The organism is Streptomyces sp. NPDC015242, from assembly GCF_043079125.1.
Taxonomy (GTDB): domain Bacteria; phylum Actinomycetota; class Actinomycetes; order Streptomycetales; family Streptomycetaceae; genus Streptomyces.
In genome coordinates this window covers 286,342-398,307 of the sequence record NZ_JBIBUF010000004.1, presented here as the reverse complement: position 1 = coordinate 398,307, position 111,966 = coordinate 286,342, and the positions used below count along the sequence as shown (strand labels likewise).

The 111,966-nt window shown below is 74.0% G+C and carries 101 protein-coding genes and 2 pseudogenes (2 of these 103 cut by a window edge); 48 read left to right on the top strand and 55 right to left on the bottom strand.

The window, feature by feature from the left end; all coding sequences use genetic code 11:
- Window positions 1-551 carry the 5' portion of a prolyl aminopeptidase gene (gene pip / locus ACF07N_RS16455; protein ID WP_392113100.1) on the bottom strand. Its footprint begins 418 nt before the window's first position, so 551 of the gene's 969 nt are visible here — the first part of the coding sequence; the start codon lies at window positions 549-551; its stop codon lies beyond the left edge, outside the window.
- Window positions 552-914: 363 nt separating this feature from the next.
- Between pip and ACF07N_RS16450 the strand changes: the two genes are divergently transcribed.
- The 6 genes from ACF07N_RS16450 (at window position 915) to ACF07N_RS16425 (ending at window position 5,393) form a co-directional block, all read left to right on the top strand.
- The gene (locus ACF07N_RS16450; protein ID WP_392113643.1) at window positions 915-2,453 is read left to right on the top strand and encodes an alpha/beta hydrolase; all 1,539 of its coding nucleotides are present in this window, start codon (window positions 915-917) and stop codon (window positions 2,451-2,453) included.
- A 173-nt stretch (window positions 2,454-2,626) separates the two neighbouring features.
- Window positions 2,627-3,007 carry a sortase-dependent protein gene (locus ACF07N_RS16445; RefSeq protein WP_392113097.1) on the top strand — a complete coding sequence of 127 codons (381 nt, stop codon included), beginning with the start codon at window positions 2,627-2,629 and terminating at the stop codon, window positions 3,005-3,007.
- Window positions 3,004-3,621: a class F sortase gene (locus tag ACF07N_RS16440; protein ID WP_392113094.1), complete on the top strand. Its 618-nt coding sequence runs from the start codon at window positions 3,004-3,006 to the stop codon at window positions 3,619-3,621. Before ACF07N_RS16445 ends, ACF07N_RS16440 begins: the two co-directional genes overlap by 4 nt.
- Window positions 3,618-4,109, top strand: coding sequence for an RNA polymerase sigma factor (locus tag ACF07N_RS16435; RefSeq protein WP_392113091.1), 492 nt, complete (start codon window positions 3,618-3,620; stop codon window positions 4,107-4,109). Before ACF07N_RS16440 ends, ACF07N_RS16435 begins: the two co-directional genes overlap by 4 nt.
- On the top strand, window positions 4,093-4,659 hold the full coding sequence (locus tag ACF07N_RS16430) for a hypothetical protein (protein WP_392113088.1): 567 nt from the start codon (window positions 4,093-4,095) through the stop codon (window positions 4,657-4,659). The genes ACF07N_RS16435 and ACF07N_RS16430 overlap by 17 nt, the downstream gene beginning before the upstream one ends.
- 173 nt (window positions 4,660-4,832) lie before the next feature.
- Window positions 4,833-5,393, top strand: coding sequence for a tellurite resistance TerB family protein (locus ACF07N_RS16425; RefSeq protein ID WP_383327005.1), 561 nt, complete (start codon window positions 4,833-4,835; stop codon window positions 5,391-5,393).
- Window positions 5,394-5,409: 16 nt separating this feature from the next.
- Here the strand turns inward: ACF07N_RS16425 and ACF07N_RS16420 are convergent.
- A pseudogene (locus ACF07N_RS16420) lies at window positions 5,410-5,853 on the bottom strand (serine hydrolase); the annotation flags it as partial.
- A gap of 3 nt (window positions 5,854-5,856) precedes the next feature.
- On the opposite strand from ACF07N_RS16420, the pseudogene ACF07N_RS16415 reads away from it, so the two are divergent.
- The 4 genes and pseudogenes from ACF07N_RS16415 to ACF07N_RS16400 form a co-directional block, all read left to right on the top strand.
- Window positions 5,857-6,102: pseudogene (locus ACF07N_RS16415) on the top strand (penicillin-binding transpeptidase domain-containing protein); the annotation flags it as partial.
- Window positions 6,103-6,177: 75 nt separating this feature from the next.
- The gene (gene bla / locus ACF07N_RS16410) at window positions 6,178-7,125 is read left to right on the top strand and encodes a class A beta-lactamase (protein ID WP_392113084.1); all 948 of its coding nucleotides are present in this window, start codon (window positions 6,178-6,180) and stop codon (window positions 7,123-7,125) included.
- A 42-nt stretch (window positions 7,126-7,167) separates the two neighbouring features.
- Complete coding sequence (locus ACF07N_RS16405) at window positions 7,168-7,521, top strand: DUF952 domain-containing protein (RefSeq protein WP_383327020.1); 354 nt, start codon at window positions 7,168-7,170, stop codon at window positions 7,519-7,521.
- A 14-nt stretch (window positions 7,522-7,535) separates the two neighbouring features.
- On the top strand, window positions 7,536-8,216 hold the full coding sequence (locus tag ACF07N_RS16400) for a DUF4328 domain-containing protein (RefSeq protein ID WP_392113081.1): 681 nt from the start codon (window positions 7,536-7,538) through the stop codon (window positions 8,214-8,216).
- Here the strand turns inward: ACF07N_RS16400 and ACF07N_RS16395 are convergent.
- Complete coding sequence (locus ACF07N_RS16395) at window positions 8,210-9,082, bottom strand: putative RNA methyltransferase (RefSeq protein WP_392113078.1); 873 nt, start codon at window positions 9,080-9,082, stop codon at window positions 8,210-8,212. The genes ACF07N_RS16400 and ACF07N_RS16395 overlap by 7 nt on opposite strands.
- Window positions 9,083-9,455: 373 nt before the next feature.
- Window positions 9,456-11,360 carry a glycine-rich protein gene (locus ACF07N_RS16390; protein ID WP_392113075.1) on the bottom strand — a complete coding sequence of 635 codons (1,905 nt, stop codon included), beginning with the start codon at window positions 11,358-11,360 and terminating at the stop codon, window positions 9,456-9,458.
- Between the two features lie 356 nt (window positions 11,361-11,716).
- On the opposite strand from ACF07N_RS16390, the gene ACF07N_RS16385 reads away from it, so the two are divergent.
- Window positions 11,717-12,079: a DUF1304 domain-containing protein gene (locus tag ACF07N_RS16385; RefSeq protein ID WP_383327032.1), complete on the top strand. Its 363-nt coding sequence runs from the start codon at window positions 11,717-11,719 to the stop codon at window positions 12,077-12,079.
- Window positions 12,080-12,090: 11 nt separating this feature from the next.
- On the opposite strand, the gene ACF07N_RS16380 is transcribed toward ACF07N_RS16385, so the two are convergent.
- Complete coding sequence (locus tag ACF07N_RS16380; protein ID WP_383327035.1) at window positions 12,091-12,504, bottom strand: DUF5994 family protein; 414 nt, start codon at window positions 12,502-12,504, stop codon at window positions 12,091-12,093.
- A gap of 210 nt (window positions 12,505-12,714) precedes the next feature.
- Here ACF07N_RS16380 and ACF07N_RS16375 point away from each other — a divergent pair, with 210 nt between their 5' ends.
- Both ACF07N_RS16375 and ACF07N_RS16370 read left to right on the top strand, forming a co-directional pair.
- Window positions 12,715-13,089 carry a DUF6479 family protein gene (locus tag ACF07N_RS16375; RefSeq protein WP_383327038.1) on the top strand — a complete coding sequence of 125 codons (375 nt, stop codon included), beginning with the start codon at window positions 12,715-12,717 and terminating at the stop codon, window positions 13,087-13,089.
- Window positions 13,090-13,138: 49 nt separating this feature from the next.
- Window positions 13,139-13,627, top strand: a complete 489-nt coding sequence (locus ACF07N_RS16370; protein ID WP_383341628.1) for a hypothetical protein — start codon at window positions 13,139-13,141, stop codon at window positions 13,625-13,627.
- Between the two features lie 84 nt (window positions 13,628-13,711).
- Here ACF07N_RS16370 and ACF07N_RS16365 read toward each other — a convergent pair whose 3' ends face one another.
- Entirely contained in the window at window positions 13,712-15,373 is a 1,662-nt protein-coding gene (locus ACF07N_RS16365) for a glycoside hydrolase family 13 protein (RefSeq protein ID WP_392113069.1), read from the bottom strand.
- A gap of 319 nt (window positions 15,374-15,692) precedes the next feature.
- Here ACF07N_RS16365 and ACF07N_RS16360 point away from each other — a divergent pair, with 319 nt between their 5' ends.
- Window positions 15,693-16,643, top strand: coding sequence for an LAETG motif-containing sortase-dependent surface protein (locus tag ACF07N_RS16360; protein ID WP_392113066.1), 951 nt, complete (start codon window positions 15,693-15,695; stop codon window positions 16,641-16,643).
- Window positions 16,644-16,714: 71 nt separating this feature from the next.
- On the opposite strand, the gene ACF07N_RS16355 is transcribed toward ACF07N_RS16360, so the two are convergent.
- Complete coding sequence (locus ACF07N_RS16355) at window positions 16,715-17,695, bottom strand: nucleoside hydrolase (RefSeq protein ID WP_392113064.1); 981 nt, start codon at window positions 17,693-17,695, stop codon at window positions 16,715-16,717.
- A 55-nt stretch (window positions 17,696-17,750) separates the two neighbouring features.
- Window positions 17,751-18,290, bottom strand: a complete 540-nt coding sequence (locus ACF07N_RS16350; RefSeq protein WP_392113062.1) for a YceI family protein — start codon at window positions 18,288-18,290, stop codon at window positions 17,751-17,753.
- 149 nt (window positions 18,291-18,439) lie between these two features.
- Between ACF07N_RS16350 and sigJ the strand changes: the two genes are divergently transcribed.
- Window positions 18,440-19,366 carry an RNA polymerase sigma factor SigJ gene (gene sigJ, locus ACF07N_RS16345; RefSeq protein ID WP_392113059.1) on the top strand — a complete coding sequence of 309 codons (927 nt, stop codon included), beginning with the start codon at window positions 18,440-18,442 and terminating at the stop codon, window positions 19,364-19,366.
- Window positions 19,367-19,382: 16 nt separating this feature from the next.
- Here the strand turns inward: sigJ and thrS are convergent, their stop codons facing one another.
- Window positions 19,383-20,606 (bottom strand): threonine--tRNA ligase, encoded by a 1,224-nt coding sequence (thrS, locus tag ACF07N_RS16340; RefSeq protein WP_392113056.1) that lies wholly within the window; start codon window positions 20,604-20,606, stop codon window positions 19,383-19,385.
- Between the two features lie 384 nt (window positions 20,607-20,990).
- Here thrS and ACF07N_RS16335 point away from each other — a divergent pair, with 384 nt between their 5' ends.
- Window positions 20,991-21,776 carry a hypothetical protein gene (locus ACF07N_RS16335; RefSeq protein ID WP_392113053.1) on the top strand — a complete coding sequence of 262 codons (786 nt, stop codon included), beginning with the start codon at window positions 20,991-20,993 and terminating at the stop codon, window positions 21,774-21,776.
- Window positions 21,777-21,810: 34 nt separating this feature from the next.
- On the opposite strand, the gene ACF07N_RS16330 is transcribed toward ACF07N_RS16335, so the two are convergent.
- From ACF07N_RS16330 to ACF07N_RS16315, 4 genes are all read right to left on the bottom strand, one after another.
- Window positions 21,811-22,602, bottom strand: a complete 792-nt coding sequence (locus tag ACF07N_RS16330; protein ID WP_383327063.1) for a GAF and ANTAR domain-containing protein — start codon at window positions 22,600-22,602, stop codon at window positions 21,811-21,813.
- 144 nt (window positions 22,603-22,746) lie between these two features.
- The gene (locus ACF07N_RS16325) at window positions 22,747-23,919 is read right to left on the bottom strand and encodes a TIGR03943 family putative permease subunit (RefSeq protein ID WP_392113050.1); all 1,173 of its coding nucleotides are present in this window, start codon (window positions 23,917-23,919) and stop codon (window positions 22,747-22,749) included.
- Window positions 23,907-24,914: a permease gene (locus tag ACF07N_RS16320; protein WP_392113047.1), complete on the bottom strand. Its 1,008-nt coding sequence runs from the start codon at window positions 24,912-24,914 to the stop codon at window positions 23,907-23,909. Before ACF07N_RS16320 ends, ACF07N_RS16325 begins: the two co-directional genes overlap by 13 nt.
- A gap of 69 nt (window positions 24,915-24,983) precedes the next feature.
- A complete protein-coding gene (locus ACF07N_RS16315) occupies window positions 24,984-26,327 on the bottom strand; it encodes a tetratricopeptide repeat protein (protein WP_392113044.1) in 1,344 nt (447 codons plus the stop codon).
- A gap of 128 nt (window positions 26,328-26,455) precedes the next feature.
- On the opposite strand from ACF07N_RS16315, the gene ACF07N_RS16310 reads away from it, so the two are divergent.
- The gene (locus ACF07N_RS16310; protein WP_383585537.1) at window positions 26,456-26,629 is read left to right on the top strand and encodes a hypothetical protein; all 174 of its coding nucleotides are present in this window, start codon (window positions 26,456-26,458) and stop codon (window positions 26,627-26,629) included.
- A gap of 24 nt (window positions 26,630-26,653) precedes the next feature.
- Here the strand turns inward: ACF07N_RS16310 and ACF07N_RS16305 are convergent, their stop codons facing one another.
- From ACF07N_RS16305 to ACF07N_RS16275, 7 genes are all read right to left on the bottom strand, one after another.
- Entirely contained in the window at window positions 26,654-27,130 is a 477-nt protein-coding gene (locus tag ACF07N_RS16305) for an ATP-binding protein (RefSeq protein ID WP_392113041.1), read from the bottom strand.
- A gap of 161 nt (window positions 27,131-27,291) precedes the next feature.
- On the bottom strand, window positions 27,292-27,990 hold the full coding sequence (locus tag ACF07N_RS16300; protein ID WP_392113038.1) for a GAF and ANTAR domain-containing protein: 699 nt from the start codon (window positions 27,988-27,990) through the stop codon (window positions 27,292-27,294).
- A gap of 357 nt (window positions 27,991-28,347) precedes the next feature.
- The gene (locus ACF07N_RS16295; RefSeq protein WP_392113035.1) at window positions 28,348-29,862 is read right to left on the bottom strand and encodes an extracellular solute-binding protein; all 1,515 of its coding nucleotides are present in this window, start codon (window positions 29,860-29,862) and stop codon (window positions 28,348-28,350) included.
- Window positions 29,859-32,444: a substrate-binding domain-containing protein gene (locus ACF07N_RS16290; protein WP_392113032.1), complete on the bottom strand. Its 2,586-nt coding sequence runs from the start codon at window positions 32,442-32,444 to the stop codon at window positions 29,859-29,861. Before ACF07N_RS16290 ends, ACF07N_RS16295 begins: the two co-directional genes overlap by 4 nt.
- A gap of 4 nt (window positions 32,445-32,448) precedes the next feature.
- Window positions 32,449-32,784: a hypothetical protein gene (locus ACF07N_RS16285; RefSeq protein WP_392113030.1), complete on the bottom strand. Its 336-nt coding sequence runs from the start codon at window positions 32,782-32,784 to the stop codon at window positions 32,449-32,451.
- A 125-nt stretch (window positions 32,785-32,909) separates the two neighbouring features.
- A complete protein-coding gene (locus ACF07N_RS16280) occupies window positions 32,910-33,971 on the bottom strand; it encodes a hypothetical protein (protein ID WP_392113027.1) in 1,062 nt (353 codons plus the stop codon).
- A 266-nt stretch (window positions 33,972-34,237) separates the two neighbouring features.
- Window positions 34,238-35,434 carry a PP2C family protein-serine/threonine phosphatase gene (locus ACF07N_RS16275; RefSeq protein WP_392113640.1) on the bottom strand — a complete coding sequence of 399 codons (1,197 nt, stop codon included), beginning with the start codon at window positions 35,432-35,434 and terminating at the stop codon, window positions 34,238-34,240.
- Window positions 35,435-35,665: 231 nt separating this feature from the next.
- On the opposite strand from ACF07N_RS16275, the gene ACF07N_RS16270 reads away from it, so the two are divergent.
- Both ACF07N_RS16270 and ACF07N_RS16265 read left to right on the top strand, forming a co-directional pair.
- On the top strand, window positions 35,666-36,106 hold the full coding sequence (locus tag ACF07N_RS16270; RefSeq protein ID WP_383327098.1) for a hypothetical protein: 441 nt from the start codon (window positions 35,666-35,668) through the stop codon (window positions 36,104-36,106).
- A gap of 344 nt (window positions 36,107-36,450) precedes the next feature.
- Window positions 36,451-37,404, top strand: coding sequence for a hypothetical protein (locus ACF07N_RS16265; protein ID WP_392113024.1), 954 nt, complete (start codon window positions 36,451-36,453; stop codon window positions 37,402-37,404).
- Here ACF07N_RS16265 and ACF07N_RS16260 read toward each other — a convergent pair.
- Complete coding sequence (locus ACF07N_RS16260; protein WP_383585553.1) at window positions 37,301-38,647, bottom strand: PLP-dependent aminotransferase family protein; 1,347 nt, start codon at window positions 38,645-38,647, stop codon at window positions 37,301-37,303. The two genes, ACF07N_RS16265 and ACF07N_RS16260, sit on opposite strands and share 104 nt — an antisense overlap.
- 85 nt (window positions 38,648-38,732) lie before the next feature.
- Here ACF07N_RS16260 and ACF07N_RS16255 point away from each other — a divergent pair, with 85 nt between their 5' ends.
- Together ACF07N_RS16255 and ACF07N_RS16250 are read left to right on the top strand one after the other, a co-directional pair.
- Window positions 38,733-39,560 (top strand): alpha/beta fold hydrolase, encoded by an 828-nt coding sequence (locus ACF07N_RS16255; protein ID WP_392113021.1) that lies wholly within the window; start codon window positions 38,733-38,735, stop codon window positions 39,558-39,560.
- Between the two features lie 41 nt (window positions 39,561-39,601).
- Window positions 39,602-40,603, top strand: a complete 1,002-nt coding sequence (locus tag ACF07N_RS16250) for an endonuclease/exonuclease/phosphatase family protein (RefSeq protein WP_392113018.1) — start codon at window positions 39,602-39,604, stop codon at window positions 40,601-40,603.
- Window positions 40,604-40,669: 66 nt separating this feature from the next.
- Here ACF07N_RS16250 and ACF07N_RS16245 read toward each other — a convergent pair whose 3' ends face one another.
- On the bottom strand, window positions 40,670-42,745 hold the full coding sequence (locus tag ACF07N_RS16245; RefSeq protein ID WP_392113015.1) for a PhoX family protein: 2,076 nt from the start codon (window positions 42,743-42,745) through the stop codon (window positions 40,670-40,672).
- 280 nt (window positions 42,746-43,025) lie between these two features.
- Between ACF07N_RS16245 and ACF07N_RS16240 the strand changes: the two genes are divergently transcribed.
- The 4 genes from ACF07N_RS16240 to ACF07N_RS16225 all read left to right on the top strand — a co-directional run bounded on the left by ACF07N_RS16240 (window position 43,026) and on the right by ACF07N_RS16225 (window position 48,063).
- Window positions 43,026-44,861 carry a VWA domain-containing protein gene (locus ACF07N_RS16240; RefSeq protein WP_392113012.1) on the top strand — a complete coding sequence of 612 codons (1,836 nt, stop codon included), beginning with the start codon at window positions 43,026-43,028 and terminating at the stop codon, window positions 44,859-44,861.
- Window positions 44,862-44,954: 93 nt separating this feature from the next.
- Window positions 44,955-46,571, top strand: coding sequence for a methionine--tRNA ligase (metG, locus tag ACF07N_RS16235; protein ID WP_392113009.1), 1,617 nt, complete (start codon window positions 44,955-44,957; stop codon window positions 46,569-46,571).
- A 127-nt stretch (window positions 46,572-46,698) separates the two neighbouring features.
- The gene (locus tag ACF07N_RS16230) at window positions 46,699-47,064 is read left to right on the top strand and encodes a PH domain-containing protein (protein ID WP_392113006.1); all 366 of its coding nucleotides are present in this window, start codon (window positions 46,699-46,701) and stop codon (window positions 47,062-47,064) included.
- Window positions 47,065-47,160: 96 nt separating this feature from the next.
- A complete protein-coding gene (locus ACF07N_RS16225) occupies window positions 47,161-48,063 on the top strand; it encodes a hypothetical protein (RefSeq protein ID WP_392113003.1) in 903 nt (300 codons plus the stop codon).
- Between the two features lie 69 nt (window positions 48,064-48,132).
- On the opposite strand, the gene aspS is transcribed toward ACF07N_RS16225, so the two are convergent.
- The gene (gene aspS, locus ACF07N_RS16220) at window positions 48,133-49,896 is read right to left on the bottom strand and encodes an aspartate--tRNA ligase (RefSeq protein WP_392113000.1); all 1,764 of its coding nucleotides are present in this window, start codon (window positions 49,894-49,896) and stop codon (window positions 48,133-48,135) included.
- A gap of 156 nt (window positions 49,897-50,052) precedes the next feature.
- On the opposite strand from aspS, the gene ACF07N_RS16215 reads away from it, so the two are divergent.
- Entirely contained in the window at window positions 50,053-52,194 is a 2,142-nt protein-coding gene (locus ACF07N_RS16215; protein ID WP_392112997.1) for a SpoIIE family protein phosphatase, read from the top strand.
- 131 nt (window positions 52,195-52,325) lie between these two features.
- Window positions 52,326-53,069, top strand: a complete 744-nt coding sequence (locus ACF07N_RS16210) for a hypothetical protein (protein ID WP_392112994.1) — start codon at window positions 52,326-52,328, stop codon at window positions 53,067-53,069.
- Window positions 53,070-53,075: 6 nt separating this feature from the next.
- On the opposite strand, the gene ACF07N_RS16205 is transcribed toward ACF07N_RS16210, so the two are convergent.
- Both ACF07N_RS16205 and ACF07N_RS16200 read right to left on the bottom strand, forming a co-directional pair.
- Window positions 53,076-54,053 carry a pirin family protein gene (locus ACF07N_RS16205; RefSeq protein ID WP_392112991.1) on the bottom strand — a complete coding sequence of 326 codons (978 nt, stop codon included), beginning with the start codon at window positions 54,051-54,053 and terminating at the stop codon, window positions 53,076-53,078.
- 171 nt (window positions 54,054-54,224) lie between these two features.
- Complete coding sequence (locus ACF07N_RS16200) at window positions 54,225-55,724, bottom strand: MFS transporter (protein WP_392112988.1); 1,500 nt, start codon at window positions 55,722-55,724, stop codon at window positions 54,225-54,227.
- A 130-nt stretch (window positions 55,725-55,854) separates the two neighbouring features.
- Here ACF07N_RS16200 and ACF07N_RS16195 point away from each other — a divergent pair, with 130 nt between their 5' ends.
- Window positions 55,855-56,595 carry a TetR/AcrR family transcriptional regulator C-terminal domain-containing protein gene (locus tag ACF07N_RS16195; RefSeq protein ID WP_392112985.1) on the top strand — a complete coding sequence of 247 codons (741 nt, stop codon included), beginning with the start codon at window positions 55,855-55,857 and terminating at the stop codon, window positions 56,593-56,595.
- Window positions 56,596-56,630: 35 nt separating this feature from the next.
- Here ACF07N_RS16195 and ACF07N_RS16190 read toward each other — a convergent pair whose 3' ends face one another.
- The gene (locus ACF07N_RS16190; RefSeq protein WP_383327146.1) at window positions 56,631-57,095 is read right to left on the bottom strand and encodes an SseB family protein; all 465 of its coding nucleotides are present in this window, start codon (window positions 57,093-57,095) and stop codon (window positions 56,631-56,633) included.
- 214 nt (window positions 57,096-57,309) lie between these two features.
- Here ACF07N_RS16190 and ACF07N_RS16185 point away from each other — a divergent pair, with 214 nt between their 5' ends.
- The 3 genes from ACF07N_RS16185 (at window position 57,310) to ACF07N_RS16175 (ending at window position 60,848) form a co-directional block, all read left to right on the top strand.
- Entirely contained in the window at window positions 57,310-59,136 is a 1,827-nt protein-coding gene (locus tag ACF07N_RS16185) for an acyl-CoA dehydrogenase (RefSeq protein WP_392112981.1), read from the top strand.
- 73 nt (window positions 59,137-59,209) lie between these two features.
- Window positions 59,210-60,508, top strand: coding sequence for a M18 family aminopeptidase (locus ACF07N_RS16180; protein ID WP_392112978.1), 1,299 nt, complete (start codon window positions 59,210-59,212; stop codon window positions 60,506-60,508).
- A gap of 88 nt (window positions 60,509-60,596) precedes the next feature.
- Window positions 60,597-60,848, top strand: coding sequence for a DUF6458 family protein (locus ACF07N_RS16175; protein WP_311682453.1), 252 nt, complete (start codon window positions 60,597-60,599; stop codon window positions 60,846-60,848).
- 257 nt (window positions 60,849-61,105) lie between these two features.
- Here ACF07N_RS16175 and ACF07N_RS16170 read toward each other — a convergent pair whose 3' ends face one another.
- A complete protein-coding gene (locus ACF07N_RS16170) occupies window positions 61,106-61,531 on the bottom strand; it encodes a cupin domain-containing protein (RefSeq protein ID WP_392112975.1) in 426 nt (141 codons plus the stop codon).
- 51 nt (window positions 61,532-61,582) lie between these two features.
- Here ACF07N_RS16170 and ACF07N_RS16165 point away from each other — a divergent pair, with 51 nt between their 5' ends.
- Both ACF07N_RS16165 and ACF07N_RS16160 read left to right on the top strand, forming a co-directional pair.
- Entirely contained in the window at window positions 61,583-62,575 is a 993-nt protein-coding gene (locus ACF07N_RS16165) for a GlxA family transcriptional regulator (RefSeq protein WP_383587902.1), read from the top strand.
- Window positions 62,572-63,063 carry an LURP-one-related/scramblase family protein gene (locus tag ACF07N_RS16160; RefSeq protein WP_383341721.1) on the top strand — a complete coding sequence of 164 codons (492 nt, stop codon included), beginning with the start codon at window positions 62,572-62,574 and terminating at the stop codon, window positions 63,061-63,063. The genes ACF07N_RS16165 and ACF07N_RS16160 overlap by 4 nt, the downstream gene beginning before the upstream one ends.
- A gap of 12 nt (window positions 63,064-63,075) precedes the next feature.
- Here ACF07N_RS16160 and ACF07N_RS16155 read toward each other — a convergent pair whose 3' ends face one another.
- Window positions 63,076-63,873, bottom strand: a complete 798-nt coding sequence (locus ACF07N_RS16155) for a carbon-nitrogen family hydrolase (RefSeq protein WP_383327170.1) — start codon at window positions 63,871-63,873, stop codon at window positions 63,076-63,078.
- Window positions 63,874-64,054: 181 nt separating this feature from the next.
- Between ACF07N_RS16155 and ACF07N_RS16150 the strand changes: the two genes are divergently transcribed.
- Together ACF07N_RS16150 and ACF07N_RS16145 are read left to right on the top strand one after the other, a co-directional pair.
- Window positions 64,055-64,879, top strand: a complete 825-nt coding sequence (locus tag ACF07N_RS16150) for a maleylpyruvate isomerase family mycothiol-dependent enzyme (RefSeq protein WP_392112971.1) — start codon at window positions 64,055-64,057, stop codon at window positions 64,877-64,879.
- Between the two features lie 135 nt (window positions 64,880-65,014).
- Complete coding sequence (locus ACF07N_RS16145; RefSeq protein ID WP_392112968.1) at window positions 65,015-65,755, top strand: SAM-dependent methyltransferase; 741 nt, start codon at window positions 65,015-65,017, stop codon at window positions 65,753-65,755.
- Here the strand turns inward: ACF07N_RS16145 and ACF07N_RS16140 are convergent, their stop codons facing one another.
- Window positions 65,756-67,051, bottom strand: coding sequence for a nitrate/nitrite transporter (locus ACF07N_RS16140; RefSeq protein ID WP_392112965.1), 1,296 nt, complete (start codon window positions 67,049-67,051; stop codon window positions 65,756-65,758).
- A complete protein-coding gene (locus ACF07N_RS16135) occupies window positions 67,048-67,698 on the bottom strand; it encodes a GntR family transcriptional regulator (RefSeq protein WP_392112962.1) in 651 nt (216 codons plus the stop codon). The genes ACF07N_RS16140 and ACF07N_RS16135 overlap by 4 nt, the downstream gene beginning before the upstream one ends.
- Window positions 67,699-67,905: 207 nt before the next feature.
- Between ACF07N_RS16135 and ACF07N_RS16130 the strand changes: the two genes are divergently transcribed.
- A complete protein-coding gene (locus ACF07N_RS16130) occupies window positions 67,906-68,805 on the top strand; it encodes a D-alanyl-D-alanine carboxypeptidase family protein (RefSeq protein ID WP_383327182.1) in 900 nt (299 codons plus the stop codon).
- Window positions 68,806-68,868: 63 nt separating this feature from the next.
- Here ACF07N_RS16130 and ACF07N_RS16125 read toward each other — a convergent pair whose 3' ends face one another.
- The 4 genes from ACF07N_RS16125 to ACF07N_RS16110 all read right to left on the bottom strand — a co-directional run bounded on the left by ACF07N_RS16125 (window position 68,869) and on the right by ACF07N_RS16110 (window position 74,475).
- Window positions 68,869-70,290, bottom strand: a complete 1,422-nt coding sequence (locus tag ACF07N_RS16125) for a dihydrolipoamide acetyltransferase family protein (protein ID WP_392112959.1) — start codon at window positions 70,288-70,290, stop codon at window positions 68,869-68,871.
- Window positions 70,291-70,300: 10 nt separating this feature from the next.
- Window positions 70,301-71,278 (bottom strand): alpha-ketoacid dehydrogenase subunit beta, encoded by a 978-nt coding sequence (locus ACF07N_RS16120; protein ID WP_392112956.1) that lies wholly within the window; start codon window positions 71,276-71,278, stop codon window positions 70,301-70,303.
- Between the two features lies 1 nt (window position 71,279).
- On the bottom strand, window positions 71,280-72,482 hold the full coding sequence (gene pdhA, locus ACF07N_RS16115) for a pyruvate dehydrogenase (acetyl-transferring) E1 component subunit alpha (RefSeq protein ID WP_383588761.1): 1,203 nt from the start codon (window positions 72,480-72,482) through the stop codon (window positions 71,280-71,282).
- 391 nt (window positions 72,483-72,873) lie between these two features.
- Complete coding sequence (locus ACF07N_RS16110) at window positions 72,874-74,475, bottom strand: protein kinase (protein WP_392112953.1); 1,602 nt, start codon at window positions 74,473-74,475, stop codon at window positions 72,874-72,876.
- A 345-nt stretch (window positions 74,476-74,820) separates the two neighbouring features.
- Here ACF07N_RS16110 and ACF07N_RS16105 point away from each other — a divergent pair, with 345 nt between their 5' ends.
- Window positions 74,821-76,455 (top strand): protein kinase, encoded by a 1,635-nt coding sequence (locus tag ACF07N_RS16105; protein WP_383327197.1) that lies wholly within the window; start codon window positions 74,821-74,823, stop codon window positions 76,453-76,455.
- 82 nt (window positions 76,456-76,537) lie between these two features.
- On the opposite strand, the gene ACF07N_RS16100 is transcribed toward ACF07N_RS16105, so the two are convergent.
- The gene (locus ACF07N_RS16100; RefSeq protein WP_383327200.1) at window positions 76,538-77,080 is read right to left on the bottom strand and encodes a bacterial proteasome activator family protein; all 543 of its coding nucleotides are present in this window, start codon (window positions 77,078-77,080) and stop codon (window positions 76,538-76,540) included.
- 280 nt (window positions 77,081-77,360) lie between these two features.
- Between ACF07N_RS16100 and ACF07N_RS16095 the strand changes: the two genes are divergently transcribed.
- The gene (locus ACF07N_RS16095; RefSeq protein ID WP_392112949.1) at window positions 77,361-77,837 is read left to right on the top strand and encodes a hypothetical protein; all 477 of its coding nucleotides are present in this window, start codon (window positions 77,361-77,363) and stop codon (window positions 77,835-77,837) included.
- 63 nt (window positions 77,838-77,900) lie between these two features.
- Here ACF07N_RS16095 and ACF07N_RS16090 read toward each other — a convergent pair whose 3' ends face one another.
- A complete protein-coding gene (locus ACF07N_RS16090; RefSeq protein WP_392112947.1) occupies window positions 77,901-78,890 on the bottom strand; it encodes an NAD(P)H-quinone oxidoreductase in 990 nt (329 codons plus the stop codon).
- A gap of 171 nt (window positions 78,891-79,061) precedes the next feature.
- Here ACF07N_RS16090 and ACF07N_RS16085 point away from each other — a divergent pair, with 171 nt between their 5' ends.
- On the top strand, window positions 79,062-80,081 hold the full coding sequence (locus ACF07N_RS16085; protein ID WP_392112944.1) for an ATP-binding cassette domain-containing protein: 1,020 nt from the start codon (window positions 79,062-79,064) through the stop codon (window positions 80,079-80,081).
- A complete protein-coding gene (locus ACF07N_RS16080) occupies window positions 80,078-80,926 on the top strand; it encodes an ABC transporter permease (protein WP_383327212.1) in 849 nt (282 codons plus the stop codon). Before ACF07N_RS16085 ends, ACF07N_RS16080 begins: the two co-directional genes overlap by 4 nt.
- Before the next feature lie 87 nt (window positions 80,927-81,013).
- Here the strand turns inward: ACF07N_RS16080 and ACF07N_RS16075 are convergent, their stop codons facing one another.
- The 6 genes from ACF07N_RS16075 to pdhA (ACF07N_RS16050) all read right to left on the bottom strand — a co-directional run bounded on the left by ACF07N_RS16075 (window position 81,014) and on the right by pdhA (ACF07N_RS16050) (window position 88,292).
- The gene (locus ACF07N_RS16075) at window positions 81,014-82,111 is read right to left on the bottom strand and encodes a potassium channel family protein (protein ID WP_392112941.1); all 1,098 of its coding nucleotides are present in this window, start codon (window positions 82,109-82,111) and stop codon (window positions 81,014-81,016) included.
- On the bottom strand, window positions 82,108-83,523 hold the full coding sequence (locus ACF07N_RS16070; protein WP_392112938.1) for a molybdopterin molybdotransferase MoeA: 1,416 nt from the start codon (window positions 83,521-83,523) through the stop codon (window positions 82,108-82,110). Before ACF07N_RS16070 ends, ACF07N_RS16075 begins: the two co-directional genes overlap by 4 nt.
- Window positions 83,520-84,503: an NTP transferase domain-containing protein gene (locus ACF07N_RS16065; protein WP_392112935.1), complete on the bottom strand. Its 984-nt coding sequence runs from the start codon at window positions 84,501-84,503 to the stop codon at window positions 83,520-83,522. The genes ACF07N_RS16070 and ACF07N_RS16065 overlap by 4 nt, the downstream gene beginning before the upstream one ends.
- An 86-nt stretch (window positions 84,504-84,589) precedes the next feature.
- The gene (locus ACF07N_RS16060) at window positions 84,590-86,152 is read right to left on the bottom strand and encodes a dihydrolipoamide acetyltransferase family protein (protein ID WP_392112932.1); all 1,563 of its coding nucleotides are present in this window, start codon (window positions 86,150-86,152) and stop codon (window positions 84,590-84,592) included.
- Window positions 86,152-87,156: an alpha-ketoacid dehydrogenase subunit beta gene (locus tag ACF07N_RS16055; protein WP_094057999.1), complete on the bottom strand. Its 1,005-nt coding sequence runs from the start codon at window positions 87,154-87,156 to the stop codon at window positions 86,152-86,154. The genes ACF07N_RS16060 and ACF07N_RS16055 overlap by 1 nt, the downstream gene beginning before the upstream one ends.
- Entirely contained in the window at window positions 87,153-88,292 is a 1,140-nt protein-coding gene (gene pdhA / locus ACF07N_RS16050; protein WP_392112928.1) for a pyruvate dehydrogenase (acetyl-transferring) E1 component subunit alpha, read from the bottom strand. The genes ACF07N_RS16055 and pdhA (ACF07N_RS16050) overlap by 4 nt, the downstream gene beginning before the upstream one ends.
- Window positions 88,293-88,480: 188 nt before the next feature.
- On the opposite strand from pdhA (ACF07N_RS16050), the gene ACF07N_RS16045 reads away from it, so the two are divergent.
- Window positions 88,481-88,966 carry an Lrp/AsnC family transcriptional regulator gene (locus ACF07N_RS16045; protein WP_383327780.1) on the top strand — a complete coding sequence of 162 codons (486 nt, stop codon included), beginning with the start codon at window positions 88,481-88,483 and terminating at the stop codon, window positions 88,964-88,966.
- A gap of 98 nt (window positions 88,967-89,064) precedes the next feature.
- Here the strand turns inward: ACF07N_RS16045 and ACF07N_RS16040 are convergent, their stop codons facing one another.
- On the bottom strand, window positions 89,065-89,655 hold the full coding sequence (locus ACF07N_RS16040) for a TetR/AcrR family transcriptional regulator (RefSeq protein ID WP_365736359.1): 591 nt from the start codon (window positions 89,653-89,655) through the stop codon (window positions 89,065-89,067).
- Complete coding sequence (locus tag ACF07N_RS16035; RefSeq protein ID WP_392112925.1) at window positions 89,652-91,169, bottom strand: 3-hydroxyacyl-CoA dehydrogenase; 1,518 nt, start codon at window positions 91,167-91,169, stop codon at window positions 89,652-89,654. The genes ACF07N_RS16040 and ACF07N_RS16035 overlap by 4 nt, the downstream gene beginning before the upstream one ends.
- 160 nt (window positions 91,170-91,329) lie before the next feature.
- Between ACF07N_RS16035 and paaN the strand changes: the two genes are divergently transcribed.
- Window positions 91,330-93,021 carry a phenylacetic acid degradation protein PaaN gene (paaN, locus tag ACF07N_RS16030; RefSeq protein ID WP_392112922.1) on the top strand — a complete coding sequence of 564 codons (1,692 nt, stop codon included), beginning with the start codon at window positions 91,330-91,332 and terminating at the stop codon, window positions 93,019-93,021.
- Window positions 93,022-93,037: 16 nt separating this feature from the next.
- Here the strand turns inward: paaN and ACF07N_RS16025 are convergent, their stop codons facing one another.
- The 7 genes from ACF07N_RS16025 to ACF07N_RS15995 form a co-directional block, all read right to left on the bottom strand.
- Window positions 93,038-93,832, bottom strand: a complete 795-nt coding sequence (locus tag ACF07N_RS16025; protein WP_392112919.1) for a TrmH family RNA methyltransferase — start codon at window positions 93,830-93,832, stop codon at window positions 93,038-93,040.
- The gene (locus ACF07N_RS16020; RefSeq protein ID WP_392112916.1) at window positions 93,829-95,040 is read right to left on the bottom strand and encodes an HTTM domain-containing protein; all 1,212 of its coding nucleotides are present in this window, start codon (window positions 95,038-95,040) and stop codon (window positions 93,829-93,831) included. Before ACF07N_RS16020 ends, ACF07N_RS16025 begins: the two co-directional genes overlap by 4 nt.
- Window positions 95,037-95,816: a DUF5819 family protein gene (locus tag ACF07N_RS16015; RefSeq protein ID WP_392112913.1), complete on the bottom strand. Its 780-nt coding sequence runs from the start codon at window positions 95,814-95,816 to the stop codon at window positions 95,037-95,039. The genes ACF07N_RS16020 and ACF07N_RS16015 overlap by 4 nt, the downstream gene beginning before the upstream one ends.
- Before the next feature lie 512 nt (window positions 95,817-96,328).
- A complete protein-coding gene (locus ACF07N_RS16010) occupies window positions 96,329-96,676 on the bottom strand; it encodes a rhodanese-like domain-containing protein (RefSeq protein ID WP_383327249.1) in 348 nt (115 codons plus the stop codon).
- A gap of 46 nt (window positions 96,677-96,722) precedes the next feature.
- Window positions 96,723-97,577, bottom strand: a complete 855-nt coding sequence (locus ACF07N_RS16005; protein WP_383327252.1) for a hypothetical protein — start codon at window positions 97,575-97,577, stop codon at window positions 96,723-96,725.
- Between the two features lie 199 nt (window positions 97,578-97,776).
- Window positions 97,777-99,204 (bottom strand): DUF2252 domain-containing protein, encoded by a 1,428-nt coding sequence (locus tag ACF07N_RS16000; protein WP_383327255.1) that lies wholly within the window; start codon window positions 99,202-99,204, stop codon window positions 97,777-97,779.
- Between the two features lie 126 nt (window positions 99,205-99,330).
- Window positions 99,331-100,086 carry a ScbR family autoregulator-binding transcription factor gene (locus ACF07N_RS15995; RefSeq protein WP_392112909.1) on the bottom strand — a complete coding sequence of 252 codons (756 nt, stop codon included), beginning with the start codon at window positions 100,084-100,086 and terminating at the stop codon, window positions 99,331-99,333.
- Between the two features lie 159 nt (window positions 100,087-100,245).
- On the opposite strand from ACF07N_RS15995, the gene ACF07N_RS15990 reads away from it, so the two are divergent.
- Both ACF07N_RS15990 and ACF07N_RS15985 read left to right on the top strand, forming a co-directional pair.
- Window positions 100,246-101,346, top strand: coding sequence for a ScbA/BarX family gamma-butyrolactone biosynthesis protein (locus ACF07N_RS15990; protein WP_392112906.1), 1,101 nt, complete (start codon window positions 100,246-100,248; stop codon window positions 101,344-101,346).
- Window positions 101,343-102,260 carry an NAD-dependent epimerase/dehydratase family protein gene (locus ACF07N_RS15985; RefSeq protein ID WP_392112903.1) on the top strand — a complete coding sequence of 306 codons (918 nt, stop codon included), beginning with the start codon at window positions 101,343-101,345 and terminating at the stop codon, window positions 102,258-102,260. Before ACF07N_RS15990 ends, ACF07N_RS15985 begins: the two co-directional genes overlap by 4 nt.
- Here ACF07N_RS15985 and ACF07N_RS15980 read toward each other — a convergent pair.
- The 4 genes from ACF07N_RS15980 to ACF07N_RS15965 form a co-directional block, all read right to left on the bottom strand.
- Window positions 102,205-103,533: a cytochrome P450 gene (locus ACF07N_RS15980; RefSeq protein WP_392112900.1), complete on the bottom strand. Its 1,329-nt coding sequence runs from the start codon at window positions 103,531-103,533 to the stop codon at window positions 102,205-102,207. The two genes, ACF07N_RS15985 and ACF07N_RS15980, sit on opposite strands and share 56 nt — an antisense overlap.
- Window positions 103,534-103,669: 136 nt before the next feature.
- Complete coding sequence (locus ACF07N_RS15975; protein ID WP_392112897.1) at window positions 103,670-104,353, bottom strand: ScbR family autoregulator-binding transcription factor; 684 nt, start codon at window positions 104,351-104,353, stop codon at window positions 103,670-103,672.
- A gap of 94 nt (window positions 104,354-104,447) precedes the next feature.
- Complete coding sequence (locus ACF07N_RS15970; protein ID WP_383327783.1) at window positions 104,448-105,107, bottom strand: response regulator; 660 nt, start codon at window positions 105,105-105,107, stop codon at window positions 104,448-104,450.
- Window positions 105,097-106,368, bottom strand: a complete 1,272-nt coding sequence (locus ACF07N_RS15965; protein ID WP_392112894.1) for a sensor histidine kinase — start codon at window positions 106,366-106,368, stop codon at window positions 105,097-105,099. Before ACF07N_RS15965 ends, ACF07N_RS15970 begins: the two co-directional genes overlap by 11 nt.
- A gap of 186 nt (window positions 106,369-106,554) precedes the next feature.
- On the opposite strand from ACF07N_RS15965, the gene ACF07N_RS15960 reads away from it, so the two are divergent.
- The 4 genes from ACF07N_RS15960 to ACF07N_RS15945 all read left to right on the top strand — a co-directional run.
- The gene (locus ACF07N_RS15960; RefSeq protein WP_392112891.1) at window positions 106,555-107,280 is read left to right on the top strand and encodes an ABC transporter ATP-binding protein; all 726 of its coding nucleotides are present in this window, start codon (window positions 106,555-106,557) and stop codon (window positions 107,278-107,280) included.
- The gene (locus ACF07N_RS15955) at window positions 107,274-109,451 is read left to right on the top strand and encodes an FtsX-like permease family protein (protein ID WP_392112888.1); all 2,178 of its coding nucleotides are present in this window, start codon (window positions 107,274-107,276) and stop codon (window positions 109,449-109,451) included. Before ACF07N_RS15960 ends, ACF07N_RS15955 begins: the two co-directional genes overlap by 7 nt.
- Window positions 109,452-109,868: 417 nt before the next feature.
- Window positions 109,869-110,384, top strand: coding sequence for a hypothetical protein (locus ACF07N_RS15950; RefSeq protein WP_392112885.1), 516 nt, complete (start codon window positions 109,869-109,871; stop codon window positions 110,382-110,384).
- A 105-nt stretch (window positions 110,385-110,489) separates the two neighbouring features.
- Window positions 110,490-111,966, top strand: the 5' portion of a protein-coding gene (locus ACF07N_RS15945; RefSeq protein ID WP_392112882.1) for an SPFH domain-containing protein. 50 nt of this gene lie beyond the right edge of the window; only the first 1,477 of its 1,527 coding nucleotides appear in the window; its start codon is at window positions 110,490-110,492; its stop codon lies beyond the right edge, outside the window.

Genomic DNA, 111,966 nt, shown 5'->3' with positions numbered 1-111,966 from the left:
GCGTACGCGTCGGCCAGGTTCCCCTCGCGTTCCCCCTCCGGTACGGCGTCCCGGAACCGGGCCCACTCCTCGGGAAAGATCCGGCCCATGTCCCGCGTCACCCAGTCCACTTCCCGCCGCGTGGTGCTGGTGACGCTGAAGAGCACCAGCTCCGAGACCCGCCCGGGGTGCCGCTCGGCGTAGGCCAGCGCGAGGGTGACGCCCCAGGAGCCGCCCAGGACCAGCCACGCGTCGATGCCGAGGTGACGGCGCAGCAGTTCGATGTCGGCGATCAGGTGGTGGGTGGTGTTGGCGGCGAGCGAGGTCTCCGGATCGGCCGCGTCGGGCCTGCTGCGCCCGCACCCGCGCTGGTCGAACAGCACCACACGGTACGCCGCCGGATCGAACAGCCGCCGCCAGAACGGCCCCGCGCCGGACCCCGGCCCGCCGTGCAGCACGAGCGCGGGCTTGCCCGCGGGGTTGCCGCAGGTCTCCCAGTGGACGAGGTTGCCGTCGCCGACGGCGAGCATGCCGTGGTCGTACGGCTCGACGGCGGGATAGGGCTCGGACATGTCGGACCTTCCTTCCCGGGAGCAAGGGGCTCCGCAAGTGAACACCCCCGCAACTACCGCCGGGTAGTGCGAAGATCACGTCCCAGTACGTCGACAATCCGACCGCGGCCGGTGCCTCCCGCCCCGCCTGGCCGGAAACTGCCACCGACCGACTCGATCGACCGACCAGTCCGATCGAGGACCGACCGACCGACCGAGCGCCGGGCAACGCCCCGCGCCCGAGGGGGAAAACACTCAGTGAGAACAACAGAACACGGTGAACGCCGGACCGGTGCGCCCGCGCGCAGACGTCTGCCCCGGCTGCGCGTCGCCCTCGCCGCCGCCCTCACCCTGGCCGTCTCCGGTGCCGCCGCACCCCAGGTGATGGCCGCCCAGCCCGCCACCGCGACCGACCCGCAGCCGGCCGTGCCGACCCTGGCCTGGGCGGACTGCCAGGGCGGGTTCGAGTGCGCCGACGCCCAGGTGCCGCTGGACTACCGCGACCCGCAGGGCAAGAGCATCACCCTCGCGGTCATCCGCAAGAAGGCCGCGGACCAGGGCGCGAAGAAGGGGACCCTCTTCCTCCAGCCCGGCGGCCCCGGCAACTCCGGCGTCGACTTCGTGCGCAACAACTACGCCGACCTGCCGGCCTCCCTGCGCGACAACTTCGACGTCTTCGGCTACGACGTCCGCGGTGTCGGGCGGAGTTCGCAGGTGGTGTGCTGGGACGACCCGACGTACACGCGGGCCGTCACCGCCGCCAAGGGCGTCCCCGGCCCGGACGCCTTCGAACCCGCCGTGCGCCAGGCCGCCTCGTTCGTCCAGGGCTGCCAGGACAACGCGGGCGGCCTCGTGCCGTACGTGGGGACCGGGTACGTGGCCCGGGACATCGACCTGCTGCGACAGGCGCTCGGCGAGGAGCAACTGACCTACTACGGGCGGTCGTTCGGCAGCTACATCGGCACCGTCTACGCCGCCATGTTCCCGCAGCGCGTGCGCGCCCTGGTGCTCGACGGCGCCTACGACCCCGAGCGCTACGCGAACAAGCCCTACGCCTACGACCGGCCCCAGTACCTGGCGCTGGACGGCGCCATGGGCCGCTTCCTCGACTGGTGCGAGGCCGACCAGGCCACCTGCGGGTTCGGCGACGGCGACCCCCGGGGCGCGTTCGAGAAGCTCAAGGCCGACCTGGACGCCAACCCCGTGCCGACCGCCAACGGCGGCCAGGCCAACGGCTACACCCTCGTCTACCGCCTGATGTTCAACATCAACGAGGGGAAGGTCATCTGGCCCTCCCTCGGCCAGGCCCTGCGCAAGGCGCAGCAGCGCGACAACACCTCGTTCCTGCTGCGGCCGCCGTCCCCGGCCAGCTACGACTTCCTCAACCCGAACGTGGCCGTCGAGTGCGTCGACAAGGACTACCCGCGTGACCCGGCCCTGCTGAAGCGGCAGGTCACCCGCAACGCCGAACTGGCGCCGCTGCTGGGCCCGGCCATGGCGTACGGCCCGCCCACCTACGACCACCAGCACGCCACCGCCTGCGTCCAGTGGACCGGCGAGAAGCCCAGCCGCTACGCCGGCTCCTTCCGGGCGAAGGGCTCAGCGCCGATCCTGGTCCTCGGCACCACCGGCGACCCGGACACCCCGTACCGGGACGCGGTGGCCCTGTCCCGCAAGCTCGACAACGGCCGGCTGCTGACCTTCCAGGCCGAGGGGCACACCGCCTTCGGCCGCAGCGCCTGCGCCACGGACGCGGTGACCGGTTACCTGGTCGACCTCAAGGTCCCGGCGCGCGGCACCACCTGCGCGGACGAGACCCAGCCGCCGTCCGCCACACCGAAGAAGGCCCCCTCGGGCACGACCCTCGGTGAGCTGCGCAACGGCGTCAACGAGCGGCTGGACCGCATCGGCACCCTGCGCTGACCCGCACCACCCCACCCCGGACCCCGGATTCCCTGTACGGCAGGGGTCCGGGGTTCCGTACGTCCGGGTCGACGGCTCCCCCCTCCGCGACTTTGCCCTCTCTTTACAACCCGCCCCGTCCGCGCCTCGTCTCTTCCGCACGACCTGTTCACCCGACCTGGGAGTGCGACTCCATGCGCCGAACCGTCCTCAGCCTGCTGGCCCTCGCGGGCACCGCCGTACTGATGGGCACGGGGCCCGCGTTCGCGGACGGGGCGACGGCCCCGAGCCCCGTCCCCACCGCCGCGCCGACCACCCACCCGGAGGCGACCGACACGCCCCGGCCGGCCGCGCCCGCCGAGCGGTCCCGCACGGCCCCGAGCGCCGAACCGACCCGGGCACCGGCCCGTGACCAGGTGTCCGTCGTGCCCAGCGGCGCACCCGACACCGGTGAGACGCCGGGGTCCGCGCACTCCGGCGGCGACGCCACGGCGATCGGCGCGGGCGCCGCCGCGGTGCTCCTGGTGGGCGGCGGCACGGTGTTCGCCGTGCGCCGCCGGGCGAACGGGGCATGAGCCGGTTCTCCAGGCGCGCCTTCGCGGCCGCGGCCCTGGCGTCCGCGCTGACGGCCTGCGGCGGCGGCACCGCCGAACGGCCGCGCGCCGCGCGGACCCCGCCGTCGCCGGAGCCGGCCCGGGGGTCACGCCCCGCGGCCGGTTCCGCCCCGGCCCGGCTGCTGATCCCGGCGATCGGCGTCGACACCCCGGTGATGCCGCTGGGCCTGGCGGCGGACGGCACCGTGCAGGTGCCGCCCGTCGAGGCGCACGACCGGGCGGGCTGGTACCGGCACTCGCCGCCCCCGGGCCGGACGGGGCCTTCGGTGCTCCTCGGCCATGTCACGGTCGGGCGGTACGGCGACGGCGTCTTCCGCCACCTGGCCCGGCTGCGCCCGGGCGACCGGGTCGAGGCGCGCCTGGAGGACGGCACGGCGGCGCGCTTCGCCGTCACCGCCGTACGGACCGTCCCGAAGAACGAGTTCCCCGCGGACGACGTCTACGGGAACGTGGCGCGTCCGGAGCTGCGGCTGATCACCTGCGGCGGAGCGCGTACCGGCGACGGCTACGCGGACAACGTGATCGTGTTCGCCGTGCAGGACGGCGCCGAGTCCCCCACCTCTGGAGAACGTTGAAACGGTCCCGCGAGAAGGCCGCGTCCGAGTTGTTCGCCGCCCTCTATCCGCGTCTCGCCGGCTGGTGCCGCCGGCTCGTCGACGACGACGAGACGGCCCACGAGATCGCCTCGGAGGCGTTCACCCGGCTGTGGGCGCGCTGGACGTCGGTCGAGGAGCCGCGCGGCTTCCTCTACGTCACCGCCGCCAACCTCGTCAGGGACCACTGGCGCAAGCTGGAGCGCGAGCGGCGGGCCCTGCACCGCGTCACCTCCGAGGCCGCCGTGCGGCCCCACCCCGAGCAGGCCGACCCGTCGGTGCGGCTGCTCGTGCAGGCGCTGCCCGAGCGACTGCGCGTCCCGATCCTCCTCCACTACTACGCTGACATGCCGGTCCGGGAGGTGTCCGCCCTGACCGGGCGCAAGGAAGGAACCGTCAAGGCCGATCTGCACGCGGCCCGGGAACTGCTCCGCGTCCATCTGAGGAGAATCCTTGACCACACGCCTTGACGACGTCCCGGGCGAGCCGGAGTCCGGCCCGGACGACCCGCTGGCCGTCATCCTGCGGCCCTCCTCCCCGGACTACCTGGGCGCGCCGCCCGGCCAGTTCGCGGCGGTCCGCCGCCGGGCGACCCGCCGGCGGCTGCTGCGGACCGCGGCCGGGGCGGGCCTGTGCTGCGCGGTGGCCGCCCTGATCGTCCTGCCGCTGCGCCTGTCGGCGCCCGAGGCGCCCGCCGTCCCGACCGTGCCGATGGCCCCGCCGCCGGCGACCCCGGCCCCGGCGACCCCGGCGCCCGCGCCGTCCGAGCCGGACCCCACCGCGGGCCCCGCCACGGACCGCGACGCGCAGCGCACCCGCACGCCCGTCCCCGGTACGGCCGGTCCGCGCGCCGAGGACTCCCGTCCGGCCGGGTCCCGCTCCCCCGGGGGCGATGACGGCACCGGTTCCACGCCGGACTCCCCCTCGGCCACGACGACCCCGGTCCGGCCCGTGCCCTCGGCGGCCCGCTCGGACCCGGACGCCGGACCGGCCACCGAGGCGGCAGCCGACCGCCGGTAACCCGGCGCGGGCCCGTTCCGCTGTTTCCGGCGGAACCGGCCGTGTGCGGCCGGTGCGGTGGGGCGCCGGGTGAGAGGGTTTGCGGAACCTTTGCCCGTGGGCCGGGCGTTGGGAGGGTGTGCGCGCGTTGGCGGGTGCGCCTTTCGAGGCTGACGAATACCGAGGTGACGGCAATGGCAGTGTGGGACCGGCTGAAGGACCAGGCCAAGGCTCTCCAGCAGGGGCAGGCCGGACACGGCGCGGCCGGCGGGCACAGCGGCGGGCACGGCGGGTCGAGGTCCGGCGGCGGGGGCGGCAAGGCCCAGCTGATCGGCCTGTTCAAGACGCAGCTCGGATCGCTGAAGAACGAGCTGAAGAGCGGGGCCTACCGGGACGCGAGCATGGCGATGTGTGCCCTGGTCGCGGCCGCCGACGGGCAGGTGGACCCGGCCGAGCGCCAGCAGGTCGAGTCGATGATCGTCAGCAACGACGTGCTGCAGAACTTCCCGCCGGAGCAGCTGCGCCAGCGCTTCAGCAAGCACGTGGACCAGCTGACGATGAACTTCCAGCACGGCAAGGCGGAGGCGATGCAGGAGATCGCCAAGGCCGCCAAGAAGCCCACCGAGGCGCGGGCCGTGATCCAGACCGGCATGGTCATCGCCGGTGCCGACGGTCACTTCTCCCAGGCCGAGGCGCAGGTCCTGCGCGAGGCCTGCGCGGCGCTGGGGCTGTCCCCGGCCGAGTTCCAGCTCTGAAGCCGCGCCCTGCGGGTCAGCGGGCCCGCAGGGCGTCCACGGCCAGGCGGGCCGCCGTGCCGATGACGGCGTCCGCGGCGGGCAGGAGCGCGGCGGTGCGGGCCGTGCGGGTGAAGACGGCGACGGCGTAGCGGCCCCCGTCGGGGTACTCGACGACGCCCACCTCGTTGCGCACGGTCGGCAGGCTGCCCGTCTTGTCCGCGACGTGCACGTCGTCGAAGGGGAAGCCGGAGGCCAGCCGGTGCGGCCACACCTGCAGCCCCAGGATTCGGCGGATGGCCGCGCCGTGCTCCGGCGGGCACGCCTCGTCGCGCCAGACGGCCGCGAGCAGCCGGGTCATGTCGCGCGGGGTGCTGCGGTTGGTGCGGGCGGGGTCGAGCGCGCGGAGCCGGCCGACGACGTGCGGGTCGGCCAGCGCCCCGGCGCCCCCGGGACCGGCGTCCTCCTTGATGGTGGCGATTTCACGCAGTTGCGGGCGATGCTGCGGGCCACGGTCACCGACGGCACCGCACGGATGCTCGCCGGGCTGCCCGGCGCGGTCGGGGCGAAGACCGGCACCGCCGAGGTCTCCGACGGCCAGGACAACAACGGCTGGCTCGTGGCCCACCGGGGCGACGTGGCCGTCGCGTGTGTCGTCGAGGAGGGCGTCACCGGCGGCGGCTCGGCCGGGCCCGTCGTCCGTGACCTGCTGGCCTCGGTGCCCGAGTGAGCGAGAACCCGAGTGAGACCTCGTACGAGATCCGAGCGAGATCCGAGTGAGACCCGAGTGAGAAGAGCTCCCCGTATGCCCCTCGACCCGCCCGGCCGGCCCGTGTCCTCCCGCCGCTCCGTCCTGGCCGCCGCCCTGCTGCCCCTCCCTCTCACCGCCTGCGGCGCCGGCGGTGAGAGGGAGGGCCGGGACGCGACGCCCACCCGGTCCGCCCCGGCGCCGAGCCGGCCGCCGGTACGCCCCGCCCGGTTCGCCGACCTGGAGCGCGCCTACGGCGCCCGGATCGGCGTCCACGCGCTCGCGACCGGCACCGGGGCCACCGTCGCGCACCGCGCCGGTGAACGCTTCGCGTTCTGCTCGGTGTTCAAGGCCCTGGCCGCCGCGGCGGTCCTGCACCACCGTTCGCCGCACGGCCTGGACCGGCGCGTCACCTACACCCGGGCCGACCTCCGCTCCACCACCCCGGTCACCGGACGGCACCTGGCGACGGGCATGACCCTGCGCGAACTCTGCGACGCGGCCGTCCGCTTCAGCGACGGCGCGGCCGGCAACCTGCTGGTGCGCGAGATCGGCGGACCGCGCGCACTCACCGCCTACCTGCGCGGACTCGGTGACAGGACCAGCCGCATGGACCACTACGAGCCCGAACTCCACGACGTCCCGCCGGGCGACCCCAGCGACACCACCACCCCCGAGGCGATCGCCACGGACTTCCGCAGGCTGCTGCTGGGCACCGCCCTGCCCGCCCGCGACCGCGCGCTGCTCATGGACTGGCTCTCGCGCAACGCCACCCCCGTCGGCGCCCGCCGCATCCGGGCCGGGCTGCCGGACGGCTGGAAGGTCGCCGACAAGACCGGCACGGGCAACTACGGCCGGGCCAACGACATCGCGGTCGTCCACCCGCCCCGCGGCGAGCCGCTCGTCCTGGCCGTGATGACCGACCGCCCCGGTCACGGCGCCGAGCCCTCGGACGCGCTGATCGCCGAAGCGACCCGGCGGGCCGTCGCCGCCCTCGGCCTGTGAGGGGACGGGCGCGGGAGGGCGCGGGGGGCTTATAACGGGGCCATGATCTATCACGTCGTACCGAGCGCCGTCTGGAACGCCGACCCCGGCCGGCCGTACGCCCCCGCCTCCCTCGCCGAGGAGGGGTTCGTGCACTGCTCCCCGGACGAGGCGACCACGCTGGCCGTCGTCGACGCCTTCTACCGGGACGCGCCCCGGCCCCTGCTGGTGCTCGCGCTCGACGAGGCGCGGCTGACCGCGCGGGTCGAGTGGGAGGCGGCGGCCCCCGCACCGCCGCCCGGGGTGTCCGGGGACACGCTGTTCCCGCACGTCTTCGGCCCGCTCGACCGGGACGCCGTCGACCACGTCCTGCAGGTGCGGTGGGACGGGGAGGGCCGGGCGGCGGAACTGCGGTAGGGCAGGATGACCCGGTGACCGACCAGGAGATCTCCCCCGCCGCCCCCGGACCCGCCCCCACCCCGCGGCCGACGCGGGGCGCGGCCCGCTGTGCCGTCGCGGCCCTCGCCCTCGCCGGGATCGCCTGGGCCGCCCGGGCGGTGTGGCACCTCCGGCTGTCCCTGGCGGGGCAGCCGGCGTCCGGCCCGCCCGACCAGGGCGGCGGCACGCACCGGCCGCTGACCGCGCTGGAGGACTCCTACCACCAGGTCGCCTCGCTGAGCGCCGTCGTCACGGCCGGCTGCGCGGTGGTGTTCCTGCTCTGGCTGGACCGGATGCGGGACAACGCCCGGGCCCTGTCGGGCACCGAGCCGCGCTACGGCTCCTTCTGGTTCTTCCTGGGCTGGATCGTGCCCGTCGCCAACCTGTGGATACCCCGCGGCGTGGTCGCGGACGTCCACCGCGCGGTCTTCCCCGAGCGGCGGCTGCCCGCCGTCGTGAACTGGTGGTGGGGCCTGTGGCTGGCCGGTCTGGCCGGGGGTGCGGGCATCCTCTACTCCGACGGCACGGACGAGATCATCGCCCGCGCCTACACCGACGTGCTCCCGCTGCTCGCCGCCGACCTGGTCCTCGTGGCGGCGGCCGCGGCCGCCGCCGTCGTGGTCCTCACGCTCACGGCGGCGCAGCGGGAGCACATCGAGGGCCGCGGCTACTGAGCGGACGCGAGCGGCCGGTACACCGACACCACGAACGAGGCGGTCACCCGCACCGGCGTGCCCGACCGGGCCACGCGGCACCGCAGCCGGCCGGTGTCGAGGTGGTGTGCGCTGGGGCTCATGGCCACCAGGGAGAGGACGTCCTCGCCCGTCAGCTCCGGCGTGAACTCCAGCGGCTCGGCGCGTTCGAGCCGGAAGACACCCGACAGGGTCCGGCGCAGCCGCTCCTCCTTCCCCGGGTCGACCGTCAGCAGCCCGAGCTCCTCGCGCAGTTCGCGCAGGTGCCGTGGGGTGGGCGTGACGACGAGCAGGGCGCCGTCCGGGCGCAGGACGCGGCGGAACTCGGGGCCGTTGCGCGGCGCGAAGACGTTGAGGACCAGGTGGGCGCAGCCGGTGCGGACGGGCCAGGGCCGCCAGACGTCCCAGCCGGCGGCCTCCGCGCGGGGGTGGGCCCGGACCGTGGCGCGCAGGGCGGCGGAGGAGGTGTCCAGGCCGACGCCCAGGGCACCGGGCAGGGCGTCCAGGACGGCGGCCAGGTAGTGGCCGGTGCCCGCGCCGGCGTCCAGCACGGTGGCGTCGGCCGGCGCGAGGCCGGCGGCGAGGGCCGCCACGGCGCGGACGAGCGGGTCGTAGTGCCCGGTGCGCAGGAACGCGGCGCGGCTGCGCACCATGGCGGCGGAGTCGCCGCTCGTGGCGGGGCGGCGGCCGGTCAGCAGGCTGACGTGGCCGTGGCGGGCGATGTCGAAGGTGTGCCGTGCGGGACAGCGCAGGGCGCCGTCGGCGCGGGTGAGGCCGGAGCGGCACAGGGGGCAGGTCAGGACGGTCAGCAGCCGGTCGGACGGCAGGCGGGAGGGACCCGAAGGCATGGCGGTGCTCCTGGACGACGCGGCGCGCGGCGGGGGCCGGGCCGCGTGCGGGCGGTGGACGTCGGTCGCGGGCGCCCGCCCGTGGGCGGGCGCGCCGGGGCCGGCGACGTGACCGGTTCACGTCGCCGGCCTCACCGCCGCGTCAGAGGAAGCAGTGCGGCAGGGCGTTGCATGCCAGAGCCATACGGCCAGGCTACCCGCCGGACGTCACCACCGGCCGCCCGCCCGGGGCGCGAACGGGGCGCGAACGGGGCGGGCACGGGCGCGGGAGTGCGCCGCGGGAGGCGTTGCGGCCGGGGCCCGGAACGCGGGCGGCCCGCACCCGGTGCGTCCGGGTGCGGGCCGTCGCGATGACGCCGTGTCAGATGCGGCTTCAGCCCTCGCCGCGCGAGCGGAGCCCCGGCCGCAGCCCGAGGCGGAACGCCGCGAAGCCCACCGCCGCCAGGGCCGCGGCCACCGCGGCGAGCAGGCCGACGCCGCCCGCGCCGGTGGAGGCGAGGCTGCCGCCGTCCGGGTCGGCGGACGTGCCGCCGGTGGTGGAGGTGCCGCCCGTGGAGGTGCCGTCACCGCCGGTCGTGCCGCCGGTGCTCGCGGAGGGGCTCGGGTCCGCCGAAGGGCTCGGGCTGGCCGACGGGTCGTCGCCCGGGCCCGGGTCCTGCGCGCCGTCGCCGGGGACGACCTCGACCGCGAACTGGGTCATGGCGTCGCCGGCCGACGCGGTGACGGTGTAGGTGCCCGTGCCCTGACCGGCCGTCAGGGTCGGGGCCGTCGCGACGCCGTCCTCGCCGGTGCGCACCCGGACGATCCGCTCGCCGTCCGCGAAGCGGGGCGCGTCGTCGCTCTCGTCCTCGACCCGGAACTCGACCTCCGTGCCGGCCGGTGCCGCGGCACCCGCCTTGACGACCGTGGCCCGCAGGGCCTCCGCGAAGTCGGCGCCCTGTTCTGCCCGCTGGTCGTCGCCGCCCGCGACGGTGACGGTGTACGCCGACTCCTTCACCCGCACGGAGAAGACCGTCGAGACGCCGCCGGCCGACGCGCGGACGGTGAACTCGCCCTCCTTCAGGCCCACTTGGATCGGCTGGGACACGGCGCGGCCGCGCGCGTCGGTGGGCACCACCAGCTTCGTGGTGTCGGCGCCGCCCTTGACGTAGAAGAAGGCGCCCTGCCGGCCGGGGTCGTCGATGGTGAAGGTGACGGAGGCGTCCCCGACGGCGTTGCCCGCCGTGTCCCGGGCCACCACGGCCAGCGGCCCGGCGGCGCCGCCCGGCCGGACGGTCTCGTCGGTGCCGGAGACCTGGGCCAGCTCCGCGATCGCGGGGGTCTTCCACTGGAAGACCACGCGTCCGTGGCCGGAGCGGTCGCTGTTGACGCCGCCCTCGGCGATCCCGCCGCGCACCGGCTCACCGGAGGGCTGCCAGAAGGGGTCGGTCTTCGCCGGGGGCACCGTGCGGCTGCCGGTGAGCAGCCGGGGGTCCGTCACACGGTCGGGGTCGACGTAGCTGCTGCCGCCCGCGCCGCTGCCGATGATCCCCCGCTCCTCGTCGGTACCGCCGCCCCCGCCGCCGCCCGCGTAGCCCGCGCCGCCGCCACCGCCGGCGCCGTGCGCGCCGGAACCGCCCGCGCCGCCCTTGCCGCCGCCGGACGCGTCGGCGCCGGAGGAGCCGTTGCCGCCGCCCGCGCCGCCCTCGGCACCGGCCGCGCCCTTGCCGCCGCGCTCGGACCCGGTGTCGTCCTGGCCGCGCTCGCCGCCGCCGGGGCCACCGTGGCCGGCGTCCACGTCGCCGTACCCACCGCCGCCGCCACCGGCGGCGATGAGCAGCGGCTCGCCGTCGGCGGTGCGCACGCCGGTGCTGTTGCCGCCTACCGCTCCGTACCGGGTGCCGCCCGCGCCGCCGAGCGCGTCACCGAAGCGCTGATCGCCGACCGCGACCGACAGCTTCTCCCCGGGCGTGACGCCGAGCGTGCCCGCGGTGTAGCCGCCCGCGCCGCCGTTGGCGAAGGGCGTGCCCTCGCCGCCCTGGCCCCAGGCGCGCACGTCGAGCGACGTGACGCCGGCCGGGACCTGGAAGGTCTCACGGGCACCCGCCGGGTCGAACAGCCGGCAGCCGGAGAACCCCTCCGTCGGGGTGCACGCCGTCCCGGCGAGCACCCCGCCACCGGCGGCCGCGGCCGCGGAGGCGCCCGTCAGGGCGGTGCCGCCGGTCAGCGCCAGCAGGGTGAGGGCGGCGGCTCCGCGCCGGAACCGGGCACGCCGCGCCGCGGCGGCATCGTGATGCATCAAGGTGACTCCCCAACTCGTCACACGCTCCCCCCCTGGGAGCCGGACCTCGCTCGCTCGATCAGAATCGAACACGACGAGTGGGACAGCTGATCAAACTTGAGGCCGCCGGTCAACCGACTTGAGGCCGCCGGTCAATGGACTTGAGGCCGCGGGTCGACCGCCCGGCGCGCGCGGCGCGTCACTGCCCCGCGCAGCGCGGAACGGGAAGGCCGGCCGGGCTCCCGAGCGGCACACGCGGGGACGCGACGGCCCGGCCGGTCTTCCTCTGGCCGCAATCTGCCACCCGGCGCCGCGCGGCGCCTCCCGGGCGGGCCCGAACGAGGACGCGGGGGCGCGGCTGCGATGATGCGCGCATGTCGACCCTCGCCACCGTCGCGGTCCTGGCCCTCGCCGCGCTGCACGTGTACATCCTGGTGCTGGAGATGTTCCTGTGGACCACGCCCCGGGGCCGCGCCGCCTTCGGCACCACGCCCGAGTCCGCCGAGGCGACGAAGGCGCTCGCGGCCAACCAGGGCCTCTACAACGGCTTCCTCGCGGCCGGTCTGCTGTGGGGCGCGCTCGCCGCGGATCCGGTGGGCTTCCAGGTCTCGGTGTTCTTCCTGGTGTGCGTGGCGGTCGCGGGCGCGTACGGCGCCGCCACCGCCGCCCGGAAGATCCTCTTCGTGCAGACCGTCCCGGCGCTGGCCGCGCTCGCCCTGGTGCTCGCGGCGCACTGAGCGGGCGTCGCTCACGCGCCCTGCGTGACGGCCCGTTCCATCAGCAGGCCCGCCTCGGCCCGAGCCGTCCCGGGCGGCACCACGAGCAGGTCCCAGCGCCCCCGGCCGGGGGCGAGCAGGCAGACGGTGTCGGAGGCGGTGGGTGTGTCCCTGCGGCCCACGTGGACCGCCTGGCCCGCCACGTCCACCCGCTCCGGGCAGTCGTGCCAGACGTCCCCGTGGACGAGGACACTGCTGATCCGGCCCCAGGCGTGCGGCAGCCCGGCGAGCAGTCCGGGCAGTTCCGCGGCCAGGTCGTAGGAGCGGGGCCACCACGCCCCGTCGATCCTGCGGGCCGTGCGGCGCTCGCGCGGCTGGTCGGCGAGCCGCAGCCGGGCCCCGGAGGGGGCGGGGACGTGCGGCGGGGGCGAGGAGGCGGACGTCATGGGGGCTCCTGCTGCGGACGGGGAAGGCGGCCGGGCAGCCGTGCGGCCGCCGCTTGCGACCTACCCCGCTTCCTTCACCGTACCCCGCCGGCCGCACGGGATCCGGGGCCGGCCGGCCGGGCGGAAGGACCGGTGCCGCGCCGCCGCCGGGGAGAACAGGCTTCCGACATTCCGGGCGCTTTATGCCAAAGGGTCGGCGATAATCGGACCATGACTACGGCAACGTACGAAGTGCTGGCGGCGTCGTCAGACCACGCGGTCGCCGTGACCATCGCCTTCATCGCGGGCCTGATCGTGGCGTGCGCGCTGATCTGGGCCGTGCGGGTCGGGATGGGGGTGATGGACAAGGACACCCACCACCCCGACCCCTCCGAACAGCCGCACCTGCCGGAGACCGGGCCGGTCCGTGAGATGCGGGAGATGCGGGAGCCCGACGACGTGCCGGTCATGGACGCCGATGGGCGCCGGCTCCTGCCGCACGAGCTGCACCGCGCGAGCACCAGGACCGGCAAGGACCAGAAACCGCGGCGCTGGTCGCCCGGATCCAGCGGATCCTTCGGCGGCGGCGGCCTCGGACGCACGTGATGCCGTGAGCCGCGCGGGCCCCGGCCCGCACGGCTCGTCAGGAGGCGACATGGCTGTACGGCACCGGACGCGCGGGGCGGCGGCGGGCGCCGCCGCCCTCGCGCTCACCCTCACCGCCGCGCTCACCGGCTGCGGCGGTGACAGCCCCGCGGACACCGCGCGCAAGGCGGAGTCCGCGGTCGGCTCGATCGCCTCGCAGGCCTCCGGCGCCGTGGAGTCGGCCGCGGCGGAGGCCGAACGCCGGCTCGGCGACATCCAGGACGGTGCCGACGCCAAGGACGACGTACGGGCCGGCCCGCCCGTGACCGGCTCCGACGGCCGGGTCCGCAGTGAGGTCACCGTCCGCAACACCGACGACTCGGCCCGCTCCTTCGCCGTCCAGGTCGACTTCCGGGACGCCGGGGGACAGCTCGTCGACACGGTGATCGTCACGGTCGACCAGGTGCAGGCCGGCCAGTCCGCCACGGCCACCGCCCGCAGCACCCACGACCTGTCGGGCGACGTGCGGACGGACGTGGCCCGGGCGGTCCGCTACTGACGTCCCGCGGTCGCCCGGGCCACGCCGCGCGGGTGGCCCCGCGCCCGGCGAAGGGGCGCGGGGACCGCGCGAGCGGTGGGGCGGCTACCGCCCCAGCCACACCGTCGTGTCCGGCCCGAGCCGGCCGTCCTCCAGCGGCGCGCTGCTCAGCAGCACCTCACCGGCCGGGAGCGGGACGGGCGTGGCGGACAGGTTCGTCACGCAGCGCCAGCCCTCGCAGCGGTCGAACTGCAGGACACCGTCCGGGGCGTCCTCCGCCCAGGTCAGATCCTCGCCGTCGAGCAGCTTGCGGCGCAGCCGCAGGGCCGTGCGGTACATCTCCAGGGTCGAGCCCTCGGCACCGTCCTGCGCCTCGACGGCGTAGGCGGCGAAGCCGGGCGGCTGCGGCAGCCACGCCCCGCCGGGCCCGAAGCCGTACGACGGTCCGGCCGTCGTCCACGGCAGCGGCACCCGGCAGCCGTCGCGGCCCTTGCGGACGTGGCCGGTCTGCTCCCAGATCGGGTCCTGGAGCACCTCGGTGGGCAGGTCGGCGACCTCCGGCAGACCGAGTTCCTCACCCTGGTAGACGTACGCCGAGCCGGGCAGCGCCAGCATCAGCAGGGTGGCCGCCCGGGCCCGGCGCAGCCCGGCGGCCTCGTCGACGGCCGGGGCACGGCCGCCGGAGAGCAGCCAGGCGTTGAGGTCCGTGTCCGGGGGGAGCATCAGGCGCGAGGCGTGGCGGATCACGTCGTGGTTGGACAGCACCCAGGTGGCCGAGGCACCCGCGGCCCGGGCCGTGGCGAGCGAGTCGGTGATGACCTGCCGCAGCTCGCCGGCGTCCCAGCGGGCCTCCAGGTACTCGAAGTTGAAGGCCTGGCCGAGTTCGTCCGGGCGGGCGTACAGGGCGCGCCGGGCGCCGGGCACCCACGCCTCGGCGACGGCCATGCGGGGCGGGCGGTAGGCGTCCAGGATCTTGCGCCAGTCGCGGTAGACCTCGTGCACCTCGTCCCGGTCGTAGAAGGGGTGGGTGCCGGGCGGCAGCGCGGTGAGCGCCTCCTCGCGGCTCAGCTCGGGCCGGCCGAGGTCGCGCAGCGGTTCACTCAGGTCCTTGACGAGCGCGTGGGCGACGTCGACCCGGAAGCCGTCGACCCCGCGGTCGGACCAGAAGCGCAGGGTGGTGCGGTAGTCGGCGCGCACCTCCTGGTTCTCCCAGTTGAGGTCGGGCTGTTCGGGGGCGAACAGGTGCAGGTACCACTGCCCGTCGGGCACCCGCTGCCAGGCGCTGCCGCCGAAGACGGACTGCCAGTCGGTGGGCGGGAGTTCGCCGTGCTCGCCGCGGCCGTCGCGGAAGACGTAGCGGTCGCGGGCGGCCGAGCCGGGACCGGCGCGCAGGGCCTCCTGGAACCAGACGTGCTGGTGGGAGGAGTGGTTGGGCACGATGTCGACGATGACCTTCAGACCGAGGCGGTGGGCCTCGGCGACCAGCTCGTCGAAGTCGTCGAGGGTGCCCAGGCGCGGATCGACGTCCCGGGGGTCGGCGACGTCGTAGCCGCCGTCGGCGAGTTCCGACGGGTAGAACGGGCTCATCCACAGGGCGTCCACGCCCAGTGCGGCGAGGTGGCCGAGGCGGCGGGTGATGCCGCGCAGGTCGCCGAGTCCGTCACCGTCGGCGTCGGCGAAGCTGCGGGGGTAGACCTGGTAGACGACGGCCTGCCGCCACCAGTCGGGGTCGCGGGACGACAGGTCGGGGGTGGAGCGATCGGTCACGCGGTCTCCTTAGCAGGGCATACGGGCGACAGCATTTAATCTGTCCAGAATGCCGGAAAAAGGAACCATCATGTTGGTCGGAGTGATCCATTCCCACTGTGGCGGAAGTGTGATGGAGCGGTAACTTCCTTTGTGTTCCCGCAGGTTGACAGTGTGCTGCGGCGCCGCCACCATGAGGACTCACTGAGGCGCATGTGACCAATGAGCCCAGTGTTTCTCAGACCACTGACCCCCGGTGCGGCCCCGGCAGCCGCGCGCCGCGCGCTGCCCGCATGCCGCCACCCGGGTTCCGGCACACGCCAAGAAACGGGATACCCCTATGTCCATAGCGAGACGTGTCACCGCACGCCGCCTGCTGGGGACGGGCGCCGCGGCCCTCGCCCTCTGCGCCGCCTCCGCCACCACCGCGTTCGCCACCGGCACGCCCGGCGGCGACGGCTGGTCGTCCGGCGGCAGCTACAAGCCCGGGACGGGCGCGGGCACGGAGACGGGGACCGACCGCTGCCAGTTCTCGCTCGACGGCACCACCTTCACCGACTCGGTCAAGGTCGACGACCAGAACCTGAAGCCGACCGAGGACGGCAAGGTGCACATCAAGGTGCGCACCGCCGGTGACGCGGCCGCCTGCACCGCCTCCCTCGCCTCCTACCTGGCGCACGGCCCGACCTTCGCGACCTCCGGCGAGCAGGTCTTCGTCGACTTCGACACGGTGACGGTCAAGCCGGGCGGCACCGACTCGCTCGACATCGCCATCCCCGACAAGGGCTGCTTCGGCCAGATCGACCTCTACCGCGGCGCGGTGAAGTTCGACGGCGAACTCGACGCGAAGGACGGCTTCGTCCACGGCGAGCTGCCCAAGGGCCCGGACCGCCCGGTCATCAAGGACAAGCTGATCGCCGCCTGGAACGGCGGCACGAAGGACTGCACGACCCCGCCGCCCGCCGAAGAGGAGCCGCCCGCCTCCACGCCGCCCGCGACCCCGTCGGAACCGGCCGAGGGCACCACCCCGCCGGCGTCCCCCTCGGAGCCGTCGGAGCCGTCGGAGCCCTCCGCCCCGCCGTCCGGCGACACGGAGACCCCCACCCCGAGCGCCTCCGAGTCGACGCCCGCCGCCCCGAAGCCGAACGGCGGTGGCGGCGACCTCGCCGAGACCGGCGCCGACGGCAACACCGGCCCGATCGCCCTCGGCGCGGCGGCGCTGCTCGCCGGCGGCGCGGCCCTCGTCCTGACGACCCGCCGCCGGGCGAAGCGGAACGCCTCGGGCGCCTGATCCGCCTGCGGTGACGCCCCCTCACTGCCGTCCGGCGGCGGCAGCGCGGGGGCGTCGTCCCGTTTCCGGTGCTAGAGCCTTCCCTCGACGGTCGCCAGGTACAGCCGCACGTAACGCTCGACGTCCACGTCCAACCCCACGTCCACCAGCGGCTGTTCGCGGGTGCCCTCGTGCAGTTCGGACTCGCCCGGGCGGGGGCGGCGGTCCACGATCGTCATGCCGCGCGTGGGCCCCGGCGCGAGGGACACGTCGACGGGGAGACGGTGGGTCGTCAGGCCCTCCGGGTCGGCGACCGCGCAGAGCGCCCCCGCGTCGCCGAGACCACCGGCCGTCTCGTCCGGGTCGCCGGGACGGCTGCCGGGGTGCGCGGGCCGGTGCGCGAGCAGCTCACCGGCCAGCCGGGCCCCCGGTTCCGCGCTCGCGCGCAGGCGCCGCACCTGTGCCGCCGGGACGACGACCCGGGTGAACACGTCCAGCCCGTACATGGTGATCGGCACCCCGGCGATGAGCAGGATCGCGGCCGCCTCCGGGTCGTGCCAGACGTTGAACTCCGCGACGGGCGTGGCGTTCCCGGCCGCCGCCGCGCCGCCCATGAACACGATCCGCTCGATGTTGCGCGTCACCTCCGGGTGGGTGCGCAGCAGCAGCGCGATGTTGGTGAGCGGCGCGGTGGGCACCAGCGTCACCGGGCGCGGGGAGGCGAGGATCTCGCGCCGCAGCAGCGTCACCGCGTCGACCCCGGCGGGTTCGCGGGCCGGTTCCGGCAGCCCCAGGTCGCCCATGCCGTCGTCGCCGTGCACGTGCCGGGCCGAGCGGGGCGCCTCGATCAGCGGCCGCTCGGCGCCCCGGGCGACGGGGATGTCGGGGGCGCCCGCCTGCTCCAGCACGGTCAGGGTGTTGCGGACGACCCCGTCGACGTCGGTGTTCCCGGCCACGCAGGTGATCGCGCGGACGTCGAGCGCCGGGTGCCGAACGGCGAACAGCAGGGCGAGGGCGTCGTCGACACCCGTGTCGCAGTCGATGATCACCGGGATGCGCTGTCCGTCCGCCACGGCGAGGCTCCTTCCGCCGGCCCCGCGCGGGGCCCGTACCGGCGACCCTACGACGTCAGGACCGCCGTACCGCCGTGACGTCGAACTCCAGCGTCACCCTGCGGCCGATCATGGCACCGCCGCCGGTGACGCCCCAGTCCGCGCGGTCGATGACGGTGCTGCCCACGAAGCTCGCCCGGAAGGCGCCCGAGGCGTCGCTGCCGGCGCCGGTCAGGGTGAAGTCCACGGTGACCGGCCGGGTCACACCGCGGACGGTCAGGTCTCCGGTGACCTCGAAGCCGGTCGCGCCGGTCTGCCGCACCCGGGTCGAGACGAAGGTGAGGACGGGGTGGGCGCCCGCGTCCAGGAAGTCACCGCCGCGCAGGTGCTCGTCGCGCTTGCGGTTGCGGGTCTGGACGCTCCCCGTCCGGACGGTGAGCCGGACGGAGGAACCGGACGGTGTGCCGCCGTCCAGCCGCGCCTCCCCGTCGAACGCCTCGAACCGTCCCCGGACCCTGGACACCAGTGCCGCCCGGGCGGTGAAGCCGATGCGGGTGCGGGTGGTGTCGAGTACGTAGTCGCCGGTCAGTTCGCCGAGTGTGGCCGCCGTGGTCATGCTCGCTCCCGAGGAGAGAAGGGATCTCACCCCTCACGACGAGACAGCCGCGCGAAATGTGAGGCGGGTACGCGGGCCGGCCTCACATTCCGGGACGCTGTCTCGTCGTGAGGGGTGAGGACGTCCACGACCCGGGGAGCATCCGCGCCATGACCACACCGTCCGATCCGGCCGACGACCTGGAGGTGCTCGCCCGGGAGCGGCGGCACCTGCTCAACCTCGCGTACCGCCTGCTCGGCTCGCTCGCCGAGGCCGAGGACGTCGTGCAGGAGACCTACGCCCGCTGGTACGCCCTCTCCCCGCGGCAGCGGGAGGAGATCGCCTCGCCCGGCGGCTGGCTGACGACCGTCGCGGGGCGCGTCTGCCTCGACCTGCTCGGCTCGGCCCGGGCCCGGCGGGAGCGGTACGTGGGGGAATGGATCCCGGAGCCGCTGCCCGGCCGGAGCGAGTGGGTCAGCGGGCGGTGGGACGACGGCACGGCGGACCCGGCCGACCCCGCCGACCGGGTCACCCTCGACGAGTCCGTCAACATGGCCTTCCTCGTGGTGCTGGAGTCCATGACCCCGGCCGAGCGCGTCGCGTTCGTCCTGCACGACGTGTTCCGCTACTCCTTCGCCGAGGTGGCCGAGGTCGTCGGCCGCACCCCGGCCGCCTGCCGCCAGCTGGCCTCCTCGGCCCGCCGCCGCATCCGCGCGGCCGGGCCCCCGACGGCCCCGGTGGCCGAACAGGCCGACGTGGTCCGGGCGTTCAAACGGGCCTGGGAGGCCAGGGACATCGCGGGTCTCATCGGGCTGCTGGCTCCCGACGCGACGGCGACCGGCGACGGCGGCGGACTCGCCCCGGCCGCCCCGCACCCGGTCGTGGGCGCCGGGCCCGTCGCCCGCTTCCTGACCGACCGGGCCCGTGCCGTGCCCGGCGTCACCCTGCTGGAACGCACGGTCAACGGCCGCCCCGGACTGGTCGCGCGCCTCGACGGCGTCACGGTGTCGGTGCTGGCGTTCGACATCGCGCACGGCCGGGTCCGGCACATCTGGGCCGTCCTCAACCCCGACAAGCTCCGCCCGTGGACCCGGTGACCGGCGAGACCCCCGGCTACGCGGGCTCCTCCCACAGGGAGGTGCCGCGGGCCGCCACCCGGGCGCCGATGCGGTCCAGCAGCTCCGCCGCGGGCAGCGGATCCGGCCGGCGGCCGTCCCGCAGCCGTACCGCGACCCGGCCGGCGGCGGCCTCACGCCCGCCGATCACCGCCTGGTACGGCACCAGCCGGGCCGCGCGGACCCGGGCCGCCAGGGTGCCCTGGCCGGGCTCGGCGACCTCGGCGCGCAGGCCCCGCTCCCGGGCGTGGCGGGCCAGCGCGTGCGCCTGCCCGGTCTGTTCGTCGCCGACCGGGAGGACGGCCAGCTGCACCGGGGCGAGCCAGGCCGGGAAGGCGCCGCCGTGGACCTCGACGAGGTGGGCGACCGCCCGCTCCACGCTGCCGATGACGCTGCGGTGCACCATGACCGGGCGGTGCCTGCCCCCGTCGGGGCCGATGTAGTGCAGGTCGAAGCGCTCGGGCTGGTGGAAGTCGATCTGCACGGTGGACAAGGTGGCCTCCCGGCCCGCCGGGTCGGCGATCTGCACGTCGATCTTGGGTCCGTAGAAGGCCGCCTCGCCCTCGGCCTCCTCGTAGGGAATGCCGGAGCCGTCCAGAACCTCCCGGAGCAGCGCGGTGGCCTGCCGCCACAGCTCCGGGTCGGCCACGTACTTGCCGCCCTCCCCGGGCAGCGAGAGGCGGTGACGGGAGGCCCGGATGCCGAGGTCGGCGTAGGCGCGGCCGATCAGGTCCAGCGCGGCCCGGGCCTCCGCCACGGCCTGCTCCAGGGTGCAGAAGATGTGCGCGTCGTTGAGGGTGATGGCCCGCACCCGGGTCAGCCCGCCGAGCACCCCGGACAGCTCCGAGCGGTACATGCCGCCCAGCTCGGCCATCCGGAACGGCAGTTCCCGGTAGCTGCGGGCACGGGAGCGGTAGATCAGCGCGTGGTGCGGGCAGAGGCTGGGGCGCAGCAGAACCTGTTCGGCGCCCAGCTCCATCGGCGGGTACATGTCGTCGCCGTAGTGGTCCCAGTGGCCGGAGATCTCGTACAGCTCGCGCTTGCCGAGGACCGGCGAGTACACGTGCCGGTAGCCGGCCCGCCGTTCCGCCTCGCGGACGTACTCCTCCAGGGCGTGCCGCACGATCGCGCCGTCGGGCAGCCAGTACGGCAGCCCGGCGCCCATCAGCGGGTCGGTGTCGAACAGTTCCAGTTCACGGCCGAGTCGGCGGTGGTCCTGCATGGTCGCTCCTCCGGGTACGGGGGTCCCGGAGCGAGCACCGCGCGACGAAGCCCCGGGGCACTCGCCCCGGGGCTTCGGACTGCTGCGTCAGCTGTCAGCGCGCCGGGACACTCTCCGGCGTCGTCGTGGACGGGAACGACTGGGCGCGCTGCATGCCGTGACCGTAACAAGGGGCCGCGGGTGACGGCGAAGGGTTTTCGGGCGGGCGCCGCCCCCGCGCCTCCTACGGCACGGGGTGCCGCGGTCCGCCGCGCCGCACCGGGCGGCGGCCCCCCGCTCACCCGGTCGGGCCATGCGCGCTGGTGGGCGGGCGCGCGCGGTGGTGCCGTATGAGCAACGCCCCGATCTTGGTCCGCTCCGGCCCGCCCACCAGGAGGCACTGCGATGACCCACCCTCCGGCCGCCCCCCGTGCCCTCCTGCCCCTGCTGGCCCTGACCGTCCTGGCGGGCACGGCCGGCTGTGCCGTCCGGGACGAGCCGCGGCCCCGGTGGTTCTCGGCGACCGCCTCCGTCTCTCCCGCGTCCCCCGCCGTCGAGCAGCCCGCCGGGCCCGGGGCCGGGCTCGCCGAGGAGAAGGCCCGGGCCGCGCTGATCACCGAGACCGACCTGGGGGAGCCGTGGATCCCGACGCGGGGCGCCCGGACCTGGCGGGACGGGCTGCTGAAGGCCACCACCGAGGACCCGGAGTGCCGTCGGCTGCTGGACGCCCTCTACACGGAGGAGCTGTTCGGCACCCCCGAGGGCCCCGGCGCGACGGCCGCGTTCGACTCCGCCGGCACCGACGCCCAGCTGCACTACCGGGTGGCCGGCCACCCCCCGGCCGACGTCGACCGCACCCTGGACTGGCTGCGGTCAATGCCGGGCCGGTGCGGCGAGTTCACCGCCTCGACCACGCGCGGCGGCGTCCAGGGCGTCGAGGTCGGTGACCTGCCGCTGCCGCCGGTGGGGGACGCCCGCCAGGCCCTGCGGGTCACGCTGGCCGGGGAGACCGAGGAGGGGGAGCTGACGTACCTGACGATGGACATCGCCGGCGTGCGGGTCGGCGAGGAGGCGATCGTCGTCACCCACGGCGGCCTCGACGAGGTGGACGCCGACGTCACGCAGGAGGCGGTACGGCTCGGGGCGCAGCGCCTCGCGGAGCTCGGGAAGCAGGGACGGGCCCAGATCTGACCGCCGGTCCGGGCGTCGCGCGGCCGCGGGCGGGTCAGTCGCGGTCGAAGCGCCTGCGGTGGGCGATCACGTCACGGGCCACGTCCACGGCCGTGCGGCCGTGCGCGAAGGCGTCGCCCCGCAGCCGTGCGAGCGCGTCGTCGGCGCCCACGCCGAGTTGCGCCATGATCATGCCGACCGCCTGGTAGACCACGTCGTGGTCCGAGGCGAGCCCGCTCAGCCAGGCCTCCCCGTCCTGCGTGCCGGGTTCGTCACCGCGCGGCAGCGCCATGAGGGCGACGGTCATGACACCCGCCACGAGCCGGGCCACGTGGAGCTGCCGGCCGGTGAGACCGCCCGGGGTGTCGCGGTACAGGTCGAGGGTGCCCAGGCACATCCCGTCGCCGCCGAGCGGCATCGCGTACACCGCGCGGACCCCGGCCGCGGTGGCCTGCTGCGCGAAGACCGGCCAGCGTCCGGCGTCCCGGCCGCTCGTCAGGTCGCAGGCCAGCACCGGCTCCCCCTCGGCCAGCGCGCTCTGGCAGGGGCCGTCGCCCAGGGTCGCCTGGATCTGTGCCAGGTGCGCGGCCTGCTCGCTGCTCGCGCTCAGCTGCACGGGCATGCCCTCGCCGCGCAGCGACACGCTCGCGCCGGTCACCGGCAGCAGTTCGACGGCCACCGCGCACAGCCGCCCGGGCACCTCACCGGGCTCGGCGCCGCGCACGCCCCTGGCGATCACGTCGGCGGCCCGGAAACCGTCCAGGTCCAGGTCGCAACCCTCCGGACCACGGTGCCCGGGGTCGTCCCCGGGTGCGCCCTGGGGGTCGTCCCTGGACCGCACGACCACCGCCTCCTTCGATCACCGCGGCCTGCACATCGCCGGTCCGCCGGGGCGGGCCGTGCGGCCCGCCCCGGTCGTGTTCCGGCACCCGCCCGGAATGCTGCCCCGACTACCCCGGCCGGGTGGGCCGAAACCCGGGCGGCCCCGGCCTCAGCGCTTCTCGTAGGGGTTGTCCGGCTGCGGCACCGGCCGTACGGAGGCGGCGTCCACGACCGGGGGCCAGGCGGCGTCCGAGCCGAGGGCGCCCTCGGGGTGCCAGGTGCCGGTGACCGTGACCCACGTGTCGACGGCGGGGGCGTCCGCGCCGCGCACCTCGGCCTTGGCGGTGCTCGCGTCGGCGGCGCAGCAGGAGACGAGCAGGCGCGTGACGTACCAGGTGCCGTCGGCGTCGCGGGTGACGAAGCCGGTGAGCCGGATCGTGCGGCCGCGCAGGGAGCGGCCGCTGTCATAGACCGCCCGGGAGCCGAACTCGCCGAGGGTGAGGTCGAGCGGGTCCCCGGCCGGCAGCGCCGGGAAGGTCCCGACACCCCGGGCCGCCCGCTGGGCCGCCTCGCGCTCGGCGCTGTAGGAGCCCAGGGCGGGCGGCGGGAAGAGGAGCAGGGCGAGAGCGGGGAGGGTGAGCAGCCAGGCGACCCGGGGACCGTGCGCGTGCCCGTGGTGCCGGCCGTGGCCGTCCCGGCCGTCATCCCGTGGTTCGGCGCCCCGGGGGTCCGCGCCGCGGGAATCCGCGTCGCGGGATTCCCCGTCGCGCGGGTCGCCGTCCTGCGGGCCCGCGTCACGCGGGTCGCCGTCCCGCGGGCCCGCGTCGCTCGGGCCACCGTCCCGCGGGCCCGCGCCGTGCAAGCCACTGTCCCGCAGATCCGCGCCGCGCAAGCCACCGCCCCGCGCGTCCACGCCGCGCAAGCCACCGCCCCGCGGGCCCGCGTCGCTCGGGCCACCGTCCCGCGGGCCCGCGCCGTGCAAGCCACCGTCCCGCAGATCCGCGCCGTACGAGCCACCGCCCCGCGCGTCCACGCCGCGCAAGCCACCGCCCCGCGCGTCCACGCCGCGCAAGCCACCGCCCCGCGCGTCCACGCCGTGTGAGCCGCCGTCCTGCGGAGCGGGTTCGCGTGGGTCCCTGCCCCGTCCCGCCCCGGGCGCCCGTGCCGTCACGCCTGCCGCCGGCGCGAGCAGCATCAGCGCCGTTCCGGACACCACCAGCCAGGGCCGCAGCCCCGGCTGGACGTACCGCAGGTACAGCTCGCTGAACGCGGACACCCGCAGGATCGCCGCCCCCACGAGCGCGAGCAGCACCGCCGGCCCGTAGCGCCTCACAGCAGCCACCAGCCGGCCAGGACGCTGCTGCCGACGGCCACCACCCAGGTGACGGCCGAGAACCGCACCGCGAAGGACCGGCCGAAGGTGCCCGCCTGCAGCGCGATCAGCTTCAGGTCGACCATCGGCCCCACCACCATGAACGCCAGCCGCGCGGTGGGCGAGAAGCCGGTCAGCGACGCCGCCACGAACGCGTCGGCCTCGCTGCACACGCACAGCACGACCGCCAGCAGTGCGAGCAGCAGCACCGACAACCAGGGCGAGCCGGTGAAGACCTCCAGCGCGGAGCGCGGCACGACGACCGCGAACGCCGCCGCGGCCGCCGCGCCCACCACCAGGAAGCCGCCCGCGTGCAGGAAGTCGTGCTGGAGGCCCGCGACGAAGGCACGCGCCCCGCCGCCGGGCTCGTCGCCACCGCCCCTCCTCGGCAGCCGCAGCCATGCGTCCTTGCCGAACCGCGCCCACAGCCAGCCCATCACCACGGCCGTGCCGAGCGAGGCGGCCAGCCGTCCCAGGACCATGGCGGGCTGCCCGGGGAAGGCGATCGAGGTCGCCACCAGGACGACCGGATTGATCGCGGGCGCCGACAGCAGGAAGGCCAGCGCCGCGGCCGGGGCGACACCCCGCCGCATCAGGCTCCCCGCCACCGGCACGGACGCGCACTCGCACCCGGGCAGCACCACTCCGGCCGCGCCCGCGACCGGCACGGCGAGCGCCTCGCGGCGGGGCAGCAGCCGGGTGAGGACCCGCTGCGGCACGAACGCCCCGATCGCGGCCGACACCACCGTGCCCAGCAGCAGGAACGGCACGCCCTGGACGGCGATCGCCGTGAAGACCGTCCACCAGGCCGCGACCGGCGGGGTGTACAGGTCGAGCGCGACCAGCGGCCCGAGCACCGACACCACCGTCACGACCGCGATCAGCGCGGCGCCCCCGAGGACGGCGTGCACCAGGGCCCGCAGCCCCAGCCGTATGCCGTCGGCCACCGTCCGTTCGTTCTCCACGCGCCCCGCCCCGGTCGTCCACTCCCGCGAGGAGGCTAGCCCGTACGGCTGTGCCAGGGCCGTGGTTCCTCACAGCGGGGGCTGTGCGGGAGCGGGTCCGAGGGTGGTGGTGCCGGGCGCGGTGCGGTGCCCGAGGCCCGTCCGGTAGGCGTCGAGGGCCGCCTCGACCCGCCCGGTGCGCCGCAGCAGATCACCCAGCAGCCGGCACAGGTCGGCGAGGTCGCCGGCGGCCCCGGCCCGTTCCAGCAGGCTCAGGGCGCGGACGTAGTGCTCCTCGGCGTCCTCGGTGCGGCGGGCGTCCTCGGCGATGATCCCGAGCAGCCGGTGCGCGGCGGCGGCGTGGACGGCGCCGCGCTCGGGGGACAGGTGCCCGAGGACGTCGCGCAGCAGGGCCGCGGCCTCGCCGGACCGGCCGCGCTTGTGCAGCACGTCGGCCAGTTCGACGGTGACCTGGCTGCTGTAGAGGGCGGCGCGCTTGGCCGTCAGCATGCCGAGTGCCTCGCGCAGCTCCTCCTCGGCGCGTTCCAGCTGCCCGTCCTGGGCGTAGACGTAGCCGCGCATCCAGTGGCAGTTGGCGAGTTCGGTGCGGATCTGCAGGGACCGGTACAGCTCGGCCGCCTTGGCCAGCGAGGCGTCGGCCTCGGCGAGACGGCCCTCGGCGACGAGGGTGCGGGCGACCGAGCGGTGCATCCGGGCGACCAGGGCGGGGTCGCCGGACTGCGGGGCGAGCGCCAGGGCGAGCTCGGCGGCCTGGGCGGCGCGGGCGTGGGCGCCCATGTCCATGTAGGGGCCGATGGCGCTGGCGTAGAGCAGCAGCAGGGCGTCCGGGTCGTGCAGCCCGCCGCGGTTGAGCTCGTCGAGCGTGGTCTCCAGGAGGTAGACGGCGTACCGGAGCTCACCGGCGAGATAGTGGGCGACGGCCCGGCCGCGCAGGGCCGGGACGCGGGCGGGCAGCGGGGCGCCGGCCAAGCAGGCCTCGGCCCGCTCGAAGTACTCCCGGCCCGGTACCAGCTCGCCGGTCTCCAGGGCGCACTCGCCGAGCCCGAGCAGCGCGGCGGACCGCTCGGCGTCCAGACCGTGGCTCTCGGCCTCGGTGAGCAGCGCGGCGTACTGCTCGGCCGCCGCCTCCGTCTCCCCGACGGCGAGGGTGCGCTGGGCCTCGGTCAGCCGCAGCCGCAGCTCGGTCACGAGCCGTGCCGAACGCCCGGTGGCGAGCTCGTCGAAGGCGACCCCGAGCCGGCCAGCGAGATGCCGCAGTGCGTCGTCGGAGGGCCGCACCCGGCCCGACTCCAGCGTCGAGATGTAGGCGGGGGTGTACGCGGGCTCCGCCAGCTGCCGCTGCGTCAGACCGCGTGCCACACGCAACCGCTGCACCCGGCGGCCGATGGTCCCCGGATCGTCCCGCTCCCCCACGTCAACTCCCCCTGTGCCCCTTGCCGTTCGGCACGAACAGCCCCTAGGTTAAACGGAGTGTTAAGCCGAATTGTGGAAGACGCTTAATACGCTGCCGCCGTAGTCGCCGCCCCTGTTGCGAGGTCGCCGTGCCGGAACGCACACGCACCGCCGAGCGGTACGCCCGAGGCTTCGCCGCCGCCCTGGTCGCGATGGCGACGCTCCTGCTGGCGGCCAACGCCGGGCCGGCCCCGACGGCGGACGCCCAGCCCCGGCAGCCCGCGACTCCCGTCACGGACGCCGGGGCCGCCACGAGCCACTGAGGGCTCACCGGGCCGGGGCCGCGGTCACGGCGTGCGCGGTCCCGCGTCCGCCAGGGACGTGGACAGCACGCTCCGGCCGCGGGTCCCCACGGGATCGCGCGGGGGCGGGCGCAGGTAGGCGGTGATCTGCTTGCCGGTGGCCCGGGGTGTGACGGCGACCCGGTGGCTGACCTGGTGCACCAGGCGCAACCCGTGACCGCCGAAGCGGTGCGGATCGGCCCTCCGGGGCACGGGCCGGCCGGGTGAGGTGTCCCACACGGTGATCGTCAGCTGGTCGCCGGAGAGCCGCAAGGCCATCCCGCAGGGTCCGGGAGCGTGTTTGAGGGCGTTCGTGACGAGCTCGCTGATCGCGAGTTCCGCGTCCTGGACGGTCGGGGCCGGCACGAGTGTGCGGCCGGTTCGTGCGGCGTGGGCGAGGACGGCGTGCAGGGCCCGGCGCGCGTCGACGGAACGCGCCGTGCCCTCGGACCAGGCCACGCCGTAGTGCAGCGTGGCGTGCATGCCTGGGTCCTGCTCATCTGCCGCCTGATTCCTAAGCGGGATGGCCATGGGGACTCTTTCGTCGTGGTCGCCGTTCAACGGCTTTCCGCGATGCGCTTACCCGTCCCCCGGGCAGGCACACGGCGGCCGGGGCGCGGATACGCCCGTGACCACCCGCGTCCTCAGGCGGGGCCGGTGTGTTCGGCGCTGACCCGGCGGGCGACGTCACGGAGTTTGATGTTGTGGTGCTGGGAGATGCGGCGCAGCACGTCGAAGGCGTCCTCCTCGCTCATCCGGTGGCGCTCCATGAGGATGCCCATGGCCTCGCCGATGGCGTGGCGGGTGTCCAGGGCGTGCTCCAGCTGGTCGACGGTGCGGGCGCCGGACAGGGCCACGGCCGCGTGCGAGGCCAGCAGCCAGGCGGCCGTCTCGATGTCCTCACCGAACGTCCCGGGACGGCGGGCGTACAGGTCGAGCGCGCCGAAGTCCTCGTCGTCGGCGTAGAGCAGCACGCCGGTCATGCTGCCGATGCCGAGTTCGCGGGCGCCCGCCGCGTAGCGCTCCCAGGCGGGCTGCGGCCGGGTCAGGTCCGCGATCCGGTAGACGCGGTCGCCGTCCTTGCGGCGCGCGAGATCGAAACAGGGCCCCTCGCCCAGCTCGCCCTGCAGGCGGTCGGACTCCCGGACCATGTCCCCGCAGGCGGCCAGGGTCACGGCCCGGCCCTTGCGCACCGCGAGGATCCCGGCCGCGTCGCAGCCGTCGACCAGCCGGACCGCCGCCGAGGCGATCTCGTCCAGGGTGTCCTGGACGGAGTCCTGGGCCAGCAGGTCCCGGGCGAGCAGTGCCATCCGCTCGGCGTACTCACGCCACTCCAACGCCATCACCGCCTCGTCCCGGTCCCGGTCACAGTACCTCCGCGGGCGGGCGGGAACAGGGTGGCGGAGCCCGGCCCGCCGCCCGGTCAGTCCACGCGGTGGCCGCCGGGGCAGACGGCGCTGTCGGGCGTGACCAGGGCCCGGCAGTAGGGGCAGGGACGGATCCGGCCGAGGGACGTCAGGGCCTGCTGCACGGCCCCTCCCACCGCCCGTTTCGTCCGGTGCGATACGACGGTCAGTCTCCTCTGCAGGAGGCCGGCGACACCGGGCACGCCACGTCCTTCCCTCGGGCGGGCACAGCCCGCGCACACTTCGGCTCGATCGCGTGTTCCCGTCCTCGCGCCGCCCACACCCGGCGGGGCCTCAATCGGGCAGGAGCCTCCTCAGGGCCTCGTCGATGCGGTTCGCCACCTCCCCGGCCCCCGGCCGGCCGGGCCCGTACAGGGCGTCCAGTTCCGTGATGAGGGTCTGGGTGACGGCCCCGTACAGGGGGGTGCGGGGGCGCTGCACGGCAGCGCGCAGGGCGGGGAACAGGATGTGCCGGGAGTAGCTGACGCCGTCGGCGACCCGGTCGGGCGCCTTGACCTCGGCGCTCTCCCCGGTGGGGGACACCGAGGGGCTCGCGGTGTAGGCGGAGGCGTGCCGGCACTCGGGGGAGCCGTCGGGGTCCTGGTAGGCGGAGGTGCGGGTCGCCGCGAACCCGGCGCGCAGCAGGCAGCGCTCGCTGTCCGGGTCGGTCAGGAACGCGATCAGCTCGGCGGCCTTCGCGGCCCGCTGCGCGGAGGCCGCCGAGGTGACGGCCAGGTTCTGCCCGCCGAGCACCGCCTTGCCGGGCAGCCGGGCCACCCCGAGGTCCTCCTTGAACCTCTCGTACAGCACCGGGTAGACGTACGGCCAGTGGCGCAGGAAGGTCGTGCGGCCCTCCGCGAAGGCGCTGAGCGACTCGGCCTCGCGGGAGTCGGAGGCCTCGGCGAGCATGTACGGCGGCGACGTCCGCTCCCGCAGTTCGGTCACCCCGGCCGTCAGCTGCGCCGCGTCGGCGGTGTACCGCCCCTCCTCGTCGGTCAGCGCGAAGTCCTCGACGGCCGAGGCGAACGCCTCGACCGCGTTGACCGTCCGGCCCTCGTAGGCGGCGAGCTGGGTGGTCCAGCCGTCCTCGTGGCCCGGCGGCCGGCCGCGGTCGTTGACGGCCTCGATCAGACCCCGCAGTTCGTCCCAGGTGAGTCCGCCGCTCAGGTCCGTCCGGGAGGCACCGGCGTCACGCAGGTGGTCCCTGCGGTAGTAGAGCAGGCCCACGTCGCTGTTGAAGGGGACCGCGTACCGCTTCCCGTCCCAGAACGACGTCGCGTCGACGGACCGGATGAGGTCGCCGGGCTCCTTCACCGCGGCGCCGGTCAGCGGGCGGATCAGGCCGGCCTCGGCGAACTCCGGGACCCAGGTCACGTCCAGGTTGACCACGTCGTACTCGGCGCTGCCGGACTGGAGCGCGCCGAGCAGCTGGCTGCGCTGCTGGTCGGCGGAGCCGGGGAGCTCGACGAGCCGTGCCCGGTAGCCGTGCTCGCCCTCGCGGGCGTTCCAGGCGTCGATGAGCTGCTGGCGGATGCCGTTCTTGCCGGTGACGTCCTGGCCGCTGGCGACGACGATCCGCGGCGGGTCGGTACCCGGCGGCTGCTCCCGGGCGGACCCGCCGGTGCAGGAGGCGAGCACCGCCAGGGACAGCAGGGACAGGGCGGCCGCCCTCAGGCGGCGGGCCGCGCTCCCGGTGCCCGCGCCCCTGGTCGCGCCCTTCCCCGGGCCCCTGCCCGGCCGGCGTCGCCGGTCTCCTTCCGGGCCTGCTCCCCGGTCCCTGCGCGCGTCCCTCGGTGGGCGGGCGGTCATCGTTCCTCCCCCGTTCCGGTGCGGGCGACCTCGTCGTGCAGGGCGGGGACGAGATCGTCCCCGGCGTCCAGGCAGCGGCCCCGGCCCGCCTCCGCGACCCGGGTGGCGGGCCGGCCCTGGTCGCAGCCGGAGCTGGCCAGGGACACCATGGCGACCGGGACGCCCGCGCCACCGGCCCGGTCCAGCACCTTCCGCAGCGCCCGGCCGGTGAGGCGGCCGTCGTCCTCGCCGTCGGTCAGGTACACGATCAGCTGGGGCCGTTCGTCGCCGGCGCCGCGCTCCTCCATGAACTCCAGGGCGTCCAGCAGGGCGGCGGCCGGATCGGCCTCGGCGTCGCGCCACCGGGCGGCGTCGAGGGCCCGTTCGGCGTCGGCCCGGCCGTGCGTGCCGAAGTCCAGCAGGCCGGTGTGGGTGCGGCCGCCGACGCCGTGCACCGCCCACACCCCGTACTCGTCCTCCCCGCCGAGCCCCGGCAGGGTCTGCTTCAGGATGCCGGGGCCGCCGCTGTCGCCGTCCCACCGGCCGGCCATCGAGCCGGAGCTGTCGAGGAGGTACAGGACCCGGCCGGGACCGTGCGCGTTGGCGTACCGGTCCAGTGCCCGTTCCATGTCCTCGGGGCGAGCCGGCTCCGCGGGGCCGACCGACGTGGGGAAGCCCGCGGAGGCCGGCTGCGGGCCGAGCAGGCGGCGCTCGCCGGTCGTGGAGCGGAAGCCGTGTTCGCCGAGGACCGCCAGGCCGTCCTTCCCGGTCAGCCAGGCGCGGAACCGGTCCACCGCGTCGTCCCGCGCGGCGGCGTCCCGGTCGCCGTCCTCCCAGCGCACCCGCACGAACGCGGGCTCGAGACCGGGCACGTCCGCCGGGTAGGCGGCCACGCGCTGGGTGCGGGTGGCCGGGTGGCAGCCGATGCCGCTCTTCAGCAGGAACTCCGGCACGAGCGCCGCGCTGCGGTCGTCCACGGCGTCGTCCTCGGGCAGGCTGCACAGCAGCCGCACGGCCGACGACTCGGGCAGGTCGGCCCGCGCGAGGCGCCGCTCGGCGCCGCGCGCGTCGGCCCGCGCGCCCTGCAGGCCCATCGTCGCGAGCAGGGCCGCGTCGGTGAACTCCGGGTCGGGGCGGTGCAGTTCGGCGCGCGGGTCGGCCTGTTCGAGGGCGTCGACCAGCTCGGACAGCGACCGCCCGGTGACGTCGAGGCGGGCACCGAGGCCCGCCGGCACGGCCAGCACGACCGGCGAGTAGGCGAGCGGCCCGGCGGCCGGCTCCAGCCGGGCGAAGACGCGGTCCTCGCGGGCCGCGGCCGCGTTGACCCGGTCGACGTCGGCGCGGGTGGCGGGGATCCACACGTCCGGCTGCGGGCCGATGTCCCGCTGCGGGTTGTCGTCCTCGCGCGGCTGCTGCCAGGCGTCGGTCCGCTCGCCCAGCGCGGTCACCACGTCGGCGGCGCCCGCGCTGTTGACGGTCACGCCGCTGCGCCGGCAGCCCTCGCCGGTGGTGTTGGCGGCCGAGACGACGTAGGCGTCCGCGGACGCCCGCAGCGCCGGTTCCAGATCCGGGTCGGTGAGCACGCGCAGCTCCAGGGACGGGGCGCAGGGCCCCGAGTCGCCGAGCAGGACGTACAGGCCGTAGCCGCCGGCGCCGGTGGCGGCGAGGGCCAGCAGCAGGGACAGGGCGGTCCGGCCGAGCCGGTCGGCGGCCGCCCGCAGGCGCCCGCGCAGGCGGTGTCGCGGCGGACGGGGCGCAGGGCCGGGTCCCGGCGGTCGCGGTGGGCGCGGGGGGAGGTGGTGCGGGAGGTGGTGCGGGACGTGGAGGTGGTGGTGGGCCGGACCGGCCGCCAGCAGCACGTCCGCGTCCGGGTTCCAGGGCGGGGCCAGCGCCTGCGGCTTCTGCGGGTCGTTGTCCTCGGCCTCGTACCCCCCGTCGGCCATCCGCTGCTTCACCGCGGGATAGAGCGTGGACAGCCACACCTCGCCGCCGCCGTCGAGGACGCCCGCCACCTCGCGCGTGAACGGCGTGGCGACGTCCGCGTCCCCGCCCAGGATGCAGCGGTTGGGCTGCACGCTCATCAGGAGGAGGATCTTCTCCTTGCTCTCCTGCGGGGCCTCGAAGCGGTGCCAGATCGCCGCCGCGTTGCCCGCGTAGCAGCAGTCCAGGATCACCAGCACCTTCTCGGCGCGGCTCTCGGGGGCGCAGAGCTCGCCCAGCACGCCCGCGAAGCTCACCGCGCCGGGCAGTTCCTCGCCCGCGACGATCCGCGCGGTGCGCATCTGGAGGTGGAGCTTGTGCGTGGAGGTGTCGGTGACGACGGCGTGCCCGGCGAAGTAGAGCAGCAGCAGTCCCTCGGTCTCGCGGACGGCGCGGCGCAGCTCGGCCGCGAAGTCGTCCGGGGCCGGCGAGGCCAGCACCCTGACCTCGCCCGGGCGGAACACCCCGCCCCGGTGCAGCGCGTCCTCGAGGGTCCTGCGGTTGTGGCGCACGGCGGGGAGCTGGCCCGACACGCCCTGCGGATCCGGTGCCGTGTGGTCGTACTCGGACACGCCGACCAGCAGCGCCCTGTTCCGTCTGCCGCGCGGGTCGAAGCGGCTCACCGGGCTACTCCCCGTCGGGGTCCAGTGGGCGTATCTCCGTGCCGGGATCGCCGCCCTGGAGCCTGCGGCGGTTGTTCTTCCAGGTCTTCACGGCGCGGTTGGTGTACTCGGTCAGTGCCACGACCGTCGCCACGTCGCCGAGCAGCTGGAGCACGAGTTCGATGTCGGGCCCCAGGCGGCCCTTCTGCCCGTCGGTCCTGGTCCGCTCCTCGATGCGCAGCTGCTCGCCGGAGATCAGCTCCTCCAGCGGCTCGTCCCGCTCCAGCCACGCCTTCAGGGCTCTGACATCGTCCGCGGTCGCGCCGTCACCGAGCCGGACGCGTACGCCTAAGACAGCCACTTGGTCCCCCTCTGTCATGCTTCACATCATGACACCGGGTCAGGCCCCTGCGGCAGACCTGTGACGTGACCCGGGCACGTGACTGCGCGCCCCCTTCACGCCAGGCGCACACGGCGCACGTGTGCTCAGTCCTGCGTCTGCAACTGCCGCAACTGGCGCTGCACATGGTCCAGCGCCCCCTCGCGCCGCCCCGGCACCCGCGCCCGCAACGCTGCGAGCGCCGCTCCCAGTTCGCGGGCGCCGGCCGGCTCGCGGACCTGGCTCCACTGGTGGTGGGCCCGGTCCACGGCGGCCTCCACGGCCGGGGAGTCCGCGGCCTGCCCGGCGTTCAGCCGGACCGTGGCGACCGTCAGCCAGGTGTGGCAGCTGCGCGCCGGGTCCCCGGCGAACATCGCCAGATCGGCCCGTACTTCGGACCAGTGCAGGGCCTCCTGCGAGGCCGGCCCGTGCGCGGCGACGGCCGCCTGCTCGTACCGGGCGGCGAGCGCGTCCGCCTCCGGGTGCCGGCCGGACTGCACGGCGGCCGTGATGGCGGCGTGCGGATCCCCCGCCGACGGGCCGGGGACGCTCAGCACGAGGTCCGTGCCCGCGCTCTCCGGCGCGATCCGGGCCAGCGCCTGCTGGTGCAACTGCTCGGCGGGCGGCCGGAATCCGCTGCGCAGGATCGTCGCGACGGCCTTCATGTACGCGGGCGCGGCGACCGTGCGCCGGGACGGGGGCGGGGCCACGCGGCCGTGCACGGCGTTGCCGCGGCCCGCGTCCAGCGGGATGCCGCGCAGCAGTTCCCAGGTCTCCGCGTCGGCGTGCAGGTCGAGCAGGAGGGTGGTGGCCCCGGCCGGTCTGAGCCGCAGCTCCTCCCGGAACCAGTGCCAGGGGAACGCGGTGTAGCGGGCGGTGGCGGGGGTGGTGCGGGCGAGCGCGAGGTGGGGCAGGCGCTGGCGGCGGTCGAGCTGGAGCTGCCCGGTGACGTAGACGGTGAGCGGGCCGGGGGCGGCCGCCGCGGCGCGCAGCCGGGTGAGGACGGCCTGCGGCTCCAGCGGGTCGGCCAGTTCGACGACGTTCGCGGTGTCCGTGCCGGACAGCACGGCGGGCGGCACGGCGGCCAGGACGGGGAGCACGGAGGCGGCGTCGACCAGGCGCCCCCTGCCCACCGGCGAGGCCGCGAGCAGCAGCACGGTTCCGGGCATCGTCCCTCCCCCTGTGTCGATCACGTACGGCAGCACCGTAACCGCTGCGGCTGCAAAGGGGAGCCTCAGGACCGCAAACGTCCGCCTTCGGGTGCTTCGCTCACGCCCTCGGGAGCGCGGGGAACGGCGACGCCCTCGGGGGCGCGGGGAACTGCGCGACCGGCCACGACGAGGCCCGCACCCCGCCCGTGACGGCACCCCTCACGGCGCCCCCGTCGCCCCCTCCACCCGCACCCACCGGACTCCCCGGCGACCGCCCCCACGGCCTACCCCTCCCACCCCGCCACTCCCTCGGCCCGGAACGTGCCCGAACCGGTGTCCGGGCCGGTGTCCGGGCCGGTGTCCGGGCCGGTGTCCGGGCCGGTCCTGCGGCGGACGGCGAACACCGTGGTGTCGTCGGCGAGGCGGCCTCCGCAGTGCCGCAGGGTGCCGTCCCGCACGAGGGCGGCCAGACGGGCCGGTTCAGCCGTGCCCGGATCGGCGGCGACCGCCCGGGCCACCTCGCGGGCCAGCGCGTAGAACGCCCCGGTGCCGTCCCGTGCCTCGGTCACGCCGTCGGTGACCAGCAGCAACGTCTCGTCGGGGGCCACCCGCACCCGCAGCGCCCGGGGCGGTCCCGGCGCGAGGTCCCCGAAGCCCAGCGGCAGCCCGGCCCCGGCCGGCAGGGCGCGCACCCCGCCCGGTCCGACCGCGAGCGGTGGCTCGTGCCCGAACACCAGGACGTCCACCACCGCCGGATCGTCCTCGGGGAAGGCGAGCAGGACGGCCGTGGCGAACCGGTCGCCGTCGGAGCGGCCCAGGGCGACCGTGTGCCTGCGGTGCCGGATCATCCGCGTCTCCAGCCGCCCGGCGACGGTCGTGAGGTCGCCCTCGTGGTACGCGGCCTCGCGGAACGTGCCGAGCAGCGCGGCCGCCGCCTCCACCGCGCCGAGCCCCTTGCCCTGCACGTCCCCGACCAGGACGCGGGTGCCGTGCGGGCCGGGCTGGATGTCGTAGAAGTCGCCGCCGACACGGGCCTCGGCGTCGGCGGTGAGGTAGACGCCGGCGTGGTCGAGGCCGCCCCAGCCCGGCGGCAGCGGGCGCAGCACCGTGCGGCGGATGGTCTCGGTGACGTCGCCCATGCGCAGCACGCGCCGCTCCTCGCGCACCCGGACGACGCAGGCCAGGGTGGCGAGGATGCCGCCGAGGGCGACGAGGACGAAGTCGGCGAGTCCGGCCTGGTACTCGTGCGGCCAGGCGCCGTCCACGACGACGTACGTCACCAGCGACGCGAGTGCGAACAGGGCCGTGCCCCACACGCCGCAGATCGCCGCCGCGATGCCGGGCACGAGCACGATCCAGGAGATCATGCGGAACTCGCCGGTGGTGTGGTAGTCGGCCAGGGCGATGGCGACGAGCAGCACCAGCGGCGGCAGCCAGGCCACGCGGTGCCCGCGCAGCCGCAGCAGCTCCTGCCGCCGCACGGGGTCCCGGCCGCCGACCGCCGCGTACTCTTCGCCGGTGCCGGCGTAGCCCTCGCCGGCCCCGGGGTACCGGTCGAGCGGGCCTTGCGCCCCGCGGTGGCGCCTCACGGCCCCAGCGAAACACGGGGCCGCGCGGGCCGCATCCGCGTCGGGGCGTTCCGCCGACTTGCCCGCCGTCCCCCGCCGGTGTGCCCTGGAAGCCAGGGGCAGGGAACGGAGAGGAGAGCGCTCATGGCTCACGCGGCACCCGCCTCACGCGGGACGACGGCACCGCGGCGCAGGCCCGATGTCCTCAGCGCCCGGACCCACGCGGCCGCGGCGGTGGCGCTGCCGGTCGTGCTGGGGCTGATCTACGGCTTCTGGGCGGCGGCCAACCGGCGTCACGGGGGCCCGATCACGGGCTGGAACCTCCTGTTCGGCTTCCTCACCGCGCTGGTCTTCGCGGTGGTGTTCGCCGCGCTGTGGCGGCTGGCCCCGCGCCTGCGCCGCGAACTGCACGCGCTGTCCTGGTTCGTCTTCACGGGCTGCGCGGTCGGCTTCCTCGTCAGCCAGTCCGGCGAGTCGGTCCTGAAGTCCGCGGGTCTGGGACTGGCGGTCGGGGTGGGCGTGCTGCTGACGATGTTCTACCGCTACTACACCCGCGAGGACGCGGAGGGCCACCGGCTGAGGTGACGGGCCGGCCCCGGTCCGCCACCGGCCGTGCCGAGCGGGCGGCGGCGCGGGCGGCGGCGGCGCGGGCGGCGGCGACGGCAGGGGTGCGGGTGGCGTGGGCGGCCGGGCCGTCGCTCCCGGCCGCCCAGGCCCCGCCGACGTGGGCGCGCGCGCCGCCCACACCTCCCGCACGCCGACGCCCCGCGAGGGCGCCCGCGGCGAGCCGGCCGCGGGCGGAGCCCGCGGGTACGCAGGGGTGCCGGCGCCCGTCCGGGTGAGCACAGGGTGCCCGTCCGGCTGGGCGCCGGGACCCGAATGCAGTCGTCCCGCTCGCGTTCCGGGCCCGCCGCGCCTTGCCTGGAGGAGTGCCCGAGCCGGTCCCGGCGCCCGCACCCGCGACGGCGCCCCCACGCGCGCGGAACGCCCTGTCGGCCGTTCTGCTGGCCCTCGCGTGCCTGCTCGTGCCGTTCGCCGTGCTGGCCTCCTGGGCGGCGCACGGGCTGACCGACACCGGCCGCTGGGTCCGGAACCTGGCGCCGCTCGCCGCCGACCCGCACGTGCGGCACGCGGCCGCGGACGCTCTCGGGGACGGGGTCCTGCGCGCGGCGGGACCCGGACTGCGCGGCCCGGCGGCCGGGCCGTTCGTGCGCGACGCGGCCCGCTCGTTCACCCGGACGGGGGCGTTCGCCACGGCCTGGGACGCCTCGAACCGGGCCGTGCACACCGCCGTGCTGCGCGCCGTGCGCGCCGACGCGCCGCCCGTCCCGGTCACCGTCGACCTCGCGCCCGTCGTCGACCGGGTCAAACGCCGGCTCACCGAGGACAACGTGCCGTTCGCCCACCGCATCCCGGTCACGCACACCCGCGTCCCGGTGCTCGCGGCCGGTGACGTGGACCGACTGCGCAAGGGGTACCGGGTGCTGGACGCCGCCGCCTTCTGGCTGCCGCTCGCCGCGGCCTGCTTCGCCGTCGCCGGGATCGCCGTCGCCGCGTGCCGCCGCCGCGCGGTCACCGCCCTCGGCCTCGGCACGGCCCTGGGGGGAGCCCTGCTCGTCCTCGCCGTCGCGATCGGCCGCCGTCTCACCCTGGCCGACCTGCCCGTGACCTTGCGGGGCCCGGCGGCGGGCGCGGTCTACGACGCCCTGACGGCCACCCTGCGCACGGTGTCCTGGCTGCTGTGCGCCCTCGGCCTCGCGGTGGCGCTCGGCGGGTGGCTCACGGCCCGCTGCGGTCCCCGGATCGCCGCGCGGCGACGTGCGCGAGCGTCCGCAGGGCCCGCCGCAGATCCGGCTCAGGAGCCGACGCGAGCCCGAGCCTGACCGCGTCCGGGGTGTGGCCGGGGGCGACGGCGAAGGCGGGCCCGGGCGTGACGGCGATGCCGTGCGCCGCCGCGGCGGCCGTGAAGGTGTCGGCGCGCCACGGCGCCGGCAGCTCCCACCAGGCGAAGTAGGCGCGCGGGCCGGACCGCACGGTGAAGCCCGCGAGTTCCTCGGCGAGGATCCGCTGCCGCCGTGTCGCGTCCGCCCGCTTGGCCTCCACCAGCCGGGCCACCGTCCCCTCCGCGGTCCACCGCACGGCCGCCTCCAGCGCGAACCGCCCCGCGCTCCAGCCGCCCGACCGCACGGCGTGGGCCACGGCCCCGGCCCGGTGCGGCGGCACGACGAGGAAACCCACGGTGAGGCCGGGCGCGACCCGCTTGGAGAGCCCGTCGACGACATGGGTGAGGGCCGGGGCGTGGGCGGCCAGGGGCACACCGGGGGCGTGCAGGAACGACCAGATGCGGTCCTCCACCACCGGCAGGTCCAGGTCGTGCACCAGGCGGGCCAGGTGCAGCAGCCGCGGCCCGCTCGTCGTGAGGGCGGTCGGGTTGTGCAGTGTCGGCTGCACGTACAGCGCGGACAGCGGTGCCGTGCGGTGCGCGGCGGCGACGGCCTCAGGCAGCAGCCCGGCCGCGTCGCCGGCGAGCGGCACCAGCGTGATGCCGAGCCGCGCCGCGATCTCCTTGACCAGCGGGTACGTCAGCTGCTCCACGCCGACCCGGCCGCCCGGCCGGACCAGGGAGGCCAGGGCGGCGGCGATGGCCTGGCGGGCGTTGCCGGTGAACAGCAGCCGCTCCGGGTCCGGGCGCCACCCGGGGGTGGCGAGCAGGTCGGCGGCCGCCTCCCGGGCCTCCGGGGTGCCGGTGGCGGGCGCGGGTGACAGCGCCTCGGCCAGCACGTCGGGACGCAGCAGCGGCGCGAGCACGGGGGCGAGCAGCTCCGCCTGGCCGGGCGCGCAGGGGTAGTTGAGCTCCAGGTTCACCGGCGCGGCGCCCTCGCCGGACTCGACGAGCGCCCGCCCCGCCGGGGCGGGTGCGGCGGCCCGGACGAAGGTGCCGCGCCCCACCTCGCCGACGACCAGCCCGCGCCGCACGAGTTCGCCGTACACCCGCCCCGCCGTGGACGGGGCGATGCCGCGGCGCCGTGCGAACGTCCGCTGTGGCGGCAGCCGTTGGCCGGGCCTGAGCCGGCCACTGGCGATGTCGTCGGCGATCCGGTCGGCGATGCGCCGGTAGTCACCCATCCGTCGGCCTCCCCTCGCTCCCCGCATTGCACCGAGAGCAAAGATCCTATTGCACCGAGTAGTTGAGCCTGCCTAGGGTCGGTCCATGGCACCCTTCCTCGCATACGAGGACAAAGGCCCCGCCTTCTCCCGGCAGCCCCTTGTCCCCCCGGCTCCCCTGGTCCTGGTCCACGGACACCCCTTCGACCGCACGATGTGGGCCCCGCAGCTGGAGACCTTCGCGGCGACCCGCCGTGTCATCGCACCCGACCTGCGCGGCTACGGCTCCTCCCCGGCGGTCCCGGCCCTCACGGACTTCTCCGGATTCGCCCGGGACATCGAGGCCCTGCTGGACGAACTGGGCGTGGACTCCTTCGTCCTGGCGGGCCTGTCCATGGGCGGCCAGATCGTCCTGGACTGCTACCGCCTCTTCCCGGAGCGCGTGCGGGGCCTGGTCCTGGCCGACACCACCGCCGCCCCCGAGACCCCCGAAGGCGTCCGCACCCGCGACGCCATGGCGGACCGCCTCCTCGCCGAGGGGCTGCGCGGCTACGCCGACGAGGTCCTGGAACGGATGGTCGCGCCGTACGCGTCCGCCGACGTCAAGGCCCACGTCCACGGCATGATGACGGCCACCTCACCCGAGGGCGCCGCCGCGGCCCTGCGCGCCCGCGCCCGGCGCCCCGACCACCGGCCCCTGCTGCCCCGCGTGCGCGTCCCGGCCCTGGTCGTCGTGGGGGCCGACGACACCTTCACGCCGGTCACCGGGGCCCGGGCCCTGCACGCCGCCCTGCCCGACGCCGCGCTGCACATCGTCGAGGGCGCGGCCCACCTGCCGAACCTGGAACGCCCCGAGGACTTCGACCGGGCGCTGGGAGCGTTCCTGGCCCGCGTCGACGAGCGGCAACCTTCCGCCGCCCCACCCCGTCCTTGAGGGAGGATGCGGACACCCCCTCGCGAACGGAAGGCCGGGCCTTGGACACCGCCGCTGCCGAGTGGACCGCCGTCGACGACGGGCCGGAGCACCGCCCGCCCGGGCGGCGCCTCGCCGCCTGGTGCGCCGGCCTGCTGTGCGTGGCGGTGAGCGTGGTCGTCGGCTTCCGGGCGGCCGACAGCGACGGCGTCACCCCCGTCCCGCAGCTCCTCGCCTTCCTCCCCTGGCTGCTCGTCCCCACGGCCCTGGCGCTGCTGCTCACGCTGCTGTCCCGCTGGTGGACGGGCACAGCCTGGGGCGTTCTCCTGCTCGGCCTGCTGGCCTGGTACATCGAGCCGTACGGCACGACCGACGCCCCCGCGGGCCGCCCCGTGGCCGGCCTGCGCGTGCTGACCTCCAACGTCGAGTTCGGCCAGGGCACGGCCTCCCTCGTCACGGCCGTCCGCCGCGAGAAGCCGGACGTCGTCTTCGTCCAGGAGTGCGACCACGACTGCGACGCGCGGCTGAGGACCGGCCTCGCGCGGGACTTCCCGCACCGCCGGGCCGTCGAGGGCGGCGGCTCGGAGGGCTCGGTCATCCTCAGCCGCTTCCCGCTGAGGCCCACGGCCGGTGTCCGCGGCACGATGGGCATGCCCGGGGCGGTCGCCGACGTCGACGGGCACGCCGTACGGCTCCAGCTCGCCCACCCGATGCCCCCGCTGCCCGGCCAGGTCGACCTGTGGCGACGGGAGCTGGACGCCCTGCGCAAGGCGGCCGCGTCCGACCGCGGCACCCCGCTGATCCTGGCCGGGGACTTCAACGCCTCCCAGGACCACGCCGCCTTCCGCCGCATCCTCGACACGGGGCTGCGCGACGCCTCACGCCTGGACGGCGCCGACCGCACGGCCACCTGGCCGGCCCCGACGGCCCCCACCCTCGGCGTGCAGATCGACCACGTACTGCTCTCGCGCGACTTCGCGGCCGACCGCACCCGGATCCTGGACCTGGCCGGCACGGACCACCGGGCGGTGGTCACGGACCTGACCCTGCACGCGTCCCGGTGACGGGGAAGGGGGACGCCCCACGGACGCCCCCCTTCCCGTCTCCCGCTGTTCGCGCGGAGAGCGGGCTCAGACGCCGATGTCGCGGCCGTCGGCGCGCCACACGGACACCACGGCCGGGCGGACGTACGTCCCGGGGCCGTCGGGCCAGGTGCTGGCGGGCTTCTCCACGGAGGCGCCGTCGATCTCGCCCGGGTGCTGCACGGCGACGAGCACCCGCCGCTCCTGGATGATCGGGCCGCAGGTCTCGGCGCCCTTCGGCACGGTCAGGAACTGCTTGAGCTCACCGCGCCGCTCGCCCCGGGTCGCCACGCCGAACAGGCCGTCGTGCGAGCCCAGCTGGGCGCCGTCGGTGGAGATCCACAGGTTGCCGTACGGGTCGAAGGCGACGTTGTCGGGGCACGAGATGGGGCTGACGCCGTCCTTCGGGAAACCGGCGAAGTAGGTCGCCGGGTCGTCCGGGTCACCGGCGACGAGGAACAGCGACCAGGCGAACTTCGTGCTCTCCGGCCGGTTCCAGCGCTCGGTGAGCTCCAGGACGTGCCCGTGCTTGTTGGCGTGGCGCGGGTTGGCCTCGTCCGCCTTGGGGTTGGAGCCGACGCCCCGGTTGGAGTTGTTGGTCAGGGCGACGTACACCTTGCCGGTGACCGGGTTGGGCTCGATGTCCTCGGGGCGGTCCATCTTCGTCGCGCCGACCTTGTCACCGGCGAGCCGCGTGAAGACGAACACCTCCTCGGCGGTCATGCCCTCGACGTGCGAGACGGCGCCCTTGGCGGTGGCGGTGGCCAGCGGGATCCATTGCCCGCTGCCGTCGAACTCCCCGTCGGCCGGCAGCTTGCCCGTGCCGTCGATCTCGATGGCCGGGGAGTCGCCGGTGAGCTTGGCGACGTACAGCGTGCCCTCGTCGAGCAGGGAGAGGTTGTGCTCGCGCACGGCGCGCGACGTGCCGTGCTTCATCCGCTTGCTGCTGACGAACTTGTAGAAGTAGTCGAACCGCTCGTCGTCACCGGAGTACACGACCGGCCGGCCGTCGTGCGTCAGCCGCACGGTCGCGGCCTCGTGCTTGAAGCGCCCGAGAGCGGTGTGCTTGCGGGGCGTGGACTCCGGGTCGTACGGGTCGAACTCCACGACGTACCCGAACCGGTGCACCTCGTTCGGCTCCTGGGCGACGTCGAACCGCTTGTCGAACCGCTCCCACTTGCGCTCGGTGGCCCCGGTCCCGATGCCGTAGCGCTTGTCCGTCGCCCGGCTGCTGTTGGCGAAGTACTGGTTGAAGTTCTCCTCGCCGTGCAGGGTCGTGCCCCACGGGGTGACGCCGCCCGAGCAGTTGTTGAGGGTGCCGAGCACCTTGGTGCCGCTCGGGTCGGCGGAGGTCCTCACCAGGGCGGAGCCGGCGACGGGGCCGGTCAGCCGGAACTCGGTGGTGGCGGTGACACGCCGGTTGAGCCGGTGCCGGGGGACGGCGGTGAGCTTGCCGCTCCCGCGGTCCTCCTCCACGACGACGGCGGACAGCCCGTGCGCGGCCCAGGCGATCTCGGCCTGCTCGCGGGTGGGGTTGGCGGCGTCGTACCCGCGGAACATGAGTACCTCGTCGGTGTACTCGTGGTTCGCGACGAGCAGCTGCCGGCCCCGCTCGCCCGGCAGCGGGAGCAGCGCGAGGAAGTCGCAGTTGTACCCGAACTGCCCGGCCTGCGCCTTGGCGCTCTGCTTCTCCGGGTCGAACGCGGGGGCACCCCGCAGGATCGGCTCGCCCCACCGGATGACGACGTTCTGCCGGTAGCCGTCCGGCACGGTCACGGCGTCGGCGGTGTTGGGCGCGACGGGCGCGAAGCGCAGGCCACGCGCGCCCCTGGACTTCCGCGCGGCCTCACGGGCGGCGTCGGCCGGCACGGCACCGGCCTGCGGGGCCTGCGCGACACCCACGGCGCCCGCTCCCGCGGCGGCCACGGTCACGACGGCCGCGGCGCGCATCATCGAACGGCGGCTGAGGGCACCGGCGATCACATCGCCGACGTACTCGTTGGAGCTGGTGTTGGGCACCTCGTGGAAACAGGCGTCACCACACCGGAAACGACAGGTCATGGCGGACCGGCCGCCAGGATGCGAATCGGACGGCGTTCCGATCAACGGCAGCAGCTTGCGCACTGTGTTCTCTCCTTGGATGCCCTGGGTGTCAGCGTGACCGTAGGGGCACATACGTGCGGGAGCCGGGCGCCCCGATGAACAACGAGTGAACCCATGGCTGCCGTACGGGGGTTGCGTCTCTTCAGCGCGGCGACACCTGAGCAGGCCGGATGTGCCCCTTGACAGCGAGAATCTCGCGTAGCAGACCCTGCCCAAGATCACCCAGGAGGGCCGCTAACCTTACGTGTCCGTCCTGGCCAGGGATTGACGGGCTTCAACTCACGCGAAGGGTTGCGCGCACATGGGCATTCTCACTCGGTTGCGGAACGCGTTCGGACGGTCCCGCAAGTCACGGACCGCCGAGGCGGAGGGTGCGGCGCCCACGACGCAGGCACCGGCCGAGCCCACCACCCCGGAGGCCGCCGCGCCGCGGGTCCCGTCCCCCTCCCCGGAACCCGGCCCCGCCCCCACGGCGTCCGTCCCCGAACCCCGCGACGAACACGACCTGGTGTCGCTGGCGTTCGACAACGTGACGGTGCCGCGTCCGACGCGATCGGGCGAGAAGCCGTCGTCCACGACGCCGGAACCGGTGAAGGAGCCCGAGCCGGCCGCCGAGCGGGAGCCCGAGCCCATCGAGGAACCGGTTGCCGCCGAGCGGGAGACGGAGCCGGTCGGAGAAGCGGTGGCCGCCGAGCGGGAGTCCGAGCCGGCCGGGGAGACGGTGGCCGCCGAGCCGGAGGTTGCCGAGGAGCCGAAGGCCGCAGAAGCGGACCCCGCCGGGGAGCAGGCTGCCGCGAAGCCGGACATCACGGTCGAGCCCGCCCCGGCGGAACCGGTGGCTGCGGAGGACCCGGTGGTCGCGGAGAAGGCCGAGGCCACGGACACGGAGGCGCAGCCCGAGCCCGCGGAGGCGGCTGCGCCGGAGGCGGATACGGCCGAGCAGGCGGAGCCGAAGGCCGAGCCGCAGGCGAAGGCGCCGGAGGCCGAGACCGAGACCGAGGCCGAGGCCGAGGCCGAGCCCCGCGCCGAGAACCCGAAGGCCGAGGCCCAGGCGGCGGCGACGGAGTCCGAGACCGAGGCCCAAGCCGAGAACCCGAAGGCCGAGCCCCAGGCTGCGACGACGGACACGAAGCCGGAGCCGGAAGCCGAAGCGGAGACCGAGCCGCAGGCCGAGGCCGAACCCCAGGCCGAGAAGTCCGCGGAGCCGGAACCGGCGGCCGAGGCCGAGCAGGCCCCCGCACCCGCCCCCGCCCCCGCACCCGAAGCCGCACCGGCATCCGCCGAGGACGACACCCCCGCCTCCGAGCCCGCAGCCGCCGACGGCGACGAAGCCCCGCAGGGGCCACCCGCAGCCGACGACGAGAGCCGCACGGGTGGTGCGGGTGGGAACGACACGGCCGAAGGCGAAGCCGAGGCCGAGGGTGACACCGAGGGCGACACCAAGGCCAAGCCCGCCCTCACCCTCGCCCAGCTGAAGTCCCGAGCCCCCGGCCTGGCCACCGCCTACCGCGCCGCAGCCACCACCCTCGAGACCCACGACCTCACCGGCACCCGCGCCAAGGTCTACCTCGTCCTGGACCGCTCCGCCTCCATGCGCCCGTACTACAAGGACGGCTCCGCCCAGGCCCTCGCCGAGCAGACCCTCGCCCTCGCGGCCCACCTCGACCCCGAGGCCACCGTGCCGGTCGTCTTCTTCTCCACCGAACTCGACGGCACCGGCGAGATCACCCTCACCGACCACGAGAACAAGATCGACACCCTGCACGCCTCCCTCGGCCGCATGGGCCGCACCAGCTACCACGCCGCGGTCGAGGCGGTCCTCGCCCACCACGACAAGGTGACCACGAGCACCCCGGGCACCCCCGGCACCCCCCGCACCCCCGCCCTGGTCGTCTTCCAGACCGACGGCGCCCCGGACGCCAAGACCCCCGCCACCCAGGCCCTCACCGAGGCCGCGAAGACCCACCCCGCGGTCTTCTTCTCCTTCGTCGCCTTCGGTGACCCGGAGAACAAGGCCTTCGACTACCTCCGCAAGCTCAAGACCCCCAACACCTCCCACTTCCTCGCGGGCGAGACCCCGCGCGAGCTCACGGACAAGGAGCTCTACGAGGGCGTACTCGCGAACTGGCGCCCGTAGACCCCCGGGGGGGGTGGACGGCGCACCCCACAGCCCGTCCACCCCCCGAAACGCGTGTGAGTCGATCTTCAGCCGCCCAGTAGGATTTCGACCATGGCGGCCACTGGATCCGAGAAGCAGGGGGCGAAGGCGTACTACGTCTCGACCCCCATCTACTACGTCAACGACGCTCCTCACCTGGGCCACGCCTATACGACCGTCGCAGGCGACGTGCTCACCCGCTGGCACCGTCAGCGCGGCGAGAAGGTGTGGTACCTCACCGGCACGGACGAGCACGGTCAGAAGATCATGCGCACGGCCGAGACCAACGGGGTCACTCCCCAGGCGTGGGCCGACAAACTCGTCACCGAAGCGTGGAAGCCTCTCTGGGAGCACCTGGAGATCGCCAACGACGACTTCATCCGCACCACCCAGAAGCGGCACACCGACCGGGTCCAGGAGTTCGTCCAGGACCTGTACGACAAGGGCGAGATCTACAAGGGCGGCTACGAGGGCCCGTACTGCGTCGGCTGCGAGGAGTACAAGCTCCCCGGCGAGCTCCTCGACGGCGAGGGCGAGTACGCGGGCCAGAAGCTCTGCCCGATCCACAAGAAGCCGGTCGAGATCCTCAGCGAGGAGAACTACTTCTTCAAGCTGAGCGAGTACGGCGAGAAGCTCCTCGCCCACTACGAGGCGAACCCCGGCTTCATCCAGCCCGAGTCCGCGCGCAACGAGGTCGTGAACTTCGTCCGCCAGGGCCTTCAGGACCTCTCCATCTCCCGCTCGACCTTCGACTGGGGCATCCCGATCCCCTGGGACGACAAGCACGTGATCTACGTGTGGGTCGACGCCCTGCTGAACTACGCCACGGCGGTCGGCTACAACGAGAACCAGGCGAAGTTCGAGGAGACCTTCCCGGCCGACGTCCACCTGGTCGGCAAGGACATCCTCCGCTTCCACGCGGTGATCTGGCCCGCGATGCTGATGGCACAGGGCCTCCCGCTCCCCGGCAAGATCGCGGCCAACGGCTGGCTGATGGTCGGCGGCGAGAAGATGTCGAAGTCGAACCTGACCGGCATCAAGCCGCAGGACCTGACCACGCACTTCGGCGTGGACGCCTACCGCTGGTACTTCCTGCGCGCGATCGCCTTCGGCCAGGACGGCTCCTTCTCCTGGGAGGACTTCTCCGCCCGGTACACGAGCGAGCTGGCCAACGACTACGGCAACCTCGCGTCGCGTGTCGCGGCGATGGTCGGCAAGTACTTCGGTGGCGAACTGCCGGCGTCGGGGGCCGACGGCGAGGCGGAGCGGGCGATCCACGAGGGCCTGGCCAAGGCGGTCAGCGAGGCCGACCGGCGGATCGGCGAGGAGCTGGACTTCCAGGGCGGCATCCTGGCGGTCTTCGACTTCGTCAAGCAGGTCAACGGCTACATCACCGAGCAGGAGCCCTGGAAGGTCGCCAAGGACACGTCCGACGAGGGCAGGGCCCGCCTGGCGACGATCCTCTACACGGCGGCGGAGTCCCTGCGCGCGGTGGCGGTGCTGCTCAACCCGGTCATGCCGGAGACGTCCCAGAAGCTGTGGGACTCCCTCGGCGCGGAGGCCTCCCTCGGCGCCCTGGCGGACCAGCGGATCCAGGAGGCCGGCGACTGGGGCAGGCTCCCCGCCGGCACGACGGTGACCAAGGGCGCGGTCCTCTTCCCGCGCCTGGAGGAGAAGCCGACGGCGTAACAGCCGTAACACGCTCGCTACAGCACGGGGCCCGGGAGAACGAGAGCCTTCTCCCGGGCTCCCTGCTTTGCGAAGATCCCCCTGAGGACGGCCGAAGGGCCGACCCGACTGACAGGGGGAACCACCGATGGCACTGTTCGGCAACGCGCACACCGTGAAACCGGCCTCGGCCCAGCAGGACTACGCCCGCCTGCTCGGCCACGGCGAGCAGGTCCACGCCGCGTTCCTGCTCATCCGCGACACGATCCTCTTCACCGACCGGCGCCTGATCCTGGTCGACAAGCAGGGCATCACCGGCAAGAAGGTCGAGTACCACTCCGTCCCCTACCGCAGCATCACCCATTTCTCGGTGGAAACGGCGGGCACCTTCGACCTGGACGCGGAACTCAAGATCTGGATCTCCGGCACCCCCACCCCCATCGAGAAGACCTTCACCAAGGGCGTCGACATCTACGAGGTCCAGGCCATCCTGACCCAGTTCGTGGCGCGGTAGCCCTTCACACAAGGGGAACGTTTTTGCCGCTCTCGAAAGAGTGAACGCACCTCTCCCGGCCCGCATCACCGCGTTCGGCGGCCCTACGTTGCCCGCATGGTCACATCCACTCATGAGACCTCGCACCGGATCTTCCAGGACCATCCGGAGGTTCTCTTTCCCGTCTTCGAGGCGCTGGGACTCCCGCCGCCCGTGAAGGCGACGATCGAGGCGCTGACACCCGACGCCACGGAGATCAAGCCGCTGGAACGCCGGGTGGACACGGTGCTGAGAGTCGAGCCGTCGGACGGCGACGGCTTCCTCCTCGCCATCGAGGCCCAGACCGGCAAGGTGCGCGGCAAGGGGCTCAGCTGGTCGTACTACGTGGCGTACCTCCATGCCAAGTTCGGGCTGCCGGTGCTGCTCGTCGCGGTGTGCAGGAACCGGCCGACGGCGGCCTGGGCGGCCGGGCCCTTCGAATGCCGCGTCGGTACGTGGACGTCCCAGGCCACGCGGCCGTTCGTCCTCGGTCCGGACAACGTCCCGGAGATCACCGACGAGTCGCTGGTCGCCCGGGCGCCGGCAATGGCCACCTTCTCGGCCATCGTGCACAGCGAAAGCGAGAACGCCCCCGCCATACTGGACATGCTGGCCCGCGGAATGCGGTCGTTCGACGAGGCCACAGCGAAGTACTGGTGCGAGTGGCTCGAAGTCGGACTGGAGAACACTCCGGTCCGGGAAACCTGGAGAGAGCTGGAGAAGATGGTCGCCACTTACTTCCCGGGCAGGGGAACCCTCTTCGAGCAGACCTACCTCGAAGGCAAAGCCGAAGGCATGGCCGAGGGCAAAGCCGAAGGCACGGCTGGTTCCATCCTCCGTGTGCTCGAGAAGCGCGGTGTTCCCGTCGCCCCCGACACACGCCAACGCATCGCCTCCGAAACCGACCTCGACACCCTCACCCGATGGTTCGACCGGTCCCTGACCGTCGCGACCGCGCAGGAGATCTTCTCCGAGGAGTGAGGCGCGGGGTGCTGGACACGGCAGTGGCCCGGAACCGGCGTCGGTTCCGGGCCACTCACACGATGCGCCCTACTTCGGCTGCGGCTTCCGCACCGACAGGTGCAGCTCCTTCAGCCGGGCCTCCTCCAGCTCCGTCGGCGCGCCCATCATCAGGTCCTGGGCGTTGCCGTTGAGCGGGAAGGCGATGGTCTCGCGGATGTTGGGCTCGTCCGCGAGGAGCATCACGATGCGGTCGACGCCGGGGGCGATGCCGCCGTGCGGCGGGGCGCCGAAGCGGAAGGCGCGGAGCATGCCCGCGAACTTCTCCTCGACGGTCTCGCGGTCGTAGCCGGCGATCTCGAACGCCTTGAGCATGATCTCCGGCTCGTGGTTCCGGATCGCGCCGGAGGACAGCTCGACGCCGTTGCAGACGATGTCGTACTGCCAGCCCAGGATGTCCAGCGGGTCCTGGGTCTGCAGGGCCTCCAGACCGCCCTGCGGCATGGAGAACGGGTTGTGCGAGAAGTCGATCGCGCCGGTCTCCTCGTCCTTCTCGTACATCGGGAAGTCGACGATCCAGCAGAACCGGAAGACGCCCTCCTCGAAGTGCCCGGCGCGCTTGGCCGCCTCGACCCGGACCGCGCCCATGATCTTGGAGACCTCGTCGAACTCGCCCGCGCCGAAGAACACCGCGTGGCCGGCGGCGAGGGAGAGCCGCTTGGTGAGCTCCGCGACGTTGTCCTCGGTGAGGAACTTCGCGATCGGGCCGGACAGCGAGCCGTCCTCACCGACGCGGACCCAGGCCAGGCCCTTGGCGCCCTGCGAGACGGCGTAGTCGCCGAGCTGGTCGAAGAACTTGCGGGGCTGGCCCGAGACATCCGGCACCGGCAGGGCACGCACGTGCTTGCCGGCGAAGGCCTTGAACTCCGAGCCCTCGAAGATGTCGGTGATGTCGACGAGTTCGAGCTGGGCGCGCAGGTCGGGCTTGTCGGAGCCGTACTTCAGCATCGCCTCGCGGAACGGGATCCGCGGGAACGGCGAGGTGACGTGGCGGCCGCCACCGAACTCCTCGAACAGCTCGGTCATCAGCTTCTCGACGGGCTGGAAGACGTCCTCCTGCTCGACGAAGCTCATCTCGATGTCGAGCTGGTAGAACTCGCCCGGCGAGCGGTCGGCGCGGGCGTCCTCGTCGCGGAAGCAGGGCGCGATCTGGAAGTAGCGGTCGAAGCCGGAGATCATCAGCAGCTGCTTGAACTGCTGCGGGGCCTGCGGGAGGGCGTAGAACTTGCCCGGGTGCAGTCGGGAGGGGACGACGAAGTCGCGGGCGCCCTCGGGGGAGGTCGCGGACAGGATCGGCGTCGCCATCTCGTTGAAGCCGAGCGCCGTCATCTTGTGCCGGATGGCGGAGATGACCGCCGTGCGCAGCATGATGTTGCGGTGCATGCGCTCGCGGCGCAGGTCGAGGAAGCGGTACTCCAGGCGCCGCTCCTCGTTGACACCGTCCTCGGCGTTGATCGTGAACGGCAGCGGGGCGGCCGCGCCGAGCAGTTCGACCTCGCCGACCTCGACCTCGACCTCACCGGTCGGCAGGTCGGGGTTGACGTTCTCGGCGCCGCGGGAGACGACCTTGCCGTCGACGCGGACCGTCGACTCCTTGGAGAGCTTGTCGAGAGCCTCGTAGGCGGCGGTGCCGGGACGGGCCACGAGCTGCGTGATGCCGTAGTGATCGCGCAGATCGATGAAGAGGATGCCGCCCAGGTCGCGCCGATTGTGCAGCCAGCCACTCAGCCGGACGTCGGTGCCGACGTCAGAGGAGCGGAGCTCGCCGCAGGTGTGGGACCTGTACCGATGCATCGTCGTTCATCCAGTCTTCGCTGATCGGGGTCTGTGTTTCACGTGAAACTGGTCCCCAGCGTACCGGGCAGGTGACGATCGGCTCTCCCCCGTTGTCATCGCGCACGGGTCCGCCTTCGGTGGCAGTGTTCGAGCGCGTCTTCTTAAAGTAGGGCAATGCGCACTGGCGAGCCCCTGCCCGCCGTGGGGGAGGCACTGGCCGCCCTCGCGACCGGCCTGTGGCACTGGGACACCGCCACCGGGCTGGTCACGGTCGACGCCGAGGCGGCACGGCTGCTCGGGCTGCCCGCCGAGCAGGTCACGCTCACCGAGGCCCAGGCCCGGGCCCGGCTGCATCCGGTCGACTGGAACGAGATCACCGGCGTGGTCCAGCTGGCCGTCGCCGAGGGGACCCTCGCGGAGGTGCGCATCCGGATCATGGACGAGCAGGGCCGGGTCGTCCGGGTCGTCCGCAGCCGCTCCAAGCCGGCTTTCGACCGGGCCCGTAAGGCGTACATCCTGCTCGGCACGCTCCAGGAGGTCACCGAGCCCACGCCGGGCACCCCGGCCGGGCGCAGCGCGGTCACGGGTGACTGGCGGCGCTCGCGGGAGGCGTTCCTGCTGGACGCGGGCCGTGCGCTGGCCGAGGCCCGGTCCACGCAGGAGGTCCTGCGGGTCACGGCGAACCTGTCGATGCCCGGGTTCTCGCCGGACGGGCTGGCGGTGTTCGGCGTGGAGGGCGACCGGCTGACGATCATGGGCCATCACGGGCAGCAGCGGGGCACCGAGAGTCCTTTCTCGGACATGCCGCTGGACACGGACTACCCGGCCGCCGAGGTGGTGCGGACCGGCCGGGCCGTGTACCTGTCCTCGCCCGAGCAGTACAAGGCCCGCTATCCGCTGACCTGGCCGCTCGCCGAGCGGTTCGGCCGCCGGTCCTGGGCGTTCCTGCCGCTGACCGTGGCCGGCCGCACGATGGGCGCGTGGATGGCGGCGTTCACCTACCCGGTGGCGTTCACGCCGGACGAACGGTCCGTGCTGGCGACGATCGCCCGGATGCTGGCCCAGGCGCTGACCCGGGCGGGTGTGGCCGAGAGCGAGCGGGCCCTGACCGACGGGCTGCAGCGCACGATGCTGCCGAGGCTCGGCTCGCAGCGCATTCCGGGCATGAGCGTGGCCGCCCGGTACGTCCCCACCGGTGGCGGACTGCAGGTCGGAGGCGACTGGTACGACGTGATCCCGCTGCCCAGTGGGCGGTTCGCGCTGGTCGTCGGGGACGTCCAGGGGCACGACGTGCGGGCGGCGGGACTGATGGGCCAGCTGCGCATCGCCCTGCGGGCCTACGCCTCGGAGGGCCACCGCCCGGACGCGGTGCTCTCCCGCGCCTCCCGCTTCCTGCACGGCATCAGCGACGAGGACCCCTACGACCCGCGCTTCGCGACCTGCGTCTACGTGGAGGTCGACCCGGCGTCGGGGCTGCTGGACATCGCCCGCGCCGGGCATCCGGACCCGGCGATCCGGATGGCCGACGGCACGGTGCTGACCCGGCCGACGTCGGGCGGCCTGCCCCTGGGCATCGACCCGGACGCGGACTACCCCACGACCCGGCTCGCGCTGGAGCCCGGCGAGACGCTGCTGATCTGCACGGACGGCCTGATCGAGACCGGCGGCCACGACCTGGACACGGGCTGGCGGCGGCTGCGGACGATCCTGGAGGAGCACAAGGGCGATCTGGAGGAGCTCGCCGACACCCTGGTGCAGGCCGTGCACGGGCCGTCCTCGCACCACACCACCGGCCCGCTGGCGGACCGCCGCGAGGACGACATCGCGGTGCTGCTGCTGAGCAGGGACGGCGGGGGCTGCGGCTGCGGCGACACCCTGGCCGAAGGCCCGCCGGTACGGCGCTCGGTGCTGACGGTCGCACAGGCCGAACCAGAGCGGATCGCGGTGGCCCGGCAGCACCAGCGGGAACTGCTGCACGACTGGGCCTGTCCCGACCAGGTCGACTCGGCGGTGCTGCTGCTGTCCGAGCTGCTGACGAACGTCCTCGTCCACACGGACTCCGACGCCCTGCTCGTCGCCGAGATCACCGGCGAGGTGGGGGAGCGGCGGCTGCGGATCGAGGTCACCGACGCGGGCGACGACCTGCCGCACAAGCGCAGGCCCGGGGAGCTGGCGTCCTCCGGCCGCGGCCTGGTCCTGATCGAACTGCTCGCGCACGCCTGGGGCGTCGACCCGCGCGGCGAGGGCAAGAGCATCTGGTTCGAGCTGTACGAGTCGGTGGACGGCTCGGGGGACGGCTCCTGGTCGTCGCCCTGACGCCCCCTTCGTCAACACAGTGAAGCCGATACACCCTTTCGCGTGACCGCCGGGTGAGTGACGACGACGCCCTTCACACCGCCTGCACGATAAGTGCCCTGTCCGGATTCCGACGCAGGCAAGGAAGTCGCATGGGCAAGTCCGCATCCCGGGAGGACCGGGGCAAGAGGTCCTCCTTCTCGGTGTCGTACGAGGGCGGCGGCCGGCGCGACCCCTCCGCGCAGGTCGAGCTGGGGCGCCTTTCGTACAAGGGTCCCGCCACCGCCATGGTGGCCGTCACCGTGGTGGCCATGGCGGGCGTGGTCGGCTACCTGTGGCTCGACGGCCGGGGCGGCGCGGGGGCCGCGGCGGGCACGAGCGTGACGCCGGGTACGTCCGCGCCCGCGGACCCGGGCACACCGGCCGCGAGCAGCACGGCGGCCCCGGCGCCGGCCGCCTCCGGACCCGCCGCTTCCGGACCGTCCGCCTCCCGGCCGGGTGCCGCGGCCCCGGCGGCCGACGCCGGGGCGCCGGGGGTGCGGGAGCACCGCAAGGTGGTGCTGAGGGCCGGGTCCAACGTGGACCTGGACTTCACCGAGGGCGTCTCCGACATCACCTACACCATGCCGTCCGGCGGCAACGGCTGGACCCTCGGCGGTGACGGCGGCGACCTCGCCACGATCGAGGGGCCGGCGACCGCGCAGAGCTGCGCCGCGGCCACCGACTTCGGGTTCACCGTCGATCAGCGGAACATCAGCAAGGGGCTCACCGCCTGCGTGCTCACCGACGAGAACCGGGTCGCCTCCCTCACCGTCCTCGGCTGGCAGACGGACGACAACGGCCTGTCGTCCGTCACCATGGACGTCACCACCTGGGAGAGCGCTGAGACGCGGTGACGTGCGTCAGCCCTGCGGACCGCTCTCGCTCATGCCGTGCACGGCCGGAACCGTGCCCAGGCGGCCCTTCTGGAAGTCCTCGAAGGCCTGCATGAGCTCGTCCTTGGTGTTCATCACGAACGGGCCGTAGTGCGCCATGGGCTCGCGGATCGGCTGTCCGCCGAGCAGCACGACCTCCAGGTCCGGCGTGTGGGAGTCCTGCTTCTCGTCCGCGCGGACGGTCAGCGAGGAGCCCGCGCCGAAGACGGCGGTCTGGCCCGTGTGGACCGGCCGGCGGTCCGTGCCGACGCTGCCGCGCCCGGCCAGCACGTACGCCAGCCCGTTGAAGTCCTCGCGCCACGGCAGCGTGACCTCCGCACCCGGTGCCACCGTCGCGTGGATCATCGTGATCGGCGTGTGGGTGATGCCCGGACCGGCGTGGCCGTCCAGCTCACCGGCGATGACCCGCAGCAGCGCGCCGCCGTCGGGGGTGGTGAGCAGCTGGACGGAGCCGCCGCGGATGTCCTGGTAGCGCGGGGCCATCATCTTGTCCTTGGCCGGGAGGTTCACCCACAGCTGCAGGCCGTGGAAGAGCCCGCCGGACATCACCAGGTGCTCCGGCGGCGCCTCGATGTGGAGCAGGCCCGAGCCGGCCGTCATCCACTGGGTGTCGCCGTTGGTGATGGTGCCGCCACCGCCGTTGGAGTCCTGGTGGTCGAAGATGCCGTCGATGATGTAGGTGACGGTCTCGAAGCCGCGGTGCGGGTGCCAGGGGGTGCCCTTGGGCTCGCCCGGCGCGTACTCCACCTCGCCCATCTGGTCCATCATGATGAACGGGTCGAGATGGCGGTAGTTGATCCCCGCAAACGCCCGGCGCACCGGGAAGCCCTCGCCCTCGAAACCGCTCGGAGCGGTCGTGACGGTGAGCACGGGACGAGCCACGGCGTCGGCGGGTGCGGTCACTCGGGGCAGCGTCAACGGGTTCTCGACGGTCACAGCAGGCATGTCGGTTCCTCCTCGTGTACGCCCAGTTTAGTTGAGCGTTGAACTTTCTGCCACCCCCAACGGAGAAAACCGGGCGGGCATTCCCGGGTGGCGGCGCAGCGAACCACGGGAGACGGGCACAGCGAAAGACCGGCACCCCCGCATCGGGGCGCCGACCTTCGTACGTCCCGGTCAGGCGACCGGTTCACGCTGCTGCCGGCCGGTCCCGGCCGGCTCCGCCGTGCGGTCGCGCATCACCAGCGTGGCGACGACCGCCGCGACCAGCACACCGATCCCGCTGATCGCGAAGGTCGTCGACATCGACTCGGTGAAGGCCTCCCGGGCCGCCCGCACCAGGCCCGTGTCCCCGCCGGCGACGGCGAGGGCCCCGCCGATGGACTCCCTGGCCTGCCCGGGGGCGCCGGCCGGCATCGCGTCGGCGTAGCCGCCCGAGAGCAGCGAGCCGAGGATCGCGATGCCGAGGGCGGTACCGGACTGCTGGATGGTGTCGTTGAGGGCCGAGCCGACGCCCGCCTTCTCCTGCGGGATGGTCCCCATCAGCGCGGCCACCGCGGCCGGCATGGCCAGACCGGCGCCCAGGCCGAGGATCCCCAGCGCCACGGCCGGGACCGTGAAGCCGCTGCCGGCGGTGAGCGTGGTCAGCAGCCCGAAGGAGACGGCCATCAGCAGCATGCCGCCGAGGATGACGAAGCGGTTGCCCACCTTGACGGCCAGCTGCGCCCCGGCCGCGTTTCCGGCCAGCGCGGCCACCGCCAGCGGCAGGAAGGCCAGGCCCGCCTTGACCGCGGACCAGCCGAGCACGAACTGGAGGTACTGGGTCAGCACCAGCAGCAGGCCGGCGTTGCCGATCTGGACCAGGGCCAGGGAGAGCGAGCCGCCGCTGAAGTTGCGGTGCCGGAAGAGGACCAGCGGGACCATCGGCGCGTCGGCGACGTTCTGCCGGACCACGAACCCGGCCAGGGCCACCACCGCGCCGGCCAGGACGAGCAGCGAGCGGCCCTCGAAGGCGCCGTGCTGCGGGATCTCGATGATCCACCACACCAGTGCCGTCATGCCCACCACCGACAGCACCGCGCCCAGCGGGTCGGGCTTCTGCCAGGGCGCCCTGGACTCCGGCATCAGCAGTACACCGGCCAGCAGCGCGAGACCGACGATCGGCACGTTGATCAGGAAGATCGCCTGCCAGGCGAAGTGGTCGATCAGCACCCCGCCGAGGACGGGGCTGCCGACCAGGCCGAGCATCGACACCGAGCCCCACGCCGCCATCGCCCTGGGCCGTTCGTCCTCGTCGAAGACGGTGATCAGGATGGACAGCGTCGACGGCATGATCAGCGCCCCGCCGACACCCATCGCGATCCGCACCGCGATCAGCTCACCCGGCGTGGCGCAGAACACCGCCCCCAGCGAGGCCGCCCCGAACAGCAGCAGCCCGATGAGCATCACCCGCCGGCGCCCGAACCGGTCCCCCAGGCTGCCCGAGGTCAGCAGCAGCCCGGCGAAGACCAGGACGTAGGAGTCGAGGATCCACTGCGTCTGCTGGGCGCTCGCCCCCAGGTCCTCGGTCAGCGCGGGCACCGCGACGGTCAGCGCCATGTTGTCGACGACCAGCACCAGCGTGCTCAGGCACAGCACGATCAGGATCCACCAGCGGCGTGGATGGCGAGCGTCCATGTCCTCTTCCCCTCCTGCGAACACCGTTCCCTCGATGCGAACACTGTACGCACAGGGGAACAGTGTGCGCAACAACACGGTTCTGTACGCTGATTGCGCACGCCGTTCGCACGAGGTCCGGAGGAGCCACATGAGCAGGAGCAGGACGACGGACGGGAACCCGATCCCGTCCGTCTGGGCCCGCGAGCAGCGCCGCGCCGACCAGCCCGCGCTCAGCCGGGACGCGATCGTGCGCGAGGCGATCGCCATGCTCGACGCGGACGGCATCGAGGCGCTGTCCATGCGCAAGCTGGGCGCGCGGCTGAACGCGGGGGCGACCTCGCTGTACCGGCACGTGGCGACGAAGGACGAGCTGATGGAGCTCGCGGTGGACGAGGTCGCCGCCGAGATCCACGTCCCGCCGGCCGACAGCCCGGACTGGCGCGCGGCGGTGACCGAGGCCGCCCGCTCCTTCCGCACGACCGCGCTACGGCACCCCTGGCTGACCCTGGTGCTGGGCCAGGCGGGACTGGCCTACCTGGGCCCCAACTACATGAACTTCTCGGAGCGGCTCGCGGCGCTGTTCACCGCCGCCGGGTTCCCCGAGCCGAGCCGCGCGATCGACGCCGTGTTCTCGTACGTCATCGGCATGAGCACCACCGAGGCGGCCTGGCTCACCACGGTGGCCCGCTCCGGCGAGTCCGAGACGGAGTTCGTGGCCAGGCTCCTGCCCACGGCCCGGCAGGTCTCCGCCGGCTACCACCACCTGGCCGCCTCCGAGGCCGCCATCACCACCGAGGCCGCCGACCCGGCGCGGCTGCGGGACGACAAGTTCGCCTACGGGCTGGACGTCGTCCTGGACGGCCTGGCCCTGCGCCTGCCGCGGGGCTGACGGCGAGGCCTCGGCCGTCCGCGAGGCACGGGCGTCTAGCCGTACATCCGGCGCATCGCGAACTCGACCATCTGCTCCACGGCCTTCGCGTCGAACACCATGCGGTGCTCGCCCTCCATGTCGAGGACGAAGCCGTAGCCCGTGGGCAGCAGGTCCAGCACCTCGGCGCCGGTGATCACGAAGTACTTGGACTCCTTGCCCGCGTACCGGCGCAGCTCCTTCAGCGTGCTGAACATCGGGATCACCGGCTGCTGCGTGTTGTGCAGCGCCAGGAAGCCGGGGTTGTCGCCGCGCGGGCAGTACACCTTCGACGTGGCGAAGACCTGCTGGAAGTCCTCGGCCGCCATCTGCCCCGTCGTGAACGCGCGCACCGCGTCCGCGAGGGAGGGCGGGGACGGCTCGGGGTACAGGGGCGGCTGCTGCCCGTACCCGCCGGACATCGGCTGCTGCGGAGGGGCGTACTGCCCTTGCGGGCCCGCTGTCTGGTCGTAGCCGTACATGAGCGCAAGCGTACCGAGCGCGGCCGGGCGTCCGGGCCGGTACGGCGACCCGCCGGTCCGCGGTGCGGGTCTGAGCCACGCGTCACAGATGACCGGATCGGGGTTGCCTCTTATTACCGACGGGTAGCATCATGAGGACCTACTTGTTGGTACGTGAACTAGCGCGAGGATCCAGTGCCTCGCCGATCTCTCTACGGAGCCGGGAGCCGTCGCCATGGGGCACTACAAGTCGAATCTCCGCGACATCGAGTTCAACCTCTTCGAAGTACTCGGGCGCGACAAGGTCTACGGCACCGGCCCGTTCGAGGAGATGGACGTCGAGACCGCCAAGAGCATCCTGGAGGAGCTGACCCGCCTCTCGGAGAACGAGCTGGCGGAGTCCTTCGCCGACGCCGACCGCAACCCGCCGGTCTTCGACCCGGAGACGAACACCGCCCCGGTCCCGGCGTCCTTCAAGAAGAGCTACCAGGCCTTCATGGACTCCGAGTACTGGCGCCTCGGCCTGCCCGAGGAGATCGGCGGCACCACCGCGCCCCGCTCCCTCATCTGGGCCTACGCCGAGCTGATCCTGGGCGCGAACCCGGCCGTGTGGATGTACTCCTCGGGCCCGGCCTTCGCCGGCATCCTCTTCGAGGAGGGCAACGAGGTCCAGAAGCACATAGCCAAGATCGCCACGGAGAAGCAGTGGGGCTCCACCATGGTCCTCACCGAGCCCGACGCGGGCTCCGACGTGGGCGCCGGCCGCACCAAGGCCGTGCAGCAGGAGGACGGCTCCTGGCACATCGAGGGCGTGAAGCGCTTCATCACCTCCGGTGAGCACGACATGTCGGAGAACATCCTCCACTACGTGCTGGCCCGCCCCGAGGGCGCAGGACCCGGCACCAAGGGCCTGTCCCTGTTCCTCGTCCCGAAGTACCTCTTCGACTTCGAGACCGGCGAGCTGGGCGAGCGCAACGGCGTCTACGCCACGAACGTCGAGCACAAGATGGGCCTGAAGGCCTCCAACACCTGCGAGATGACGTTCGGCGACAAGCACCCCGCCAAGGGCTGGCTGATCGGCGACAAGCACGACGGCATCCGCCAGATGTTCCGCATCATCGAGTTCGCCCGCATGATGGTCGGCACGAAGGCGATCTCCACGCTGTCGACCGGCTACCTGAACGCGCTGGAGTACGCCAAGGAGCGCGTCCAGGGCCCGGACCTGGCGAACTTCATGGACAAGACCGCACCCAAGGTCACCATCACGCACCACCCGGACGTGCGCCGCTCGCTGATGACGCAGAAGGCGTACGCGGAGGGCATGCGCGCCCTGGTGATGTACACCGCCTCGATCCAGGACGCCATCCAGATCAAGGAGGCCGCCGGCGAGGACGCCACCACCGAGCACGCGCTGAACGACCTGCTCCTGCCGATCGTCAAGGGCTACGGCTCCGAGAAGGGCTACGAGCAGCTCGCCCAGTCGCTGCAGACCTTCGGCGGCTCCGGCTTCCTGCAGGAGTACCCGATCGAGCAGTACATCCGGGACTCCAAGATCGACACCCTCTACGAGGGCACCACGGCCATCCAGGGCCAGGACTTCTTCTTCCGGAAGATCGTCCGCAACCAGGGCGCCGCGCTGAACTCCCTCGCCGAGGACATCAAGAAGTTCCTGGCGCTCGGCACCGGCGGCGAGGAGCTGGCGGGCGCCCGCGAGCACCTGGCCAAGGCCGCCGTGGAGCTGGAGGCGATCGTCGGCCTGATGCTGACCGACCTCGCCGCCACCGAGCAGGACGTCAAGAACATCTACAAGGTGGGGCTGAACACCACCCGCCTGCTGATGGCCTCCGGTGACGTCGTCGTCGGCTACCTGCTGCTCAAGGGCGCCGCGATCGCCGCCGAGAAGCTTCAGACCGCCTCCGCCAAGGACAAGGCCTTCTACACCGGCAAGATCGCCGCCGCGAAGTTCTTCGCCGCCAGCGTCCTGCCGGGCGTCACCCTGGCCCGCAAGGTCGCCGAGGGCGTCGAGCTGGACCTGATGGAGCTGGACGAGGCCGCGTTCTGATCCTCACGTCCTTCGGGCGAGGGCCGGTTCCCCTTCCGGGGGACCGGCCCTCGCCCGTCGTTAAGGTGAAGGCATGACCAACCCAGCGCGCTTCGACCGCGGCCACACCGACGACCTGATGACCTTCCTCGCGGCCAGCCCCACGCCGTACCACGCCGTGGCCAACGCCGCCGAGCGGCTGGAGAAGGCCGGCTTCCGGCAGGTCGCCGAGACGGACGCCTGGGACGGGTCGAGCGGCGGCAAGTACGTGCTGCGCGGTGGCGCCATCGTCGCCTGGTACGTGCCGGAGGGTGCCACGCCGCACACGCCGTTCCGCATTGTCGGCGCCCACACCGACTCCCCCAACCTGCGCGTCAAGCCGCTGCCCGACAGCGGGGCGCACGGCTGGCGCCAGGTGGCCGTGGAGATCTACGGCGGACCGCTGCTCAACTCCTGGCTCGACCGCGACCTCGGCATCGCCGGCCGGCTGACCCTGCGCGACGGTTCGACGCGCCTGGTGAACGTCGACCGGCCGCTGCTGCGCGTGCCGCAGCTCGCCATCCACCTGGACCGCTCGGTGACGGCCGACGGCCTCAAGCTCGACAAGCAGCGGCACATGCAGCCGGTCTGGGGCCTGGGCCGCGACGTGCGCGACGGCGACCTGATCGCCTTCCTGGAGGAGACCGCCGGCGTCCCCGCGGGCGAGGTCACCGGCTGGGACCTGATGACCCACTCCGTGGAGCCGCCCGCGTACCTGGGCCGCGACCGGGAGCTGGTGGCCGGCCCGCGCATGGACAACCTGCTGTCCGTGCACGCCGGCACGGCCGCGCTCGCCGCGGTCGCCTCGGCCCCGTCGAAGCCCGCGTCCATCCCGGTCCTGGCTGCCTTCGACCACGAGGAGAACGGCTCCCAGTCCGACACGGGCGCGGACGGACCGCTCCTCGGCAACGTGCTGGAGCGCTCGGTCTTCGCCCGCGGCGGCTCCTTCGAGGACCGGGCACGCGCCTTCGCCGGCACGGTCTGCCTGTCCTCCGACACCGGCCACGCCGTCCACCCCAACTACGCGGAGCGGCACGACCCGACGCACCACCCGCGGGTCAACGGCGGCCCGATCCTCAAGGTCAACGTCAACAACCGTTACGCCACGGACGGTTCGGGCCGCGCGGAGTTCACGGCGGCCTGCGAGGCGGCGGACGTGCCCTTCCAGTCCTTCGTCTCCAACAACTCCATGCCCTGCGGGACCACCATCGGCCCGATCACCGCCGCGCGGCACGGGATCAGGACGGTCGACATCGGCGTGGCCATCCTGTCGATGCACAGCGTGCGCGAACTCTGCGGCGCCGACGACCCGTTCCTGCTGGCCAACGCCCTGACTGCCTTTCTGCAGCGGTAGAACGGCCCCCGACCGCATGGGTGTTCGCCCCGGGGGTACCCGGTGTTCCGGGACCGGAACGGCCGGACCGTACAGGGAGGCGACACACATGGGCCTCGGCGGATGCATCATCCTCATCGCCGTGGGAGCCATCCTCACGTTCGCGACCGACTGGGACATGGAGGGGGTCAACCTCGACCTGGTCGGAGTCATCTTCATGATCGTCGGACTGATTGGCGTCACGGTCTTCAGCAGCATCTACCGGCGCAGGCGCGTGGTCGTGCCACCGTCGGCGGGCGTCGTCGACGACCCGGCCGCCCACCAGCGCCGCGACGGCTACAACGGCGGGTACGGGGTGTGACACCCGGCGGTCAGACGTCCGTCCCGGCCGGCCCCAGCGAGAGCCGGCCGGTCCCCGCCGCCGTGAGACGCACCGGCACGTCCCAGTCCCGCTGACGGACGTGACAGGCCGGGTGCTCCCCGCCGGCGGGGCCGTCGTCGCACGCTCTCGCCGTCCGCGGCGAGTTCCATCAGCTGGTGCCGGGTCGTGCCGCTCACCAGGAAGGTCCCGTCCGGCAGCGGCACGGCCTTCCCCGGCGCGCCGGGGTGTGGAGCCGCTCATGACCGCAGGGTGTCACCCGGCCCCGGTGTCCGGTGCAGCGCGTGACCCGTCGTGGCGTCCACGTGGTCCGGTACCTCGTCGTGGCGGTCGCCGACGGTGAGGGTGCCGGTCGGCTCGAACATCAGGATCGCGGTCGGGACGGGGGCGTACGGCTTGTGCTCGGTGCCGCGGGGGACGGTGAAGACGCTGCCCGCGGGCAGGACGACCGTGCGCTCGCCGGCCGGTTCGCGCAGGGCGATGCGGAGTTCGCCGTCGAGGACGAGGAAGAACTCGTCGGTGTGGTCGTGGGCGTGCCAGACGTGCTCGCCCTCGACCTTGGCGATCCGGACGTCGTAGTCGTTGACGGCGGTGACGATGCGCGGGCTCCACCGCTCGGCGAAGGAGGCCAGGGCGTGGGCGAGCGAGACGGGCTGTGAGGTCATGGGGCGATCCTGCGCCTTCCGCGGCGCCCCGGCGAGTGCTAGGAATCGCACATGCCGCAAGGATCCTCGCACCGCCCGCACCGGGTCGTCCTCCTGGTCGACGAGAACTCCAACCCCTTCGAGATGAGCTGCGCCATCGAGATCTTCGGGCTGCGCAGGCCGGAACTCGGCCGGGAGCTGTACGACTTCCGGCTGTGCGCCGTCGCCCCGCGCACCCGCATGCGGGACGGCTTCTTCACGCTGACCGGCGTGGCCGGGCCGGAGGCCGCCGAGGACGCGGACACCCTGATCGTGCCGAACCGGCCCGACACCGGCACGCCCCGCTCGCCCCGCGTGCTGGACGTCGTCCGCCGGGCCCACGCGCGCGGTGCCCGGCTCGTCGGGTTCTGCTCGGGTGCGTTCACCCTCGCGGAGGCCGGGCTGCTGCGGGGGCGCAGGGCGGCCTGCCACTGGATGTGGGCGGAGTCGTTCCGGGCCCGGTTCCCGGAGGTCCGGCTGGAGCCGGACGTGCTGTTCGTCGACGACGGTGACATCCTGACCTCCTCCGGCAGCGCGTCGGCCCTCGACCTGGGGCTGCACCTCGTCCGCCGCGACCACGGCGCCGAGATCGCCAACCACGTCTCCCGCCGCCTGGTGTTCGCGGCCCACCGGGACGGCGGGCAGCGGCAGTTCGTGGAGCGGCCGGTGCCCGAGGTGCGGGACGCGTCCCTGGCGCCGCTGCTGCAGTGGGCGCAGGAGCGGATCGGCGAACCGCTGACGGTGGCGGACCTGGCCGCCCGCGCCCGGGTCAGCCCCGCCACACTGCACCGCCGCTTCCGCGCCCAGCTGGGGACGACCCCGCTGGCCTGGCTGAGCGCCGAGCGCGTGGCGCTGGCCTGCCGGCTGATCGAGCGGGGCGAGGAACGGCTGGAGGTGGTGGCGGCCCGCAGCGGTCTCGGCACGGCCGCCAACCTGCGTCAGCGGCTCCGGCGGGCGACCGGGCTCAGCCCGTCGGCCTATCGGCGGCGTTTCGGCGCCGGCGGCGGGGAAGCCCTGGTCCCATGAGATTCCTCGTGTACGACCGGCTCCTCGGCTTCGGCGACGACTACTGGATCGAGGACGAGCACGGCGCCAAGGTGTTCCTCGTCGACGGAAAGGCCCTGCGCCTGCGCGACACCTGGGAACTGAAGGACCCCCAGGGGCGTGTCCTCGTCGACATCCACCAGAAGATGCTCGCCCTGCGCGACACGATGGTGCTCCAGCGGGCCGGGGAGCCGCTGGCCACCATCCGCCGCAAACGCCTGTCCCTGCTGCGCAACCACTACCGGGTGTCCCTGGCCGACGGCAGCGAACTGGACGTCAGCGGCAAGATCCTGGACCGCGAGTTCGCCGTCGAGTACGACGGGGAGCTGCTCGCGGTGATCTCCCGGCGGTGGCTGACCGTGCGGGACACCTACGGCGTGGACGTCGTGCGGGAGGACGCCGACCCGGCGCTGCTGATCGCGGTGGCGGTGTGCGTGATCCACCTGGCGGAGAAGGAACGGGAGGACTGAGAGCGCCCCGGGTCAGGGCCGGCGCGGCGGCCGGAGTCCCAGCATCCGGTCCTTCAGCGCCGGGAACTGCTCCCGTGTCGTCGCGACCTTGCCGGGGTCGAACTCCACGGTGAGGACCTCCTCGCCGGCGCCGGCCTCGGCCAGCACCTCGCCCCACGGGTCGACCACGACCGAGTGGCCGGACTGGGGAACACCGGCGTGCGTCCCGGCCGTCGCGCAGGCGAGGACGAACGACTGGTTCTCCACGGCCCGGGCGCGGGCCAGCAGCGTCCAGTGGGACCGGCGGCGCTCCGGCCAGCCCGCCGACACCACGAGCGTCTCGGCACCGGCGTCGACGAGCCCGCGGAAGAGTTCGGGAAAACGCAGGTCGTAACAGGTGGCCAGGCCCAGGGTCGTCGCGGGCAGACGCACCGTCACCAGCTCGCTGCCCGCGCCCATCAGCACGGCCTCGCCCTTGTCGAAACCGAACCGGTGGATCTTGCGGTAGGCGGCGGCCAGGTCGCCGGAGGGCGAGAAGACGAGGGAGGTGTTGTACAGGGGGCCGTCGGGGTCGCGCTCGGGGACGGAACCGGCGTGCAGCCAGACGCCCGCGTCGCTCGCGGCCTTGGCCATCGCCTCGTACGTGGGCCCTTCGAGCGGTTCGGCCTCCGTGCCGAACGCGTCGTAGGCGAACGCGCCCGTGGTCCACAGCTCCGGCAGGACGACGAGATCGGCCCCGGCCTGGTCCCGCACCATCGAAGCCACCCGGCGGCGGCGCGATTCGACCGTTTCGCCCTCGTCTACGGCGATCTGGATCACAGAGGCGCGCACACTACCACCGTCCTGGCATTCGAGCCGTCCACACGGGCCTACGATCGTCACACGAAAGCACTGCCGGGGTGCCTCACAGCAGCGTAACTTAGCTCGCAAGACGCCCGCCGACAGCCGCCACCTCCCACTGGCAACGCCGCCACCACCTGCCCGTGCACCGACCGCCGAGGGGTCCCGTTCCGTGAGTCTGCATCCCACCCTCCAGCCCTACGCCGACGCCTGGACCCACTCCATCGAAGCGATATCCGAGCTGGTCCAGCCGCTCGCGGAGGCCGAATGGAACCGGCGGACGCCGTGCCCGGGGTGGTCGGTGCGGGACATCGTCTCCCACATCATCGGCCTGGACTGCGAGATGCTCGGCGACCCGCGCCCGATCCACACCCTGCCGCGCGACCTCTTCCACGTCACCAACGACCACCAGCGCTACATGGAGATGCAGGTCGACGTCCGCCGCCACCACACGGCGCCGGAGATGACCTCCGAGCTGGAGTACGTGATCATCCGCCGCAACCGCCAGCTGCGCAACGACTCGCGTGACCCGGGCGCCAAGGTGCGCGGGCCGCTCGGGGCGGAGCTGACCCTGGAGGAGTCCATGCGGCGGCACGCCTTCGCCGTGTGGGTGCACGAGCAGGACCTGCGCACGGCCCTCGGCCGGCCCGGCAACCTCGACTCCCCCGGCGCGCACATCACCCGTGACGTGCTGCTCGGCGAACTGCCCCGCGTGGTGGCGGAGGACGCGCAGGCGCCGCGCAGCTCGGCGATCGTCTTCGACGTGCACGGTCCCGTCGAGTTCCTGCGCACGATCCGCGTCGACATCAACGGCCGCGGCACCCTGGAGACGGCCCCGGCCCTGGGCCCGGCCGCCACGCTCACCCTCGACTGGGAGACCTACGTCCGCCTGGCCTGCGGCCGCGTCACGCCCGAGGCGGTCTCGGACCGGCTGAAGACGGAGGGCGACCCGGACCTGACGGCGGCGATCCTGCGGAACTTCACGGTGACGCAGTAGCCCGGCCGCGCTCGGGCGAGGAGGGGCGCGGCGGTACCTCGCCGCGCCGAGTCGCGCACCCATCCGGCCCCGGCAGCGGCTCTCCGCACCGGAAACCCCGTGCCGCCGCCCCGCCCCCGCCGTAGCGTCCCCGGCATGACCCCACCCCGCCACACCCGCCTGACCTTCCACGGCCCCCTGTCCGGGACCCGGGCGGACGCCCTCGTACGACGCCTCGCCCGGAACTCCCCCGCCACCGTCCTGGACATCGGCTGCGGCTGGGGCGAGCTCATGCTGCGCATCCTGGCCGCGGTGCCGGAGGCGACCGGCACGGGCATCGACCTCGACGCCGAGGACCTGGCCCGCGGGCGGCGGGCCGCCGAGGCACGCGGGCTCGCGCCCCGGGTCCGCTTCCTGGAGGAGTCCGCCACCGGCACGCCCCACGGCCCCGCCGACCTCGTCCTGTGCGTCGGCGCGAGCCAGGCCCTCGGCAGCGCGCTCCCCGACGCCCTGGCCGCACTCCGCGGCCTCGTCACCGGCCACGGCCGTGTCCTGCTCGGCGAGGGCTTCTGGCAGCGCACCCCGACCGGCGCCGAGCTGTCCCGGATGTGGCCGGGCGCCGCCGCCACCGACCATCCCGATCTCCCGGCCCTCGTCGACCTGGCGATCGCGGCGGGGTTCCGGCCGGAGTGGACGGAGACCGCGAGCCCGCAGGAGTGGGAGGAGTTCGAGTCGGCGTACCTCGCGGACACCGAGGTGTGGCTGGCCCGGCACCCGGACCATCCCCTGGCCGCGGAGACCCGGCAGCGCGCCGACCGCCACCGCGCCGCCTGGCTCACCTACCGAGGCGTCCTCGGGCTCGCGTACCTCACGCTCGTGCCGGTCGTGGACCGGTGACTACGCGGGCACGTGCACCGTCTCCACCCGGCTCGCGACCAGCCGTTCCCGCTCCCGCCGCGCCGCCCGTCCGCGCAGCCGCAGGATCTGTGTGACGCCGAGCGCCTGGAGGACGAAGACGGCGGAGAAGGCGACCGTGTAGTCGTCGCCGGTGGCGTCCAGCAGCACGCCGATCGCGAACAGCGTGGTCATGGACGCCACGAAGCCGCCCATGTTGGTGATGCCGGAGGCCGTGCCCTGCCGCTCGGGCGGGTTGGCCGGACGGGCGAAGTCGAAGCCGATCATCGACGCGGGCCCGCACGCCCCGAGCACCGTGCACAGCGTGATCAGCAGCCACATCGGGGCGTGCGGCGCGGGGTGGAGCAGCGTGGCCGCCCACAGCGCCGCCGTCGCGCCGACCGTGCCGAGCGCGAGCGGCAGCCGGGCCCCGTGGTGCCGGGCGATGATCTGGCCGTAGACCAGGCCGACGACCATGTTGGACACCACCACCAGCGTGAGGAGTTCACCCGCGGTCGCCCGGGACAGCCCCTGCGCCTCGACCAGGAACGGCAGGCCCCACAGCAGCAGAAACACCATCGCCGGGAACTGGGTCGTGAAGTGCACCCACAGGCCCAGCCGGGTCCCCGGCTCCCGCCAGGAGGCGGTGATCTGACGCCGTACGTAGGCGGCGCCCCGGTGCGGGACCGGCTCCGGCGCGTGGCCCTCCGGGTGGTCCTTCAGGAAGAGCAGGACCAGCACGAACACCACGGCCCCGGCGGCCGCGCTGCCCGCGAAGGCGGCGGTCCAGCCGACGCCGTGCAGCAGCCGGGCCAGGACGAGGGTGGAGACGAGGTTGCCCGCCATGCCGGCCAGACCGGCGAACTGGGCGACGAGCGGCCCGCGCCGGGCCGGGAACCACCGGGTGCCCAGCCGCAGCACGCTGATGAAGGTCAGCGCGTCACCGCAGCCGAGCAGCGCCCGGGAGGCGAGCGCCATGCCGTACGACGGGGAGAAGGCGAAGCCCAGCTGTCCGGCCGTGAACAGCACCGCGCCGAGGGCGAGCACCTTCTTGGTGCCGAGCCGGTCGACGAGCAGCCCGACGGGTATCTGCATGCCCGCGTAGACCAGCAGCTGGAGGATGGAGAAGGTGGACAGCGCCGAGGCGTTGACGTCGAAGCGGTCGGCGGCGTCCAGCCCGGCCACGCCCAGCGATGTGCGGAAGATGACCGCGACGAAGTAGACCGAGACACCGACGCCCCAGACGGCCAGCGCTCGCCGCCCGCCCGGGGGATCGCCGGGCAGCGTGGTGGAGCTCATCGGACCTCGCCCCGGGCCAGGTGGGAGAACCAGCCGACGTGCCGGTGGACGAGTCCGACGGCCGCCTCGGCGTCCCCGGCGCGCAGCGCGCCGAGGATCTCCTCGTGCTCGGCGAGGGTCTTGGCGATGCGGTCGGGGTGGGAGTGCATCACGGCGACGCCCATGCGCAACTGACGGTCGCGCAGCTGGTCGTAGAGGCGGGAGAGGATCTCGTTGCCGCCGCTGCGGACGATCTCGGCGTGGAAGCAGCGGTCGGTCACGGCGGCCCCGGCGAGGTCGCCGGCGGCGGCCTGCTTCTTCTGCCGGGCCAGCAGTTCCTCCAAGCGCTCGATGAGCCCGGGCGGCGCGGGCACGGCCTTGCGCGCCGCGTGCTCCTCGACGAGCAGCCGGGTCTCCACGACGTCGGCGATCTCCTGCGCGGAGACCGGCAGCACCAGGGCGCCCTTCTTCGGGTAGAGCCGGATCAGGCCCTCGGCCTCCAGCCGCAGCAGCGCCTCGCGCACGGGGGTGCGCGAGACCCCGACCGCCTCGGCCAGCTCGCCCTCGGTGAGGAGGGTCCCGCCCTCGTAACGGCGTTCCAGGACGCCCTGTTTGACGTGGGTGTAGACGCGGTCGGCGGCGGGGGGTTGCTTCACGGCCAGGGTCATGCCGACAGGATAGATACAACAGGTGTGCATGGATGCATCCGTCCAGGATGCGGACGCGTATGTCACACATCTGTGGCAAAGCAGGGGTCCCGCCCGGTGTGGGCACAACCAACTGTGCTACTTACGAGTCAGACACGTGCGGCCCTCTCTTCCCGTCCTCAACTCGGCCGCACCGTTGGGGCATTCAACGCAATCGGGGTACTTGACTTGATAACCGGCATTAAGGGCACCCGCTTCCGCAGAGCCGCGGCCGTCGCCGTGACCACCGGCGCCATGCTCGCGACCGGAGCCCTCACCACCACGCAGGCGCAGGCCGCCGCCACGCCCACGATCGCCGCCAAGGGCGGCTACGTGATGAACAACGCGACCGGCACCTCGCTCTACACCAAGGCCGCCGACACGCGCCGCTCGACCGGTTCCACCACCAAGATCATGACCGCCCTGGTGGTGCTGAAGCAGTCGAACCTCAATCTGGACAGCAAGGTCACGGTCCAGAAGGCGTACAGCGACTACATCGTCGAGAACAACTGGGCGTCCAACGCCAAGCTGATCGTCGGCGACAAGGTCACCGTCCGCCAGCTGCTGTACGGGCTGATGCTGCCGTCCGGCTGCGACGCGGCGTACGCGCTCGCCGACAAGTTCGGCTCGGGCTCGACGCGGGCGGCGCGCGTGAAGTCGTTCATCGGCAAGATGAACACCACCGCCAAGAACCTGGGTCTGAAGAACACCCACTTCGACTCGTTCGACGGCATCGGCAAGGGCGCCAACTACTCCACGCCGCGCGACCTGACCAAGCTCGCCAGCGCGGCGATGAAGAACTCCACGTTCCGCACGGTCGTCAAGACGAAGAAGTACACGGCGAAGACGACCACCAAGTCCGGCGGCACGCGGACGATGGCGCCGTGGGAGAACACCAACCCGCTGCTCAGCAGCTACACCGGCGCGATCGGCGTGAAGACCGGCTCCGGCCCGGAGGCCGGCTACTGCCTGGTCTTCGCCGCCACCCGCAACGGCAAGACGGTCATCGGCACGGTCCTGTCCTCGACCAACGCGACCACCCGCAAGTCGGACGCGACGAAGCTGCTCAACTACGGCTTCAGCAAGTAGGACCCGCGCACGGGAAGGGGGCTCACCGCCGTCGGCGGTGAGCCCCCTCCTGCGTCCGCGCCGCTACGCCCAGGTGATCAGGCGCTTGGGCTGCTCCAGGACCGCCGCCACGTCGGCCAGCACCTTCGAGCCCAGCTCGCCGTCGACCAGGCGGTGGTCGAAGGAGAGGGCCAGCGTGGTGACCTGGCGGGGCTTGACCTTGCCCTTGTGGACCCACGGCTGGAGCTTGATCGCCCCGACCGCGAGGATCGCGGACTCGCCGGGGTTCAGGATCGGCGTGCCCGTGTCGACGCCGAAGACGCCGACGTTGGTGATCGTCACCGTGCCGCCCTGCATGGCCGCCGGGGACGTCTTGCCCTCCCGGGCCGTCGCCACCAGCTCGCCCAGCGACCCGGCCAGCTCCGGCAGCGTCTTGGCGTGCGCGTCCTTGATGTTCGGCACGATCAGGCCGCGCGGGGTCGCGGCCGCGATGCCCAGGTTCACGCAGTGCTTGATAACGATCTCCTGCGCCGCCTCGTCCCAGGAGGCGTTGATCTCCGGGTTGCGCCTGATCGCGACGAGCAGGGCCTTGGCGATCAGCAGCAGGGGGTTCACGCGCAGGCCGGTGAACTCCTTGTCCTGCTTCAGCTCCTCGACCAGCTTCATCGTGCGCGTCACGTCGACCGTCACGAATTCCGTGACGTGCGGCGCGGTGAACGCCGAGCCGACCATCGCCGCGGCCGTGGCCTTGCGCACGCCCTTGATCGGGACGCGGGTCTCGCGCGCGGTGTCGTACGAGGCCGGGACCGGGGCCGCCGCGGCCGGGGCGGGTGCCGGGGCCGCGGGCGCGGGGGCCGCTGCCGTGGCGGCGGCCACCGCCGCGTGCACGTCCTCGCGGGTGATGACGCCGTCGGGGCCGGTCGGGACGACCGTCGTCAGGTCGACGCCCAGGTCCTTGGCCAGCTTGCGCACCGGCGGCTTGGCCAGGGGCCGCTCCGCGCCCACCGGGGCCGGGGCGGCGACCGGGGCCGGGGCCTTGGGCGCGTGGCCGTTCAGCTCCGTCTGGACCGCCGCCGAGGCCTGCTGGACGGGGACCTCCGGGCCCTTGCGGGGACGGCGGCGGGTGGACGAGGCCGCGACCCCGTAGCCGACGAGGACCGGCTGGCGGCCGGAGCCCTCCGCCTTCGGCTCCTGCGCGGCCTCGGGGACCGCGGGAGCGGCCGCCCCGGCGGCGGGCGCGGACCCACCGCCGACGTCGACCGTGATGATCGCCGTGCCCACGTCGACCGTGGTGCCCTCCGGGAAGCGCAGCTCCCGGACCACGCCGTCGTATGGGATGGGCAGCTCCACGGCCGCCTTCGCCGTCTCGACCTCGCACACCACCTGGCCGTCCGTGACCGTGTCACCGGGCTGGACGTACCACTTGAGGATCTCCGCCTCCGTGAGCCCCTCGCCCACGTCGGGCATCTTGAACTCGCGCACGGACGCTTCCGTCATCGTCGTCACGACCCTCTCCTCAGTACGCCAGCGAGCGGTCGACGGCATCCAGCACCCGGTCCAGGTTGGGCAGGTACTCCTCCTCCAGGCGGGCCGGCGGGTACGGGGCGTGGTAGCCGCCGACCCTGAGCACCGGGGCCTCCAGGTGGTAGAAGCAGCGCTCCGTGATCCGGGCGGCGATCTCCCCGCCGGAGCCGAAGAACACCGGCGCCTCGTGGACCACGACCAGGCGGCGGGTCTTCTCCACCGACGCCTGGATCGAGTCGAAGTCCAGCGGGGAGACCGAGCGCAGGTCCAGGACCTCCAGGCGCTTGCCCTCCTCGGCGGCCGCGTCGGCGGCCTCCTGGCAGAGCTTCACCATCGGGCCGTAGGCGGCCAGCGTCAGGTCGGTGCCCTCGCGGACCACGCGGGCCTTGTGCAGCGGGCCCGGGATGGCCTCCGTGTTGACCTCGCCCTTGTCCCAGTAGCGGCGCTTGGGCTCGAAGAAGATCACCGGGTCGTCGCTCTGGATGGCCTGCTGCATCATCCAGTACGCGTCCGAGGCGTTCGACGGGCTGACCACCTTCAGGCCCGCCACGTGCGCGAAGAGCGACTCGGGGGACTCCGAGTGGTGCTCGACCGCGCCGATGCCGCCGCCGTAGGGGATGCGCACGACGACCGGCATCTTGACCTTGCCCAGCGAGCGGGCGTGCATCTTCGCGAGCTGCGTGACGATCTGGTCGTACGCGGGGAAGACGAAGCCGTCGAACTGGATCTCCACCACCGGGCGGTAGCCGCGCAGGGCCAGGCCGATCGCGGTGCCGACGATGCCCGACTCGGCGAGCGGGGTGTCGATGACGCGGCTCTCGCCGAAGTCCTTCTGCAGGCCGTCCGTCACGCGGAAGACGCCGCCGAGCTTGCCGACGTCCTCGCCCATGATCAGGACCTTGTCGTCGGACTCGAGGGCGCGGCGCAGCGACTCGTTGATCGCCTTGGCCAGTGCCATCTTCTCGGCCATCTCAGTTACCCCCCTCGTCGGCGAAGGACGCCTGGTACGCGGCGAACTGGGCGCGCTCCTCGTCGACGAGCGCGTGCCCGTCGGCGTAGACGTTCTCGAAGATCGCGAAGTGGTCCGGGTCCGGCATGGCACGGACCGCCTCGCGCACTCGCCTGCCCAACGCCTCGGACTCGGCCTCGAGTTCCGCGAAGAACGCCTCGTCCGCGTGGTGCGAGGCCTCCAGGTAGCGGCGCAGGCGCAGGATCGGGTCCTTGGCCTCCCAGGCCTGGCGCTCCTCGTCGCCCCGGTAGCGGGTGGGGTCGTCGGAGGTGGTGTGGGCGCCCATGCGGTACGTGAACGCCTCGACGAGGGTGGGGCCCTCGCCGGCGCGCGCCCGCTCCAGCGCCCATCGGGTGACCGCGAGGCAGCCGAGCACGTCGTTGCCGTCGACCCGGACGCCCGGGAAGCCGAAGCCCTGGGCGCGCTGGTAGATCGGCACGCGGGACTGCTTCTCGGTCGGCTCGGAGATGGCCCACTGGTTGTTCTGGCAGAAGAACACGACCGGGGCGTTGTAGACCGCGGAGAAGGTGAACGATTCGGCCACGTCGCCCTGGCTGGAGGCGCCGTCGCCGAAGTAGGCGATCACCGCGCTGTCCGCGCCGTCCTTGGCGACGCCCATCGCGTAGCCGGTGGCGTGCAGCGTCTGGGAGCCGATGACGATCGTGTAGAGGTGGAAGTTGTTGCCGTTGGGGTCCCAGCCGCCGTTGTTCACGCCGCGGAACATGCCGAGCAGGTTGGTCGGGTCCACGCCGCGGCACCAGGCGACGCCGTGCTCGCGGTAGGTGGGGAAGACGTAGTCGTCGTCCCGCAGGGCCCGGCCGGAGCCGATCTGGGCGGCCTCCTGGCCGAGCAGCGAGGCCCACAGGCCCAGCTCGCCCTGGCGCTGCAGGGAGGTCGCCTCGGCGTCGAAGCGGCGGGTGAGCACCATGTCGCGGTAGAGGCCGCGGAGCTCTTCCGGGGTGACACCGGCGACGTACTTGTCGAACTCGGCGTTCTTGACGCGCTCGCCCTCGGGCGTCAGCAGCTGCACGAGCTGGGGCTCGGTGCCCTTCGCGCCGGCGTCCTTCTTGGCGGTGGTGCGGGTGGTGCGCTTGGTGCCGGTGGTGCCGGCCTTGCTTCCGGCGCTGCGTCGCGGTGTGCGCGCGGCAGTGCTCTCCACGGTCACGTGTGCTCCTCCGTCGGTCCAGCCCCCGGGGTTGCCGGTAGGCCAGTGCGGCTCACCTGTTCTCGACCACCGGGGCACGGGGTGGGTGCCACTCGGCCGGGAACAGGCGTGACAGGTGCCCCGGCGAGCGCCCTGCAGAAAGCACGTTACCCAGTGCGCCACATTCCTGTGAAACCCCACCTGACCTGCGATTTTGCTTGGATATCCAAGTAAATCGAGAAGGCGGTGAAGGGGCCCTGGTCACAGCCTTGCAGGAGGCCGGAGCTACCGCACGTTAACCCGGTGACCCAGGTCACGGGAAGAGCTGTTCCGACGGCGTGGCTCAACCGGAACGCGCGCGTGGGCCCCGTCCCCGGGACCCACGCGCGCGTGACCATGCTTTTCCGGGCGGTCAGCCGCCGCCCTCACCGCCGCCCGGGCCGCCGACCACGCCGGTCGTGGTGCCCGCGTCGGTGCCGCCTGCCGTGTCGCCGGACGGGGTGCCGCCCGGGTCGGTGGGCTCCTCGTCGGTCGGCTCGCCGGTCGGCTCCTCGGTGGTCGGCTCGTCCGTCGGCTCGCCGGTGGGCGACTGGGGCGCGCTCTGCGACGGCGTGTAGGACGGCGTGTACGACGGCGTCCAGTTGCCGTTGCCGTTGCCCGTGCCGGTCCCGTCGTCCGTGGACGTGTCGGTCGGCCCCTCGGTCGCCTCGTCGCTCGGCGTCTCGCTGGGCTTCTTGTCCTCGGTCGTCTGTGAGGAGGTCGGCGACTGCTTCTTGCCCGGGTCGTCCTTGCCGCCGCCGGTGTTCTGCAGGGCCAGCGCGACGCCCGCGGCGACGGCGATCACCGCGAGCACGGCGAGGATCCACAGCTTGCCGCGGCCGCTGCCCCGGTTGCCCTGCCCCTCGAAGCCGCCGTCGTCGCCGTTGCCGTAGCCCGTGGGCAGGATCGGCGAGGGGATCTGCGTGGTGCCTGAGGCGTCCCCGGGGTGGCCCATCACGGCCGTGCCGGCGAGACCGGCCGCGGGGGTGTGCCGGCCCTCGTGCATGTCGACCGGGCCGGTGTTCCAGGTGCCCGTGTGGCCGCCCTGCTCGTAGAGCATCTGGAGCGCGTACTGGACCAGTCCGCGCATCTCCTCGGCGGTCTGGAAGCGGTCGTCGGGCTCCTTGGCGAGGGAGCGCATGACCAGGCCGTCCAGCTCCGGCGGGCAGGCGTCCGAGGCCTCGGAGGGCGGGGTCGGGATGTCCTGGACGTGCTGGTAGACCACCGACAGCGGGGTCTCGCCGGTGAAGGGCGGGCGCAGCGAGAGGAGCTCGTAGAGCAGGCAGCCCGTGGCGTACAGGTCGGAGCGGTGGTCGACGGCCTTGCCGAGGGCCTGCTCGGGGGAGAGGTACTGCGGGGTGCCCATGACCATGCCGGTCTGCGTCATCGTCGTGGACGCGCCGTGCAGGGCGCGGGCGATGCCGAAGTCCATCACCTTCACGGCGCCGTTGTGCGTGATGATGACGTTGGCGGGCTTGATGTCGCGGTGCACGATGCCGTGCTGGTGCGAATAGGCGAGCGCCTCCAGGACCCCGGAGACGATGATCAGCGCCTGCTCGGGACCGGGCGCCTCGGCGTTCAGCAGCAGGTCGCGGATGGTGCGGCCCTCGACCAGCTCCATGACGATGTACGGCACGGACTGGCCGCCGACGAAGTCCTCGCCGGAGTCGTACACGGCGACGATCGCGTGGTGGTTGAGGCCGGCGACCGACTGGGCCTCGCGCGTGAAGCGCGCCTTGGACACCGGGTCCTCGGCGAGGTCGGAGCGGAGCAGCTTGACGGCGACGGTGCGCCCGAGGCGGACGTCCTCGGCGGCGAACACCTCGGCCATGCCGCCCCGGCCGAGTCTGCGGGTCAGCCGGTACCGGCCGTCCCCGACCAGCCCGCCGTTGCCCCAGAGCTCAGGCGCGTCCGACATGCCGCCGCCACTCGCCTCGGGGTCGGACGGGCCCTGAGCGGCCTGCTGCTGTGCCATCAGTCCTCGCCGTCGTTTCTGCCCGCGGTGCGCGCGGTGTTGTTACGGTCTCCGTCGGCCACGCTACAGCCTCCGCGCAAGCCTCCGGTCCGGGACGGGTGGCAGGACCGGCACGAGACGGACGGGCCATGAAACCTTCACTCCGTACTGTCGTGCAAATTCTGTGTACCGGCCGTACGCCCGCTGTAACGCTTCCGCGACGCTTCTTTCGCGTACGGTCACGGAACGGGCACCGAGCTTGACGTGTCAGTGCCCTGGGGCAGACTTGGCCGGGAATGGCGGTTTGGATCAACGGCGGATCAGCGACAGCGGCGGCGCCTGCAGGGGCTACGGGGGACGGGGAACATGAGCCAGGACGGCGCACAGGGCCAGTACACGGGACGGGCGCTGGCCAACGGCCGCTATCAGCTGCGTGACCTGCTCGGCCAGGGCGGCATGGCCTCCGTGCACCTCGCGTACGACAGCGTGCTCGACCGGCAGGTCGCCATCAAGACACTCCACACGGACCTCGGCCGGGAGCAGGCCTTCCGCGAGCGCTTCCGCCGCGAGGCCCAGTCCGTGGCCAAGCTCACGCACACCAACATCGTCTCGGTCTTCGACACCGGCGAGGACACCCTCGACTCCATGACGACGCCGTACATCGTCATGGAGTACGTCGAGGGCCGCCCGCTCGGCTCGGTGCTCGACGAGGACGTCCGGCAGCAGGGCGCGATGCCCGCCGACAAGGCGCTGAAGATCACCGCCGACGTGCTGGCGGCCCTGGAGATCAGCCACGAGATGGGCCTGGTCCACCGGGACATCAAGCCGGGCAACGTGATGATGACCAAGCGCGGCGTGGTCAAGGTCATGGACTTCGGCATCGCCCGCGCCATGCAGTCGGGTGTGACGTCGATGACGCAGACCGGCATGGTCGTCGGCACCCCGCAGTACCTCTCGCCGGAACAGGCCCTGGGCCGCGGCGTGGACGCCCGCTCCGACCTGTACTCGGTCGGCATCATGCTCTTCCAGCTGGTCACCGGGCGGCTGCCGTTCGACGCGGACTCGCCGCTGGCCATCGCGTACGCGCACGTCCAGGAGGAGCCGCCGGTCGCCTCCTCGATCAACCGCTCGCTGCCCCCGGCCGTGGACGCGCTGATCGCCCGGGCGCTGAAGAAGAACCCGAACGAGCGCTTCCCGAGCGCGGAGGCCATGCGCGGCGAGTGCCTGCGCGTGGCGGCGTCCGTGCAGGCCGCGCCGCCCAGCATCGTCCCGGGCACGCAGGCCCCGAGCGGCGCGGGCGTCGGCTCGGCCGTCTTCCCGCCGGTCGACCAGGCGACCCCGGCCCCGTCGGGCCAGGTGCAGACGCCGTACCAGCCGACCCCGCCGCCCAACCCGTACGGCACGCCGGCCCCGTCCCCGGCCTACGGCTATCCGCAGCAGGGTGGCTACCAGACGCCGAACCCGGCCGCGTACTCCCCGCAGCCCGGGCCGTCGACCCCGCCGCCGTACAACCTGACGCCCCAGTCCGGTTCCGCGCCCTCGGGCGGCGGCCGGAGCAACAAGCCGGTGATCATCGGGTCGGTCGTCGTGTCCGTCCTCGCGGTCGGCGGCCTGGTCACGGCGCTGCTGCTGAACGGCGGCGGCGAGGACGACAAGGGCGGCGGCAGCGGCGCCAGTGCGTCGGCGTCCGCGGAGAAGAAGCCCGGCTACCGCGGCCCGGACCCGACGAAGACGATCGAGGCCGAGGAGTGCACCGAGCCTCAGGAGTCGTACAACGACCCCGAGAAGATCGAGGTCCCGGACTTCAAGTTCAAGAACATCCAGTCCGTCAAGGCCTGCGCCCAGGCGGCCGGCTGGCAGATCGACACCAAGAACGTCGACGAGAACACCTACGGCGAGGGCACGGTCATGAACCAGTTCCCGTCCAAGGGCACCGACGTCGACCCGGACGACATGCCGACGATCGAGCTCAACGTCTCGACGGGCAACCCGCCGTCCTGACGCCCCGGACGGTACGGGCAGGAGGAAGGGCCCGGCGGCTTCGGCCGCCGGGCCCTTCCGTGCGTGGAGCGCTGTCGGGGGTCTACAGGTACGGGCCGCCGGAGCGGCCGCCCGGGTGCTGCTCGTCGAGGCCCTCGTGGCCGACGCCCGGCGGGAGGGCGCGGCGCATCTGCTCCAGCTGGGCGCGGGCCGCCATCTGCTGGGCGAACAGCGTCGTCTGGATCCCGTGGAAGAGACCCTCCAGCCAGCCGACCAACTGGGCCTGCGCGATGCGCAGCTCCGCGTCGCTCGGGGTCCCCTCGTCCGTGAACGGCAGGGAGAGCCGCTCCAGCTCCTCGACCAGCTCGGGCGCCAGGCCGTCCTCCAGCTCCTTCACCGAGCTGGCGTGGATGTCCTTCAGCCGGACCCGGCTGGCCTCGTCCAGGGGAGCCGCGCGCACCTCCTCCAGCAGCTGCTTGATCATGCTGCCGATCCGCATGACCTTCGCGGGCTGCTCCACCTGCTCCGTGACCGGGGTCTCGCGGGAGTCCTCGTCCCCACCGCCGCCGCCGAGCGCCATGCCGTCCTGGCCCACGACCAGGATCTGCGGGTTCTCCGGCGACCTTTCGTTCCTCGGCATCTCCATGCCGCCATTCTCTCGCACGCCTGCACCTCACCTGTGTGGTGCCCCCGGGTGAGGCTGATCCACCGTGCCGGGGAAGACGCGCCGCACGGTCGCCGGGTTGCTCGCGTGCGGGCGGTTTCCCCTCGCGGGTGAGGGCCGAGGGCTCGGCGCACCCCCGGTGATTCCGTCCGTCGGCCGAACCCGGAGTGCCGCGGGGGTGCGGTGGTGTGAGGCTGATGGCCTCGACAGGACCGAATGTGCCGTTCTGCCCCACCGGGCACGGCGGGAGGGGGTCACCCCCGTGACTCCATGGCTACGCGGACTGCGCGCGGCGGGACTGGTTCTCGCCCTGGGGGCGGGTGCGGTCGTCTCACCGTACGGGGCCGCCCCGTCCCACGGTGCCGTTCCCGCGTACGGGGAGGAGGCCAAGGCGACCGCCGTCCCGTCCGCCCGGCCCGCCCCGTCCGGGACGGGGGAGCCCTCGCGGGCCGGGAGCCGGGCGGGGGAGGGCCGCCTGCGGCCCGGGCGGGCACAGACCACCGAGGAGGAGCCGGAGGCCGCCGGCCGCACGCCGGCGCCCGAGGCGTCCCGGGAGGTCGTCCCGTTGCCTCCCGCACCGACGGAGCCGCCCGTGCGGGAGGCCGCCGCCACGCGCGCCGACCGCCCCGTCGGCCCCGTCCTGCGGATCCTGCCGCTGGGCAGCGGACTGGTCCTGATCGGTCTCGGGCTCGGCCTCGCGTTCGTCGGGCTCCGGCTGCGGCGCCCTGGGCCGTACTAGGACCGTCGTCCGGCTCGGGTCAGGGCCCGCCCTCCGGGCGGACGGCGCGACCTGCGGACATCGCTAGGCGCCGCGCGGCGTGATCAGCAGCACCTTGCCGATGTGGCCGCTCTCCTCCACGACCCGGTGGGCGGTGGCCGCCTCCGGCATCGGCAGCTCGCGGTCGACGACCGGGCGTAGCCGGCCGCCGGCGAACAGCGGCCAGACGTGTTCGCGGACGGCCGCGACGATGGCCGCCTTCTCCTCCCGCGGCCGGGCCCGCAGGGACGTGGCGGTGACGGCGGCCCGCTTGGCGAGCAGGGCGCCGATGTTCAGCTCGCCCTTGACGCCGCCCTGCATGCCGATGATCGCGAGCCGGCCGTTGACGGCCAGCGCCCTGACGTTGCGCTCCAGGTACTTGGCGCCCATGTTGTCGAGGATGACGTCGGCCCCGGCGCCGTCCGTCGCCTTCCTGACCTCCTCGACGAAGTCCTGCTCGCGGTAGTTGACGAGGATGTCCGCGCCCAGTTCGGCACACCGGTCCAGCTTCTCCCTGGTCCCGGCCGTGACGGCGACGCGGGCGCCGACGGCCTTCGCCAGCTGGATGGCCATGGTGCCGATGCCGCTGGAGCCGCCGTGCACGAGCAGCGTCTCGCCGGGACGCAGGTGGGCGACCATGAACACGTTCGACCAGACCGTGCAGACCACCTCGGGCAGTGCCGCGGCCTGCTTCAGGTCCACGCCCTCGGGCACGGGCAGCAGCTGCCCGGCCGGGACGGCCACCTTCTCGGCGTAACCGCCGCCGGCCAGCAGGGCGCACACCTCGTCGCCGACGTTCCAGCCGGTGACGCCCGGGCCGATCCCGGCGATCCGCCCGGAGCACTCCAGGCCGGGGTAGGGGGACGCGCCGGGCGGCGGGTCGTAGAAGCCCTGCCGCTGCAGGAGGTCGGCGCGGTTGACGGCCCCGGCCGCCACCTCGACCAGGACCTCGCCCTCGCCGGGCACCGGATCGGGGACCTCGTCCCAGACCAGCGCCTCGGGCCCACCGGGTTCGGGAATCGTGATCGCATACATGAGGGGGACGCTACCCCTACGTCCCGGGACCGAGTCCGGTCCGTCCCCGGGCCGGTGCCCGCTGGTCCCTTGGTCCGGTCTTCGCGAAAACCGGTGTGCGCGACCGATGAGTTTGCGCGACGGTGAAGGTCTCCCCATGCGTAGCCCCCGTGCACCGGAAGGACCCGAAGCATGAGCACGCAGACGTCCGGCCTGGCGATCGAGACCGCCGGCCTGGTGAAGACCTTCGGTGAGACGAGGGCCGTCGACGGAGTCGACCTGGCCGTGCCCGCGGGCACGGTCTACGGCGTCCTCGGCCCGAACGGCGCCGGCAAGACCACGACCGTGAAGATGCTCGCCACGCTCCTGCGGCCGGACGGCGGCCAGGCGCACGTCTTCGGGCACGACGTGGTCCGGGAGGCCGACGAGGTGCGCGGCCGGGTGAGCCTGACCGGCCAGTACGCGTCGGTCGACGAGGACCTCACCGGCACGGAGAACCTGGTCCTGCTGGGCCGGCTCCTCGGCCACCACAAGAAGGCCGCCCGGGACCGCGCCGCCCAGCTGCTGGAGGCCTTCGGGCTCACGGAGGCGGCGGGCAAGCAGGTCAAGCAGTACTCGGGCGGCATGCGGCGCCGGATCGACATCGCCGCGTCCATCCTGAACACCCCGGACCTGCTGTTCCTGGACGAGCCGACGACCGGCCTCGACCCGCGCAGCCGCAACCAGGTCTGGGAGATCGTGCGGGCGGTGGTCGCCCAGGGCACCACCGTGCTGCTGACCACCCAGTACCTGGACGAGGCCGACCAGCTGGCGTCCCGGATCGCCGTGATCGACCGCGGCCGGGTGATCGCCGAGGGCACCAAGGGCGAGCTGAAGTCGTCCGTGGGCGCCGGATCGGTCCACCTGCGGCTGCGCGACGCCGAGCAGCGGTCCCTCGCGGCCGACCTGCTGCGCCGCACCCTGGACGCCCGGGTGCAGCTGGAGCCCGACCCCGTCGCCCTGACCGCCCGCCTCGGCACGGCGGCGAGCGACGACTCGGCCGCCGAGCAGGCCGCCCGCGCGCTGAACGAACTGGCCCGGGCCGGGATCACCGTCGACAACTTCTCCCTGGGCCAGCCCAGCCTGGACGAGGTCTTCCTCGCCCTCACCGGGCACGACACGCACGACTCCCCCGGCCACTCCACCGACAAGAAGGACGAGGTTGCGGCATGAGCACCGCGACGACCACCGAGAGCAAGGAACTCGCCCCCGTCAGCACCGAGTCCCTCGCCGCGCTGCTCATCGCCAAGGAGCGGCCGCCGCGGCCCAGCGCCTGGTCGGCGTCGATGACCTTCGGCTGGCGGGCGATCCTGAAGATCAAGCACGTGCCCGAGCAGCTCTTCGACGTCACCGCCTTCCCGATCATGATGGTGCTGATGTACACGTACCTGTTCGGCGGGGCGCTGGCCGGCTCGCCGAGGGAGTACATCCAGTTCCTGCTGCCGGGCATCCTCGTGATGTCGGTCGTGATGATCACGATGTACACGGGCGTCTCGGTGAACACCGACATCGAGAAGGGCGTCTTCGACCGGTTCCGCAGCCTGCCGATCTGGCGGCCGTCGACGATGGTCGGGTATCTGCTGGGCGACGCCCTGCGGTACACGATCGCCTCGGTCGTGATGCTGACCGTCGGCATGATCCTCGGCTACCGGGCGGACGGCGGGGTCGGGGGAGTACTCGCCGGGATCGCGCTGCTGGTGCTGTTCTCGTTCGCCTTCTCATGGATCTGGACGATGTTCGGGCTGCTGCTGCGCACCGAGAAGTCGGTGATGGGCGTCAGCATGATGGTGATCTTCCCGCTCACCTTCCTGTCCAACGTCTTCGTCGACCCGAAGACCATGCCGGGCTGGCTGCAGGCCTTCGTCAACAACAGCCCCGTCACGCACCTGGCCTCGGCGGTGCGCGGTCTGATGGCCGGTGACTGGCCGGCCGCCGAGGTGGCCTGGACCCTGGGCTGGGCCGGGCTGTTCGTGGTGGTCTTCGGGCCGGTCACGATGCGGCTGTACAACCGGAAGTAGCGCTCGCGCACGCGACGGCCCCCGCGCACGAAGGTCGAGTGCGCAGGGGCCGTCGTATGCCGGTGCCGGCCGAGCGGTCCCGGTGGGTCAGTCCCGGTTGAGGGGCCGGATGTCGGGCGCGACCCGGGTCTCGGGTGTCTTGCGGACGATCGTGATGAGGCGGTCGGTGAGCTCCAGCCGCCCCACGGCCGGGTCGTCGTAGCCCAGCACCCGGTGTCCGCGTATGACGCTGACCACCAGGTCGGCGACCTCGCGCGGCGCCTTGCCCACCTCGCCCTTGACGACCGGGCGTTCGACGATGTCGAGGCCGCTGCCCTGGTGGATGAGGTCCTCCATGACCATGCCCGCGGACGGGCTGAGCACGGAGAGGCCGAGCAGCCGTCCGGCGGCGCTGGCGCTGGTGATGACGGCGTCGGCGCCGGACTGCTTGAGCAGGGGCGCGTTCTCCTCCTCGCGCACGGCGGCCACGATCTTCGCTCCGCGGTTGAGCTGCCGGGCCGTCAGCGCCACCAGCACCGCCGTGTCGTCGCGCTGGGTGGCGATGATGATCTGACGCGCCTTGTGCACCTCGGCCCGCTTCAGCACCTCGCTGCGGGTCGCGTCCCCGACGATGCCGGCGTACCCCTCGGCGGTCGCCGCGTCGATCACCTTGGAACTGGGGTCGACCACGACGACCTGCTCCTTCTTCAGCCCCGTCGCGCAGACGGTGCGGATCGCCGACCGGCCCTTGGTGCCGAAGCCGATGACGACGGTGTGATCACGCAACGTGGACCTCCAGCGGGTCAGCCGCCACTCCTCCCGGGTGCGCTCGGTGAGGGCTTCGAGGGTGGTGCCGACCAGGATGATCAGGAACAGCACGCGCAGGGGCGTGACGACGAGGATGTTGGTGAGCCGGGCGCTCTCGCTGGCCGGCGTGATGTCACCGTAACCGGTGGTGGAGAGGGTGACGGTCGCGTAGTAGAACGCGTCGAGGAGGCTGATGCCGCCGCCCGCGTTGTCGTTGTAACCGGCCCGGTCGGCGTAGACGATCAGTGCGGTCGCGACGAGGACCACCAGGGCCATGGAGAGCCGTTTGGCGACCTGGCGGAACGGGTGCTCCACCACCTTCCGCGGAAGGCTGACCCGATGGGTCACCAGATGCTCGTCGGCCTGGCGGGCGATCGCGTCCTGGCCCGGAAGTTTCACGTGAAACACACCCCGATTCCTCCGGACGCCCAGGGCAGGTCGAGCAGTTCCGCCTCCTGCCCGGGACGCGCGCCACCCGGCGGGACGACGGCCAGCGCGTCGGCAGCGGCGACGCCGCGCAGCATGGCCGGGCCGTTGTAGTGCAGCGGTACGGCCTGGTCACCGCGCAGGGTGACGGGGACGAGCCGCGTGTCGTGCGGGTGCCCCTGGACACCGTCCCTCAGCGGCAGGGTGTACGTCTCGGGGGCGGGACGGGCGGCGAGGATCCGCAGCAGCGGCTCTGCGAGGGTCAGCAGCCCGGAGACGGCGGCGAGGGGGTTGCCCGGCAGGCCGACCAGGAGCCGGTCCGGCGCGGTCCGCGCCAGCAGCATGGGGTGGCCGGGGCGGACGGCGACGCCGTCGACGAGGAGTTCGGCGCCGAGCCGGCGCAGCGTGGGGTGGACGTGGTCGACGGGGCCCGCCGCGGTACCGCCCGTGGTGACGACGAGGTCCGCCTCCGAGGTGCCGATCGCCTCGTGCAGGGCGTCGGCGTCGTCACGGACGCGCCGTACGGCGGTGACGTCCGCGCCGAGCGCCCGCAGCCAGGGCGGCAGCATCGGGCCGAGGGCGTCCCGGATCAGCCCGTCGTGCGGCAGCCCTTCGGTGAGCAGCTCGTCGCCGAGGACCAGGACGTCGGCCCGGGGGCGCGGGACGGCGGTGACGGTGTCGTACCCGGCCGCCGCGGCGAGTCCGAGCACGGCCGGGGTGACGAGGGTGCCGACGGGCAGGAGCTGGTCGCCGGTGCGGCATTCCTGGCCGCGCGGGCGGATGTCCTGGCCGGTCATGACCTCACGGGTCGGGTAGAGGCGGCCCTTGTCGTCGGTGCGGCCGTGCTCGCTGCGCACGACGGCGGTGGTGTCCGGGGGGATGCGCGCGCCGGTGGCGATGGGCACGGCCTCGCCGTCGGTGAGAGGCGCCGGGCCGGCGTGCCCGGCCAGGACGCCCTCGTCCCGGACGGCCCACGGGGCCGGACCGGCCACCGCCCAGCCGTCCATCGCGGAGGTGTCGAAGGAGGGCAGGTCGGTGAGGGCGTCGAGCGGGACGGCCAGCGTCAGGCCGAGGGCGGAGGCCAGCGGCACGGAGACGGGAGCGCGGCGGGCGGCCCGGACGGCGTCGCGCGCGGCCCGTTCGGCGACGGCGCGGGCCTGCGGCCAGGGGGTGGCGCGGTGCCGCCCGGTGGAGGCGGGGGTGTCCTGGCGCCGGGAGGAGTCCGCGGGAGCGTCCTGGTGCAAGGGGGTGGGGCCGCCGTGCGCCCCGTCCCGGTCGGCGGGGCCGCCCGGGTGGGAACCGTGGCGGTCGTTCACGAGAGCGAGCACCTCCTCGACGTCGAGGTCCTCGGCGTCCTCACCGGTGCGGCTGACGGGCGGGCTCATCCGGCGTCCGGCCTGGTGTCGGGGGTGGCGTCGGGGGCGACGTCGGCCCGGGCGGCGGCGGGCGGGGTGCCGGACGGGGCCGCGTCGGAGGTGCTCTCCTCGGCCCAGCGCTCCGCGAGCGCCACGGCTTTGCGGGCGGCCTCGGCGACCGCCTCGGGGCCGCCGCCCGCCCGTGCCGCGGCGTAGCCGACGAGGAAGGTGGTCAGCGGCGCCGCGGGCCGGGCCACTCCGTGCGCGGCGTCGCGGGCCAGGTCGAGCAGGCCGCGGGTGTCGACGTCCAGGTCGATGCCCAGTTCGTCCTTGACGGCGGAGATCCATTCATCCAACACGTGCCCATGCTCCCTGATACGTGCCCTGGCGGTGGCGATGTCGTCCCAGGTGTCGCAGTCGAAGGACGCGACGGGATCGGCGATGCGGGTGAGGTGCAGCTCGGCGACGAGGCGCCGCAGCGGAAGTCCGTGCGGGGCGCCGTGCCGGGCGGTGAGGAGCGCGAGCGTCTCGCGCAGGCGCGGCGCGCGGTACGCGGCCACGAGCGGCTGGTCGCGGCCGTCGGGATCGGTCAGCAGCACGCCGTCGGCGCCGCTCGTGCGGAGCGTGTCCAGGAGCCGGCCGACGACCCGCTCGTCGAGGAAGGGCAGGTCGGCGGAGAGGACCACGACGTGGTGCGCGGTGGTGTGCCGCAGTCCGGCGTCGAGCGCGGCGAGCGGGCCGCCGCCGGGCGGATCCTCACGGGCCCAGGTCACCGGCCGCGTGACCGGCCGCGGCGCGGCGACCACGACGGTGGTGCCGGCGCCGGCGCACGCCGCGAGCACCCGGTCCAGCAGGGGCCGCCCGCCCACGCGCACCCCGGGCTTGTCCGCGCCGCCCAGGCGCCGGGCGGCGCCGCCCGCGAGCACGACGGCGTCGTACGCGGCGGGGTCGGCCCGCTGCCCGGGGCCGGTCGCGACGCCCGGTCCACCGGGGTGCTGGTGTGCGGTCACCCCCCGAGTATGCGTGCCCCCGCGATCACACGGAACGCGGGGGAAGCGACGCGATCACGAGCGGCTGCTCGCGGGAGGAACAGGAATCACAGCGTCCGCAGGAGCACCGCCGGCTGTTCCACGCAGTCCGCCACGTACCGGAGGAACCCGCCCGCGACTCCGCCGTCGCACACCCGGTGGTCGAAGGTGAGCGAGAGCTGGACGACCTGGCGCACCGCGAGCTCGCCCTCGTACACCCACGGCTTGGGGACGATGCGGCCGACGCCGAGCATGGCGGCTTCGGGGTGGTTGATGATCGGGGTGGAGCCGTCGACGCCGAAGACGCCGTAGTTGTTCAGCGTGAACGTCCCGCCGGTCAGGTCCGCCGGGGTCAGCGTGCCGGCGCGGCCCGCCTCGGTCAGCCGGGCGAACTCCGCCGTCAGCGACTCGGCGTCGCGCGCGTGCGCGTCCCGTACGACCGGGACGACGAGCCCGCGGTCGGTCTGCGCCGCGAAGCCCAGGTGCACGTGGTCGAACCGGACGATCTCCCTGGCCTCCGCGTCCACCGTGGAGTTGAGTTCCGGGAAGCGCGCGAGGGCGGCGGTGCAGATCCGGGCCAGCAGGGCCAGGAGGGAGATCTTCGGGCCCCCGGCCGCGTTCATGGCCGTGCGCGCCCGCATCAGCTCCGTGGCGTCGGCGTCGACCCAGCAGGTCGCGTCGGGGATCTCCCGGCGGCTGCGGGCCAGCTTGTCGGCGACGGCGCCGCGGACGCCCTTGAGGGGCGTGCGGAGCTCGCCAGGCGCCGCGGTCGCGGAGGAGCGGGTCACCGGGGCGGCGGCCGTGCCGGAGGGCCGCGCGGTGCCTGCCGCGCCCGCCGCGTGCGGCACGGTGGCGTGCGGCACGGGCGCGTGCGGCTGCGCCGGGGCGGCCGTGCCGCCGCGGCCCGCCGCGCGCAGCGCGTACTCCACGTCCGCGCGCAGGATCAGCCCGTCCGGGCCGGAGCCCGTCAGCTCGCGCAGGTCGAGGCCGTTCTGCCGGGCCAGCCTGCGGACCAGGGGCGATATCACCGGGACGGGTCCGTCGTCGACGGCGACGCCGCCCGCGTGCCCGTTCACCGGGCCGGTGGGGTCACCGGCCTCCGCGGCCCGGGCGTTCCCCGCCGCGTCCGGACCGGCGCCGCCGGCTCCGGCCCGGGCGGAGACACCCGTCAGGGGCCGGCCGGGCCGGACCCTGCGGCGCCGTGCGGGTGCCTCGGACGTGCCGTAGCCGACGAGGACGTTGCCCGAGCCTCCACCGCCGTCACGGGCCGAACCCTGGCCCCCGTCACGGGACGACGGGCTTCCGTCACGGGCCGACGGGCTTCCGCCTCCGGTGGCGGCGGGCCCGCCGGCGCCGGGGTCCGCGCTGCCGCCGGACGGCGCCCGCTCCCCCACCGCCACCGTGATCAGCGGCGCCCCGACGGGCAGCTCCTGGCCCTCCTCGCCGAAGCGGGCCGTGACCACGCCGCCGTACGGGCAGGGCACCTCGACCATCGCCTTGGCCGTCTCGACCTCGACGACCGGCTGGTCGATGGCGACGACGTCGCCGACCTCGACCAGCCAGCGCACGATCTCCGCCTCGGTCAGCCCCTCACCGAGGTCGGGCAGCTTGAACTCCAGCACCTGTGCCATCAGCTCTCGGCCTCCCACTGCAGGCGCCCCACGGCGTCCAGGATCCGGTCCACACCGGGCAGGTGGTGACGCTCCAGCATCGGCGGCGGGTACGGCACGTCGAACCCGGCCACACGCAGCACCGGCGCCTCCAGGTGGTGGAAGCAGCGCTCCGTGACCCGGGCCGCGATCTCCCCGCCCGGGCCCCCGAAGGAGCCCGACTCGTGGACCACGACCGCCCGTCCCGTCCGCCGCACCGAGGCGCACACCGTCTCGTCGTCGAACGGCACCAGCGAGCGCAGGTCGACGACTTCGAGGTCCCAGCCCTCGGCCCGGGCCGCCTCGGCCGCCTCCATGCAGACGGGTACGGACGGCCCGTACGTGATGAGCGTGGCGCTCCGGCCCGAGCGCCGCACCACCGCGCGGCCGATCGGTTCAACGGGCGCGGGCTCCTCCGGGTTCCAGGAGTCCTTCGACCAGTAGAGCCGCTTGGGCTCCAGGAAGACGACCGGGTCGTCGGAGGCGATGGACGCGCGCAGCAGCCCGTAGGCGTCGGCGACGGTCGCGGGCGTGACGACATGGAGCCCCGGAGTCGCCATGTAGTACGCCTCGGAGGAGTCGCTGTGGTGCTCGACGCCGCCGATGCCGCCGCCGTAGGGGACGCGGATGGTGATCGGCAGGGGCATCGCGCCGCGGGTGCGGTTGCGCATCCGGGAGACGTGCGAGATCAGCTGCTCGAACGCCGGGTAGGCGAACGCGTCGAACTGCATCTCCACCACCGGGCGCAGGCCGTACATGGCCATGCCGACGGCGGTGCCGAGGATGCCCGCCTCGGCCAGCGGGGTGTCCGTGCAGCGGTCCTCGCCGAACTCCTTGGCGAGTCCGTCGGTGACGCGGAAGACGCCGCCCAGGGTGCCGACGTCCTCGCCCATGACGTGCACGGCGGGGTCGGCGGCCATCGCGTCGCGCAGCGCGCGCGTGAGGGCCTGGGCCATGGTGGCCGGCTTGACGGCGACGGTGGTCATCGGTGCGTGCCCTCCTCGGCCTCGGCCTCCAGCTCGGCCCGCAGCTGCTCCCGCTGCTCGCGCAGCTGGGGCGTGGGCTCGGCGTAGACATGGGCGAACAGGTCCATCGGGTCGAGGACCGGGTCCTGGTTCATCTGCTCGCGCAAGGAGGCGGCCATGGTCTCGGCGTCCTGGCGGGCGGCCTCGATGCCGGCCTCGTCGAGCAGGCCGCGCGCGGTCAGCTCGCGCTCCAGCAGCACGATCGGGTCGTGCTCGCGCCAGGCCTCGACCTCGGCGTCGCCGCGGTAACGGGTCGCGTCGTCGGCGTTGGTGTGCGCGTCCATGCGGTAGGTGATCGCCTCGACGAGGGTGGGGCCGCCGCCCGCGCGTGCGTGGCGCACGGCGTCGGAGAGGACCTCGTGGACGGCCGCGGCGTCGTTGCCGTCGACCAGGCGGCCGGGCATGCCGTAGCCGACGGCCTTGTGGGCCAGCGACGGGGCCGCGGTCTGCTTGGCGAGCGGGACGGAGATCGCGAAGCCGTTGTTCTGCACGAGGAAGACGACGGGGGCCTGCCAGACGGCGGCGAAGTTCAGCGCCTCGTGGAAGTCGCCCTCGCTGGTGCCGCCGTCGCCGACCATGGCCAGCGCGACCACGTCGTCGCCCTTGAGGCGGGCGGCGTGCGCGAGGCCCACGGCGTGCGGCAGCTGCGTGGCGAGCGGGGTGGACAGCGGGGCGACCCGGTGCTCGTACGGGTCGTAGCCGGTGTGCCAGTCGCCGCGCAGCAGCGTCAGCGCCTGGGCCGGCTCCACGCCGCGGGCGACCACGGCGAGGGTGTCGCGGTAGCTCGGGAAGAGCCAGTCGCGCTCCTGGAGCACCATCGCGGCGGCGACCTCGCAGGCCTCCTGGCCGGTGGTGGAGGGGTAGACGGCGAGGCGGCCCTGCTTGGTGAGGGCGGTGGCCTGCGCGTTGTAGCGGCGGCCGCGGACCAGCTGGGCGTAGAGCGTCCGCAGCAGCTCCGGGTCGGCCTTCGCGGCCGCCTCGGTGCCGAGGACGCGGTACGGCTCCGCGTCGGGCAGCAGCGGCGCGGGATCGGTACGCGGCTGCCAGGCGGGCGGCGGGGTCGGCCGGTACGCGCCCCGCTGCTCCATGACCGTCATGACGGCACCTCCTCGTGGGAGTGGCTGGGAGGCACGTCGCCTGTGACGCGCCTCACCTACCGATTGTTCGGTCGCCGGCACATTTTGGCTACGGGTGGCCCCAGGCTGTGGACAAACGGTTCTCCACAGCCTGTGATGGACGCAGGACGTCCATGGCGGGGAGGGTGGCGCGGGTGGCAGCTGAACAAATGGCCGAGAGCCGGGACGACAGCGGCGCCCTGCCGCCGGCCCGGCCGCTGGACGCCGTCGACCAGGACATCCTGCGCATGCTCCAGGCGGACGGGCGCGCCTCGATACGGTCGGTCGCCGAACGGGTGCACGTCTCGCGCGCCAACGCCTACGCCCGCATCAACCGGCTCGTCGAGGACGGCGTCATCCGCGGTTTCGGCGCCCGCGTCGACCACGAGCGGGCGGGGCAGGGCACTTCCGCGTACATCACCCTGAAGATCGTGCAGAACTCCTGGCGGACGGTGCGCGAGCAGCTCAGGCAGTTGCCCGGGGCCTCGCACATCGCCCTGGTGGGCGGTGACTTCGACGTGCTGCTGCTCGTGCACGTGTCCGACAACCGGTCGCTGCGCGAGCTGGTGCTCACCCGGCTCCAGGCGATCCCGGAGGTGCTCAGCACGCGCACGCTGCTGGTCTTCGAGGAGGAGGACCTGGAGCCGCAGGGCTGAGCCGGGCCGCTTCCGCTGAGCCGGGCCGCGCCCGCCGGGCTCAGCCGCTTCCGCCGGGCTCATGGTCTCAGCCGCCGCTTCCGCGGGACCCCCCGGGCTCAGCCGCTCCTGCGGAGCCCGCCGAAGGCCAGCTGCACCACCGCGTCGGCCACCTCGCGCTCGTTCATTCCGCGCCCGTCCGGCCGGTACCACTCGACGATCGAGTTGATCATGCCGAAGACCAGCCGGGTCACCAGCCGGACCTCCACGTCGCCGCGCACGTCCCCGTCGGCCGCCGCCGCCTTGAGCAGGTCGGCGACCCGGTGGTCGAAGTCGCGGCGCCGGTCCAGGGCCCACCGCTCGGTGCCGGTGTTGCCGCGCACGCGCAGCAGCAGCGTCACGTAGGGCAGTTCGGCTATCAGCACCTCGACCATGCGCCGCACGACGTACTCCAGGCGCTCGGCGGCACGCCCCACGCGCGCGGGCTCCTCGTCGAGGATCCCGAACAGGCCGTCCAGGGCGCGGCTCACGGCCCGGCGCAGCAGTTCCTCCTTGCCGGTGACGTGGTGGTAGATCGAGGACTTGGAGATGCCGGCCGCCTTGGACAGGTGCTCCATGGAGGTGCCGTCGTAGCCGCGCTCGTTGAAGACCCGGACGGCGACCGACAGCAGCGTGTCCGGGGTGTAGGTGTCGCGCTTGGCGGTGGTCATGAGGCGTTGCCCTCCCGCTGGTCGGAGGCGTGGGCGTGGCGGTACAGCGCGAGGGACGGCGCGTAGCGCCCCGAGGGGTCGCGCAGGTGCAGGTCGTCCAGGAGCGCGTAGGCCCAGGAGCGGCCGAGCCTGCGGCTCCACTCGAAGGGACCCAGAGGGTAGTTGACACCGAGGCGCATGGCGGTGTCGATGTCCTCCTCGGTGGCGACGCCCTTGGCGACCGCGTCGTGCGCGAGGTCGATGATCCGCGCGACCGTGCGCGCGACGATCATGCCGGGCACGTCGCCGATGACGGTGACCTTCTTGCCGAGCGCCTGGAAGAGGCCGATCGCCTCGGCGAGGGTCTGCGGTGCGGTGTCCTGCGAGGCGGACAGGGCGATCCGGGTCGCCTTGCGGTAGTCCAGGGCCAGGTCGAAGTAGACGACGTCCCGGAACTCCACGGAGGTCTGCCCGTCGGCGAGGGCCAGCTGGCCGCCGCTCGGCAGCACCAGCCGGGTGCCGTTGTCCTCGTCCTCCTCGCGGACCTGGATCCCCGCCTCGCGGATCAGCGCGAGCAGGTCCGCGGCGGGGCCCAGGTCACCCTCGGCCACCACGTACGCGGGCGGCTGCCGCCGCTCCGCCGTGTCCGGCTCGGGCCGTTCGGCGCCGTCCCGGTGGTCGTACCAGCCCTGACCGGTCTTGCGGCCCAGCCGGCCCGACTCGACCAGGCGGCGCTGGGCGAGGGACGGGGTGAAGCGCACGTCCTGGAAGAAGGACTCCCAGACCGAGCGGGTGACGGACTCGTTGACGTCCTGGCCGATCAGGTCGGTCAGCTCGAACGCGCCCATCCGGAAGCCGCCGGACTCGCGCAGCACGGCGTCGATGGTGGCCGGGTCGGCGCCCTGCGCCTCGTACACCGCGAAGGCCTCGGCGTAGAAGGGCCGCGCGATGCGGTTGACGATGAAGCCGGGGGTGTCCGCGCAGGCGACCGGGGTCTTGCCCCAGGCGCGGGCGGTCTCGTACGCGCGCGTGGCGTACGTGACGTCGGTGGCGAAGCCGGAGACGACCTCGACCAGCGGCAGCAGCGGGGCGGGGTTGAAGAAGTGCAGGCCGACGAAGCGGCCGGGGACGCGCAGGGCGCCGCCGATGGCGGTGACGGACAGGGAGGAGGTGTTGGTGGCGAGCAGGCAGTCGTCGCCGACGATGTCCTCCAGCTCGCGGAACAGCTCCTGCTTGACGTCCAGCCGCTCCAGGACGGCCTCGACGACCAGGGCGGAGCCGGCGAGCTCGGCGAGGGTCTCGGCGGGCAGCAGTCGGGCCCGGGCGGCGTCCCGGTCGGCGGCGCTGAGCCGCTCCTTCTCGACGAGCCGGTCCAGGCGGGCCCCGATCGCTTCGGCCGCCTGCCGCGCCCGCCCCGGCAGGGCGTCGTACAGCCGTACGGGATGGCCCGCGACCAGCGCGACCTGGGCGATTCCCTGGCCCATGGTGCCGGTGCCGACGACGGCCACGGGGCTGCTGAGGTCCAGTGCTGTCATGTGCGCGATCCTCCCGCACGGGGTTTTCCACAGATGCGGCGGACCCCCTTGAACCGACCGATCGTTCGGTTACTCTAGCTCTGTCCGAGTGTTCCCGCCCAGGTTTCTGCCCAGGTCATGAACTCGACGAGGAGTTCTTGAGACGAGGAGTTGGTCACCCATGACCGCCGCACTCTCGGCGCACGAGCTGATCGCCCGGCACCGGTCCACCCTCGACCAGGCGCTGGAAGCGATCCGCACGCGCGCGTACTGGTCCCCGCACCCCGAGCACCCCAAGGCCTACGGGGAGCACGGCAGCCTGGACGCGGCGGCGGGCAAGGCCGCCTTCGACGCCCTGCTCGGCAGCCGTCTCGACCTCGGCCAGCCCGGGACGGACGACTGGGTGGGCGGCGAGACGTCCCCGTACGGCATCGACCTGGGCGTGACGTACCCGCACGCGGACCTCGACGTGCTGCTGCCCGCCATGAAGGCCGGGCAGCGGGCCTGGCGGGACGCGGGCGCGGAGCAGCGCGCGGTGGTCTGCCTGGAGATCCTCAAGCGCATCAGCGACCGGACGCACGAGTTCGCGCACGCGGTCATGCATACCTCAGGCCAGGCGTTCATGATGGCGTTCCAGGCGGGCGGTCCGCACGCGCAGGACCGCGGCCTGGAGGCGGTGGCGTACGCGTACGTGGAGCAGGTGCGCACGCCCGACACGGCGGAGTGGACCAAGCCGCAGGGCAAGCGCGACCCGCTGGCGATGACCAAGCAGTTCACGCCGGTCCCGCGCGGCGTCGCCCTGATGATCGGCTGCAACACCTTCCCGACGTGGAACGGCTACCCGGGCCTGTTCGCCTCCCTCGCCACCGGCAACGCGGTCCTGGTCAAGCCCCACCCGCGCGCCGTGCTGCCGCTGGCGCTCACCGTGCAGGTGGCCCGCGAGGTGCTCGCCGAGACCGGCTTCGACCCGAACCTGGTCGCACTGGCCGCCGAGCGCCCCGGCGAGGGCGTCGCCAAGACCCTCGCGCTGCGCCCCGAGATCCGGATCATCGACTACACGGGCTCGACGGAGTTCGGCGACTGGCTGGAGGCCAACGCCCGCCAGGCGCAGGTCTACACGGAGAAGGCCGGCGTCAACACGGTCGTCGTGCACTCCACCTCCGACTACAAGGGCATGCTCTCCAACCTGGCGTTCTCGCTGTCCCTGTACAGCGGCCAGATGTGCACGACCCCGCAGAACCTGCTGATCCCCCGCGAGGGCATCTCGACCGACCAGGGCCCCAAGTCCTACGACGAGGTCGTCGCGGACCTCGCCAGGGCGGTCGACGGGCTGCTGGGCGACGACGCCCGGGCGAACGCCCTGCTCGGCGCGATCGTCAACCCGGACGTGAAGGCCCGGATCGAGGCCGCCGCCGGTCTGGGCGAGGTCGCCCTGGCCTCCCGTGAGATCACCAACCCGGACTTCCCGGGGGCGGTCGTGCGCTCGCCGGTCATCGTGAAGCTGGACGGGGCCAAGCCGGACGCGGAGGCCGCGTACATGAGCGAGTGCTTCGGGCCGGTGTCCTTCGCCGTCGCCGTCGACTCGGCCTCCGACGCGGTGGAGCTGCTGCGGCGGACCGTGCGCGAGAAGGGCGCCATGACGGTCGGCGCCTACACGACCGACCCGGAGGTCGAGGAGTCCGTCCGCGAGGCGTGCCTGGAGGAGGCGGCCCAGCTGTCGCTGAACCTGACGGGCGGCGTGTACGTCAACCAGACGGCCGCGTTCTCCGACTTCCACGGCTCGGGCGGCAACCCGGCGGCCAGCGCGGCACTGTGCGACGGCGCGTTCGTTGCGAACCGGTTCCGGGTGGTCGAGGTGCGCCGGGAGGCCTGACGCCCCGGGGCGCGGGTCACCGTGCGGCTGCGGGCCGTCCGTGGTTCCGCGCGCGGTCGTTCGCGCCCTGACCGGGCACTGCCAGGCTCCAGTGGTACAGGGTCATGGCCACGCTCGTCGCCAAGTTGTAGCTGCTGACCTGGGGGCGCATCGGCAGGGACAGCAAGTGGTCGGCACGCGCGCGCAGTTCCGCCGACAGGCCCGTGCGTTCCGAGCCGAAGGCGAGGACCGCGTCGTCCGGGAGGCTGACGCCCCGGAGGTCGTCGCCGTCCGGGTCGAGGGCGAACAGGGGGCCGGAGGGCAGTTCGCCGACGGTCAGGCGTTCCACCGCCGTCGCGAAGTGCAGGCCCGCGCCGCCGCGTACGACGGTCGGGTGCCAGGGGTCGAGCGTGCCGGTCGTCACGACGCCGGTCGCGCCGAAGCCCGCCGCCAGGCGGATGACCGCCCCCGCGTTGCCGAGGTTGCGGGGATTGTCCAGGACCACGACCGGGGCCGTGCGGGGGCTGTGGGCCAGCGCCGCCAGGTGGGCGTCGCGGGAGGGCCGTACCGCCAGCGCGGCCACGGCCGTCGGGTGCGGGCGCGGCACGAGGGACGTGTACGTCCCGTGCGGGACCTCCGTCAGCAGCGCGTCCAGGGTGTCCCGCACGTCCGGGGCCAGCTCCTGCGCGAGGGCCAGGGCGGCCGCCCGGTCGGCGGTGACCGCCACCGGCACCTCGGCACCGAACCGCAGCGCGTGCTTGAGGGCGTGGAAGCCGTCGAGCAGGACGGTCGTGGCGGCGAGCCGGTGCCAGTCGGAGACGGGGTCGGTCATGCACCGAAGCCTACGTGCGTGGCCTCGGGGCTCTCGTGCCCGCGCTGCCCGGGGATCCGCGGGCGCTCGCCCCGGCGCAGGACGCGGTCCCGCGCGCGGGCCGTCCAGCCGCCCAGGCGGCGCAGGAACGCCGTCGGCAGGAACACCGCGTCCGCCGCGATCATCGCCAGGGAGAAGAAGGGCAGGCCGAGGACGACGGCGATCGCGGCGTGCTCGGCGATCATGACCGCGAGCAGGACGTTCTTCACCCGCCGGTTGAACAGCGTGAAGGGGAAGGCGACCTGGACGAGGACCGTGCCGTACGTCAGCAGCATCACGAGGGTGCCGCTGGCGGACAGCAGGCCCGCCAGGGCCGGCCAGGGGGAGAAGGACTCCAGCTGGAGCGGGTAGTAGACGGCGGTGCCGTCCTGCCAGCGGGAGCCCTGGATCTTGTACCAGCCGGCCGTCGCGTAGATCAGGCACGCCTCGGCCATGATCACGAGCAGGGCGCCGTTGTGCACGACGTCGGCCACGACGTCCAGCGTGGTCCGCAGTTCGCCCGGCCGGGCGCGGCGGCCGGCCAGCCACCACAGGGCCTGTGCCGTCCACACCGTCCACAGCACCGCCGGGATCAGCCAGTCGCCCTGCATCCGGCCGACCAGGGTGACGGTGATCAGCGCGCCTCCGAGCACCGCCCACAGCGCCGGCCCCGTCCGGTCAGTGACCCGTTCGCCGCGGGCCCGGGCCGCCCGGTCCCGCGCGGCCCGCCGGGCGTCCAGCGACCACACCTGGGCGCAGCGCGTGAACACCAGGTAGATCGACATCAGGTGCAGCACGTTGTCGCCGCCGTCGCCCATGAAGACGCTGCGGTTCTGCAAGGACAGCACGCCGACCATGAACAGCACCGACATGGTGCGGGTGCGCCAGCCCAGCAGCAGCAGGCCGCCGGCGAGGACGGCCAGCGCGTAGACGGTCTCGAACCAGACCCGGCCGTCGAACCACATCAGGGCGGTGAAGGCGCCGTTGGCGCCGATCAGCTGCTCGGCGAGGTCCCGGCTCCAGGGGCCGTCGGGGCCGTAGAGCTCGTGGCGGTGCGGGAACTCGCGGAGCAGGAACAGCAGCCAGGTGGCGCTGAAGCCGATACGGACCACGGCGGTCTGACGGGGTCCGAGGGCGGCCCCGGTGACCCGGGCGATGCCGCGCGAGACGGCCAGGGAGAAGCGGTTCACCGCACGCCTCCCAGGGCCTCGTCGCGCGGCACCCGCCACCACGGCAGCTCACGGTAGGAGGGCGTCGTGGAGACCTTCTCCCGGCTCCATTCGGGCGGGGGGACGTTGCTGGTGCGGGAGCGCACCTGCACCTTCTCCAGGACACCGCCGCCCCCGGTCGTCGCCCGCACCGCGTCGTTGCGGTCCAGGCGCAGCACCGCGATCCGGCGCAGATACGCCTCGGAGAGCGCCCCGCGCTGCCCCACCGGACGGTTCTCGCTGTCGTGGGTCGCGACGAAGAAGTCCCAGGCGCGGCGCAGCTCGTTCTGCTGGGTGTGGCTGGGCAGCGGGTTGCCGTCGACGGCCCGGCCGTCCTCGGCGGACAGGTCGTACCAGCCGCTGGTCACCGTCATGCCGTCCGGCCCGCGCACCGCGGCCCGGACCTGGACGGAGATGTTCTGCTGCAGCGGGTTGGGCGCGAACAGCTTCCAGTTCTGCTCGAACTCCGGGTAGATCCACTCGTCCACCGCCTCGCCGTGTTCCTTCGTGACGGTGTTCGCCGGCGCGACGTGCAGGAACGTCATCCCGAGATGCACACAGACCCCGACCGCGACGACCGCGAGGGCGAGCGCCACGGCGATCCGGTAGCGCAGCGACAGCGCGGCGACACCGGCACGGGTCTCGTGCGGGTCCGGTTCGGCGGGCGGATCCGGCCGGCCCGGTACGCCCGGCGCACTCGGCGCACCCGGCACACCCGGTCCGGGCCGGGCGGTCGAGCCCTCGTCGTACGCGTCCATTCCGCCCCGTTCCACGATCCCGGTCCGTCGTTCGGTCCGCCCGGCCGCGAGGGCGTCGCACCGCACGCGCGGCACCCGCGCACCACTGCGCGGTACCGGCACCGGCACGGTACTCAGGCCACCCACCCGGGCACAGCCCCTGCCGGCCGGTCCGGACCGTGGCCGTCACCACACCCGCACCGTTCCCGTGCCCGGCCGAGCACCTGGAACGGCCACTCGGGCCTACGTCGGCCCAGGAGGAGGCCCTGGGGGATGAGGCCCTGGGGATGAGGCCCTGGGGGTCTGCCGGCGGCCCACCCCCCTGGCCCGACGTCCCCGGCGGACCGGGTCCCCCGGCCGGGGCGCGAGGGTGCCTGGGCACCGGCTTGCCCGGGCGGGCCCGGACGTCTCGCAGTGCCTACGCACGGAGGCACGCAGGCACGTAGACACGCACGGGCACGGAACCCCGGCCGGACCGGCCCGGGCACTCGGGCACGGGGAGCCCCCACGGGCCGCCCGGGCGTGCGGCGGACCTACAGAACGAACCCCGGCTGCCCGTCGTCCGTCACGACCGGACGCCCCGCCGCCTCCCACACCTGCATGCCGCCGTCGACGTTCACGGCGTCGATGCCCTGCTGGGCCAGGTACATCGTGACCTGGGCGGAGCGGCCGCCGGAGCGGCAGATCACATGCACGCGGCCGTCCTGCGGGGCGGCCTCGGCCAGCTCGCCGTACCGGGCGACGAACTCACTGATGGGGATGTGCAGGGCCCCTTCGGCGTGGCCCGCCTTCCACTCGTCGTCCTCCCTGACGTCCAGCAGGAAGTCGCCGTCCTTGAGGTCCGCGACCGCGACGGTGGGGACACCAGCTCCAAAACTCATGTGCCCGACGCTACCCGACCCGCACGCGGGACGGCCCGGGCGCCGATCAGCCCGTACCGTGGCCGAGCAGTGCGGCCAGCTCCGCTTCGCGCTCCCCGACCTGCGTGATCAGCTGCTGCCCGATCTCCTCCAGGAGACGGTCCGGGTCGTCCGGCGCCAGCTGGAGCATGTGGCCTATGGCGCTGTCCTCCAGCTCCCGGGCGAGCAGGGCGAGCAGCTCCTTGCGCTGGGCGAGCCATTCGAGGCGGGCGTACAGCTCCTCGGCACGGCTCGGGCCCCGCTCCAGCTCGGGCCCCTTGGCCCACTCCTCGGCGAGCTCCCGCAGCTCGGCCTCGTCGCCGCGGGCGTAGGCGGCGTTGACCCGGGTGATGAACTCCTCGCGCCGCTCGCGCTCCCGCTCCTCCTGCGCGAGGTCCGGGTGGGCCTTGCGGGCGAGGTCGCGGTAGAGCTTGCGGGCCTCCTCGCTGGGGCGGACCCGCCGCGGGGGCCGGACCGCCTGCTCGGTGAGCATGGCCACGGCCTCCGGGAACAGGCCGCTGTCGTCCATCCAGCCGTGCAGCAGCTCCTCCACGCCGGGGATCGGCGCGAGCCGGGCACGGGCCTCCTCCGCCCGGCGGCGGTCCTCCGGGTCGCCGCTGCGGGCCGCCCGGGCCTCCAGGATCCGGGCGTCCAGCTCCTCCAGGCGGGCGTAGAGCGGGCCGAGCTTCTGTTCGTGGAGCCGGGAGAAGTTCTCCACCTCGACGCGGAACGTCTCCACCGCGATCTCGTACTCGATCAGCGCCTGCTCGGCGGCCCGTACGGCCCGTTCCAGCCGTGCCTCGGGGCGCGCCGCCTCGTCCTCGGGCGTCACCCGTTCCTCACCGGCGCCGCCACCACCCTGCTCAGCTTCCGGGGTCGTCACCCGACCAGCCTAGGCCACGGCCCGACCGGACCCGAGCCCCCGCCACCGCGCGTCACACCCTTCAGCACGGCTCACAGACCCACCACGGCTCGCACGCCCCACCACGGGTCACAGAACCCACCGTGGCTCGGAACCCCACCGCAGGTCACGACCCGCACGGCCACACGCCCCACCACCCCGCGTCACACACCTCCGCGTGTCACACGCCCGTCTCCGCCGCGAGCCGCCCGGCGCGCACCGCCGCGACCAGATCGGCGTGATCCGCTTCGGTCCGGTCGGCGTAGGCCACGGCGAAGGCCGCCATCGCCTCGTCCAGTTCCTCGTTCTTGCCGCAGTACCCGGCGATCAGCCGCGGGTCGGCGCTGTGGGAGTGGGCCCGGGCCAGGAGGGCGCCGGTCATGCGGCCGTAGTCGTCTATCTGGTCGGCGGCCAGGGCGGCCGGGTCGACGCTGCCCTTGCGGTTGCGGAACTGGCGCACCTGGTAGGGGCGGCCGTCGACCGTCGTCCAGCCGAGCAGGTTGTCGCTGACGACCTGCATGCGCTTCTGGCCCCGCACCACCCGGCGGCCCTCGTGGTCGGCCTCCGGCGGTTCGAAGCCGGCCGTGACCAGATGCGGCACCAGCGCCGAGGGCCGCGCCTCCTTCACCTGGAGCACCAGCGGCTCGCCCCGGTGGTCCAGGAGCAGCACGACGTAGGAGCGGGTGCCGACGCTGCCGGTGCCGACGACCCGGAACGCCACGTCGTGCACGGCGTAGCGGGCGAGGAGGGGCAGCCGATCCTCGGGCAGGGTGCCGACGTACTCCTCCAGGGACGCCGCCACCGCCGCGGCCTCCTCGTCCGGGACGCGCCGCAGCACCGGCGGGGCGTCGACGAACCGGCGTCCGCCGTCCTCCGCGGTCTCGGTCGACTTGGCCGCGAAGCGTCCACTGGTGTTCAGGCGGGCCTTCTCCGAGACCCGCTCCAGTGTGCCGAGCAGGTCATGGGCGTCCGTGTGGGAGACGAGTTCCTCGTCGGCGATGGCGTTCCACGCGTCCAGGACCGGGAGCTTCGCCAGCAGCCGCATGGTGCGGCGGTAGGCGCCCGCCGTGTCGTGGGCCGCCTTGCGGCAGGTGTCCTCGTCCGCGCCCGCCTCCCGGCCGGCCAGCACCAGGGAGGTCGCCAGGCGCTTGAGGTCCCATTCCCAGGGGCCGTGCACCGTCTCGTCGAAGTCGTTCAGGTCGATGACCAGGCCGCCGCGCGCGTCGCCGTACAGGCCGAAGTTGGCCGCGTGGGCGTCGCCGCAGATCTGGGCGCCGATCCGGGTCATGGGGGTGCGCGCCAGGTCGTGGCCCATGAGACCGGCCGCGCCGCGCAGGAACGTGAACGGGGTGGCGGTCATGCGGCCCACCCGCAGGGGGGTGAGCTCGGGGAGCCTGCCGCGGCCCGACTCCTCGACCGCGCTCACCGCGTCGGGCCGGGACGGGTCCAGGTCGAGCGTGGCGTGCGCGCCGCGCGGGACGCGCTCGCGCAGGGCCTTGCCCTCGTCCTTGGGCGAACCCGCGGAGGGCCACTCCGCGAAACCGCGCACCCGGGGCAGCCGGGGCGCCGACCCGTCCCCACCGCTCGTCCTCTTCGCCGTGTCGTTCATTCCGGCCGCCTCCCCCGCACGCGCACGAACATCAACCCGTGCCGACCGTACAACCGGCGGCCGGAACGCGTCAGACCCTGTGGACAACTACCCGGCTGTGGACGACCACGCGCCGCACAGCACCACCTACCCCGGCACCTGCTCCTGCACCGCGACCGACCCGGCTTCCTGCTCCTGCCCCTGCCCCTGCCCCTGCTCCTTGGCTGCGACCGGCCCGGCCCCCTCCTCCGCCACCGGCGTCGCCCGCTCCGCCACCCCCGCCTGCGCCAGTACCCGCTCCGCGCGGTCCACCGAGACGTCGAGACGGGCCAGTACCGCGGGGACGGCGATGCTCGGCAGGAAGTGCTCGAACATCACCACGACCCGGCGCTCCAGGTCCTGCCGCTGGCAGCGCAGCTGGGACAGCAGCTGCACCCCGGAGAAACTGCCGACCAGCAGCTCGGCCGTCTCCGCGACGTCGACGTGCGGCAGCAGCTCGCCCTGGGCCTTCGCCTCGCTCAGCCGCTGCACGTTCTGGTCGATCCACATCTGGAACGCGGGGGTGCGGTCCAGGTCCATGGCCCCCTGGTCCAGGGCGAGTCCGACACTGGCCCGCACCAGCGGCTCGGACCGCAGCCGCCGGGCCAGCACCAGCCCGGAATCGGCCAGTTCCTGCAGCTTGCTGGACTGCGGCGGGAGCGCGATGGCGAGCTGCTCCTCGAACACCCCGACCGCGAGCTCCTCCTTGGAGCCGAAGTGGAAGTACAGCGCGCCCTTGGTGACACCGGCCCGGTCGAGGATCTCCCCGATGGTCGCCGAGGTGTAGCCGCGTTCGTCGAAGACGGCCGCGGCCGCCTCCAGGATGGTCCGCCGGGTGCGGATCGCGCGCTCCTGTCGCGCCATCGGATGCCTCCTGATCTGTGTCGATCCCTGTCAACTCGCTGTGCGGCGAGGGCGCGAGAGCCTGTCCCAGCGGCTTGGCCGACCCTTTGAAAAAAACCGGCTCGTCCGTATCTTAGTCAAACGTCGACCGCAGCCAGGCAGCCGATCACGGGGGTTCTCATGCCACGGACAGGACCTTCGAGCGCACTCACGGACGATCAGACCGGACCAGGGGGCCGTCCGGCAAACGCGACGACCACGGTCGTCGAGAACGCGCCACAAAGGACCGTCACGAAGGAACTCGCCCACCGCACCCGGGAGACGGACGTCTTCCCCACCCGGTGGAGCCGCGTCTCCGACACCCGTTTCCGCTTCCTCGCGCACTGGCCGGCCGCCCATCCCTTCTTCGGTCCCGTGGACGGGGTCCACCAGGACCCGATGATCGTCGGCGAAACGTTGCGGCAGGCCTCGATGGTGCTCGCGCACGCCGAGTTCGGCGCCCCCGCCGACACCCACTTCGTCATGTGGGACCTCACGGTCTTCACCGACCCGGACGCACTGCTGCTCGCGGACGCCGCCGAGCCCGTCGTCGTCGACGTCGTCTGCTCCGAGATACGCCGTCGTGGCCGCGGCCTGGCCGGCATGCGGACCACGATGGAGTTCCACCGCGCCGGCCGGTTCGTCGCCCGCGGCACCGGCAGCACCGGCTGCACGTCACCGCTCGCCTACCGGCGCCTGCGTCAGGAACAGCTGGCCGCCATGGGCAAGCCCGTGCCGCTGCTGCCCGGCATCGCGCCCGGGCTCGCCGGCCGCACCCGCCCCGAGGACGTCGTCCTCGCTCCGGGAGACGCCCCCGGAGACACCCTGCGAGAGGCCCTCGAAGGCGCCCCCGGCGACGGTTCCGGAGACAGAGGGCGCCCCGAAGACGGCCACGGACACAGGCGCGGGCCCGGCCGCGGTGTCTGGGACCTGCGCGTGGACACCGGCCACCCCGTGCTCTTCCCCCGGCCCAACGACCACGTGCCCGGCATGGTCCTGTTCGAGGCGGCCCGCCAGGCCGCGACCGCCGCGTCCGGTCTGCGCCCCTTCCTGCCGCGCGAGATGACCGCGTCCTTCGCCCGGTACGCCGAACTGCACAGCCCGTGCCGCCTGGAGACCGAGGTGCTCACGGAGACGCCGGAGGAGGTGACCGTCCGGGTCACCGGGCGGCAGGACGGCGAGTCCGTCTTCACCGCCGACCTGACCTCCCCCCGGCCCCGGCCGGTACGGTCCCTGTCGTGACGGTCACCTTCCTCATCACCGGCGCGAGCGGCTTCATCGGCAGCCGGGTCGCGGCCTCGGCCCGCCGCCGCCCCGAAGTCCGCGTGCGGCTGCTGTCCCGGCAGGACCCGCACGGACCCGGCACCGTCCCCGGCGACCTGAGCGACCCGCCCTCCCTGCGCGGCGCCTGCGCCGGCGTCGACGTGCTCGTGCACTGCGCCACCCGGATCGGCGGCGACGCCGTCGAGGCCGTCAACGACCACGGCACCCGGGCCCTGGTCGAGGAGGCCGTGCGCGCCGGAGTCGGCCGGATCGTGTACGTGAGCACGGCCGCCGTCCACGGCCGGGGCCCCTTCCACGGCGTACGCCCCGGTCAGGCCCCGATCGCGCCCGCGTCGGCCACCAGCCGCACCCGGGCCGCCGCCGAACGCCACGTCCTCGACGCGGGCGGCCTGGTCCTGCGCCCCCACCTGGTGTACGGCGAGGGCGACCGCTGGGTGATCCCCGGACTGGCGTGGCTGCTCGGCGAGTTGTCGGCGACGCCGACCGGCTGCGCGGCGCTGCACTCGATGATCGAGGTCGGCGCCCTGGGCCGCGCCGTGGTGGCCGCGGCGCTGTCCCCGGCGCACGACGGCGGCGCCCACTACGTCGGGCATCCCGAGCCGGTGCCGCTGCCCGGCCTGCTCGGGGCCGTGCGCGAGCACCTGGGCGTGCCCGGCGGCGGTGCGGCGGTGGACGTCGCCACCGCACTGGACCGCGCCGCCGGGTCACCGCTCGCCCTCCACCACCTCGCCATGCTCACGGTCGACCACTGGTTCGTGGACGACGCGTTCTGGACGGACCTCGACTGCTCGCCCGGGGACGATTTCGCGACCGGGTTCAGGCGCGCGGCACCCTGGTACCGCTCGTTCCTCGCCGACCGGACAGCTTCCTGATCGCCGCCGCCTCCTCCGGGCGCGGACCGGTCGCCGGTCCGTGCAGCAGCACCGGCAACTCCTCGTGGCCGGTGGAGATGATCGAGCGCAGCCGCCGGGGCGGGCGCGCCGGATCGGCCAGGGCCAGCCGCGGGAACCGCTGGAACAGGGACGTCAGCGCCACCGTCGCCTCGGCCATCGCCAGGGGCCGGCCCAGGCAGTGGTGCACGCCGTGCCCGAAGGACACGTGGTCGCGGCTGGTCGCGCGGGTGACGTCGAACCGGTCGGCGTCGGGTCCGTGCCGTTCCGGGTCGCGTCCGGCACCGGCGAAGGAGACCACGATCGGGTTGCCCTTGGGGATGGTCAGCCCCGGCTCGATCTCGATGTCCTCCACCGCGTAGCGCAGGCCCGACATCGCGCCCGGCGCCTCCAGGCGCAGCGACTCCTCCAGGGCGTCCTCCCAGCTCACCCGGCCGGTCAGGACGAGGTCCAGCTGGTCGGGGTGGGCCAGCAGACTGTGCACGGTGTTGTCGATGAGGTTGACGGTCGTCTCGAATCCCGCGGTGAGCAGCAGGATGAGGTTGTCCATCAACTCCTGTTCGCTCAGGCCGCCTTCCTCACGGGCCGCGATGAGCGCGGTCGTCAGGTCGTCGGCCGGGTGCGCGCGCTTGTACCGCAGGAAGGCGGTCAGCGTGGCGTAGAGGTCCACGCCGTTGGCCTGGGCGTCCTCCAGGGAGATCGCCGTGTCGAAGAAGCGGCTGATGATGCGGTAGAGGTCCCGGCGCGGGCCGTCCTCGCCGCGCGGCACGCCGAAGAGCTCGCACACCACCTCGTGCGGGATCGGCGCCGCGAACGCCGCCCGCAGGTCGACCACTTCGCCCTCCGGGCGCCGCTCCAGGTCGTCCAGGGCCCGGTCGACGATCTGCCGCACGCGCGGCAGCAGCGCGTCGACACGGCGTTTGGTGAAGGCGGCGGCCATCGGCTTGCGCAGCCGGCTGTGGTCGTCGCCGTAGGCGGTGACCATGTTGCGCACCGAGACCCAGATGGCGAGCGGCCAGGTGCGGGAGACGTCCCCGTTGATCCAGGCCGGCCAGTGCCGGTAGGCGTCCTTGCTGGTCTCGGGTCCGGCCAGGAGGCGCTTGTTCAGCTCCAGGCCGTTGATCCACCATGCCCGCACGCCGCCCGGGAGTTCGACCTCCACGGCCGGGCCCTGGGCGCGGATGCGGGCTATCTCCTCGTAGAGGTGCTGGCCGGACGGGTCGACCGCCAGGAAGGGGCACGTGCGTGATGCCATGTCTCATCGCTCCTCGGTCCCGTGGCTGGGAGACCATCGTGCGATCCGCGCGGCGAAAAAACTTGGCAACCGGTTTGTTTTCAGCTCGCCCACCTCCCCCACGCCTCGCGGCGGAAGAGGGCCGGACGGGCCGGCGTCAGCGCAGGGCGAGCGGCGCAGCCGCCGTCTGCCGCCGTGCCGCGCCGGCCTCCTGGGCCCGCCGCTCCGGCTCGCGTCCGGCGGGGTCGAGGACGCCGGCCAGGTGCGGCGCGGCCACGCAGGGCAGGAGCAGGTGCCACAGGTCGGTCAGTGAGGGGCGGGCGAGCCAGCCCTGGTCGTCGCGGGCCAGCACCTCGATGCCGGTGGTCGCTGCGAGGACGACGGCACCGGTGCGGTGCGGCCGTACCCCGGCGGCGAGTTCACCCTCGCGCTCGGCCTCGTCCAGCAGCCCGTGCACGCACGCCCGCCACTCCCCGCGCAGGTCAGGCGCCCGCCCGGTGGTCGCTTCGGCGTTCAGCCGCAGCCCCGCCCGGACCACGACGTCCGCGCGCAGCAGCCGGGCGACCCGGTGCGTGACGTCGACGAGGCGCTGCAGCGCGCTGCCGTCACCGCCGCGGCCGGCGAGCGCCACCCGGCGCAGTGCCCGGGCGGCGGCCTGCTCGACGGCGTCGGCCACGGCGGCCTTGTTGGCGAAGTGGAAGTGCAGCGCGCCGGAGCTGACGCCGGCTCCCGCGCTGATCTCCGCCAGGCTGGCCCGGTCGTACCCGCGGGCCTCGAACTGCTCGGCCGCCGACCGGATCAGCGCACGACGGGTCCGGACGGCCCGGTCCTGTTTGGTCACCCGTGGCTCCCCTGCAGGGCTCTGAATGGCGACGCAATGAAACCAAGTCGGCGGTTTTTCCACAACGCGCACCCGGCCCGGCGCTCGCCGGAGCCTACGCGCGCAGGTACGCCAGCACCGCCAGCACCCGGCGGTGGGTGTCGTCCGCCGGGGGCAGGTCCAGCTTGGTGAGGATGCCGGAGACGTGCTTGCCCACGGCCGCCTCGGAGACGACCAGACGGCGGGCGATCGCGCCGTTGGACCGGCCCTCGGCGATCAGCGCCAGCACCTCCCGCTCGCGCGGGGTGAGCCGCTCCAGCGGGTCGCGGCGACGGCGCAGCAACTGCCGCACCACCTCGGGGTCGACGACCGTGCCGCCGTCGGCCACCGCGCCGAGCGCCGTGACGAACTCCTCGACCTGGCCGACCCGGTCCTTCAGCAGGTATCCCACGCCCGTGCCGTCGCCGGAGTCGAGCAGTTCGGCGGCGTACCGGCGCTGCACGTACTGGCTGAGGACCAGCACGGGCAGCGTGGGCCGCTCCCGGCGCAGCCGCACCGCCGCGTGCAGGCCCTCGTCCTGGAAGCCGGGCGGCATCCGCACGTCCGTCACGACCACGTCCGGGTCGTGCTCCCCGACGGCCGCGACCAGCGCCCCGGCGTCGCCCACGGCGGCGGCGACCTCGTGCCCGCAGCGGCCGAGCAGCATGACGAGCCCGTCCCTGAGCAGCACGCTGTCCTCGGCCAGGACGACCCGCAGCGGCCGGTCAACGCGCAGGGTCACAGGGGATCTCCACACACAGCAGGGTCGGCCCGCCGGGCGGGCTGGACAGGGAGAGTCTGCCATCGAGCACCGACACACGGTCGGCGAGACCGGTCAGCCCGCTGCCCCGCCCGGCGCGTGCGCCACCGCGTCCGTCGTCGCGGATCCGCAGCGTCAGCCGCCCGTCGCGGTGTCCGCCGCCGACCTCCGCCCGGCTCGCCCCGCTGTGCCGGGCCACGTTGGCGAGCGCCTCGCACACGACGAAGTAGGCGGTCGCCTCGACGGCCGGGGAGAACCGGCCGGGCAGCTGCAGATCGACGTCCACGGGCACGGCCGACCGGTCGGCGGCGTCGGCCACGGCCGCTTCGAGGCCGAAGTCGGCGAGGACCCGGGGGTGGATGCCGTGGATGAGCTCGCGCAGTTCCGCCAGGGCCGCTCCGGCCTCCCGGTGCGCGGCGGCGAGCTGCTCGGCGAGAGGACCGGGCGGGGCGTCGAGACGGGCCAGGCCGAGCGTCATCGTCAGGGCGACGAGCCGCTGCTGGGCCCCGTCGTGCAGATCGCGTTCGATGCGCCGCCGCTCCGCCTCGAAAGCGTCCGCCAACCGCGCCCGGGACCGCGTCAGTTCGACCACCCGTGCGCCCAGAGCCGCCTCCCGCGGCGCGAGGAGCAGCCGGGCCAGACCGGCCCGGGCCCCGGCCGCGACGCCCAGCAGATAGCCGCCGGCGGCGAGCAGGAGCAGCCCGAGCACGGCCCACCCGAACGCGGCCGGCCAGCCGGTGACCAGCCACACCTTCAGCACCTTCGCCTCGCCGGAGGCCAGCACCAGCAGCGGCGTGCCGACCAGCGACAGCGGGGCCAGCAGCCCGGCGGTGAGCACCAGGGCGTCCACCGGCCACAACAGCCCCGCGAACAGCAGGGCGTGGCCGAGCTCCCGCCAGGTGGCCCGCTCCCGCAGCCGCGTGTCCAGCCAGGCCCGCAGCCCCGGCGCGCCGGGCGGCTCGTGCGGGTCGGCAGCCGGCTCGGCGTCGACCAGCCGCAGCCGCCACCGCTCCATCGCCGCCACGGGAAGGCCGGCCAGGGCGGTGGCGAGCAGCAGCGGGACCCCCACCAGGGCGAGGGCGAGCACACCGCCGGCCACCGCCGACAGCACGATCGCCACGAGGACCACGGCCCCGGTCACCGCGCCGGTGAGCAGGTAGCCGGCCGACCGCCAGGGCCACGCCGACAGCGGGTAGCCGGGGCGGGCCAGGGCCTGCCACACGTTCGAAGGGTGCATGGGGATCACCGTAGGAGCGCGGTCCGGCCCCGGCCATGGGCGTGGACGGAGGTCCGGGGGTAGGCCTGGCCCTACCCCAGGTGTAGGTCCCGCCGCACTGCGCCGGGCCGTCCCCGCCCGGTTTCGTGGACGACGTACGAGAGGGCACCGGCACCGGTGCCTCCGGCGCCCACCCAGGAGGACTCCATGGCCCACGACGCCGTCCGGCTCGACTCGGTCACCCGGCGGTACGGAACGGTGACCGCGCTCGACGGGATCTCGCTGGCCCTGCCCGCGGGGAGCTTCACCGCCGTCATGGGCCCGTCCGGCTCCGGCAAGTCCACGCTGCTGCAGTGCGCGGCGGGCCTGGACCGGCCCGACGCCGGCTCGGTCACCGTGGACGGGACCGAACTGACCGGGCTGGGTGAACGGCGGCTGACCCTGCTGCGCCGCGAGCGGATCGGGTTCGTCTTCCAGGCGTACAACCTGCTGCCCGCGCTGACCGCCGAGCAGAACGTCGCCCTGCCCCTGCGTCTGGCGGGTCGCCGTGTGCCCAGGGCCCGGGTGCGCGCGGCCCTGGAGCAGGTCGGGCTCGCCGGCCGGACCCGGCACCGGCCCGGGGAGCTCTCCGGCGGCCAGCAGCAACGCGTCGCCCTGGCACGGGCGTTGGTCACCCGCCCGGCGGTGCTCTTCGCCGACGAGCCGACCGGTGCCCTGGACACCCGCACCGGCCGGGAGGTGCTCGGGCTGCTGCGTGCCATGGCGGGCCGCGAGGGCCGGACGGTCGTCATGGTCACCCACGACCCGGTGGCCGCCGCGTGCGCCGACCGCGTGGTCTTCCTGGTGGACGGCCGGGTCGGCGCGGAGCTGACCGGTGCCGGCGCCGGAACCGTCGCCGCCCGCATGACCCGTCTGGAGGCCGTCGCGTGCTGAGCGTCGCCCTGGGGACCCTGCGCACCCGCCGGGCCGTCTTCGCGGGCAGCTTCGTCGCGCTCGCGCTGGGCGTCGCCCTGCTCACGGTCATGGGCCTGGCCCTGGCCTCCTCGGCCTCGGCGCCCGAACGCGGACCCGGGCGGTCCGCCGCACCGGTCGTCGTGCTGGGCCAGGACACCCTGAGCGTGCCGACCCCGTCCGGCGAGCGCACGGCCCGCCTCGCCCACCCGCGCCCGATCCCGGCCGCGACCGTCGCCCGGCTGCGGAAGCTGGGACCCGTCGTGGCCGACCGGTCCGCCACCGGCGTCCACCGGCTGGGGATCGACGCCGACCCGGCGGCCGTACGGGAGGTGGTGGGGGACGGGGCCCGGGTCCTCACCGGCGCCGCGCGCCGCCTCGCCGGTCCCGGTCCCGAGCGGGACCGCGAGGCGCTGACCGCGATGAACGCCCTGTTCGGCACCGCGGGCGGTGTCACCGCCTTCGTCTCGGTGTTCGTCGTGGCGTCGACCTTCGCCTTCGCGGTGGAGCGGCGGCGCCGGGAGTTCGCCCTGCTGCGCACGGCCGGGGCCACCCCGGGGCAGATCCGGCGGACCGTCCTCGCCGAGGCCCTGGCCGTCGGCGTCCTCGCCTCGGCCACCGGCTGCGCCCTGGGCGCCCGCGCCGCGCCGCCGCTGGCCGCCGAGATGACCCGACAGGGCCTGGCTCCCGCCTGGTTCACCATCGGGCACCACGTCTGGCCCTACCACGCGGCCTTCTGGACGGGCCTGTCCGTCGCCCTGTGCGGGGCTACCGCGGCCTCCTGGCGGGCAGGGCGCACGGCCCCCGCCGAGGCGCTGCGCGAGGCCTCCGCCGACCGCCGCCCCATCACCCGGGGCCGTCTGCTGTGCGGTGCGGCCCTCCTGCTCACCGCGGCCGTCACCCTGGCCCTCTCCCTGGCCGCCGACCCGGGCGACCTGCTCCACCGCAAGACCTACGTCAGCCGCCCCATGCTGCTGATCACGGCGGCGGCCCTGTTGTCACCGCTGTGCCTGCGCCCGCTGGTCGGGCTGCTCACGCGGCTGCCGGGCCTTCGCGCCCCGCTGGTGCGCGAGAACACCACCGCCGGGGTCCGCCGCACCGCCGCGCTGGCGGCGCCCGTCCTGGTCACGGTCGCCCTCGCGGGGTCCCTGCTCGGCACGACCGCGACCCTGAACCGGGCCAAGGCGGCCGAGGCGCGCGAACGCACCACCGCCGCGTTCGTCGTGACCGCGCCGGACGGCGCCGGCTTCGACGCGGCGGCCCTGCGGCGGCTGCGGGCGGTCCCGGGCACCGTGGTCTCGCCCTCCTCCTCCACCGCCGTCCACGTCCTGGAGGACGGCGTGGCCCTGGTCCGCTCCGAGGCCCGGGCCGCGGCCCCCGGCGCCCTGGCCGCCACCACACGCCTGCCGCTGGCCGCGGGCCGGGTGGAGGACCTCGACGACGACGCGATCGTCGTCAACGAGGAGTGGCGGCGGCACCGGGTCGGTGAACGGGTCCGCGTCTGGCTCGGCGACGGCACGCCCCGGACCCTGCGGATCGCCGCGGTCATGACCACCGGCACCGGTGACAACGGCGTCTACGTCACCCCGCGCAACGCCCCCGGCGCCACGGCCGACCGGGTCGACGTGGCCCTGACCGCGGGCGCGGACCCCCGGGCCGTGGCCGGCGCCCTGCGCGCCGCGGCCGGCGACGGCCGGGTCCTGACCCGGGAGGCCTGGCTGCGCGCCACCGCCCCGGGGACCGACCGCACCACTCGCCTGGGGCTGCTGCTGGTCCTCGGCATCGCGCTCCTCTACACGGGCATCTCGGTGGCCAACACCACGGCCATGGACCGGTCCGGCCGGGTCCGGGACCTGGCCGTGCTGCGGCTGGCCGGGGCCACGCCCGGGCAGGTGCTGCGGCTGACCGGGGCGGAGGCCCTGACGGTCGTGGCGGCGGGCGCGCTCCTCGGTCTCCTGGTCACCGGCGTCAACCTGGCCGGGCTGTGGGCCGCCCTCGCCCTGCAGTCCGCTCCGCCCGTCCTCGCGGTCCCGTGGCAGGCCCTGGGCACGACGGCGGCCGCCTGCGCGCTGCTCGCCGTGACCTGCGCGACGATCCCCACCGCCGTGACGCTGCGCCGCGGGGCGGTGGATCTGGCGGGGCTGCGCGAATGACCGGGCGGACCCCCGCCCGGCCCCGCACCCCGGCTGCCCGGCTCAGTGCAGTCGGCGACGGCGACTTGGGAGAGCCCGTCGCTGTATTTCTGCACAACCGGGCGTCGGTGTCGACTCCCGGTACGCCGTGGCGAGTTCGGCGGCCGGACGCTCGGCGAGCGCGTCGTCCCCGCACACGATCATGTGGCCCGGACGCGGCACGCCGGGCGCGGGCTGAGGGAACGCGATCACGACGCGCTTCCTGACGCAGCGTCACAGGCCTCCGGCGCGGGCTTCACACACCGGCCGTCCAACTGTTCGGGGTACGGCATCAAAGACGCGTAAAGATTGCCGGAATCAGGCAATGTCCCGTCCGGTGTCCGCGTGTGACGATGCCTGCCACGACGGGGGAAGGGCAAGGAGAGGCGGTGTGCGCGGATGGCCTGGTTTCTCGGGCTCGGCATAGCGGGGGTCGTCCTCCTTGCCCTGTCATTCGTCCTCGACGGCGTGATCGAGGGACTGCTCGACGGGGCCGGCGTGATGGAGGGCCTGCTCGACGGGCTGCTGTCTCTGCCGGTGATCGCCGGGTTCGTGTCCATGCTCGGTTTCTCGGGGGCGATCGTCATGGGGACGACCGGACTGGGCCCGGTGGGAGCCACGGTCGTCGGCGTGCCGGCCGGTGTCGTCACCGGCTGGTTCGCCTACCGCCTCAGCCGGGCTCTGGTGCACGACTCCTCGGGCGCCGCTCCGCGTGACGCCGACTTGATCGGCTCGTCCGGCTCGGTGGTGACCGCGATCCCCGCCGAGGGTTACGGCGAGGTGCTGGTGCACGTGGCCGGGCAGCCGAGGAAGTTCGCGGCCAGGAGCCCGGTTGCCGTGGGCCGGGGAGCCGAGGTCTGGGTCGAGCGGACGCTGTCGCAGTCGGCGGTGTCCGTCCGCCCGGTCGAACGCTGACCCGGCGCGACGGCCCTCCCTTTCCGGCACCCGGCCGAGGTGCCGTTTCTCGTCCACCATCCTTCACCGCATGCCGTCCTCAGGGAGGGCTGAGGGGACATCACCATGAGTTCTGTCGCCATCGCGGCGGGAGGAGTCCTCGTACTCCTCGTGCTGATCGCTCTGGTCGTGGTCAGCCGGTACAAGGTCGCCGGCCCGAGTGAGGCGTTCATCGTCACCGGGCGGCGCGGCAAGAAGGCCACCGATCCGGAGACCGGCCGGGTCTTCACCGACAACAGCGGCCAGAAGGTCGTGGTCGGCGGCGGGGTCTTCGTCGTGCCGTTCGTGCAGCAGAGGTTCACCCTGGACCTGTCCTCCCGGCACATCCCCGTCGCGGTGCGCGGCGCGGTCACGCTGCGCGGGGTGAAGGCCAACCTGGAGGGCGTCGCCATCGTCAAGGTCGGCGGCGGCGAGGACGCCATCCGGGCCGCCGCGCAGCGGTTCCTGATGCAGCAGGACGGCATCGTCGGCTTCACCCAGGAGGTGCTCTCCGGCGCCCTGCGCGCGATCGTCGGACGGATGTCGGTCGAGGACATCATCCGCGACCGGGCCGCCTTCGCCGGACAGGTCGCCGAGGAGGCCGAGGCCAGCCTGTCCGGGCAGGGACTGGTACTGGACGCCTTCCAGATCCAGGACATCACCACCGAGGGCTCCTACCTGGAGGACCTCGGCCGGCCGGAGGCCGCCCGCGCCAAGCAGGAGGCCGACATCGCCGAGGCGGTCGCCCGGCGCGCCGCCGAACAGGCCCGGCTGAAGGCCGAGGAGGAGATCGCGGTCGCCCAGCGGACCTTCTCCCTCAAGCAGGCCGAGATCAAGGCCGAGACCGACGAGGCCGCGGCCCGCGCGGCGGCCGCCGGCCCGCTGGCGGAGGCGGCCCGGCAGCAGGAGATCCTCGCCCAGCAGGAGAAGGTCGCCGAGCGGCAGGCCGCGCTGACCGACCGCCAGCTCGACACCCAGGTCCGCAAGCCCGCCGACGCCCAGCGCTACGCCGCCGAGCAGGAGGCCGAGGCCAGGCGCGTCGCCCGGGTCAAGCAGGCCGAAGCGGACAAGGCGGCCGCCATCGCGGCGGCGCAGGCGGAGGCCGAGCGGTCCCGGCTCACGGGTGAGGGCGAGAAGCAGCAACGCAGCGCCCTGGCCGAGGCGCACGCGATCGAGGGACTCAAGCAGGGCGAGGCCGAGCGGTCCCGGCGTGCGGCGATCGCCGAGGCGGTGCGGCTGGAGGGCGAGGCCGAGGCGGCGGCGATCGGCGCGAAGGGTGAGGCCGAGGCCGAGGCGATGCGGAAGAAGGCCGACGCCTTCTCCCAGTACGGCGACGCGGCCGTGCTGCAGATGCTCGTCGAGGTGCTGCCGCAGGTCGTCGCGAAGGCGTCCGAGCCGCTCAGCGCGGTGGACAAGATGACGGTCATCTCCACCGACGGCGCGAGCCGGCTGTCCCGCACCGTCGCCGACAACGTGGCCCAGGGCGTCGAACTCCTCAGCTCGACCACGGGAGTCGACCTCGCCGAGCTGCTGAAGAACATCACTCAGCGCAACGGCGACGTCC

What these genes read in the sequence shown, in the direction of transcription:
- ACF07N_RS16450 (WP_392113643.1), top strand. Translation starts at nt 915, where the DNA reads ATGGCCGCCCAGCCCGCCACCGCGACCGACCCGCAGCCGGCCGTGCCG.
- ACF07N_RS16445 (WP_392113097.1), top strand. Translation starts at nt 2,627, where the DNA reads ATGCGCCGAACCGTCCTCAGCCTGCTGGCCCTCGCGGGCACCGCCGTA.
- ACF07N_RS16440 (WP_392113094.1), top strand. Translation starts at nt 3,004, where the DNA reads ATGAGCCGGTTCTCCAGGCGCGCCTTCGCGGCCGCGGCCCTGGCGTCC.
- ACF07N_RS16425 (WP_383327005.1), top strand. Translation starts at nt 4,833, where the DNA reads ATGGCAGTGTGGGACCGGCTGAAGGACCAGGCCAAGGCTCTCCAGCAG.
- bla (WP_392113084.1), top strand. Translation starts at nt 6,178, where the DNA reads ATGCCCCTCGACCCGCCCGGCCGGCCCGTGTCCTCCCGCCGCTCCGTC.
- ACF07N_RS16405 (WP_383327020.1), top strand. Translation starts at nt 7,168, where the DNA reads ATGATCTATCACGTCGTACCGAGCGCCGTCTGGAACGCCGACCCCGGC.
- ACF07N_RS16395 (WP_392113078.1), bottom strand. Translation starts at nt 9,082, where the DNA reads ATGCCTTCGGGTCCCTCCCGCCTGCCGTCCGACCGGCTGCTGACCGTC.
- ACF07N_RS16390 (WP_392113075.1), bottom strand. Translation starts at nt 11,360, where the DNA reads ATGCATCACGATGCCGCCGCGGCGCGGCGTGCCCGGTTCCGGCGCGGA.
- ACF07N_RS16385 (WP_383327032.1), top strand. Translation starts at nt 11,717, where the DNA reads ATGTCGACCCTCGCCACCGTCGCGGTCCTGGCCCTCGCCGCGCTGCAC.
- ACF07N_RS16380 (WP_383327035.1), bottom strand. Translation starts at nt 12,504, where the DNA reads ATGACGTCCGCCTCCTCGCCCCCGCCGCACGTCCCCGCCCCCTCCGGG.
- ACF07N_RS16375 (WP_383327038.1), top strand. Translation starts at nt 12,715, where the DNA reads ATGACTACGGCAACGTACGAAGTGCTGGCGGCGTCGTCAGACCACGCG.
- ACF07N_RS16370 (WP_383341628.1), top strand. Translation starts at nt 13,139, where the DNA reads ATGGCTGTACGGCACCGGACGCGCGGGGCGGCGGCGGGCGCCGCCGCC.
- ACF07N_RS16360 (WP_392113066.1), top strand. Translation starts at nt 15,693, where the DNA reads ATGTCCATAGCGAGACGTGTCACCGCACGCCGCCTGCTGGGGACGGGC.
- ACF07N_RS16350 (WP_392113062.1), bottom strand. Translation starts at nt 18,290, where the DNA reads ATGACCACGGCGGCCACACTCGGCGAACTGACCGGCGACTACGTACTC.
- sigJ (WP_392113059.1), top strand. Translation starts at nt 18,440, where the DNA reads ATGACCACACCGTCCGATCCGGCCGACGACCTGGAGGTGCTCGCCCGG.
- thrS (WP_392113056.1), bottom strand. Translation starts at nt 20,606, where the DNA reads ATGCAGGACCACCGCCGACTCGGCCGTGAACTGGAACTGTTCGACACC.
- ACF07N_RS16335 (WP_392113053.1), top strand. Translation starts at nt 20,991, where the DNA reads ATGACCCACCCTCCGGCCGCCCCCCGTGCCCTCCTGCCCCTGCTGGCC.
- ACF07N_RS16305 (WP_392113041.1), bottom strand. Translation starts at nt 27,130, where the DNA reads ATGCACGCCACGCTGCACTACGGCGTGGCCTGGTCCGAGGGCACGGCG.
- ACF07N_RS16300 (WP_392113038.1), bottom strand. Translation starts at nt 27,990, where the DNA reads ATGGCGTTGGAGTGGCGTGAGTACGCCGAGCGGATGGCACTGCTCGCC.
- ACF07N_RS16295 (WP_392113035.1), bottom strand. Translation starts at nt 29,862, where the DNA reads ATGACCGCCCGCCCACCGAGGGACGCGCGCAGGGACCGGGGAGCAGGC.
- ACF07N_RS16280 (WP_392113027.1), bottom strand. Translation starts at nt 33,971, where the DNA reads ATGCCCGGAACCGTGCTGCTGCTCGCGGCCTCGCCGGTGGGCAGGGGG.
- ACF07N_RS16270 (WP_383327098.1), top strand. Translation starts at nt 35,666, where the DNA reads ATGGCTCACGCGGCACCCGCCTCACGCGGGACGACGGCACCGCGGCGC.
- ACF07N_RS16260 (WP_383585553.1), bottom strand. Translation starts at nt 38,647, where the DNA reads ATGGGTGACTACCGGCGCATCGCCGACCGGATCGCCGACGACATCGCC.
- ACF07N_RS16255 (WP_392113021.1), top strand. Translation starts at nt 38,733, where the DNA reads ATGGCACCCTTCCTCGCATACGAGGACAAAGGCCCCGCCTTCTCCCGG.
- ACF07N_RS16240 (WP_392113012.1), top strand. Translation starts at nt 43,026, where the DNA reads ATGGGCATTCTCACTCGGTTGCGGAACGCGTTCGGACGGTCCCGCAAG.
- metG (WP_392113009.1), top strand. Translation starts at nt 44,955, where the DNA reads ATGGCGGCCACTGGATCCGAGAAGCAGGGGGCGAAGGCGTACTACGTC.
- ACF07N_RS16230 (WP_392113006.1), top strand. Translation starts at nt 46,699, where the DNA reads ATGGCACTGTTCGGCAACGCGCACACCGTGAAACCGGCCTCGGCCCAG.
- ACF07N_RS16225 (WP_392113003.1), top strand. Translation starts at nt 47,161, where the DNA reads ATGGTCACATCCACTCATGAGACCTCGCACCGGATCTTCCAGGACCAT.
- aspS (WP_392113000.1), bottom strand. Translation starts at nt 49,896, where the DNA reads ATGCATCGGTACAGGTCCCACACCTGCGGCGAGCTCCGCTCCTCTGAC.
- ACF07N_RS16215 (WP_392112997.1), top strand. Translation starts at nt 50,053, where the DNA reads ATGCGCACTGGCGAGCCCCTGCCCGCCGTGGGGGAGGCACTGGCCGCC.
- ACF07N_RS16210 (WP_392112994.1), top strand. Translation starts at nt 52,326, where the DNA reads ATGGGCAAGTCCGCATCCCGGGAGGACCGGGGCAAGAGGTCCTCCTTC.
- ACF07N_RS16205 (WP_392112991.1), bottom strand. Translation starts at nt 54,053, where the DNA reads ATGCCTGCTGTGACCGTCGAGAACCCGTTGACGCTGCCCCGAGTGACC.
- ACF07N_RS16200 (WP_392112988.1), bottom strand. Translation starts at nt 55,724, where the DNA reads ATGGACGCTCGCCATCCACGCCGCTGGTGGATCCTGATCGTGCTGTGC.
- ACF07N_RS16195 (WP_392112985.1), top strand. Translation starts at nt 55,855, where the DNA reads ATGAGCAGGAGCAGGACGACGGACGGGAACCCGATCCCGTCCGTCTGG.
- ACF07N_RS16190 (WP_383327146.1), bottom strand. Translation starts at nt 57,095, where the DNA reads ATGTACGGCTACGACCAGACAGCGGGCCCGCAAGGGCAGTACGCCCCT.
- ACF07N_RS16185 (WP_392112981.1), top strand. Translation starts at nt 57,310, where the DNA reads ATGGGGCACTACAAGTCGAATCTCCGCGACATCGAGTTCAACCTCTTC.
- ACF07N_RS16180 (WP_392112978.1), top strand. Translation starts at nt 59,210, where the DNA reads ATGACCAACCCAGCGCGCTTCGACCGCGGCCACACCGACGACCTGATG.
- ACF07N_RS16175 (WP_311682453.1), top strand. Translation starts at nt 60,597, where the DNA reads ATGGGCCTCGGCGGATGCATCATCCTCATCGCCGTGGGAGCCATCCTC.
- ACF07N_RS16170 (WP_392112975.1), bottom strand. Translation starts at nt 61,531, where the DNA reads ATGACCTCACAGCCCGTCTCGCTCGCCCACGCCCTGGCCTCCTTCGCC.
- ACF07N_RS16165 (WP_383587902.1), top strand. Translation starts at nt 61,583, where the DNA reads ATGCCGCAAGGATCCTCGCACCGCCCGCACCGGGTCGTCCTCCTGGTC.
- ACF07N_RS16160 (WP_383341721.1), top strand. Translation starts at nt 62,572, where the DNA reads ATGAGATTCCTCGTGTACGACCGGCTCCTCGGCTTCGGCGACGACTAC.
- ACF07N_RS16145 (WP_392112968.1), top strand. Translation starts at nt 65,015, where the DNA reads ATGACCCCACCCCGCCACACCCGCCTGACCTTCCACGGCCCCCTGTCC.
- ACF07N_RS16140 (WP_392112965.1), bottom strand. Translation starts at nt 67,051, where the DNA reads ATGAGCTCCACCACGCTGCCCGGCGATCCCCCGGGCGGGCGGCGAGCG.
- ACF07N_RS16135 (WP_392112962.1), bottom strand. Translation starts at nt 67,698, where the DNA reads ATGACCCTGGCCGTGAAGCAACCCCCCGCCGCCGACCGCGTCTACACC.
- ACF07N_RS16120 (WP_392112956.1), bottom strand. Translation starts at nt 71,278, where the DNA reads ATGGCCGAGAAGATGGCACTGGCCAAGGCGATCAACGAGTCGCTGCGC.
- ACF07N_RS16110 (WP_392112953.1), bottom strand. Translation starts at nt 74,475, where the DNA reads ATGGCACAGCAGCAGGCCGCTCAGGGCCCGTCCGACCCCGAGGCGAGT.
- ACF07N_RS16105 (WP_383327197.1), top strand. Translation starts at nt 74,821, where the DNA reads ATGAGCCAGGACGGCGCACAGGGCCAGTACACGGGACGGGCGCTGGCC.
- ACF07N_RS16100 (WP_383327200.1), bottom strand. Translation starts at nt 77,080, where the DNA reads ATGGAGATGCCGAGGAACGAAAGGTCGCCGGAGAACCCGCAGATCCTG.
- ACF07N_RS16090 (WP_392112947.1), bottom strand. Translation starts at nt 78,890, where the DNA reads ATGTATGCGATCACGATTCCCGAACCCGGTGGGCCCGAGGCGCTGGTC.
- ACF07N_RS16085 (WP_392112944.1), top strand. Translation starts at nt 79,062, where the DNA reads ATGAGCACGCAGACGTCCGGCCTGGCGATCGAGACCGCCGGCCTGGTG.
- ACF07N_RS16080 (WP_383327212.1), top strand. Translation starts at nt 80,078, where the DNA reads ATGAGCACCGCGACGACCACCGAGAGCAAGGAACTCGCCCCCGTCAGC.
- ACF07N_RS16070 (WP_392112938.1), bottom strand. Translation starts at nt 83,523, where the DNA reads ATGAGCCCGCCCGTCAGCCGCACCGGTGAGGACGCCGAGGACCTCGAC.
- ACF07N_RS16060 (WP_392112932.1), bottom strand. Translation starts at nt 86,152, where the DNA reads ATGGCACAGGTGCTGGAGTTCAAGCTGCCCGACCTCGGTGAGGGGCTG.
- ACF07N_RS16055 (WP_094057999.1), bottom strand. Translation starts at nt 87,156, where the DNA reads ATGACCACCGTCGCCGTCAAGCCGGCCACCATGGCCCAGGCCCTCACG.
- pdhA (WP_392112928.1), bottom strand. Translation starts at nt 88,292, where the DNA reads ATGACGGTCATGGAGCAGCGGGGCGCGTACCGGCCGACCCCGCCGCCC.
- ACF07N_RS16045 (WP_383327780.1), top strand. Translation starts at nt 88,481, where the DNA reads ATGGCCGAGAGCCGGGACGACAGCGGCGCCCTGCCGCCGGCCCGGCCG.
- ACF07N_RS16040 (WP_365736359.1), bottom strand. Translation starts at nt 89,655, where the DNA reads ATGACCACCGCCAAGCGCGACACCTACACCCCGGACACGCTGCTGTCG.
- ACF07N_RS16035 (WP_392112925.1), bottom strand. Translation starts at nt 91,169, where the DNA reads ATGACAGCACTGGACCTCAGCAGCCCCGTGGCCGTCGTCGGCACCGGC.
- paaN (WP_392112922.1), top strand. Translation starts at nt 91,330, where the DNA reads ATGACCGCCGCACTCTCGGCGCACGAGCTGATCGCCCGGCACCGGTCC.
- ACF07N_RS16025 (WP_392112919.1), bottom strand. Translation starts at nt 93,832, where the DNA reads ATGACCGACCCCGTCTCCGACTGGCACCGGCTCGCCGCCACGACCGTC.
- ACF07N_RS16015 (WP_392112913.1), bottom strand. Translation starts at nt 95,816, where the DNA reads ATGGACGCGTACGACGAGGGCTCGACCGCCCGGCCCGGACCGGGTGTG.
- ACF07N_RS16010 (WP_383327249.1), bottom strand. Translation starts at nt 96,676, where the DNA reads ATGAGTTTTGGAGCTGGTGTCCCCACCGTCGCGGTCGCGGACCTCAAG.
- ACF07N_RS16000 (WP_383327255.1), bottom strand. Translation starts at nt 99,204, where the DNA reads ATGAACGACACGGCGAAGAGGACGAGCGGTGGGGACGGGTCGGCGCCC.
- ACF07N_RS15995 (WP_392112909.1), bottom strand. Translation starts at nt 100,086, where the DNA reads ATGGCGCGACAGGAGCGCGCGATCCGCACCCGGCGGACCATCCTGGAG.
- ACF07N_RS15990 (WP_392112906.1), top strand. Translation starts at nt 100,246, where the DNA reads ATGCCACGGACAGGACCTTCGAGCGCACTCACGGACGATCAGACCGGA.
- ACF07N_RS15980 (WP_392112900.1), bottom strand. Translation starts at nt 103,533, where the DNA reads ATGGCATCACGCACGTGCCCCTTCCTGGCGGTCGACCCGTCCGGCCAG.
- ACF07N_RS15965 (WP_392112894.1), bottom strand. Translation starts at nt 106,368, where the DNA reads ATGCACCCTTCGAACGTGTGGCAGGCCCTGGCCCGCCCCGGCTACCCG.
- ACF07N_RS15960 (WP_392112891.1), top strand. Translation starts at nt 106,555, where the DNA reads ATGGCCCACGACGCCGTCCGGCTCGACTCGGTCACCCGGCGGTACGGA.
- ACF07N_RS15950 (WP_392112885.1), top strand. Translation starts at nt 109,869, where the DNA reads ATGGCCTGGTTTCTCGGGCTCGGCATAGCGGGGGTCGTCCTCCTTGCC.